We start from the raw sequence: 115,343 nt of genomic DNA on the forward strand, positions 1-115,343 counted from the left end.
CCCAAAAGTATGGGCAGGAATGGGACACGTCTTTCAGGGATTCGGATTTATACCTGAAGCCAAAACCGCTCGGCGAGACGCGTGTGAATATCTGCGTGGCCATATGGCCTAGAGCTAAGCGCCTATACAGGTAGCTGCTGGGTAAGAGCTGCTGCCTTTTGCAATGTGCTCAAGGTTTCTAGTGGTCAATTCCGAGATTTCGTCGATATTCAGTTGGAGATTTTTCAGTCCAGCGTCGAAAGGCACGTGTAAAACTACTTGTGTCTGAGAATCCGAGTAGAAAGGTGATTTCGGTCAAGCTAACGTTGGCGTTCTCTACATAAGTGAGCGCCAGTGATTTTCGAACCTGATTGAGTAAATCCTGGAAAGTGGTATCCAATTTCGACAGTTTCATCTGCAAGTGACTTGGGCTCATATGCAATTCACTTGCGATACGTTGCTTATCGCAATTTCCAGACGCAAGGTTGCGAACTATAAGCGACCTTGTTTTTGAAATAATATCGGCGTCGTCTAGCTTGGCCAAGTAGCCTTCAATAACGTGGTCATGTTGTTGCGCGATTTCGCGATTACCGCCTGTTACAGGCACGTCTACGCAAAATCTATCAATACAAATTTCACTGAATTCAGCGTTGAATTTTACGGGAACATGGAAGCTTTTTAGGTATTGCTCTTCACAGCCAAGCGGCTGTGGTCGCTGTAATTGTACCTTTGCAGGTGCAAAGTCTGGTTTGTAGATTAGTCTGAAAAGGCGGATTAAGAATGCATTCCAGGCATCGATACTTTCCGGTGCCACCCCATCCGTCAAAAGGTGCGTGCTAATTCGAAAATATTCATCGTCTTCATTGATCTGAATTTCCGCTTGTCCGCTCACCAGTCGAAAGTAATTTACGGCGCGCTCAGCGCTGTCTCTTATGCTGGCGCTTGCGAGTAAGGCATAGCCGAGCGCGTGTAAGGTAGAGGGGTGCATAAAGCGGGCAACTGTCAGACCAAACGCCGGATTTCCAGTAAGTTTTACACTTTGTTCAAATAAAGCCGCGACTTGTGACGTCGTTAAGCGTTCCTGAGGTACGTTGCTGGGAAGCTGATTTATACCGATTTTTTCAAAAATATCTTTCGTATCGTAGCCGTTGGCCTCAAGGGCCGACTTGATGGCGAGGCCGTAGGCCGCAATTGTCGTTGGCGCGCTTTCCACGTTTTTATTCAAACCTAGGTAGCCTCTGGTTTTCTTTCACAAGCTCATATAGTCGATATGGTCGTGGTTTTAGAAAAAGGTCGAATCATTATACCGTTCGGTCAATAGATTTCATTGTTGGGTCATGTGGCATCTTATCAGCTAACTATATACTTCTCTCTATTGCTTTCAATAAGGGCGCAGATCGTCAAAATCAACTTCAGCACCATTAGTGAACGGCTCGCAGACACGTTTTCAGATCGCGAGGCGTTGGTAAATATCGAGCGCAACCGGCGCTATACCTTCCGAGAGTTCCATTTATTGACAAACCGCATTGTCAATATGATGCGGCAGAAATTGAACTTATATCAGGGCGATACATGGGTCAATATCCTCGAGAACGACAATTTGTCGTTACTGCACTTTTTCACCGCCTTTAAGGGGGATGCAGTCGCATGCTATACAAACTATCGAGATAGCTTAGAGGACCATACGAATCAGCTTGATGCGGTGGATGCGAAAGTCGTGTTTTTGGAGGCGGAGTTGCTGGTTACTCACTACGAGATGCTGCGCAGCAGGCAAGTGACTATTGTAAGTATGGACAGGCCGCCTCAAGAGATGCCTGGCGTGCATTACTTTTGGGATTTACTTGAAGGCGTTAGCGACAGTAATCCTGATATCAGCCATGACGATCGAGAAGATTTGAAGGTAATGAGATTTACCGGCGGAACAACTGGAAAAGGTAAGTGTGTCAAGTACTCAATAGATAACTGGTTGATGTGCAAAGACTTGTTCTTTTCAATGCCAGATCCAGCATGGTCGCCAGATGCAAGGTTTTTGCACTTGGCACCAATTAGTCACGGTAGCGGGATGTTATTTCTACCGACGCTATTTAAGGGCGCTTGTAACGTCACAATGAACGTACCCGACCTTAATGCGTGGTGCGCCAACATAGAGAAAGAAAAAATCACCATGACAATGATGGTGCCCGTCTTACTCTATCGGTTGCTGGCTATGGAAGCAGACGCGCTTAAAGGTTTGAGCTTCCTTGAAACCGTATTCTACGGCGCGGCACCCATGAATCCGAGTAAGTTGAGAGAGCTTCAGGCCGCATTGGGTAATATCTTTATCCAAATTTACGGAGCCACCGAGCATGTGGGGGTCGCACTATCCATGAGTAAAAGCGATCACCTTTTGGGTCAGGACTCTGGCGATGACTCCCATCTGGCCTCAGCTGGTCGCCCAGTGGCGGGCGTTGAGGTCTGCGTTGTGGATGATGATGGACAGCCGGTTTTACCCGGTGAGATCGGTGAAATCTGGCTGCGATCTCGTGCTATCTGTTTGGGATATTTTAATAACCCAGAGCAGACTGCGTCAGAGTTTCAAGATGGTTTTTGGAAGTCAGGTGACCTAGGCAAGGTTGATACTAATGGCTTCGTCTCGATAGTCGATCGTAAGAAAGACATGATTATCAGTGGCGGTTTCAATGTCTATGCCACCGAAGTCGAGTCAGCAATTGCATCGCATCCCGCCGTGTTTATGAGTGCTGTTATAGGTGTTCCTAGTGATGAGTGGGGCGAGGCTGTCCATGCGGAAGTAATGTTAAAAGAACAGCAGACTGTAAGCTCTGAAGAGCTTATGGCGCATGTTCGCCAATCGCTGGGAGGATATAAAACGCCAAAGACGATGAAATTTGTTTCAGAGCTACCTTTAAGCGCGGTGGGTAAAGTTTTGAGGCGTAAAGTGCGTGATGATTACTGGAAGGACTCAACTAGAAAGGTTGGCTGAAGAGCGACTATTAACGACGCAGCTATAGGCTGTTAGTAATTTTATCGTGTTGCTGCAGAAATATGTTATCTGCTGATATTTTGACGTTCAAAGAACGTCACTCAGCACATAAGAATTGACGAGATTCGCAGTGATTTTTCACCCTATCGTTCGGTGTTGGCGAGAAGGGAACGGGCATATGAATTTATTTAAATGATTGAGGTGAGTATGGAATCCGCATTGAAATATGAAACACGGGGGCCCGTAGCGTGGCTAACTATGAATCGCCCGCAGGCAATGAATTCTATCTCTTTGGAAATGACGTCCCTGTATGAAAAATACTTACCTGAAATAGCGGCTGATGATTCCATTCGGGTGCTAGTGTTAACAGGGGCCGGTCGTGCTTTTTGTGCGGGCGCAGATTTAAAGGAAGTGTTGGCTAGTGGCTCCTTGCCGCCAGGGGATGCTGATTTTCTCGAGCGCATCTGTGCGGTTTTCGATGTGCTACGCAATTTCCCTAAACCAGTTATTGCCTCGCTAAATGGCATCACGATGGCAGGTGGCTTAGAGGCCGCGATGTGTGCTGATATCGTTATTGCCGATGAAGACGCCAAAATAGGTGATGTGCATGCGAATTTTGGTGTGTATCCGGGGGCTGGTGGTGCATCAATTTTACCGCGTTTGGTTCCGCTAAATATCGCAAAATATTTACTCCTTACCGGAAAAACCTTATCGGCGATTGAAATGAAAGGCTACGGATTTGTCAATGAAGTTGTCTCCGCTGATCAATTGATAGATGCCACACAGAAGCTGGCGGAGGGTATTGCCCAAAAAAGCCCAATAGCTCTACAGCGTATGAAGATCGTTGCCAATGCCACACAGGGTGAAAGCCGCGATGTCGCACTGCAGCATGAGCAGGTGATGTTGCGCCGGCATATGCGCTCATATGATATGGCAGAAGGGCTGCAAGCGTTTGCAGAAAAGCGTCAACCTGACTTTAAAGGTCGATAAAACCATTAGGAATTCACAATGAGTAATATTTATATTGTTGGGGTAGGCATGACACCCCTTGGGCGTCATATCGACAGAAGTCTAGACAGCCTAACTGGAGAGGCTCTTGATGCCGCGTTAAAGGATGCTGGCTGCAATAAATCGGATATTGAAACGGCCTTTTTCTCAGGCACTACTCAGGGACATCTGCAGGGGCAGACGTTTGTGCCGGGGCAGATTGTTTTGAGTAAAAACGGTCTTGAAGGTATCCCTATTTTTAACATAGAAAATGCCTGCGCCTCCGGCAGTTCAGGGTTTCACCTAGCAGTCCAGATGTTGCGTGCCGGAAGTTGCGACGTTGCCTTGGCCATCGGCGCGGAGAAAATGAACATCCCAGATAAACAGAGAATGTTTTCGGTGTTCGATGGTGGATGGGACATCACCGACCCGGCTAAAAATTTACAGGACTTGTTGGTGCCTGCGCAGGGATTTGATGTGCCAGAAGGTCACGAGTCGGAACGTCCTTACAGTGTGTTTATGTCGGTTTACGCCGCTTTTTGCCGACACCATATGAAGGAATTCGGCACTACGCAGCGTCAAATCGCTGCGGTTAGTGCGAAAAATCATCAGCATTCAGTACACAATGAGCTTGCACAGTTTCGTACTCCCTATTCGATAGATGAAGTACTGCAGGCTCCGCCTATAACGTATCCGCTAACGCTGCCGATGTGTGCTCCGATTTCCGACGGCGCGGCGGCTATGATCGTGTGTAACGAAGAAGGCCTGAAGCGTATCGGAGCCGATCGGAAGCGAGCGATTAAAGTGCTGGCCACCGTGATCCGCAGTGCGACGGGACGACCTGCCGAAAGCCGTGAATTGCACTGTGAGCGCCTTGCTGCAGACCAGGCCTACGAGATTGCTGGCTTGGGGCCAAAGGATATGGATGTTGCGGAAGTCCATGATGCGACTGCCATGGGAGAAATCATACACGCTGAGAACCTAGGTCTGGTTGGTTTCGGTGAGGCTGGACCGGCAGCGGAACGCGGTGAGTTTAGCATTGGTGGACGAATTCCCATTAACACCTCGGGCGGTTTGGAGTCGAAGGGCCATCCAATCGGCGCCTCCGGTATAGGCCAGATCTATGAGCTTGTGACTCAACTCCGTGGTGAGGCGGGTAAGCGACAAGTTGATGGCGCGCGCTTGGCAGTCCATGAGAACAGTGGTGGCTTGAATGGTATTGAAGAGGCCGTGGTCGCCGTAAATATATTTTCGAATGAATTAGGACTTTGATATGAGTTTTCAAATGACAGAAGAGCAGCGGGCTGCTACCGACGGGCTGAGGAAGCTTCTTGATAATGTGATTGAACCGGAATTTCTTGCTCACGGTGAAGGCTTTATTCCCAGAGAGAAAATGTCAGGCTGGATGAAGCAGCTGACGGAGTTCGGATTGATTAATGCGCCCCATCCGGAAGAGCATGGGGGCTTAGGTCTGGACTGGGTTACGCATCTACGCTTGTTTGAAGAAGTCGCTTATACATCGATGGATATTGCCATTCCGATTGTCATCAACATCGTCGGCGCGGATCTATTAATTCAGGGAGCTTCACAGCATTTGAGGGACAAGTATCTTCCCGGTCTTATGAACGGAGATCTTTTCATTAGCATGGGGATCTCTGAGCCGGATGTGGGTTCCGATGTGGCTGCTGTGAGCACCAAGGCGGTGCGAGATGGTGATCACTGGGTCATTAATGGTGAGAAGACTTGGATTTCAAATGGTGAATACTCTGATGTCTTTATCTGCACCTGTAAGACGGGGCCTGGAGAATTAACGCATATTCTTATCGATCGTGAAGAGCATGGGTACGAGGTACGTGGCATACCCAAAATGGCTTTGAACGGACAATCTACGGCGCAGATATTTTTAACCGACGTACGGGTCCCCGTGGAGAATGTAATCGGTGAAGTTGGCGGGGGGCTAAAAAACACACTAGTTACCTTCGAACGCGCTCGTTGTCATATGGCGGCGTGGGGCTACTCAATTGGGCGTCGCGCAATGGATGAGGCGATTAAATACAGTCAGGAACGCACGCAACACGGCAAGCCAATAGCAGGTCATCAGCTGGTAGCTGAAAAGATAGCAGTCATGGCTACAAAAATTGACGCAGCACGCCTGCTTGCTCTACGAGCCGCAGATATGATTGATAAGGGAATTCGATGCGACAAAGAATGTGCGATGGCCAAATGGTTTGGAACCGAAATTGGTTTGGAAGCGGCGAGAGATGCATTGCAAATACATGCTGGAAACGGGGTTACTAAGGAATTTATTGTCGAACGTTTACTGCGCGAAGCGATAATAGGACCGATTCCCGATGGGACTACTGAAATTCAAAAATTGATCGTCGCGCGTGCGTTGACGGGAATCCAAGCCTTTCGTTAAAAGCGGAAATATTTAGCCCATTTGCAATTTTATGGATAGAGAATAGATATGAATTTACAGGATAAAGTAATCGTAATTACCGGTGGCGCATCGGGCTTGGGTCAGGCGACCGCCAAATATATGGTAAGGGAAAAGGGGGCGAAAGTTGCTCTGTTTGACAAAAATGTTGAGGCCGGTTTGGTTACAGTCGCAGATCTGGGTGAAGATAATGCCGTTTTCTGTGAGACGGATGTCACGGACGAAAGCAGTATTGATACTTCCATTGCTGCTGTTATGGAAAAATTTGGTGCCATTCACGTTGATATCAATGCGGCGGGAATTCCCTTGCCATGCAAAATATTAGATAGAGAAGGCCGAGCGTCAGGCTTGAAGAAATTTGCAACCGTTATCCAGGTAAACCTGTCTGGCGTATTTAATGTGATGGCTAAGTGCGCTGAACAAATGGCGAAAAACCTACCTGACAGCAATGGCGAACGCGGTGTTGTTATTAATATATCGTCGGGGGCTGCATTTGAAGGGCAGGTAGGGCAATCGGCGTATTCCGGGTCGAAAGCAGGCATCAACGGTATGAATATACCCGCAGCGAGGGAGCTTGGGCCAATAGGGATTCGCGTAAACTCTATAGCGCCAGGACTGTTTGGTACGCCGATGGTTAAGTCACTAGATGAAAAAGTTCAGCAGTCATTGATAGATATGGTTGAGGCGCCAAAGCGTATGGGGGATATGGACGAGTTTGCACACACATGTGCTTATCTTGCGGAAAATTCCTATGTGAACGGCCGCTGTCTACGTCTTGATGCTGCAACAATTTTACAGGCGAGATAGCACCCTAAAATGACAGGAATAAAAATAGTTACCTAAGTCGTCAGTTTTTGGAGGTTTTTGTGCCGGTAAAATCGCATCTTATTCAATATCACATCGCTGCGCCCCAGACAGAGGCGCAACGGGTTTATAGTTTGCAACGCAAAGCCTATATAGACGATCCTTACCCCTCCTATGAGCAGCGTTTGAAAAATATCGCTGCCTTACAATCTTTGCTCTCTGAAAATGAACAGGCAATTATTGAAGCTGTTGCATTGGACTATGGCCATCGTCCATGGGGGGAGACGACGTTAGTTGAATTGTTTGGCTCTCACTCTGGGCTTCGTGAAATTAAAAAACATTTAAAAACATGGATGAAACCACTGCGACGTAAAGTGACGTTATTCTATGGCGGAAAAAATCGCGTTATCCCTCAGCCAAAAGGAGTGGTGGGCGTGATAGTGCCGTGGAATTACCCTGTTTTTATGACAATAACCCAGGTGGCTATTTCGATGGCTGCTGGAAATCGAACGGTCGTAAAGATGGCGGAAAATTCTAGCCATTTACGCGATTTGTTGCATCGGCTAGTCAAAGAGAAATTTGATGAAGCTGTCTTTGCTATCGTGCCGGATGCTAAAGGCAGTGATTTTTCCAGCTTACCCTTTGATCATATGTTGTTTACCGGTTCTCCGGCTACGGGTAAAGCTGTGATGGCCGCTGCTGCGCAGAATCTGTGTTCGGTCACGCTAGAACTCGGCGGTAAGTCTCCGACTATTGTATGCGATGATTTTGAATTGGAAAAAGCGGCGCAGCGTATTGCCCAATACAAGTATATGAATGCGGGGCAAACATGCTTGGCCCCCGATTATGTTTTTGTGCCGCGCGATAAATTGGATCGATTTGTCGCCTTGGTTCGGCAAGCCGCTAATCAATATTTCCCTGATGTAAAAGACCCTGAGGGTTATACATCGATTATTGATGCAGACTCTTACCAACGTCTTAGACGTTGGTTGGAGGAAGTAAAGAATCAAGGGGCTTCGGTAATCAATTTGATGAGCGAAGACAGTTTCGATGACGTTAATCGAAAATTTCCACCGCATATTGTGATTGACCCGAGTGAAGACTCTGAGCTGCTAAAAACGGAAATATTTGGTCCTGTTTTACCCGTCATTCCCTACGATAATCTTGATGAAGTACTGCGATATATCGCTATTAGGGACAGGCCTCTGGCACTGTACTTGTTCAGTCATGATAAAAAAATACAGGAGCATGTGGTCTATTCGTCAATTTCCGGTGGAGTGACAATTAATAACTGTGTGGTGCACTGCTTTCAGCATGACCTCCCCTTCGGTGGAGCAGGGGCATCCGGCATGGGTCAGTATCACGGGTATGAGGGGTTTGCTGAGTTCAGCAAAATGCGCCCCGTTTTTAAATATCCCAGTTATATAAGCAGCGCCATACTGTCTGGGCCCTATACCTCCAAGCATAAGTTGCTATACCGCTGCCTAAACTGGTTGGGTTTGTAGGGCGACAATGGGCTTGGACACTAATGTGAAATGTCGAGCCTAAAAATTCTAATAAATAGCTGGTCAGATATAGGGCCGCCGGAGTTGTTTAATAATGATTACATACGCCAATATCTTTAAGCTTGTTATCATCGCAAGCCTGCTAGTTGCCTGCACCTCAAAGTCGACTGATTCTAATATCGAAAAGGATAACGCTTCTGCCCGACTGGTGAATGCGGCGAGTGAACCACAGAATTGGCTAACGCATGGCAGAACCTATGACGAGCAGCGCCATTCTCCGCTTGATCAAATTAACACGGCGAATGTGAGCGACCTTGGTCTTACCTGGTCCTTTGATATGACTACTAAGCGTGGTGTTGAGGCGACGCCGATTGTTGTTGATGGTGTTATGTACGTCACTGGCTCTTGGTCGATTGTTTATGCCTTAGATGCGAAGACCGGCAAGCTATTATGGGATTACGACCCAAAGGTTGATCGAGCAACAGCGGTTAAGGCCTGCTGCGACGTGGTTAATCGTGGTGTTGCCTATTATGGCGGGAAAATATATTTAGGTACTATTGATGGTCGTCTTGTGGCATTAGATGGCGCTTCGGGAGAAACAGTCTGGGACGTTATGACGGTTGACCCGACAAAGTCATATACGATTACCGGTGCGCCGCGTGTAATAAAAGGCAAAGTTGTCATTGGTAATGGCGGTGCTGAAATGGGAGTCCGTGGCTACGTTTCGGCCTATGATGCAATCACCGGTGAGATGCACTGGCGCTTTTATACCGTACCCGGTAATCCAGTAGACGGGTTCGAAAATGATGCTATGAAGATGGCAGCCGCCACGTGGAATGGCGAGTGGTGGAAGTGGGGTGGCGGTGGCACTGTCTGGGACAGCATGGCCTATGACCCTGAATTTGACCTGCTTTACATTGGCGTAGGCAACGGCTCCCCGTGGAATCACAAGCTCAGAAGTAATGGAGAAGGTGATAACCTATTTTTGGCTTCGATCGTCGCAATAAGGCCCGATACCGGCGAGTATGTATGGCACTATCAAACTACGCCAGGCGAAAGCTGGGATTACACGGCCACTCAACACATCATGCTTGCGGACCTTACTATTGAAGGCAAGCTTCGAAAAGTGCTGATGCAGGCGCCGAAAAATGGCTTCTTCTACGTAATTGATCGAAAAACTGGCGAGCTGATATCAGCGAACAATTACGTCGATATCAATTGGGCAAGTCATGTCGATATGAAAACCGGCCGCCCAGTAGAGCTACCCGGCGTTCGTGATTTCTCAGAGCCAAAAGTCATCACTCCCGGTTCTGGTGGCGGACATAACTGGCACCCTATGTCCTATGAACCCGAAACAGGGCTTGTATACATTCCTGCACAGAACTTTCTAGCGTCCTACCTTGATCCGCAGGACCCGTCTGACAAACAGTACAAGCCTGGCACCTCAAATTTGGGCGTTGACATGATGGGGCTTGCCGCTCCCGATCAACCGGGAATTCGGCCGGCAATGCGTAAAATGTTCAATAGCTTTATATTGGCATGGGACCCAATAACGCAAAAATCCGTTTGGCAATTTGACCATAAAGACGTAGGGGCCAGCGGTATGGTGACTACTGCTGGAGGGCTGTTGTTCCAAGCGAACCCACAAGGTTATCTTACGGCTTACAACAGCCGTACCGGCGAGAAACTGTGGTCCCAGTGGCTACAGACGAATGCAATGGCAGCCCCGATTAGCTATCAGATTGATGGAGAGCAATATATTGCGATAGCGGCAGGTTGGGGCGGAGGTTATGCGACGATATTAGGGGGGCTGACCGGCCAATACGGATTGAAAAACCGTTCTCGTGTCCTCGTGTATAAACTGGGGGGCACGTCAAAACTACCTGCGGTTGAGAAATCTAATGCAGCAATTCCCCCACCGGCTGAAGCAGTTACGGCAGATGAGACTGTGCTGAATCAAGGCATGCTCCTGTACCACCGCAATTGCCAGCTATGTCATGGTGATAGAGCGGTCAGTGGCGGTGTTATACCCGACCTGCGTAGGTCTAGCAAAGCAGTCCACGATATGTGGCCAGGTATAGTGATCGGGGGCGCCTTGCAGGATGGAGGTATGGTGGGCTTTAGCAACATTTTAGATATGAAGGATGCCGAGGCGATTCGTCAGTATATCTTGCAGGAAGCGGCGAAAGCTTATGCGGCGCAGAATACGCCAGAGACAAACTGAGATTCTATTGCGCCAATGTTGCCGCAATGGAAGTATGGTGAAAAAGTTTTGTCAGTGGATATTGGCGGCGGTTTACTTGAGTGTATTCCGCTACTCATTGATTAAGCGTAGCTAGGTATTAGCTATCCTGAATTTTATTGGAAAGTATTTCGTTCTGGAATTCTTTAGGGGTTTTCCCTGTCCAGCGTTTGAAGCTATGAATGAAGGCTGTTAAATCACTATAGCCCAACTTGTTTGCTAAATTTGTAATATTCATGCTTGGGTTTGCCAGCTGCGTGCGGGAATAATCAATTCGGCATTGCATCAATATTTTCCGATAACTAGTGTCTTCCTTGGCAAGTGAAAAACGAAGCTGGCGTTCTGATATATGTAGTTGCATAGCCAGTTCACGAAGATTTGGCGGACTGTCAATTTGAGCCATTAATTCCTGACGGATTTCTTCCGACCTGGCGCGTGATAACTGGTTGATGCGCAGCTGTTCTTCATATTCGTCTCGATAGCTATTGAAAGAGAGTGGGTCGGCGAGCGGGTTGGGGGTATTAAGTAATTTCTCAGAAAGCGTAACGCTATATTTGTCAGCGCCAACTATCGGTGTCACTCCAAAATGTTTGCTGAAAGTAGAAATATACTCATCGACGCAATATTTCAGTGAGACGCTCTGAAAGTTTCTGCTACTCCCAGTAATCAGTGACAGGTCTGTATTCAACGCCGAGAAGGCGCCGGTAGCGAGAAATGTACTGGCGTGATCAGGAAGAGCGACCCGATATGACAGAGAAAAAACCCCACTCCCTTCTGTGTCATTAAAATTTACTGCTAGCAGTGGCACTTGTAAGTGCAGATACCGGCGAAGGAAATGTAGACTATCTCGTATCGTGGGGGCGAATTTCATGGGGATTACTAGTGGGGCGTAAGCCGTCATTGGGATATTCGAGCCTGCTTGGTAAGCCAATTCGTGCCCCGTAGGTAGCTCAGACATGATTTGGAGAATCTCCGCGAGCTCTTCATGTTGCCCTTCGAACGGGTTGCTCCCTATGGTTTGCAATAACGCCTCAAGCCGCTCCAGCGTTAGCGAGTTTGAAGTGTTTGATTCAACCAGCATTTCTTGAAAATACTTCCAGAAAGTGGGTTTCGGCTGCGACATTGTATTTGCCTAAGGCTTGATAATTGGGAAGAAGGCCAATTTCACAGGCCTTATGAGCATCAACATTACATCGGGTGCTATTGTCGCCCCAAATTGTCACTTTCAACAGCTTTTTGTTTGTTTCGATCATTCTTTTACATTTGATTACTATCTAGAATTGACGTCATTCCTTATACAACAGACAGGAAACCTCTAGGAAAATGATAATGAATAATAAGTTGACGGATGTTTCACCCACGGTGTCGCAAACGCCATTTGATATCCCTATAAGAAAAGACTTACGTTGGGATTTCTCCAATGTCCCGGTGGATTTTGTGAAGGGTCGTAGTCCATTGATTGGTTATTTCTGGGGCGCGTTCTCCATGGCTGCACCACCAGTTGAAAGTTTTTTTATAAAGGCGCTGCTACCTACTTTAGAAACTATCGAGAATGACGAAAAGCTACTCCAAGATTGCCGTGACATGATTAAGCAGGAGGCACAGCATTCATCGGTGCATCGTAAGCTAAATCAGCAGCTTGAGAAAAATGGCTACGACGTTGAGTCAGTCACCAAAATTTACGATAAAGTCATAGCAAAAGTGACCGAGGGGTTAACAGCCGTAGATATGATGGGCGTAGCGGCGGCCGGTGAGCATTCACTTTATTCCTTTGCACAAGTTTGGCATGAAAATCCGGAGTTTAATGATGACATGCATGAGCAAGCGGCGAGGGTGTTCCACTGGCACTTTCTAGAAGAAGCAGAGCACGGCGCTGTTAGCCATGACCAGTATCTCTATTTTGGGAAGAATAACTATTGGCACAGATTGAAAATGGCCTTTCGTTCTCGCCATTTGTTTTTTATGTTTGATGACGCAGTAGATGTCATTGCTGAAGGTTTAGGTTACAAGCCGACTCTGAGAGATCGCTGGGATCTGTTTTATTATAAATGGTTCAAACCCGGAATTTTTCGCATGTTAGCGTTTCGATTTATGGAATATCTGTCGCCTCGGTATTCACTGACCTTCGATCATGACGATATTCAGACAATGAAGCGTTGGAACGATAATTTATACGCCAGCCAGCCGCCGGAAGCTTGATGCTGCTTAGTTGGTAGGTCTCTGGTTTTACTTGGTTGTTAGCATGGGCGCTTCTGTTCTAAGGAGGCGCCATAGCGACAACATGGGTGTATGGCGCCTTACCTAATAATCCGCATTTGCAGTCATATTTATGTCTGAAAATCTCCAGATCATACGGTTGTATCACCGCGCTAACAGTGAGCTGTGAGCATTCAAGGAATGGAAGCAGCTGCGTCGGAAGTATACGCATGCACATTTATCATTCGGTGCAATTCGTATAGTCAATTACTCGACGAGAACCTTGGGATCCGCTTCTAATAAGTAAGCGGCCGGTAAACACACCTTCCATCGTTTTCCAGAGCCGGTAGCCTTGGTGTCCACTAAAAGTTAAGTGGACACCTATCATGGACAGCCAAGGATTACTCCCACCCCCAGTTAAACGTCGCCGACGGGAGAAAATTCTCGAGAAAAAGACATCGAACAGGCTCGATTTTCTATTCGAGGGGATTTGTCTGAAAAACTAACCCTAGATGCGAGCTACTACCATTTAGACTACTTTATTGGTGCGTTTGTGGGAGATGAAATTCACAAATATCCTGCCATATTACGACCATTAGGGGATACATTAACGCCAAATTTCGAGGCTAATCTTGATAGAAAAAATGCCAACTCTGGGCAAAATGAGTCGATAGGTAAAGGCTATGTCGCACCGATAAAGTTAACCTATGAAGAGTGGGATCACACATTTAACTATGTGTTAGGTCTAGTGGCGTTGGACGATTCTATTAAGGCGGACGTTGAAGGTCAGTCTGCTGAAGTGGCGACGTTATTATTAGATCAGGAGTTCTCTCAGATTAGTCACGAGCTGCGCATGGTATCGCCGCCAGGAAAGTTTCAGTACGTGGTAGGGGCGTTTTATCTTGAAACGGATCTTGAGGCCAATATTAATGTGCCTATTCATGGTGGCTTTTTGCCATTCGTTGAAGTTCTAGGGATCTCTCTCGATGACTTGGGGTTGGGTGGGATTCTTGGTTCTGTCACAGATCTAGCCTTAAATCAGAGCGGCGGTGCAATATCAAATTTGTATGGAAAGTTTTCGGTAGATGTCGAGTCGTACGGTATATTTAGTCAGGCAGAGTGGAGTATTACCGATACCATTTTGTTAACCATGGGGTTGCGCTACTCCTCCGACACAAAGGATGGCACGGCACTAGTGACTGATACCGGCCCACTTCCTGTTTGGGGGGCACTGCTACAGGGCGGTTATACGGCGGAAGAAACGTTGAGCTATAAAGATTTCTCGCCCAAGGTGTCATTAAGCTGGGAGCCCACAGATAATATTACCGCCTATGCGACATATGCGCAGGGGTATCGAGCCGGGAGCTTTAATGTTGCGGCCTTTAGTAAAGATAAATATGTTTTTGACGCGGAAACCTCGGATACCTACGAAGCCGGTATCAAAACATCATTGTTTGATGGCCTTGCGCGTGTGAATTTAGGTGCCTTTTTTACAAACTACGGTGGTTATCAGCTAGCGACACTAACCGGCGTTACCTACACGCAAAGTAATGCGAAAGAGGTTGAGACCAAAGGCGTGGAAGCTGACTTCATGGTTTTGCTCGCCGAAGGCCTTATGGTTAACGGTAACGTTGGCTACAATGAAACCTTGTTCGTCGACTTTCAAGATGCAGCATGTCCCGCTGAAGCCCCTACCGAAGCAGGGTACCAACTTGAAGGCTTGATCACGTTGCCTCCTTCTCCAAAGTGCGATTTGTCGGGGCGGGGCCTTCATAGAGCACCGAGATTGACGGGAAGTATTGGTGTTAGTTACGAGGCGCAGCTTTTTACCTTACCTCTCGTCGGGTTTGTATCGGCTGATGCGAATTTCAAAGATGCCGAGTATATGGATGCCGATTTAGACCCCGACGATTATCAGGAAGCGTATTGGTTGTACAACGCAAGGATTGGCCTAAAGTCGATTTCAGACTCATGGCGCATTGAGGTGCATGCGAAGAATATTTCTGATGAGCTAGTCAAAACCTTCAGCGGTGACTTACCTTTGCAACCAGGCGCGCACTGGGCTCTGACTAATCCACCACGAACTATTCATGCGACATTTAGGGTGAGCTTTTAAGTACATTGAAATATGCGTGCTACCGGCCTTGCTGTTACAAACGCGGCAAGGCTGGTGATTTTGGAGGCGCCACCCTAGTGTTATTGTATTTTGCCCATGCTGGCCTGACTAGATTGTCCTCGTAACAATTATTTTCCCTTGATAGATTGACTGACCACTACACCCCGCTCGACAACCTTGTAGTGGCATAGTGAATTTGGCCGCCTGACTAAAGGTGATATGGGCGTTGAGCCTGCATAAAAACCTACGCCCTTCGTCGGATATATATTTTTGACCGTCTGCTTATTACCAAAAAGCGACGGCCACCGTCTCTTGCAGTAATCTCTCCAGGTTTCTGGGAAGCTAGTGAAAACCACTGCAATGCTTTAAGCCTCTCATTGCAGTGCGATTTCCAGGGTTTGGAATCAGTTTCCCCACGTTCGTTTAATGCCTTGAAAATAGACCCCTGTTTTTTAGAATGAGTACGAAGCAGTGGTAATGCCCCCCGAAAAGTGTTTCTATTAAAATGTTGCTATATTATCTTTATAACCTAATGATAAATATAACATTATAATTTTATGGCAATAGAAACGTCTATTCCATATCGTTATAACTTCCTCTGCATGTTTGCTATGGTGCAGCGGCGCGAGATGACGCTGCCGCGGAATTGGTTTTTAACGATGACATGATGGGAGTTCGGGTAAGCGCGTTGCTATGGCGCTAGAGTGCTGGCATTTAAAATTGCCTTGCTTAAGCTGTCCGCCGTTTGCGGCCCGGTTAAGCTCGCCTTCAAGCTGCCCTTGGGGCCGATTAGCAAGGTCGTTGGCAGCACTCGAGGGCGCGGTATTGCTAACTGCGGGGCGGGGTCAATCAGCATGGATTCAAATTTAATACCCATTTCGTCAACGGCTGCCTGTAGGGCCTCGCCACTTAAATTATCATAGTTGACGCCATAGATTTTGACGTCGCTGCGCGCTGCGCCGAAGTCGTTTAGGGCTGGGATTTCTTCGCGACAGGGACCACACCACGTTGCCCAGTAATTGACTATTAGCCATTTATCTTGAGCGAAATTGCCGTTGCTGCCAGATAAGGTTTGGAAATCCGGTTTGCTACAGCCAGCTAGTCCTAAAAATAATAAGCAGATTAAAGCCAGTGATGTCGAAGTTTTCATTAAATGCTCAATGACGGTTCGAGTTGGTATCGGGCGTGTATAATACCCGCCATAAATTTGTGATTACTATTTTAGATCGAGAGTGATATGTCTGAGTATACCATTTACCACAATCCGCGCTGCTCCAAATCTAGGCAAACCCTTCAGCTAATGACGGATAATGGTGTTGAGCCCGAGGTTGTTTTGTATCTTGATACGCCTCCGACCGCAGCTCAGCTCAAGAAAATATTAGCCAAGTTAGAAATAAGTGCTCGGCAACTGTTGCGCAAGGGTGAGACCGCATATAAAGAGGGTGGTTTGGCTGATACCGGCTTGTCTGAGTCGAAACTGATTGCCGCGATGCTTGCAGAGCCTAAATTAATAGAGCGGCCAATCGTTGTAAAAGGCGATAAAGCGGTATTGGGTCGTCCTCCTGAAAACGTATTGGCACTCATGTCTGAATGAGAAGTCCTGTTTAGTTTGGAATGTAATTTATGACTTTATTAAAAGGACGTCTTTTGTGAGCGAAGCTTACGTATTGGTGCTGTATTACAGCCGTCACGGCGCAACAGAAAAGCTCGCCCAGCATATTGCCCGCGGTGTGGAGCAGGCCGGTGTTGAAGCGCGACTGCGCACTGTGCCGGCCGTGTCGGCTGTGTGTGAGGCGACAGCTGATGACATTCCTGAAAACGGTGCCCTGTATGCAACTGAGGATGATTTACGTCACTGTGCAGGTTTAGTGATGGGCAGTCCGACTCGATTCGGAAATATGGCCGCGCCGCTTAAATATTTTTTAGATGGTACATCGGGCCTGTGGATGAGCGGCGCCTTAATCGGCAAGCCAGCCGCGTTATTTACCTCTAGCGCCAGTTTGCACGGCGGACAAGAAAGCACCCTGTTGACGATGATGATGCCCTTATTGCATCACGGCATGTTAATTACCGGCATTCCCTACAGTGAGGCCGCCTTGAGTGCCACCCAAAGCGGCGGTACGCCCTATGGTGCGTCGCATGTGGCTGGACAAAATGGACGCCCAGTCGATGAAACAGAACTTGAATTGGCGGCGGCGCTGGGTAAGCGCGTTGCTATTTTAAGTAAACAATTGCAACACTGAGGTGCTCATGACGGCATTAGAAAAACGCGCTGCTTTTGCGGGAGCGCTGATGAAGATAAGTTACATTGGCTTTTTAATTACGCTGACTCTTGGGACTTGGGTGTGGGTTCAAGAGGGCCGCCAACCAAGTATTACTATTTGGGTTATTCGTGTTGCACCGATGCTTATGTTTGCGCCGGGTATTTTTAAGGCGCAATTGCGTGCAATTGCCTGGATGTGCTTTGCCAGCTTGTTGTACTTTGTGATGGCGGTGACTGAGGCTTTCTCATCCTTGGCTATTTGGTTTAATTATATTGAATTGGGCATGGTGGTAGTGCTGTTCTGCAGTGCGACAGTGTTTATTCGCTGGCAGGCGCAAATGCTGCGCGAAAGTGCAGCGCAGGAGAGTGAGCCGGTATGAGTGATAATAAAAAACGAGGATTTTTCTCTAGGCTTGGCGGCTTTATTGACGGCGCCAGACGTTGGACCTTGAATATCATTTTTCTGGTGATTGTTGTCGCAATTGCGACGGCCCTTTTTACGTCGGTAAAAGATGTCACGGTACCCGATGGCGCGGTCTTGGTGCTTGCTCCGGAAGGTGTTGTCGTCGACCAATTATCTGCGGTTGATGCATTAACTCAGCTCAGTGCTCAGGGCTTACCGAGAGAAACGCTGCTGGCAGATTTAATCGAAACGGTTTCGCTGGCGGCGGATGATCCGCGTATCGAGGTTTTGCTTTTGCACCTCGACGAGCTGGATCATATCGGCATGAGTAAGACCTTGGAACTGGCCGAAGCAATAAAGGTATTTCGTCAAAGCGGCAAAACCATCGTTGCCAGTGCGAATCACTACAATCAAGATCAGTATCTATTGGCGAGTTTTGCCGACCAGATTTTTGTTCACAATATGGGCGGCGTCGGTATTGAGGGTTTTGCGGTCATTCGCAATTACTTCCGCGAGGCGATTGAAAAATTAAAAATACGCTTCCATGTATTTAAAGTTGGCAATTTTAAGTCTGCGGTCGAGCCGCTGTTGCGCGATGATATGTCTGACGCGGCCAAAGAAGCGAACAGGGCGTGGCTTGATCAACTTTGGACTTTGTATCGAGACACTATTGTTGAGCGGCGCGGTATTAGTGTCAGCAAGTTTGATTATTACGTGAATCACATCGATAAGGTGATGGCTGAGGTCGGTGGAGATGCTGCGCAGGCCGCTTTAGATTACAGATTCGTAGACGGTATTATTAGCCGGCCAATGTTGCGAGAAATGCTCATTGAGCGTGTTGGTGAAAACAAAGACGGCAGTTTTAAGCAAAGTTATTATCGCGATTATCTCATGTTGAATCGCAGCCTCTTAGTTGAGGTGAAGGAGTCAGTAGGGATTATTGTTGCCAGCGGCAATATTGTCGATGGTGAGCAACCCACTGGCACCATCGGTGGTGATAGCCTGGCACAGTTAATTCGCAAGGCGCGTCGCGACGATGATATTAAAGCGCTAGTGCTGCGTATCGACAGCGGCGGCGGTTCGGCCTTTGCCTCAGAAGTTATTCGCGCGGAGCTGCAAAAACTGCAAGAAGCCGGTAAACCTCTAGTTGTCTCAATGGGCAGCATGGCGGCCTCGGGTGGATACTGGATCGCAGCAAGTGCCGACGAAATTTGGGCGACACCGGCAACCCTGACAGGATCAATCGGTATCTTTGGCGCCTTTCCAACGGTAGACAATTTGTTGCAGGGTCTCGGTGTTAGTACCGACGGTGTGGGCACGACGGCAGTGGCGGGTAAATTGCGCCCTGATTTGCCACTAGATCCTATCTTGGCGAGCGCCATTCAATCTGGTGTTGAATACGGCTATCGCCGTTTTATCACCATTGTTGCCGACGGCCGCAATAAGCTGGTTGAGCAAGTCGAACCCATTGCCGAAGGGCGAGTGTGGAGTGGCATAGATGCACATCAGCTTGGTTTGGTGGATAAACTGGGCGGCTTGCAGCAGGCGGTTGATTCTGCGGCAAACTTGGCTGGCATTAGCGCAGCTAATTCGCGGCTGCTGACCTTGCCGCTCAGTCCTGAAGAAGAACTGATGCGCATGATACTTGGCTCCGGCATGGTGAAAAGCGCTTTTAGCGTGTCGTCACCGCTTATCTCTGTTCTCAATAGTGTCCTGCCAGCCTGGAACGACGTATTAAAGCTTCAAGATAGTCGCGGTGTTTACGCCTATTGCCTCATGTGCGTCGCGCCTTGACATCACAGTCGATTCCAAATTAATAAGCATTTGGGAGGTTGATCATAAACACATTCGTTTATGATCCCTTCGCTTAATAGGATAATGTTACGGCACACAATTCCGGGTAAACATTTCGGTAGGTAGCGTTGTGAGGCGAGAAGCCCTCTAAAAAATGCGGCAATTTACACCTAAGAACACGGGGCCATTCGCAGTGAATGACGTAAAACATATCAGCATCTATATCGATTGCCGTCCGCTTGATATCTACGAATTCGCCTCAAATCCAGAAAACTTACCGCGCTGGGCCGCGGGTTTGGCAACGTCTGATGTTATGTGGGACGGGACGACGTGGATTGCAGAAGCACCGTTTGGACGGGTAAGGTTGAGGTTTTCACCGTCGAATGGTCTCGGCGTCATGGATCACGACGTTGAACTTGAGTCCGGTGTAGTCGTTCACAACCCGATGCGAGTTGTGCCCAATGGCGATGGTGGCGAGTTGATTTTCACGCTAATTCGGCAAGCGAATATGACGGACCTAGAATTTCAAAATGACTGCGTTGCTGTTCAGGCAGATCTACATGCACTTAAAGTCATTCTCGAAAACATTTAGTTTGATTTTGATTACGCTATAAAAAAATCACTATTCTGGCGGGATTCCATTCCGTGATTCCTGGGTCTTCGGCGGTATGTTGCCGCAGACCTCGCTTAAGATTTCTACGCAAGCGTTGTAAAATGAGCAGGCTGTTGATGCTTTTGTGTCAGCTGTTGATTGTTTTTTGCGGGTATAATTGTCGCCACATTTCAAATCCGCCGTCCATGCTGTAAACCTCGGTAAAATCCTTTTCAACAAAATATTGCGCAGCGCTTTGGCTGCTATTGCCGTGATAACAATAAATGATGAGTGCCTGATCGGGGTCGGCTTGCTCAATAAATCGCTGCAAATTGTGGTTATCTAAATGATCCGCCTTGGGGATGTGGCTTGTGGCGAAGGATTGTTCGTCACGAATGTCGGCGAGCTGACAACCGGCCTCTATCATTGCGTGAGCATCTTGTGGTGAGATATGTTTGAATTCAGGCATGATCACTCTTTCCGCGCAGATTAAAGTGGGTATGGTACCGCGATGAAGCAAAAAACAGAACGCCACCGTCGTGAAGAGCATGGCTTTTCACTGCCGGCGCGACTTGCCAGTTTTCGTTATGCCTTCAACGGCTTGATGACAATGATCATTGAGCAGCGCAATGCGCAAATTCATTTGGTGGCGACAATTGCTGTGCTGGCCTTGGGGGTGTTGACCGGTTTGAATTCAGTAGAGTGGATTCTGTTGATGCTGGCAATTACCTTAGTTTGGATAGCTGAGGCTCTAAATACGGCACTTGAATATTTGGCTGATGCCGTCGTGCCAGAAACCCATGAGTTGGTGGGCAAGGCTAAAGATGTTGCCGCAGCGGGGGTGTTAATCGCTGCGGCGTTTTCGCTTATCGTTGCCCTGTGGGCGTTTTGGCCCTTCTAGTACTCCTTCAATATCATGTTGAAGGAGCACTAGTGACTATCGCCAATTAGTGATTTGGCTGACGACGGCCCGATAAGATGCTTAACGTCTTCTAGCACGATATAAAGACAGGGTATTAAGATTAGCGTAATCACGGTGGCGAAGATAATACCGAAACCCAGTGACACCGCCATGGGAATCACAAACTGCGCTTGCACACTGCTTTCTAACAGCATGGGTAATAAGCCGAAGAACGTAGTTAACGAGGTGAGCAGGATTGCCCTAAAGCGCAGGCAGCCAGAGTCGACCACTGCCTTGAGAATGTTTTCGCCACGGGCAATGGCGGAGTTTATAAAATCGACCATTATTAGGCTGTCGTTAACCACCACACCGGAAAGCGCAATGACTCCGAAGAAAGACATCATGCTAAACGACATATTCAACACGATGTGACCCACCACTGCGCCGATGATACCGAAGGGAATAACGCCCATGATGATAAGGGGTTGTAAATAGGAGCGCAGTGGAATGGCCAGTAGCGCATAAATGCCGAACAATGCCAGTACAAAGCCAATGGCTAAACTTTTCATTAGCACACCACTTTCTTCACTTTCTCCACTTAGCTGAACTATCACGGAAGGATACTTATTTGGGAAGGTGTCCTTAATCAAGGTATTCATAATTGTTGATGTCACTTTGTCAGGTGCAGTGAAGGTTTTGTCCACTTGCGCAGTGACTGTGATGGAGCGCTCACCATCGATACGTTTTAACTGGCTAAAGCCAGGCTCGATGCTTAAATTGGCGACGCTGCTCAAGGGAACATAGGCATTGTCGTTGGAGCGGATATACATATTTTGTAAATCAGAAATCGCAGTTCTTTCATCAGGTGGGTAGCGCACCATCACCTTCACTTCGTCGTTGCCGCGCTGAATTCGCTGCGCCTCGGCACCATAGAATGCGTCCCGCAGTTGGCGTCCCAGTGAGGCTGAGGAAATACCTAATACTTCGGCGCTGGGTTTAATATCTATCACAATCTCATCTTGTATCGAGCTGGCGCCATTGCGAATATCAAACACACCTTTGTAGTGACTTAATGTTTCTTCTATCTCTTTAGCTGCTGCGTCGAGTTCCGCGCTTGAGTTGCTGCTGAGCTTCAGTGAAATAGCGGGACCTGATGTTTGGTCAGCGCTGCTGACGGAAAGGGTTTTGGCCCCAGGTATATTGCCAATCTCAGCGCGCCAGCGTCGCGCTACCTCATCGCCATCGATGTCGCGTAGTTCGTTTTTGCTCAGTTCCACCATAAAGGTCACCATGCGGCCAGATGATCCGTAGGCGAGGGCGTGATTGACTAAACGCTTATTAGACGAGTTGGGGTGGCTGCTCTGATAGTCAGCATCGACATTTCGCAGGGCCTGATCCATATACTCAAAGGCTTTTCGTGTTTGCGCTTCCGGAGTGCCCTCAACCATTTCAAGGTTGGCTCTAACAAAGTCCGCCGGTACCTCGGGAATCATCACAAACCGCACAACTCCGCCAGCTACCAATCCCAACGTAACAATCAACATGGCGGTGAAAACTGAGCCGGTGAGATAGCGATTGCTAATTGCCTTGTGAATGAAGGGGCGGTAACTGTTTTCTACAAAATTACTAAGTTTGGCATTGCAGTAACGTGGAATTTTATCGAGTTTGAGCCACACGCCGCTGGTGCCCGGTCTGCTGTGGGCAAGATGCGCCGGTAATATCCACTTCGATTCGACTAGGGAGAATATCAAACACAAAATAACGACCCAGCCCACCGCTTCGGGGAACGGCGAAAATGCGCCTTCGGTAAATAGGGTGGGTGAGAAGGCCATGATAGTGGTGAGTACGCCAAAGGTGGCCGGTGTCGCTACGCGCAGGGCGCCAGTGATAACCGTGTCGATGGAGTGACCTTTGTTCTCTGCTTCTGCGTAGGCGCTTTCACCAATAATAATAGCGTCGTCAACGACGATACCGAGTACCAAAATAAAACCAAATAGACTCAGCATATTCAGGCTAATGTCGACAATTGGCATAATTGCAAAGGTGCCAAGAAAACAGATGGGGAGTCCGACCATGACCCAGAAAGCGAGTTTTATATTGAGGAATAAGCCCAGCACAATAAAAACTAATAAGGCACCCATGCCGAGATTCTTCATCATCATGTCCATGCGACCTTCGAGGTAAAAGGTCACGTCGGCCCAGGTTGATATACTTACACCCTCGGGCAAGCTTGGGCGTTTCGCTTCTGCATATTTTTTGGCTGCGGTAGCGACTTTGATTAAGTCCTGATCTCCCACTGCAAAAATCTGCAGGCCGATACTGATTTGGCTGTCAAAAAACGCGAAGCCATCTTGTTCGACAAAGCCGTCGTTTATCGTTGCAATGTCACCGAGGGTGAGGCGGGTTCCGTCGGGATTCGTGATAAGTACAACATTTTCAAATTCGTGCTGGCTTCGTGCCTGGCCGCGGGTGCGGAGTAAAATGTCACCGTTAACAGTTTTTATAGCGCCGCCTGGCAAGTCCAATGAAGAGCGGCGAACGGCCTCGGCAACTTCGTTCAGGGTTAATCCGTATTCAAGTAAGGTGTGTTCGGGCACTTCAATACTGATTTCAAAGTCGCGAGCACCGTTGATCTGTACGTAGGCGATATTTTCATCAAGGGTGAGTTCTTGTTTTACCTGCTGAGCCAGCTCCTTCATGCTGCGTTCGTCAATGTCGCCAAAGAGCTGAACGTTGAGTGCGTGGTTGTTAAATTCAACCCGATTGACGATGGGGCGCTCGGCTTGCTCTGGAAAACTGACAATGCCGTCGATTGCGCTTTTGATTTCGTCCATCACCGCAAGGGTATCGTAGCCGTCATAGACCTCGGCAGATAAAGTCGCTAGCGATTCGTCCGCCGTGGTTTCCAGGCTTTGGATTGACTCGATATCTTTTAAGGCTTCTTCGATTTTTAAGACAACACCGCTTTCTACCTCTTCCGGTGTTGCGCCAGGGTAAGGCACCGTAATTCGAACGACGTTGATTTCAAAGTCGGGTTGGGTGGTACGTTGTATGCTCAATGCGGAGCCCAGACCAACCCCAATAATAATGAGCATTAAGAGATTGGCGGCAACGGAGTTGCGGGCAAACCACGGAATGACGCCCTTAGTGGTGTCCAGCTCAGGGGCATTACTCATAGGGCAGTTGTCTTGCTGTGGGCGGCAGCGACGTGCTCGGCGGCCGCGCTAACTAGCGTGCTGGTTCTGGTTGTGTTGTTGATCTGAGCTTTGGTGCCGGCTACTGCATTTGGAATGGTCGATAGGCAGATGATATCGCCGTCATCCAACCCTTCGTATACATAGACAAGTTTCCCTTCTGTGCGCAGGGTTTTGATGTTGCGGTTGCGGATACGCTGTTCATCGTCCAGAACCCAGACTTTATTGCCAGTTCGCAAAATGTGGCGCGGAATGGCAATTAACCCCTCCATTTGCCGGCCACTGATCTCTGCTTTTACAAAGCTGCCCATAAGCAGTGGCTCACCGTTGCTTTCGATGCCGTAGGGGTCATTCACATTGGCAATAGCAAACAGTACTCTGCTGCGTTCATCCAGCACGCCTTCAGTGCGAACTATCGTGCCGCTCCAGGTGCCACCGAGTTCATTTTCCAAGGTAACCTGCGGGGTTTCAGTCGAATTGCTATCAGGTAGGTTTAAGTAGTTGAGACGGTCGGCTGGAAGCGGCAGACGAACCTCTGCAATGTCGACGGCGAAGATCTGCCCAAGCTGGCTGCCAGAGCTAACGAATTGGCCAAGGTCAACGTTGCGCGCCTTAATAATGCCGCGATAAGGCGCGCGAATTTCGGTGCGATCCAAATTGTTTTTTGCGTGTGCAAGGTCAGCTCTAGCAGAGTCTAAGCGCGCCTGTGCTTCTTTTAGCTGGGGGAGCCGCAGTGCAAGGTAGCGCGCCTCTTTACTCGCATAGTTGCGTGGATACTTTTTAATATCCTCTTTCGCGACGGCTGCACGACCTTTTTCTTGTATCAAATTACTAAAAGAGGTCGCCACATTCGCCTCGGCACGCTTTACCTCTACCTCGTAATTACGCGGGTCGATACCTAATAATAAATCGTTTTTCTCTACTAAGCCGCCACTTTGAAACTGTGGGGCGACCGCCATTATTTTGCCGGACACTTCGGTAATTAAGATGGTTTCTGTACGCGGTTGAACCGTCCCCTGCGAGTTAACTGCGATAGATAAGGTTTGTTTTTCGGCAATCGCGACGTCGATGTTGAGTGCGGGTGGCGCGATAGTGACGGTTTCAGGAGGTGGTTTTAAGGCGAAGATGATGACTGCGATGACAAGAGAGGTGGCGATAACCGCTGCAGATAGTAAAGTTTGTTTCGATGGTTTTAACACACTGACGTTCTCTAATTGCGTGATGGCACCCAGGGTAATTTTCTGCGTAATTGGAAACGACATGTGCACGTGAGTTCGCGCGCACTGGGTGTCATGGTGGGCCTATTGTATCGTTATCTGCGTAGCGATGTTGTGAAAACTTGTTAATCCGCACGCAGCCAGTTCTCACCTGTGTCGGCTTCGTTTGGCAAAGAAATTCGCGGTGTCCAGTCTAGCCATTGTTGGTCGACTGATTGATGCAGCACAAAATTATTGCCGTCGCTGACAAGGGGTCCTAATTCGTCGCCACCGGGAGTCGCAAAGGCAATTCCGCCCTCCAGCAGTGACTCAATGGATTTACTGCGTATTGTGGCGCCACTAAACAGACCGAATTTGACGGCGATACCACTTGAGTTCCAAAACTGGGAGTTCTCTCTCACCAGGCTGGCATAGCGAGGCTCGATATTGATGTGGATGAGGGTTTGGCTTGCATCCTCAGCCAATTCATAGCCAAACACTTCGCCTACCGGAATGTCGCGGTAAAAAACCTTTACACCCTCCTTTATGGACCCGCGTTGGGCGGCAGTGAGGATTAAGTTCAGGCCATTGCTGGGTTTGCTTAACGGCGGTGGTTTATCTAAGGCGACGAAGTTGGTGGTGATGCTGCCGTAGCCAGGTCTAACACTTATATAGCTACCTGTTACCAAGGTCTCTAGGTTGCGTGTGCCAATCAGTCCCAGTTGCGGGCGCACTACCCAAAATTGACTGCCGGTGCGAGCGAGAGCCTTGGCCGAAGGCGCAAGCCGCGCACTCACTTTTACGCGATCCATATTGCTATCGAGCTCAACGGAAACAACATCACCTACCTTGATACCTTGGTATTTGATTTCAGTGCCTTTACTTATGTTACTGCCGGTGGCAAAAAATAAACTGATATCGCGCCCTTTCTCCGCGGAGGTGCTTTGGAAGTCTGGATAGAGCGTGAACCCCAGGCCTTCCCATGCCAGTTGTGGCTTGCTGACTTGTGGTGTGTGGAATGCGATGCCGCCTGCGACAATGGTGGCCAGCGAATCTGCTTGGATATCTAAGCCACCTAAGCCGCCGCTGATACTCAGGCCGCTGGCATTCCAAAATTGGGATTCGCGGTGCACAAGGGTGGCATAGCGTTCATGGATGAAGATGCCGATATTGACACCGTCTTTATCAAGGTCAACTGACTCAACTTGGCCAACCGCAATTTTACGATAGTAAATTTTGCTGCCAATACTGACGGAGCTTAGTTCATCGCTGCGTAGTGTTAGTCGCAAACCCGGTTGTTGAATGCGGCTGTCTGGCGCCTTGAGTAATGCGGTGTATTGATCTGGTGTTGCGCCACCTTTCCCCTCGACCTTCACATTGATATAGGGGCCGCCAATTAAGGCATCCAAACCGCTAACGCCGCTGCTGGAAACCTCGGGCTTCACTAGCCAAAAGTCAGTTTTCTCATTGAGGTAGCGATGATGCGGAGAGTAGATCGCAAGGTTCACTTTGGCGCCGAGGTTGGGATTGTTGTCGACAAACTTTAAGCTCTCAACTTTGCCTATATCCATACCCAATAAGCGCACATTGCTGCCGACGTTTAATCCGTCAGGGTTGCGGAAGTAAACGCTGACAATTTTGCTACCTTTAGCGCGATCTTGGTTTTTGAATAATTTGAATTGCGCGTTGTTATCGACAGCGCTGTCGTCCTTTGTGGGCGTGTCGAAGGCAATGCCGCCGGCTAAGATACTGGCCATTGAACCTGTTTCAATGTCGATACCTTGCAGGCCAGCGTTTATTTTAACGCCGCTATGGGCCCAAAATCGGGAACTGCTATTGACTAAATGGCTGTATTGCGGATCGATGCGTACATTTATTTCAATGCCGTCGTTACTAAGTTGGTAGCCCTCGATATCACCGACATCGATTTGTTGGTAAAGCACCGGTGCCCCAACCGACAAGGACCCAAGCTCAGCCGCGTTTAAAACCAAGCGAATGCCGGGTAAATTATTGGTTTGCGGTGGTGGTGTATTCAAGGCGACAAAGTGTTGTGCGACCTCGCCATCGCCGGGTTTAAAGCTTATATAATTGCCCGCCACTAGGGTGTCTAGGCCGGATACGCCGGAAAGAGAGATCTGCGGCTTCACTAGCCAAAACTCGGTGTTTTTCTTAATCAGGGGTTCTATCTGGCGGGAGAGTTCGAGGGTGGCGGTGACCCCTTCGAGATCGTCATCGAGCTGTAAACCTTGCACTTGACCAACATTGATCCCCTGATAAATGACTGGGGTTTTACCGACATTAATACCGCTGCCATTGTCGAAGGCGACGGTGACGCTAAGCCCGCTGTCATTTAGGCTTTTGTACATCAGCCATACCGCGATGCCTAAGGCGATAAGTGGCAGCAGCCAAATAGCAGATAGTCCGCGCTTTGGCGCGATGACAGCGGACGATATATTGCGATCATTCATCATCTAAGTCCCATATTAAGCGCGGGTCAAAACTGTTTGCGGCCAGAAGAGTGAGTACTACCACGGCGGCGAAGGCAGTGGCGGCGGGGCCACTCTCTACGGTGGCAATATTGCCGAGGTGTACCAGTGTGACCAAAATCGAGATCATGAATAAATCTAGCATGGACCAGCGGCCGATAAAGTGGATAAAGCGGTAAAGTACGGTGCACTGCTGGCGATTTAGCGGCAACTGTAGTTGCACGACGAGCATTAAAATAATCAGAATCACGAGCTTCAATACCGGCACTGCGATACTGGCGATAAACACAATTGCGGCAATGGCTTGCAGATCTGATACCCATAGTTTTACTACGCCGGACATGATCGTGTCGGGGTCGCCCTGTCCAAAGCTAATTACAGTGAGTATGGGTAAAATGTTCGCAGGTAGTAATAAGGCGATGGCGGCCACGGTGTAGGCCCAGCTGCGCTGTAAACTTTGCGGCTTACGAAAGCTCAGCGCGACGTTGCAGCGGGGGCAGCTAGCTACCGAGTTGTCCCCTAGATCTGGCAGGTGGCTGAGTTTACCGCACTCCGTGCAGCGCGCTATGCCGCGTTGTTGGGCGTTAATGGTCATGCCGGTTTATTTTGCTCCCAGTGCTGCCAAGCTTGTTCTTCGTAGAAATATTGGCTGCTTAAAATAACACAGAGCAGAAGCGCACATAGGCAATAGGTGCCGCCAGACACGCTCACATCGCCGTCGTGCATCATTTTGACATAGGCGACAATAATCCCCATTGCGTAAACCTCAAGCATACTCCAGCTTTGCATCCAGCATTTGTATTTGAGCCACTGCGGGAAATGAGGCGGAAAATGATTCAGTCGAATACTCAAACACACTACCGCGGTGAGCAGTAAATGCATTAGCGGGGCAATGAGCGAGCACAGCAAAATTAATATTGCGAGCATCTTCTCCTGCTCAATCCACATGCGATAAATACCGCCGATTAGAGAATTGCTGCCATTCTGCCCGACCATGCTGAATTTTAGGATTGGCAGCGTAATGGCGGGGTAAAATAATATCAGGCCACTGATGGCCGCAGCGAAACTAATCGTGTCAGTATGCTTGGCCGAGTGCCATAGCACCGCTTTGCAGCGCGGGCAGCGACCTTCCATGCGATGATCGTCCTGCGTAGTTTGCAACAGTAAATCGCAGTCGGGGCAGGCGGTCAGTTGTTGAGGTATGTGACTGGCTTCGGTCATAGAAATACGTTATTGCAGTGGCGCGAAAAGATAGGCACAACGACTCAAAATGCGACGTTGGAGTGACCATTGCGCCACTTCCCTAGGCAGCAATTGAGTGCATTTTTGAAAATCGTCGTTCAGCATATCTTCCATTTTCTTAGCAAATTCTGTGCTGTGATTGATAACACAGAGTTCAAAATTGAGGCGAAAGGAACGGTTATCTAAATTGGCCGTGCCGACTACGCTGATATCATCATCTACTAACATGACTTTCTGATGCAAGAAACCGTCTTGGTAGTAATAAAACTGTACACCCCGGTCGAGGGTTTCTTTGATTGCGGTATAAGAAGAAAGTTGAATTATAAGCTTGTCGGGTTTCGCGGGGAGCATAATTCTCACGTCGACCCCGCGCATGGCCGCTAGCTGTAAAGCATGAATCACCGGTGCGTCGGGAACAAAATAGGGGCTCACAATCCATAGCCGCTGCCTTGCTTGATGGATCATATTTAAGAAGTACAGGGCGCAGCTGTCGGTATTGTCGGCGGGACCAGTGGCGAGTACTAAGGTATTTAACCGCCCCTCTGCTTGACTCGTCTGCCAGCTCAATTTTGGCAGAGACTCTTTCGCCCAAAACCAGTCTTCGGCGAAGGCCAGTTGCACCGCAAGCACCGCTGGTCCGGTAATGGCGATGCCAGTGTCGCGCCACGGGGTGAGTACTGGGTGCATGTCTCGATACTCATCGCCAATATTCATGCCGCCGATAAATGCGTAGTTGCCGTCGCAAATAACAATTTTGCGATGGTTGCGAAAATTAAGTTGCAGGCGATTTCCCAAGCCCTTGGTGCTGTTGAAGGGGATTATATTCACGCCGCGTACACTCAAGTTTTGTACATACTGCCTGCCGAGCTTGAGACTGCCAATTTCGTCATAGACGACGTAAATGTTCAGGCCTTGCTGAGCCTTTTTAATCAGTAGTTCAGCTAGGTCTTTGCCGATTTGATCATCGCGAATAATGTAAAATTCGAGCAAGATATAGTCTGTTGCCGCGTCAATTCGGGTGAATATTTCATTAAATGCGGCTTTGCCGTTGATCAAGAACTGGCATTCATTGCCGGAGCAAAATGGCAGGGTAGTGAGTTGCTCTAGGGCAATTAGTCGAGGGTCATTGCTGCTCGACTCTGCTCCGAAGGCTGGGAAATTTCTGAGTAAGTCGTGTGCGACCTCATCAATTTCCAAGTGACTGTGGCGTTTTGCAAGGGCATAACCGCGGAATTTTCGGCGACCAAAAATCCAGTATAGGGGGACGAATACCGGGGGGAAGCCCACTAAAACGATAGCCCACGCTACGGCGCCTTGCGCAGTTCGCGTTTTTAATATGGCTTCTAAGGCCGAGAGCACACCGAGTATGGCAAAAATGGCCGCAAGCAGCGCACCTAAACCAGCGATATTGCCAGTGAGCCAGCTCCAAATTTCTTGCGGGCTGAACATCGTCATGCTGTATTGCTGCCCTTCAATTATTTTTTATGGATTTTTGCACTTAGTTCCTAACCTTCCCCTAGCGCTACATTATGAACACGCTAATGCGGATAAGTTGTGGCACAGCTTACATTGTAGCGGATCTGCTAGCCTAAGAATTTGGCGTTGTCGTCCTGATAGACTATGCCGTGTTTTTAAGCTCGAGTGATAAAGTCATCTTAGAACCCCGAGTTATTACATCCGATCTGCTTTTGTGAATGCTACGGCATTGTAAAGTAAGGAGTCGGCCAAGCACTGGAGCATATATGACCACCGTTTTTAAACAGCCCAAAGATCTGATTTCCGCGGTAGGTAGCGCGCTGGGAAGCAGTGACTGGTTAGAGATAGATCAGCAGCGTATCAATCTATTTGCCGACGCGACTGGCGATCATCAGTGGATACACGTTGATCCAGAGCGGGCAAAAGATGGCCCATTTGGTAAGTGTATTGCTCACGGTTACTTAACGCTGTCTCTTGTTAACCTGTTTTTGCCACAGATAATTGATGTTCAGGGTGTTTCGATGGGCGTCAACGTGGGCTGTGACCGTATTCGGTTTCCGTCCCCTGTGCCAGTGGGCTCGCGAGTGCGCGGTAACGGCGAGTTAGTATCGGTTGAGGAAATAAAGGGCGCGATCCAGTCGGTGGTTAGGGTCACGGTGGAGATTGAAGGCAGCGACAGGCCGGCCTGCGTTGCCGATACAATTAGCCGTTATTTCCCCGCCTAGTATTTGCGCCCATATCGACGTCTTACACCGATGGCGGTGAGCTTTTTTGTCACCGCCGAGTGATTGCTGCGGTTAGTGTGTTCTTTTGTGAGCCGGCGTAAAGTGACCTTATGTCTGCGATAAGGTGCCGTGCCATGAATCCACTTCCCTACTCTTTAATTGATTGCGATAACCACTACTACGAACCTGACGACTGCTTTAGTCGTCATATCGAATCGAAATTTCGCGATCGCACAGTATGGGTAGAGCGTGAGCGCGACGATGGCTTCGGGGTAATGAAGCTGGGGGAAGAGCGATTAAATTTCTTTAGCGTAGGCGTAGGGGATTACGTGGGGCCGCCAGGTGCCATGAAGGCCTTTTTCAAAGGCGATGTTGATACCGGCGGCGCCGTTAATGCCAATGCCATTCGCGCTATCGATTGTCCAGAATTTATCAATAAAGCAGCACGCCTTAAGCGCATGGATGAGCAGGGCGTAGAGGCCTGTGTGATGATTCCAACCTTGGGCTGCGGTGTCGAATACCAGCTTCGCAAGCCTCAACACCGCAATATCGCCTACCCGAGTATTCGTGCATTTAACCGTTGGGTAGCCGAAGACTGGGGCTGGGGCGGCGACGGCCGAGTTTTTTCAACGGCCATGATGAGTTTGCTGGACGTCGGCCAGGCATTGCTGGAACTGGAGCGCATATTAAAAGAAGGCTGCCGCTTAGTTCATATTAATACTGGCCCCATTGAGGGGCGTTCGCCAGCTGATCCGCATTTTGATCCCTTTTGGGCGAGAGTCCAGGAGGCGGGTGTGATCGTGACTTACCATATCGGTAGTGGCCCTTTTACAGAGCTGTATGCAGCGCCGTGGGGCGAGCCAGCGAACCCACCGTCGCATCGCTTTACGGCTTTTAATATGTTTGTTGGCATGGGGGAGCGGACGGTGGTCGATCAGCTTGCCGCGACCATATTCCAAAACCTGTTTGGTCGCTTCCCACGCTTGCAGTTTCTCATTGTGGAATTTGGTGCGGCGTGGCTACCGCATTTGCTCAAAACGATGGATAAGATTTACCGGCTTGGTGACCATAAAAGCCGCTGGCCATACGGAAAACCGGGGCTTCCCAGCGAGGTATTTCGCCAGCACTTTAAAATTGTGCCTTTTCACGAGGATGACTTCGGCCGCATTGCGAAAAGCGCTGGGGTGGAGACTATCGTCAATGGCTCAGACTACCCGCACCCGGAGGGGCTGTTGTGGCCCTCTGAAATGACAGAGGAAATGAACGGGTTTTCGGAGTCTGAAATACATCAAATGATGAGAACAAATGCGGCAAAAATGCTAGGTATCGGCAGCTAAGTAGGGTCGTTTTATTACTTTTTGTTATGAAATAGCTTGGTGGTTGAAGCGCTTTGATCTAGAACGGGGGGGATGAATTAAGCTAGGGCTATGGTATAACAGAATTATTGGCACGGATGCTATAGGTTAAATTACGTATTTTGGTGTGAATTTATATATAGCATGGAGTTTGTCAATGGATTTGACGCATGGCAGTGTACTACTTGGTGATCGGGAATTGTTATCTGATGTTCCCATGTATATCTCCTCAAGCCGCAATTATGTGAAGTGGGGCGGTTGCCTACACCTGAATAAACAGATTAGCGAACGTTTAGACGGAACAGAATACCGAATCCGCCTGCGTGACGGACGCTTGGGTGAAATTCGTATTCGGAAAGTCGTCAATACCAATGGTTCATTGCATGTAGAACTGCTCTTTGAGGGCTTGGGGCGCTTGGATGCTGAGGTAGCTTAAGCTTGCCTGCGAGAGGCAGCGGTCGCACCTGCAGTGATAATGTGAATTCCTAGCGTCTAAATTCCTGTGTGACTTTATTTCCCTCGGCGGTTGATCCCAAGCTCAACCTCTTTATGTTTTTGAATAGCGCGAACTCCCTGTCTTAATATAATGTCCGCTACACCCCGTCGAATCTCCGCAGGCTCAATGATATCTGTTAGATTGTTTTATCTGCGGCGTCTTTTGTGGGCAGTTGAATCCAATTGTCGCAGTCAGTGTTAGTAGTGCATCTCGCAAAATAATTAGAATGGTAGCGGCATAGTGTATAAAGGCGAGCGTTTTAACGGGGTTTCCCATTTGCTTGGCGTGTGCGCGGCGCTGATTGGCAGTGTGGCGCTGATTGTGCCTGCGGTGCAAAGTGGCGATGTATGGAAAATATTGGGATTTTCAGTGTACTGCTCTTCCCTGTTTGCCCTCTATCTGTTTTCTACCTTGTACCACAGCACCTGGGGGCCTCATAAAGCGCTCTATCGGCAGCTTGATCACTTGGCTATCTACCTTCTTATCGCCGGAACCTACACACCGTTTTTAGTCGTGACACTCCGTGATGCTGGCGGTTGGTGGATGTTCGCGCTGATTTGGTCACTGGCGGCGGTCGGTATGATTTTAGAAGTTATCCCCAAAGCGGGGCGGCGTGCGTGGTCGATCGCGGTGTATCTATTGATGGGCTGGCTTGCCATTTTCTTGATTAAGCCTTTGGGAAGCGCCTTACCTGCGGGTGGCTTTAACTTGCTTTTGGCGGGTGGGGTTGCCTACACCGCGGGTATTGTCTTTTATGTTTTTGACAAAAAGGTCACTCATTTTCACGGTGTGTGGCACCTATTCGTGTTGGCGGGGAGTGTATGCCATTTCTTCACCATCTATTACTATGTCGCCTGAATAGTATATTGGCTGAGGATCTAATATTTTGATTTTATGCCGTATTGTCATGGCTTTTGGTCTGTTAAATGGACTTTTCTTAGCGACCGCGCTGTTTGTGCCTCTCGCCTTCAATAGTCATATTTATGGCTGGCAACAGGCATCATCGCTCATGATTTTGCATGCCTTCGTAACTGCGGCGATGCTGTACGCGGCGGTCGAAAAACAGCGTGGCAGCGCGCTAGGGCTAAAGGCATTCCCCGCGTCAATTATGAGCTACATCCTCTGGTTGTGTATGGTTTTGCGCTGGTTGGCACTCTAGTCTCCTTTCAATGGTATTAAGGAATATCTCAAAATGTTGTCATGTACGATGGAGCCTCGGTTCTGCGAAACGGATGCGCTGGGGCATATAAATAATACGGTGGTACCGATGTGGTTTGAGACTGCGCGGGGTCCGGTTTTTGAGGTGTTTAATCCAGGTCAGGATTTAAGCAAGTGGAACGTTATTCTGCGCAAAATCGATGTCGATTTTATCGCGCAGATCTACCACGGGCATTCAGTCGAAATCAGAACCCGTGTTGGGCACGTTGGGATTTCTTCGTTTGTCTGTGAGCACGAAGCGTGGCAGCGTGGCGAACTGGTCGCCAAGGGCACTGCGGTCATGATTTATTTCGATTTTGCTCAACAGTGTAAACAGGAAATTCCGGCTGCCTTGCGCGCAGAGTTGGAAAAACTGAGTTGATAGCAAGGTTTCGCTGCGTCTTCTAGGCGGCAATGCCAAAAAAGGCCAAAGGTTTCAGGGTATTTGTAGTCGCATGCCGGTATAATGCGGCCTCAACGCCATATCTGCGTTCGGCCGAGTGTGAGGTCTAATGTTGCGGCGACTCTTGCATTTTTTACGGTAGCGATTATGCCCTCTGATACGGCCGCGGCAGCGGAAACTATTACTTTTGATGATTTGGGCTTAGCGCCCATGGTACTGGCCGCGGTTAAAGCGGTTGGTTACGAAACACCCTCGCCAATTCAGGCGGCGACTATTCCCTTTATTCTGGCTGGCCGAGATCTCGTTGGTCAGGCGCAAACCGGTACAGGCAAAACGGCGGCGTTCGCGCTTCCCCTGTTGTCTCGCCTCGACGTAAACAGTCGTCGTACCCAAGCTCTAATTTTGGCCCCAACACGTGAGTTAGCTATCCAGGTAGCGGAAGCGCTGCAAAGCTACGCGTCGCATATGCCCGGTTTTCAGGTGCTTCCTATATATGGTGGGCAAGACTATCGCGGCCAATTAGCGGCGCTTAAACGCGGCGTACAGGTTGTTGTGGGTACACCCGGACGAGTAATGGACCACATGCGTCGCGGCACGCTTAAACTCGATGACCTGAGTCATTTGGTGCTAGATGAAGCTGACGAAATGCTGCGTATGGGCTTTATCGATGACGTTGAATGGATCATGTCGCAAATGCCAGAGAAGCGTCAAATAGCGCTGTTCTCTGCCACTATGCCGTCAGCGATTCGTCGCATCGCGACGACCTATTTGAATAACCCCGAGCACGTGACTATTCAAACTAAAACCTCCACCGCCGTGACTATTCGTCAGCGTTATTGGATGGCGCGCGGTTTGAATAAGCTCGATGCTTTGACCCGCATTTTGGAAGCCGAACCCTTTGATGGCATGATTATTTTCGTGCGGACCAAGCTGGTAACCACCGAGCTGGCAGAAAAATTACAGGCGCGCGGATATACAGCTGCGGCACTGAACGGCGATATCGCGCAGGCCCAGCGTGAGCGCACCGTTGAGCAACTTAAAAACGGCCGTTTAGATATTGTTATCGCGACGGATGTTGCCGCTCGCGGTTTGGACGTCGAGCGTATTAGTCACGTTATTAACTACGATATTCCACACGACACGGAAGCCTACGTTCACCGCATTGGCCGTACCGGCCGCGCTGGACGCAGCGGCGATGCGATTTTGTTTGTCGCGCCGCGTGAAAAACGGATGTTGCAGGCAATCGAACGCGCAACTCGGCAATCTATTGAAGAGATGGGCTTGCCAACTGCAGAGAATATCAACGCTCTGCGCGTTGATCGCTTCATGCAAAAGATCACTGACACCCTCGCCGGCACAGACCTGAGCTTCTTCCGCAAAATGCTGCAGGAATACGTCTCTAAACATGACGTGTCAGAAATGGACGTGGCGGCGGCGTTGGCTAGCCAGTTGCAGGGTGACAAACCTTTACTCGTTAAAGACGCACCTAAGCTCATGACCGAAGCGCGCAGCCGTGACAAGCTGAGCACCACCGGTGGCAAGCGCGCGCCAGATTCAAGTTTGCTGCGTTACCGTTTGGAAGTAGGCCGTCAGCACGGTGTGAGCGCGGGCAATATCGTCGGCGCAATCGCCAACGAAGCGAATATTGATAGCGCGCACATTGGCCGTATTTCAATCTACCCAGAATTCAGCACCGTCGATTTACCTGCAGACTTACCTGAAGGTGCAATGGCGTGTTTGAAAACAACCCGCGTCGCTGGACAGGCTTTAAATATCTCTGTTCACGAAGGCGGCGATATGCCTATTGAGCGCGAGCGTCCACGCAAGCCTCGCATCAGCAAATCCGGTGATGTTAAAGGTGGTCGCAAGCCGGTGAGCAAAGTGACGAAGGCAAAACCCAAGTCTTCAGCGCCACGAGAAAAACGCGGCAAGCTATAAACCGTCATCACCTTTGTTTACACTCTTTCCGAATTATTAAGGCGAGAGTGTAAACGTGGCTTGGCGCGTATTTCTGCAATTCCTCTATTTGGGCTGTATTAGTTTTGGCGGCCCTGCAGCACACATCGGCTATTTCAGAACGGTTTTTGTAGAGCGCAAGGCCTGGCTCAACGAACAGGAATTTGCCGCCGATCTTGCTCTATGCCAGTTTTTGCCAGGCCCATCCTCCAGTCAGCTTGGTTACGCTATTGCTTGTCGGCGCGGCGGCATTGCGGCCGGCGTCGCGGCCTTTATTGGTTTCACGCTGCCTTCCTTTTTGCTTATGGTTGCGCTTGCCGTTTGGCAGCTCGAATTGGTACAGGGTTCGCTCCAATATGGTGTGGTCAGCGGTTTAAAGTTACTGGCGGTCGTTGTGGTGGCGGATGCGGTGTGGGGAATGGCGCAGCAGAGCTGCCGTAGCCCGCTGACTATTGCTGTGGCCGTGTTTAGTGCCGTAGTCTTGAGTTTGGTGATGAGTCCATTGTGGCAAATAAGCTTAATGGTGATTGCCGCTAGTCTTATGGCGTGGCGTGGGCTGCCGACACGGCATAGCAGTTTAATGAAAGTCGATTCTATTTTCGTGGCTTGCATGCTCGTTTTTCTTCTGCTCGTCGCCGTTTGTGTTTTATTTTCTGACAGTATCTTTGCGATTTTTTATCAGGCAGGCAGTTTGGTGTTCGGCGGTGGTCACGTGGTGTTGCCGCTGTTAGAGCCTCTGCTTAATGGTGGCGTAAGCAACGACCAGTTTCTTTTGGGCTACGCTGCTGCTCAGGCAGTACCAGGACCGATGTTTTCATTTGCCGCCTATCTGGGTGCAGTCCTGCGCCCTGACGCACCTTTGTACTACGCCCTTGTCGCAACTCTCGCAGTATTCACTCCAGGTTTTGTATTGCTCACTGGTATAAGGGGTATTTGGCAGCAGCTATCTGCTCGGCCTAGAGTGATTGCAGCTATCGCTGGGGTAAATGCCGTGGCGGTGGGTATGCTAGCTGCCGCTTGGATCAACCCTGTGTTCAGCAGCGCTCCGCACGATGTGATTGCGCTGGGCTTGGCCGTGGTTGGGTATATTGCGGTGCGGAGTAAACGGGTGCCGATCCTGTTACTGGTAGTGGTATTCTCGGCATGTGGTGCGATCCTATATTCAGCGTGAGCTACCATTAAGAAAGGCAGTAGGCTTTAGTTATCGCGCCAGAATATTCACTAGCGCCGTAGCTGGTGCCGAGAGTTCGAAGTCCTGGCGGTAAGCGCAGCAAACGTTTAACTTATCTGCAGTGGTAAAGGCGAGAATATTGAAACGCTTTAAAAACTCCTTATTTCCTAAATATGCTTGGCCAACGGTGGCGACAGCGTCCGTGGCAGCTACAACTTCGCATGCCAAGGGGAAGTGGCCAATAATATGGGTTGGATGATCACTGGGGATTTCAGTTTCTCCGAATAGGCGATTAGTGATCTCAGGTGATGAGCCATCTCGTTCTGGTAGCACAAGGGGGTAATGTAAAATGTGCTTCGACGTCACCGTGCGCTTTTTACTTAGGGGATGATCGCGGCGAGTGAAAAAATACGCATCGAAAGGCTTAAGTGGCACAATTTTGAATTCCCGTTTTTCTTCAAGGGCACGAGTTGGCCCTATGATAAGATCTGAATCGCCTGTTCTTAAATGACTAATTGCCTCACCTGTAGAAACCGACTTCACATCGACTTTTAATTGCGGGTAGTGCGCCAGTAACTGCGGCAAGGCTGGGTTCATTAGGGTGATTAGGGGCGGTGGCGAAATGCATACCCGCAAATGTGCTTCGCGGTATTCTCGGAATTCCCTAGCATCCATATCAAGGCGTTCGATGTCGGCAAGAATGCGTGCGGCGCGATCAATAATGCTGCGTCCTTGCTGCGTTGCGATTACCCCGCGTGCGCGGCGTTCGAAGAGAATTACTCCCAGCTCTTTTTCTACCTCCGCGACGGTTCTGGTTAAGCTTGGCTGCGATACGTGAATCGCGGCGGCAGCGGCAGTCATTGAGCCAAAGCGATCAACTGCCACAATGTAGCGAAGTTTGGTGGTATTCAAAGGTATACGTTTTCCAAATATTACAGGGAAAATAGTATTGGACTGAATATTTGATACGTTGTCAAATGAAGTGATATGTAAATCCCATTGAATAAGCAAGGAGCTACACCTGCATGCGTCCCTATACTGAAATTACCGCAGAAATAGATAATGCTCCCGCTGGGCCGCAAATTGCTGCACTGTTTGATTTCGACGGCACGATCATCGCCGGATATTCAGTTTTTAGTTTTCTTCGCGAGCAGGTACGGCGCGGAGATCTAGCACCTTCAGAGATAGTGGCAACCGTTGATGCGGTTGCGCGTTTCGGCCTCGGTAAAAAAGATTTTGCAACGCTTATGACGCTGTCAGCGCAAAGCATGAAAGGGCTTAAAGAAGATGATTATCTGGATGTTGCACAGAAAATATTTGAACGGGATTTAGCGAAAAAGATCTTCCCTGAAACCAGAGCGCTGATCGAGGCTCATATGCGCAAAGGTCATACAGTTGCGATCATCTCCTCTGCCACACCTTATCAAGTGACGCCCTGTGCTAACTATCTCGGTATCGACAAGGTGTCCTGCAGTACCATAGAAGTGAAGAATGGCATTTTTACTGGCGAACTGGGTGGCCCATTGTGTTTTGGTGTTGGCAAAGTAGATGCAGCACTTGCCATTGCTAAGGAACATGATGTCGACTTGGCAGATAGCTATTTTTACTCAGACAGTACTGACGACATAGAGCTTTTAGAATATGTCGGCAAGCCCCGCCCGTTGAATCCAAGTACTAAATTGCGAGAAATTGCCGGAGAACGCGGTTGGCCGATGCGGACATTTCACAGCCGGTCAAGCCGTAGCTCAGCGATAGGCCTGACACGAAATATCGCCAGTAAAGTCAGTCTGGTCGGTTCGGTGCTAGCAGGTCTTCCAATATGGGCCCTAACCGGTTCCAAGCAGGAGGCGCGAAATTTTTCGATGTCTTTGTTCGCGGATATATCTAGCGCCGTTACCGGCCTCAAACTCGATATTGTTGGCGAACAGAATCTTTGGGCGGCGCGACCCGCTGTGTTTATTTTTAATCATCAAAGCGATATCGATGTCATGATCTGTGCCAAGCTTTTGCGCCGCAACTTTGCCGGTGTGGGTAAAGCTGAGATAAAGCAGATGCCGCTGATCGGCATGGCAATGGAATACTCGGGTATTGTATTGATTAATCGCAGCGACAGTAGAAGCGCAATTAAGGCGATGGAGCCCTTAATTGATAGAATCCGAAATGAGCGTATTTCAGTGGCGATGGCCCCTGAGGGCACGCGAACCCATTCAAAGCACCCTAAGCCATTTAAAAAAGGGGCATTTCACGTGGCCATGCAGGCAGGTGTCCCGATCATTCCCATTGTGATTCACAATGCCATGGACGTATCGCCTAAGGGCGATAGTGTGTATTACCCCGGCACTGTTGAGGTGGAAGTACTTGCTCCCGTCGATACCAGTCGTTGGACGACGGCAAATCTCGATAAGCAAATTGCAAAAATTGAAGCGCTTTACCGAACTACTTTGGACAAGTCGACCGCGGTTGAGTAGTTTTCAGAAATGATATTTCAGAATGCCCTTATTATAGCGCTTGGATTGGGTGGTTTACCTCCCCATCACAATGACATTAGGTGATAGCCGCAATGGAACAAATAAAACCGCAAGATGCACAGTTTTTATATACCGAAACAGACGATAATTTTAATCACATCACACTGCTACTTAATTTTGACGGTGCGTCAGAAAAAAGTGGTGGTGCCTTAGATTTTGAAAACTTGAAATTATTTTTCCAGAAAAAATTAAAACATCATCCTGTGTATTGCCATCGTTTGGTGAGATTGCCCGCAGAGTTAGATTATCCCTATTGGATCGTCGATGAGCTGTTTGAACCGGATGCGCATTTTAGTATAAGTCCGCTTCCCGCACCGGGCATGTGGCCGGAACTAAGGGCTGCGACCTGCGATCTTCATTCACAAGCGATGGATATGAATCGTCCGCTATGGGACGTAACAATATTTTCCGACGTTAATTGCAATGGCGAGATTAAAGGCGGTTTTACTGTTGCGGTCAGGTTGCATCATGTCGCGGTAGACGGTATTGGCCTGCTAAAGATTTTGGCGAATATGGCCATGCCGTTAAGCGAAGCTGACGACGAACTCGATAACGAAATTAGCGATGATAACGCTATGATGTCGTGGACGAATTTAGCCGGTCGAGCGCTTAAAAACCGCTTTCGTCACACCGTAAACCTCGCTGGTACGCTGTTGAAAGGGACTTCCGTGGTTGCACCTACGGCGCGCCGATTTCTTAAGACCAAACCGTCGGAAAGGATGCGCGTGCATCCCACTCGATTTAATTCCAGTGTCGGTGGTGACAAAATATTTGATGTTATTAATGTAGATCTTAAAGCGCTCAGTGCCATGCGCTGCTTATATTCTGGCGCAACGGTTAATGACGTAGTGCTTGCGGTTTGCTCCGGCGCATTACGACGCTATTTGCAAGCTCACAATGAGCTTACATCGACGCCTGTGGTTGCGTGGATACCTGTTAATGCCAGAAGCGTGGCCTCGACGGGCGAGCGTGATAGCGGTAATAATTTAAGTGCATTTACTGCGCCAATCTATACAAATATTGCCGATCCCGTGGCTAGATTGGCCAAAATAGTTGCGGCGACCCAAAGTGGAAAGGGCGGGAGTTCGGCAGCAGGCCTTCTTTTAAATGTGACTAAGTGCTTACCGGCGACCGAGCAATACTTGTTCTCGCGGGTAATAAATGCGACCTCTGCTGCCAGTTCAACTTGTAACTTATTTGTATCCAATGTGCCGGGCCCCGCTCACAGCGTTCACATCGCAGGGCATCGTTTAGAAAGTTTGGCGGGCTTGCCACCCTTGGGAGAAGGCATGGGCCTTTTCATCGCGACGCCAAGTTATAATGGCAGATTGTATTTCAATGTTATTTCGACGGCGGCGATTTTGCCGGATATTGAATTTTTTATGACATGCCTGCAGGATTCCTTCGCTGAGCTGCAATCCGTGATGAAGGCGTGAGATCGAATATGAATTATATTGTTGTCAGCGGTCGAGTGTCGCTGGGGCAGCTGAATTTGCCTCTATTCTTGAATAAACGGGCTTAGTAGATTTTTATGAGTATTGAAGATCAAAAGAGCGGCGAGCTTATTCGTCGGCAAGTCATGGGTAGCGCTCATGTGGATGCCTCCTTGGGCAATGCCACCGATTTTGATATGCCGCTGCAAGAGGCGGCGATGGAACATGCGTGGGGAGGGGTTTGGACACGTGATGGCCTAGATTACAAAACCCGCAGTATCGTCACCGTTTCTATGCTTATTGCTTTGCAGGCACACGGAGAGCTAAAGGGCCATGTGCGCGGCGCACTCAATAATGGGGTGAGTCCAGAAGAAATTCGTGAAATTATTATTCACGCGTCGGCTTATTGCGGCTTTCCCGCGTCTCTTTCTGCAATGCGAGTGGCGAGAGAAGTGATCGACAGCTACCAAGTTTAGTGCTGTGTAGCATTTATTAGGCGTCGATAGGTTTGCATAAACCCATTGTTTGAAGTGGGTTTATGCAAATGATGGTGCGGGTTTAGCTATGATAAAAATTACGTGTAATTGATCCTCTGGTGGTGCTTTCAAAATATAACTGAGAACTCGTTTTCTGCTCTAAATCATTTAGACGGGTTGATCAGGAATTTCCTGCCGGTCGCTTGCTGGCTATATGCCGCAACGGTGTCTTTGTCTAATGCCTCGCTTAAAGAAATCTCGTCGCTGTAGTGACTTTTAAATGTCGTGTGTAGTTCGTCCGCGACACGCTGACGCAGTACCATGGTTTTTTCTAAGCCGATTTTTTGCGTAAACGGCGTAAGAAGCCAGCCGTTGATACCCCAGCTAAATCCAAAATTGCGACTAATATAGGTTGGCGAGATATCCAAGCCGCCATAAATATACAGTTGCTTGAACGTAGTCGATCCATACGGACCTGGCCGCGCCACGTCTTTCAATGCCGCTTTTTCCATGCAACTGAGGATTCGGCTACCTAGGTCGCCACCGCCGGTGGCATCGAAGGCGATGTAGGCCCCAGTTTCTTCAAGAGCAGCGGTTAGATCGGCCATAAAAGTATCTTCACTGGTATTGCAGACATATTTTGCGCCCAGGGATTTTAATAATTCAGCTTGCTCTTTTTTCCGCACAATATTGACCAGGTCGATACCGTCCTCGAGACAAATCCGGTTTAGCATTTGCCCTAAGTTTGATGCGGCTGCAGTGTGAATAATGGCTTTGTAGCCCTCCATGCGCATCGTTTCCACAAATCCCAGTGCGGTGAGCGGGTTAACAAAGCAAGAGGCGGCATCCCGCGCAGTAGTGCCTTGGTTCATGGGCATACATTGCATGACATTTACTGTTCGGTACTGGCAGTAAAGAGCGCCGTCTAAAACAGCCACAATTTTCCCGAGTAGTGCCTGTGCTGCATCACTGCTGCCGGCTTTGATAACCGTACCTGCGCCCTCGTTGCCAACTGCAAGGGGTTTGCCTATTCTGGCCTGCACGCGGCTTTCGATACCCTTGCGTAGTTTGGCGGTGTAACGGGTGTCTTCGCCGCTGCCTGTGGTTACGCCTGTGCTAACATCTGCCGGCATGATGAGCGTGGCCTGATCAGAAGGGTTGATAGGGGTAGCCTCTATGCGCACGACGACCTCGTCCGGGCCGGGCTCGGTTATGGGGGCTGATTTTAGGAATAATTGCAGATGCCCATCGTCGGTCACCAGTGAGCGTAATTGCAGGCCTGAAGTATTGGTGTCGTTGCTCATGTTGAGAGTCCCTTGTTAGCTCAATTTCAATATGTTTTTTATATTGAGAATTACTATAGCGTATTATCAGCAGTGTAGTCGCTTCGCTTGCTATTGGTGGCAATGGAGCAAAGCATGTGGTTCTTGAACTGAGTCTAGGGTCTGTTGAGGTTTCATCATTACCACTGCTGGAGGCCATTTTTTCGTCTGGCGAGGCATAAGGAGTGCGGTTTGGTTATTCCAAATAAATGACTGAATAACGATGCCAGGCGGAAAAATGGCCCCAGCCCTTCGGGTTGTGCCTGAGAAAGCGCCACTTGTCGTTGCTCCTCGCTCATTTGGAGCAACCAAACCACACTCGTCGCGTCCCGGCGGGGCCCGCTAAATTGGCGCTTTCTCAGGCGCAACAGAGGCATGATGAAACCTCAACAGACCCTAAGCAATTACTTGAATGAGAGTGCATGAAAGATAATACTCCGAGACCTGTGTTTGGGCGTTTCCTTAAATTTTGGCGCGGCGTACATCAGCTTAGCCAGGAGGATCTTGCAGATCGTTTGAATAGCTCTCCGCGTCATATCAGCCGTCTCGAGAATGGCAATAGTCGGCCCAGTGAGACCATGGTACTTGATATTGCCCGTGCTCTAAGTCTTGGACGGCGGGATTTAACCCATCTTCTGATTGCGGCGGGCTTCGCTCCCCGAGAGGAGCGGGTAGACTTTAATGCCCCCGAACTCAAATGGCTTCGCAAAGCCTTGCTGATGAATTTGCGGGCTTTAGATCCGTTTCCGGCATCGGTGATAGACAGCTCGACAAATATCCTAATGGTTAATCGAGGCTGGGTACGTTTTTACTCGCGAATAGTGAGTGCAGAGGCGTTAACTTCGGTCACAAATTTTTATGACTTTATATTCAGTCACTCGGGCGCCGGTAATATTGTGAGTGATTGGCCAGATACCTTGTCGGCGATTCTCATGTCCATTCAGCAGACGGCCTTGTTTACCGGTGATGAAACGGCGCTTAACACGATAGAACGCCTGCAAGCCTACCCAAGCGCGCCAGCTGATTGGCGCCAGCGTGCCGCGCGTACAGAACCTATGGCGAGCTTTCGTGTGCAGCTGGATATCGAGGGCGAGTTAAAACGGTTTTTCAGCGTGGGGACGATGGTGGGTGCCCTGGGGCCAACCGCCTTTGCCTCTGAGCCGCAGCTAAGTATTGTGACCTTGTATCCCGAGGATGAGGCCTATGATTTTGGTGACTCATTAGATCACGACCTGGTGCATCCTCTGCTGTTTTATTAGCCGCTAGGCAGTGGATATTCGCCACCTGGACATTCGGTGTCGTGGTGGATGAATCTTTAGTTAACCAGAATGCCTGAAGAATCTTAATGAGGTCAGGCAATATGACAGCGGCAATCCTTTCTGAACGCGATATACAGTTCATGCTCTACGAGCTTTTTGATGCTGAGGGCTTAACTGCCAGGCCCCGCTATGCAGATCATTCTGTAGACACGTTTAATGCGGCAATCAATACAGCCCAGCATATTGCCAGCAAATATTTTGTTCCGATTCGCAAGAAGGTGGATGAACAACAACCCACCTTTGATGGCGAAAAAATTTCGATGATCCCGGAAATAAAAATCGCTGTTGATGCCGCCATTCAAGCCGGCTTTGTATCCTCTACGGCGGACTACGAATTCGGGGGAATGCAGTTACCCTTGCTGGTGTCTGCTGCGGCTAACGCATACTTGTGTGCCGCTGGCAGCACTACTATGGGCTACCTTGCCTTAACTTCTGCCAACGCTAGTCTTATTGAGCATCATGGTTCTGCCGAGCAAGTGGAGAAATGGGTGAAGCCCATGCGCAGCGGTCGGTTTGCCGGCACCATGGCGATGACCGAGTCGAGTGCTGGCTCAGGGCTAGCGGATTTGTTGACAAGCGCTGTGCCGGCGGACGATGGCAGCTACCGAATTAGTGGCAGCAAAATATTTATATCCGGAGGTGATCACGACCTCAACGAGAATATAGTGCATTTGGTTTTGGCGAGAATTAAAGGTGCGCCAGCGGGTGTGAAGGGGATTTCCCTGTTTATTGTTCCTAAAATACTTGTCAATGAAGATGGGACTTTGGGCGAGCGCAACGATGTGGCGTTGGCAGGGCTCTTTCACAAAATGGGTGGCCGTGGACAAACCTCTACGGCGCTGAACTTTGGCGAAAATGGCGGTGCTGTTGGCTATTTGCTGGGCGAAGCTAACCGCGGTCTTAGCTATATGTTTCATATGATGAACGAGGCGCGGGTTATGGTCGGCACCATTGCGGCCTGCACGGCGTTAACCGGATATCAATATTCATTGGACTATGCGCGGGAGCGTTTTCAAGGACGACTGCCGTCGAATAATGATCCACTGTCGGCGCCGGTGAGTATCATTGAGCACGCTGATGTGAGGCGCATGCTACTTGCCCAAAAAGCCTACTCGGAGGGCGCGTTTGCCCTCTGCCTGCTGGGTTCGCAGTTGGCGGATGATCGCCACACAGCCCTAAGCGAGGAGGCGCGTGTCAAAGCAGACACCTTACTAGATTTCTTAACGCCTATTATTAAAAGTTGGCCATCGGAATACGGCCCAAAATCAAATAGTTTGGCGATACAGGTGCTTGGTGGGCACGGCTATATCAATGAGCACCCGGTAGAAATGTTCTACCGCGACAACCGCCTTAACCCTATTCATGAGGGCACTACGGGCATCCAGTCACTTGATTTATTGGCTCGCAAATTGCCGATGAACGGGCAGGCGGGCTATTTATCTTGTCTAGCTGAAATACAAAAAGATATTGATGCGGCAATGTCGACTAATTTGTCGGGCCCAGCAATGCAGCTAAGCGAAGCAGTATCGGTACTCAAGAGCACCACCGAGTCCTTATTGCAGGCCATGATGACAAAGCCAATTGATCTGGTATTGGCGAATTCCGTCAGCTATTTAGATATGTTTGGCCACGTTGTGATAGCTTGGCTGTGGCTGCGTCAGGGCCTGGTTGCGCAGGCGGCAATGGCCGCTGAGCTTCATCAGTCTGATATGGATTTCTATCAGGGAAAGTTGCAGGCGATGACGTATTTTATGAATTTTGAATTGCCGTTAATTAATGTTTGGTCGATGCGCTTAATGGAGCTTGATGCGACGTTTTACGATATGAAAAATAATTGGTTTTAATAACGAGTAAAAGGAGACGTGGTGTGGCGACATTAATAGATAAACAGGATGTGCAGAATTATATTGGCTTCGAGCCTGAGGCCACCGACTGGCTGACGATAGACCAAAATAGAATAAATCAGTTTGCAGATTGCACGATCGATCATCAGTTTATTCATGTTGATCCAGAGCGAGCGAAAGACTCCCCCTTTGGCACCACCATCGCTCATGGCTTTCTCAGTCTGTCGATGCTGTCTTATTTTTCTGAACAGTACAGTATTCTGATCGATGGCTTTTATATGGGGATTAATTACGGTTTCGATAAAGTGCGATTTCTCTCGCCGGTCAAAGTTGGCAGTCGTATACGAGCAAAGGCCAAAATATTATCAATTGAAGAAATAAAGCCCGGTAACTTTAGGGTGAGTACCGAAGTCACCGTTGAAATAGAAGGTGAGGCTAAACCCGCCTTGGTTGCGGAATGGATCAGCGTGCAAATGGTCGCGTGAAGCGAATTGACGGGATAGTGAGCCCCGAAATTATTAGGAGAAAGTGATGAGTATTCGTTTTGATGGCCAAGTGGCAATAGTAACCGGTGCCGGAAATGGCTTGGGTCGCAGTCATGCAATCGCGCTGGCCGCCCGTGGCGCCAAAGTCGTTGTGAATGATTTAGGCGGCGCGCGCGATGGCGCGGGTTCGTCTTCTGCGGCTGCCAAAAGCGTAGTGGACGAGATTAAAGCCGCCGGTGGTGAAGCCATCGCGCACGGCGCCAACGTTGCAAACTACAGTGAAGTTGAAGACATGGTTCAGCAAGCGCTGAACGCCTGGGGACGCGTCGATATTTTGATTAATAACGCTGGTATTTTGCGTGATAAATCATTTACCAAAATGTCGATAGATGACTTTAAGTTGGTGATGGATGTTCATCTTATGGGCTCGGTAAACTGCACAAAAGCAGTGTGGGACCTCATGAAAGAACAGCAGTACGGTCGTATCGTGATGACCACGTCGTCGAGCGGACTGTATGGCAATTTCGGTCAGACCAACTACGGTGCGGCCAAGATGGCGGTGGTCGGCTTAATGAATACCTTGGGTTTAGAGGGCGCTAAATACAATGTCAGAATTAACGCCTTGGCACCCACAGCGGCAACGCGCATGACGGAAGATATCATGCCGGAAGAAATATTAGCCATGTTGGTGCCGGAAGCCGTAACTGCTGGTGCACTGATTCTCTGTCATGAGGGTGCGCCCAGTCGTCATATTTTATGTGCCGGTGGCGGAGGCTACGCAAGTTCAAAAATATTTGAAACCGAGGGTGTTTATTTAGAGCCAGCTCAGCAAACACCCGAGGCGGTAGCCGCGCATTGGGATGAGATTTGTAATACCGATAAACAAGCACCCTTGGACAATGGCGCTAAGCAGTCAGAGAAATTTTTACTGAAGGCCCAGGCATTTTTAGCGCAAGACAAGGCATAATTTTAAGTAAAAATTGCAAGATATTTGGAGTAAATATAATGAAAGAGGCAGTGATAGTATCGGCGGCGCGGACCCCGATAGGAAGAGCGTATCGCGGCGCATTTAATAATCTGGAGGCACCGTCATTATCGGCTTTTGCGATTAAAGCTGCGGTTGCGCGCTCTGGAGTAGACCCCAGAGAATTGGACGACTGCATAATGGGCGCCGCGATTCAGCAGGGTACCCAGACGATGAATTTCGGCCGCATTGCGGCAATGGCATCGGGTTTGCCGGTATCAGTCGGCGGCATGACAATTGATAGGCAGTGCTCCTCCGGTTTGATGGCGATTGCAACGGGTGCCAAGCAGATCATTTTAGATGGCGCACCGATGCTCGTTGCCGGTGGCTGCGAATCGATTTCATTGGTACAGAACGAACATATGAATATGCACCGCTTGGTTGATCCTGCTGCGATCGCCCACGTGCCAAATATTTATATGGCTATGCTGGATACCGCTGAGGTCGTGGCGAATCGCTACAATATTTCACGCGATGCCCAGGATGAATACGCGCTGCAGTCTCAGCAGAGAACTGCAGCTGCACAGCAGGCAGGGAAGTTCGCCGATGAGATTGTGGCGGTCACGGCAAGCAAGTTGGTGAGCAATACAGAAACCGGTGAAACTTCGCAGGAACAGGTCACCTTGAGCCAGGACGAAGGTAACCGCCCGTCGACCACGCTGGAAAATTTATCGTCTTTAAAAGCAGTTCGCGACGGCGGCAGCATTAGTGCAGGAAATGCGTCTCAGCTTTCTGATGGCGCGGCAGCGGTCGTTATGATGGATGCCAAATTAGCTGAACAGCGCAATGTAGCTCCCCTGGGAATATATCGTGGTGTTGCGGTTGCCGGGTGTGAGCCCGATGAAATGGGTATCGGGCCTATCTACGCTATTCCAAAATTGCTTAAACATGCTGGGCTAAAAATGGATGACATCGGTCTCTGGGAATTGAATGAAGCCTTTGCAGTGCAAGTCATTTACTGCCGCGACAAACTGGGTATTCCCAATGAGCGTTTAAACGTTAATGGCGGCGCTATTTCAATTGGCCATCCCTATGGTATGAGCGGCGCGAGAATGGTGATGCACGCCTTGCTAGAGGGTAAGCGTCGCGGTGTGAAATATGTTGTCGTCACCATGTGTGTCGGTGGCGGTATGGGCGCGGCGGGCTTGTTTGAAGTGTGTCTCTAGTCGCAAGCTTGCGACGAGGCGGTTATTAGCTGAAATCGCACGCTGGTGATTGAGCAAAAATATCACCAGAGTGCGATCTGAGCGGGCCTATTGGCCGTTGTTCACTACCAGCGGCACGTCAACGGTACCGCTCATGGCCGCCGGTATGGGGGCTTGGGTGATACTGCTAATGTGGGTGAAGTAAGGATGGAATCCATACACCATTAGGCCGAGGGTATCCCCTGTGGTGACGGGCTCCGAAACCCCGATCATTTCCTGTGCGATCAAGCCGCTGCCGCGTATTGGCAACACTTGATCGTTAATTAAAAAGGCATCGCCGCCATCAGCGGGTATTTTGCCCAAGCCTATATACAATAGATTGCCGTCACCATTGCCGCCACTGACATTCAGCATGGCTAAGGGAATGCCTGCGAGAACACCATCATTTGTCACGGTTTGCAGGGGAATGAATTTTCCCTTAGCGACCAGCTGGCTTAGCAGTTCGCTTGGTAGCAGATTGACGATATCGTCTAGATAATCGACCAGTGACGTAGGATCAGCGCTGGCTGTTAGTACTGCAATCAAAGTGCTTGATGCTTCTACCGGCAATGAGGATAAGGTCGCGAGAACGGTTTGTAATGGCAGAGCGGTGAGCAGATCGACAACATTGCTCAGACCGCCGGGAATAATCTGCGTTTCGTCAAAACTAGTGAGTGAGCCTCCGCGTTTTACTTCGCTGCTGCTAGTGCCGGATTGCTGGGCGGTCAGGCTAAAACAGACGTCGGGAATGGCTGGGGCGCTTGTGCCTTGTAATTTGGAGGCCAAAAAATTCAGCGCTAGATCGTCAGTTTGAAAAACTTGGCCATCGCAATACAGCGTGCCTTCGGTGCCGAATAAGATTTGCCGGCCAGCGGTTTGTAGCGCTGGTAAAATATGACCGTCTTTCTGTATAAACAAGTGTGCCTCGTTGCCTTGGCCTTTCCAGCACTCGTAATTTTCTACCGCTTCATTAATGTTAAAAAGTACGTCATTGCTACCCTGAATAAATAAGGCGTCGGCGGTGGAGAGCGTTCTGCCGTCTTCGCGTTCGCCTTCACAAAACGACAGTGGGCTGTGACCCGCTAAGCGGGTAACGGTTTCGGTTGCGATTTCGCCGGTGGTGCTTGCGCCAATAATGGCCTCGAAAAGATAGGGTTCAAGCTTGCCCATCGATGCGACTGATAAAATATCTAACCAGATATTCTTCGGCGTATTGTTGGCGTACAGGCTGTAGGGCAGGTTGCTCCACGTTGCCAAGGGCACAATGGCGTCAAAACGTTTATCTACACTGGAGCACACCGTTTGAAAGCCGCCACCGTAAGACAGACCAACGGCGCCAATGAGCGGGTCGTCGCCCTCAAAACTCAAATTAACTAGGTTCTCTTCGGCCCAGTCTATTATTTGCGACACATTGCGGCAGTCGATATCGGGGTCCATCACGGTGATATTGCCAGTGGTTTCACCAAAACCTCGCTGGTCAAAACTAATGACATAAAAGCCCTTTTCCAGCCATGCTCGCCTGGCGACATCACCAGAAATATCATTGGTGAGAAAGGATTCGAGTGGATTGGGGTTTTCGAAATTTTTGGCGCGAGAAAGACCAAAGCCGTGGCTATGGAGTATTAAAGGGACGCGCTTTCCCTGCGGATTTTCCGGTGCGTATACCGTAAATGCTACGGTCTCGCCGTCAAAGCCGGTGAGCGTTTGATCGAAGTGGTTTTGGCTTTCGGGCTGGCCGTTATTCCCGCTACCGGGATTATCAGCGGGGCCGCCCCTGGATGACGAGCTTGAGCTACCGCCGCAGGCTGTGAGTACCGTGATACTGCTAATAAGGGTGAGTTTGGCGATTAAGCGGGCACTGGGGAGCATGATATTGCCTCTTTGTTATCGTGGCGGATTACCCGGTTTGAATGCGACAGCAGGTATCGCGTCGTTGTGGGTGATCCTATTTACTGAAGGGCAGTATAATGTTTTCAGTGAAAATATTAAGGGCGGCAGCATTAAACTTTACGCTTTCGTGAACTATCGCACTTAGTGCTCATTAACTGGCGCGGCAGGCCATGTTGTGACGCGTCGCGATGCAACTAAAGATTTAGCCAAGTTTTTGCCGCGGGCGTGATGGTGGTGATGTTGGGTTAGGAAGGTCAGTACATGGCACAGCGCATACCTGGTTTTTCGCACCCAGGCCCGGCGGTGATTCAAAAAATACAGATCGTAATTCCAGTTCACGTGGTTGTGGGTCGTCCATAAGCCTTTGAACGCGGTGCCAAAAAGAAAGATTTCGGTTAAGCCAAGGTATAGGCAGATAAACTGGAAACAGAAGTTCGGCATGATAAACCAGAACAGAGAGTGCTCAACAAAGGTTTGGGTAACGGAGATTTCACCTTTGCGGTCATTTGTGCCTATAAAATGGTGTGGGCGATGACTAATTTTAAAGAGTTGTTGCAAATAGAGTACTGGTTTCCAAGTCATCCGACGAGCGTGTGAAACCAGTGGGCGCCGCCGACCGCATTGGCTTGATCCAGCCCGCCATGAGCGCGGCATTGCAGAGGTTGCGGTTGACCTGTCACGACGAGCTTTTCGTTCGCAGCCGGCAAGGCATGATCGCGACACCACGCGCCATTTGACACAGCAAGTACCATGATGAGGGTGGGCTTACACGTGAAGATATTCGACCTTACCGGCTCTGCTTGTTATTGTCACAGGCAGTAAATTCCGGGATGGAGTAAGGAGTATCATGCCTACATCGCTGACTCATATCGCCATGCACGTGCAGGATCTAGCGGCCTGCGTCGATTTTTATCATCGCTACGCCGAGATGAATATTGTCCACGAACGGCCGCACCACAATGGCAAAGTCATTTGGATGGCCGAGCACGGTAGAGAAAAAGAGTTTATTTTAGTGCTGTTGCCCGGTGGGCCAGGTAGGGCGCAAAGTGATAGCGACTTCTCGCATTTGGGTTTTGCCGTCGCCAGTCGTCATGCTGTCGATAGTATCGCCGATCGCGCTCGCGCCGAGGGCATTTTGGTGTGGGAAACCCGTGAGGAAGATTACCCCGTTGGCTACTACTGCGGTTTGCGAGATCCCGACGGTAACTTTGTCGAATTTAGCTACGGTCAGCCACTGGGGCCGGGTGCTGAAAATAGGGAGTTTTAAGTGTGATTGATAAAGGCCTGAAAAAAGGTGTAAAAAAGTCAGTGGATGGGGTGCGCTGATGCTGGTAAGTCTCGCAGACTACAAACAACCGCGGGATCGCGCTGCGATAGAGTTGCTGATGTCCCACTACGCCTTAGATCCAATGGGTGGTGGTGAAGCGCTGCCAGATGAGGTTTTGTCCGGCCTATGTGACGCCTTAGCGGAGGTCGCAAATGCCGCAACGATTTTGATTTTCGATGGTGAAAAGCCGGCGGCACTGGCCACGGTATTGCAAGGATTCTCAAGCTTTAAGTGCAAGCCCTTGCTAAATATTCACGATGTGATTGTATTGCCGGCCTACCGTGGCCAGGGTTTGGCCCAGCGCTTAATGTCTGAGGTAGAAAAGTTAGCCAGGCAGCGGGGTTGTTGTAAAGTAACCCTCGAAGTCCTGCAGGGTAATATGGTTGCGCAGGCTGTTTACCGGCGCTGCGGTTTTGCCGCCTACGAACTTGATCCTGAGCTGGGGCAGGCCCTGTTTTGGCAAAAGGAATTATAGCTAGCTAGTCATAGATTGGCGCGTTCAACTTTTGGTGTGGTTATCGAAAAGCGGCCGCGCTATGCTTAAAGGTAATTTATCTCACGCTAAGGAAAGTGCTTTATGAAAGGCAAAATTCTCGATTTCAACGCGACAACATCGCAGGGTGTCATTGCTGGCGAAGACGGTAAGCGTTATAACTTTGGTGCTGCCGAATGGAAAGGCGAAGGTTTCGCGGGCGCCGGATTGGCCGTGGATTTTGTTGCTGAGGGTGACACGGCTAAACAGCTGTATATGGATAAAAGTATTGTGCCCGCCTCGTCTAAAAAAGTCGCTGCTGCGTTACTGGCGTTTTTCTTCGGCGCCTTTGGTGTTCATAAATTTTACCTTGGTTACAACAAGCAAGGCGTCATTATGTTACTGACGTTTTTATTTGGTTTTATCCTTCTCGGGCTTCCCTCTATTGCCATTGGCATCATCGCGTTTATTGAGTTTATTTTATACATCACCAAGTCAGATGAAGATTTTGAACAGACCTATGTTATTGGTCAGCGTCCGTGGTTTTAAACATCTACAAGTAAATTATTATGGCTTACAGACGCATCGTTGTATTAACCGGCGCAGGTATTTCCGCAGAGTCTGGTATTAAAACCTTTCGTGCTGAAGATGGCTTGTGGGAAGAGCATCGTGTTGAAGATGTGGCAACCCCCGAAGGGTTCGCTGCTGATCCGGAGCTGGTGCAGAACTTCTACAATGGTCGGCGCGCGCAGTTGTTAAGCGATGCGGTAAAGCCCAATGCGGCACATATCGCTTTGGCGGAATTAGAGCAAATTTATGGCCCCAACTTGCTGCTTGTAACTCAGAACATCGACAATCTTCACGAGCGAGCGGGCTCCCAAAATATTATTCATATGCACGGCGAATTGCTCAAAATGCGCTGTGCGTATACCGACAAAATATATCCCATTCAAACTAATATTAAAGTCGATGACCGCTGCCAATGCTGCGGCATGCGCGGCGCACTTCGACCCCATGTGGTGTGGTTTGGCGAAATGCCGCTGCAAATGGACGAGATATACAATGCGCTCGACGCCTGCGACTTATTCATTGCCATTGGCACCTCTGGCAATGTTTATCCCGCTGCGGGTTTTGTGCGGCAAGCGGCGCTGTCTGGCGCGCATACTATGGAAATAAACCTGGAGCCATCCGCGGTGCAGTCGGCGTTTGCTGAGCATCGTTACGGACTGGCGAGTGCGGAGGTGCCGGCGTTGGTTGCGGACCTATCGGAGCGTTGAGAGCTCTTGAAGCAGTTGGCAACCTTAATCTAGGTTATAAAAATATTTGAATCAGTATTGTGATTTGGTGTGACCTTATGAGCCTTCTTAAGCTTTATTAGCTATTTAACGACGCCTTCACGCATTTCAAAATAGTGTAATCGTACTCACCATCTAAAGATTCAAACACGGTTTTCATTTTGCCGTCTTCGCTTAACTCAAAGGCAAATAGTATTTCCTTTATTTGCTTGTCGTCGAGGGTGATTACATCGCTAAGTGCGAGTTCGCCATTGCTGATACCTTGGCAAAGATGGCTATAGATGGTGTTGATAGACAGCTTGCGTTGGCTAGCGATATCTTCCGCTGTGTTGCCCTGTTTTAGCAGCATGATGCTATTCGCCGCAGTGTCGTTAATATCATCGTTTTGGTCGCCGCTGTTTCCCGCATTGGCCAGAATGACGTCTAAAAATCCTTGTCCATAGTTGTCTAATTTTTTCTCGCCAATACCGGATATGCGGCCTAGCTGCTCAAGTGTTTGGGGTTGGCGCTCGGTCATTTCGGCGATGGTGGCGTCGTGGAAAATCATATACGCGGGAATGCCTTGTTCGCTGGCCAGTGCCTTGCGGTGTTCGCGCAGGGCGTCCCACAAGGTGTTGCTCTCCGCGCCAGAGAACGAGCGATTTTTGCGCTCTTTGCTTTTTTTGCTGAGCTTGACCATTTTCCGTAAGGTCAGTTGTTCGTCACCTTTTAGAACGGGTCTGGCGCTATCGGTGAGTTGTACGCTGCCATAACCCTCTACGTCTACCTTGAGTAATCCTCGGGCAATTATTTGCCGATACAGGGTTCGCCATTCGGTGGCGTTAAGCTCGCTGCCAATGCCGTAAGTCGAAATTTTATCGTGACCAAATTGGCTAATACGCTCGTGTTCTTTGCCCAGCAAAACGTCGACTAAATAACTCACGCCAAAACGCTGACCGGTTCGATATACGCACGACAGCGCTTTTTGGGCGGCGAGGGTGGCGTCCCACGTTTCCGGCGGTGTGAGGCAGTTGTCGCAGTTACCGCAGGGCTGATCTAAGTTGTCATCGAAGTAGCGCAGCAGCGCTTGGCGGCGACAGGTGGTGAGTTCACAGAGGCCGAGCATGGCATCGAGCTTGTGCTGCTCCAGGCGTTTGCGGCCTTCTTCAGCGGTGGAGTTGCCCTGCATTTGCCGCAGGGTAATGACGTCTTGCAGACCGTAGGCCATCCACGCATCGGCAGCTAAACCGTCGCGCCCTGCGCGCCCAGTTTCCTGATAATAGGCTTCGATGCTTTTCGGCAAATTTAAGTGCGCCACGAAGCGCACATCGGGTTTGTCGATACCCATGCCAAAGGCAATTGTCGCAACGATTATCACGCCGTCTTCGCGCAGAAACCGCTCTTGATGTTGTTGGCGCACTTCGTTGCCGAGGCCTGCGTGGTAGGGTAGCGCGGCCAACCCCTTGCCGTTAAGCCACTGCGCGACTTCGTCTACCCGTTTGCGCGACAGGCAGTAGACAATGCCCGCTTCGCCTTCGTGTTCGTTCAGAATAAAGCGCAGTAATTGCTCGCGGGCATTGCCCTGGTTTTCACTGATACGGTAGCGAATATTGGGTCGGTCGAAACCGTCGTTAAAAACACGGGCTTGCTGCAGTGAAAGCCGCTCGATAATTTCCCGTTGAGTTGGTCCGTCTGCGGTGGCGGTCAGTGCGATGCGGGGAATGTCGGGGAAACGTTCGTGCAGAATAGAAAGCTTGATGTATTCCGGCCGAAAGTCGTGGCCCCACTGTGATACGCAATGCGCTTCGTCGATGGCAAATAAAGCGAGGGGCGCTCGACTCAGCAGGTCGAGCATGCGCGGCATCATCAGGCGTTCTGGTGCGACGTAGAGCAGGTCTAGTTCGCCATCCATAAGCGCAGATTCTACGCCGTTAACTTCCATACCACTTTGGCTGGAATTTAAAAACGCCGCTTTTATCCCGTTCTGGCGCAGCGCCATGACTTGGTCTTGCATCAGCGCGATCAAGGGAGAAACGACGATGGCGGTGCCGCTTCGGACGAGTGCCGGGACCTGGAAGCAAAGCGATTTACCTCCACCGGTAGGCATTAGCACGAGGGCGTCGCCGCCGCCTATCACGTGATTTACGATTTCTGCTTGCTGGTTGCGAAAGGCGTCGTAACCGTAAATGCTTTGCAGAATGTGCAGGGCGGCATCTGCGGGTTTTTGGGTGTCAGTGTGTAAGATAGCGGGTTACCACATTAAGTCGTCGGGAATTTGATACGCTGCATAAGGGTCATCTTCAGCCACGATGTCGCCGGCAGATTGGGTGTTGTGAACAAGTACCGCGCTGTCGTCGCGCTGTTTGATTTTGTCGGCAATGATGGCTGGCACTAGCTCGTAACCGTCTTTCAGTTTGACGAGGGCGATTACGCCCTTGATTAACTGGGTCTGTAAGAGTGCGTCGACGTAGAGCTTTTTAATTTTCTTGCCGTCGGTAAATTGATAGGCGATTTCGCCATTTTTGCGGTCAATTTTATTCAGCGTTATTAGCTGAATAATCTGCGCTTGAATAGCCTTTTTATCCGCTTCAGCCTGACGCTGGCGATTAAGCTCGCGGTCGCGCTCGGCTTTGTCGGCAAGCGCGCGCCTGGCCGCTTCCTTGCCTTCATCAACAAGTACTTGGCCTGTGCCCTTGGCCTGTTTTACCTGTTTGCGTTTTTCTTGATTGAGTTGCTTGGCCTTTTTTTTGTCGACCATGCCGGCTTTAAGAAGCTGCTCTTGCAGAGATGCCATGCAATAACCTCTATTTGCTTGTGTTGAGTTGGAGTTGGGTTGCCTGTGTGTATTCTATGCTATTCGCGGCCGCGGAGCTTGGGCTTATTGCTTGATTATACGTATTGTGGCTGATGACTTGGTCTTGGGCTAATTGTCAGGTGCCAGAGTTTTGCAACTTCTCCTTTTCTTGATGATACCGTACACTGAGTCCCTGTTTTCGCAGATTAAAGCTTCTTATGAAATCAAATATTGCCACCTTTCTAGTAAGTCCTGTTCTCGCCGCTGCGACGATTAATGCCCAGGCAGATGTGGATAATGCCAATCAATATCGTTACCTGGAAGCCGCCGTTGCCTACCAAAGTACCGATTGGGGTCCTTTCAGTGAAGAAACCAATGCGACCTTTTTGGCGAGCATCGAGTTTTTAAAGTATGTGCACGCCCATGCACGGTATAACAATGGTGACACGCATTTGCCTAAAGGTTATCAGCAAGACGGCTGGCTGACCTACGGTATCGGGGCGCATTATTTCATTTCCCCTAATACCTCTTTATTAGTCACGGCTGATCGCCACGAGCTGGGCTCCAATAATAAGAAGGCCGACGAAACGGCAAGGGAGTATCGCGTGGGTATTCGCCATGATCTCAATGCCCAGTGGCGGGTGACCTTTGAAGCGGGTGAGCACGATCTGATTGTAGGTCCTGATAGCACCTTTATTTTTGAGACGATTTATTCCTACAACGAACATCTTGGCGGCAGCTTCCGTGTACGCGACTACGACAAACTAGACTTGAGTTCCTACGAGTTAGGTTTTCGTTACAGTTTTTAATTAGATATTTTTAGAAGAGGCACTATACCGATAGTTTTGGTGTAGTACCTGTTGGTTTGTTGTACCAAACTTTGCGCATCAATACTGTGATGGCCTTAGCGGCCATCCGGTATCGCGATGTCTAGTTTCAGCAAGTCTATGGCTAGCGCTTCCGCCACTTTGATTCCGTCTATCCCCGCCGACAAAATGCCGCCCGCATACCCTGCGCCTTCGCCTGCTGGATAGAGTCCGCGGGTATTTAAATTTTGATAGTCCCTGCCGCGTTTGATGCAAATAGGCGACGAGGTACGGGTTTCAATGCCGGTGAGAATGGCGTCGTTCATAGCGAAGCCTTTGATTTGTTTGTCGAAGGCGGGGATGGCTTCGCGGATCGCCTCATTGGCGAAATCGGGAAGCGCTTTGGATAGATCACCCAGCGATACTCCCGGTTTGTAAGACGGTGTGACGCTGGCGAGGGCGGTTGACGGCGTGTTGCGTAAATAGTCACCGACCAACTGCGCCGGCGCATTGTAGTTTTCGCCGCCGAGTTGATAGGCCAGGGTTTCTAGCGAGCGCTGTAAATCGATACCCGCCAAAACATGCTCCGGGTAGTCCTTATCTGGTTCGATTCCCACTACTACGGCGGCGTTGGCATTGCGCTCATTGCGGGAATACTGCGACATGCCATTGGTAACGACGCGGCCTTCCTCAGACGTGGCCGCAACCACGGTGCCGCCCGGGCACATACAAAAGCTGTAAACGCTGCGACCATTCTTGCAGTGATGCACGAGCTTGTAGTCGGCGGCGCCCAAAATAGGGTGACCGGCTTGTTCACCAAACCGCGCTTTGTCGATAACGGATTGGGGGTGTTCAATTCTAAAGCCGATGGAAAAGGGCTTTGGCTCGATGTATACACCTTGGTTTAACAGCATTTCAAAAGTGTCGCGCGCACTGTGGCCAATCGCCAGAACGACATGGCGAGTTTGCAGGTGCTCGCCATTACTCAGGGTGAGGCCAGTGATTTGGCCTTGCGCGTCGCTGCTCTGCTCGCGGTGAATCACATCGACCTTGGTGTTAAAGCGTATTTCGCCACCGAGACGGGTAATTTCGGCGCGGATGTTCTCCACCATTTTTACCAGCTTAAACGTGCCAATATGCGGTTTGCTGACCATCAGTATTTCTTCGGGCGCACCGGCCTTCACAAACTCAGTCATGACTTTGCGACCGAGAAAACGACGGTCCTTAACTTGGCTGTAGAGTTTGCCGTCGGAGAAGGTACCCGCGCCGCCTTCGCCGTATTGCACATTCGATTCGGTATTGAGTTTGCGTTCGCGCCACAATCCCCAAGTGTCTTTGGTGCGTTGCCTAACATCTTGGCCGCGCTCCAAGACAATCGGCTTGAGTCCCATTTGAGCGAGTACCAAGGCCGCCAAAATACCGCAGGGGCCAAAGCCGATAATAACGGGGCGTTGTTGCTCCTCGTTAGGGAAGTCGCTCTGCGCATGAGCAAGAAATTTATAATCGGTATCTGGGCTGGGGCTGAGGAATGATTTGCCTTCGAAGCGTGCCAGCAATTCGGCTTCGCGTTTGGCGTCGAGGCTAATATCCAATTGATAGATTAATTGAATATCCCCTTTTTTACGGGCGTCGTAGCTGCGCTTAAAAATGCTTACTGTCTTGAGTTCATCGTCCTGAATAGCCAGTCGGGCTAAAATGGATTTGCGGAGTGCCGTTTCATCGTGGTTGAGCGGCAATTTCAAGTCGTTGAGTCTGAGCATTGGCGGGGGTCGCGGTGTACTGGAAAGCGCGAGATTCTACCACGGAATCGTTTTGTGCTCCCAGTCGATAAAAGTCGCTTCTGCCGCAGAATGGTCAAGCGATGACGCGGTGTCCTGCATTAGGGCAATTAAGCTCTCTGCCACAAAGGCGGGGGAGAATAGTTTTCCCTCAGGCACAGAGGCCTGAAAAGGTCGTGACAGCGGCGAATCTGTAGTGCCGGGATGAAAAGCAATAAGGCGGACATTTCTTGCGCGGCGGCCATATTCGATGGCGGCGGTGCGAATCCCCATATTCAAAGCTGCCTTCGACATCCGGTAGCTATACCAGCCGCCGAGATGGTTGTCGCTAATACTGCCAATGCGAGCACTGAATACCGCCATCACACAGGGCAGTGATGATTTGAGAAGTGGCGTTAATGCCTTTATCCAAAGCAGCGGCGTTAACGCATTGCTTTGCATAATGCTGAAGAGGGCGTCGGCCTTAATATCCTCCAGACGCTTTTCGGGTTTGATTCCATCATCGTGCAAGCGACCGTTGCAAATGATGACGCGATCAATATGCCCGCCGATTTCTTTCAGGTCGTTTACGCATTCATCAATGGCAGGCTCTGAGTTATCGCATTGCCAGTAGCGTACGTCAGCGTGCGCAGTGCTGGATAATTTGCGCCGGCTTATGGCAATGATTTGGCTGCCATCATCCAATGCTTCAATGGCATTTATGCAGGCGGAGGCGAGGGCGCCACTGGCGCCAATAACAATGCTTGTTGATTGCATGTGGCATCACTGTTTTCTAGCTAAACGGCGTATACGCGGACGCCGAGATAGTAGATGACGGGATGGCTGGCTTGTAGGTTTAGGCTACCAATCCAGCGCTATACCCAGACGACCATGCCCACTGGAAATTAAAACCACCCAGCCAACCTGTCACATCGAGCACCTCGCCAATAAAATACAAGCCGGGCTGGTTCTTGGCTTCCATGGTTTTGGAGCTGATGTCGGCGGTGTCGATCCCACCGCGGGTAACTTCTGCGGTTCGGTAGCCCTCAGTTCCCGAGGGCTTTAATACCCAGTTATTTAGCCGCTCGGCAATGCCGATTAGCTGTTTATCTGAGTATTCGCCCAAGGGTTTTTCAGCCAGTTCATGCCACCACAGAAATTGCAGTTCTGCCACGAGGCCTTTTGCTAATTTGTGGCTAAGTACAGTTCTCAATAGGCTTTTAGCCTGGCTGTGTTTGGCGTCTAACAGCCAGTCGCTAGCATTTATTTTGGGCAGTAAGTTGATGGTAATAGCGTCACCGGGGTTCCAGTAATTTGAGACCTGTAGCGCGGCTGGACCCGAGATTCCGCGGTGGGTAAATAAGATGTTTTCGGTAAAGGTGGTTTTGTTGGCGGACATGTCGACTTCCAGCGCCAGCCCGGACAATTTCTCGCAGAACTGCTTCATGCCGTCGCTGAACATAAACGGGACTAAACCGGCGTGGCGTTTGGTGAGCGTGAGGCCGAACTGCTTGGCGATATCGTAACCCATGCCACTGCCGCCCAGTGTGGGTATAGATAGCGCACCGGAGGCCACCACAAAAGACTGGCAGTGTAGCTCTAGCAGCGTGTCTTGTTGATTGACTGAAAGTTGATAGCGCAGTGAGGGCTGGCTACCTGCTTCGCGCTCTGCCACGGAAATGAGATCAGCGTGGCAACGTATCTCAACGCCGGCATTGGCGCATTCATCCAGTAGCATATTGAGGATATCTTTGGCCGAGTTCAGACAAAATAATTGACTGTGCCGGCGCTCTTCGTAAGGGATTTGATAGCGCTCTACCATGCCGATGAAATCCCACTGGGTGTAGCGACTCAAGGCGGCCTTGCAGAAATGGAGATTGTCGGAAATGAAGTTGTCGGCCTCGACAAAATGATTGGTGAAGTTGCAGCGGCCACCGCCCGACATCAGAATTTTTTTGCCGACCTTATTCGCCTTCTCGAGAACTAGTACTCGGCGCCCGCGCTGCGCGGCGGTCAGTGCACACATCAAGCCGGACGCGCCCGCACCGAGAATGATCACATCGTATGTATTGGGGTCGTTCGCCACAGGTTTGGTTTCGCCGTCTATTAAATGAATTGCATGCGGATGCGTCGGGGGCGCAGTATACCGTCTAATGCCAAGTCTGGCAGCGCCGCCATTGTCTTCGATGTGGGCGCTGAGTTCATTTGCGCGGTTTTTTGCCCATGGTCTTGTGTGGCGCAAAAAATAAAGTATTAATCTGGTGTTTTGCGTCAGACTGGTGCAGATTTTGCTAGTGTTCTGGCAGTCATTTCAGTTCCTGATCCTCTCAGTAAGCTCAAGTGATACCCATTAGCTAATTTCTTATAAGGCGAGGTCTCCTTAATGAGTCGCAATCAAGCGCGTGTTCAAGCTGTTTCCCAGATAGTTAATCGTAAGCCAATTGACGTTACGATGCCTGAGCCTCTCAGTAAAATCTGGGCAAGTGATGTTTTCAATCTGTCAAAGATGGAAGAAGCACTGTCTAAAAACGCATTCAAAGCATTGAAAACCACCGTACAAACCGGTGCGCCACTCGATGCGGCTACTGCCGATGTTGTCGCTGCCGCCATGAAAGATTGGGCACTGAGCAAAGGCGCTAAGTTCTTCTCGCACATTTTCTACCCAATGACCAATGCCACCGCTGAAAAGCATGACGGTTTTATCATCACTAATTCCGATGGCAACCAAATCACAGAATTTACCGGCAGTTTGTTGATTAAAGGCGAACCTGATGGCTCCTCTTTCCCCAACGGCAGCCTGCGTATGACCAATGCGGCGCGTGGTTACACCGCGTGGGATCCAACCAGCCCAGCTTATATTATGCACACCGATAATGGCTCGACGCTGATGATCCCAAGCGTTTTCATGAGCTGGACCGGCGAAGCGCTGGATAAGAAAATCCCGCTATTGCGCTCAAATTCGGCAATGAATAAGGCAGGCCAGCGCGTATTGTCGCTAATGGGTGAAACGGAAGTTGCGGCGCTAAACTCTAGCTGTGGCGCTGAGCAAGAATACTTCCTGATCGATTCTAATTTCGCCAATAGCCGTCCAGATTTACTATTGGCGGGCCGCACGTTATTCGGTGCTTCGCCAGCGAAAGGCCAGCAGTTTGACGATCATTACTTCGCGGCTATTCCAGAGCGCGTGCAAGTGTTCATGCAGGATTTAGAGGATAAGTTGTACCGCTTAGGTATTCCGGCTAAAACTCATCACAACGAAGTCGCGCCAGGCCAGTTTGAAATTGCGCCCTATTATGAGGCAGCGAATATCGCCTCTGACCACCAGCAACTTCTGATGACACTGTTAAAACTAACGGCTAAGCGTCATGGTTTTGTGTGTTTATTGCACGAAAAGCCTTTTGCAGGCGTTAACGGGTCGGGAAAACACGTGAACTGGTCGGTTGGCAACGCGACTCAGGGTAACTTGCTTGACCCTGGCAGCACCCCGCACGAGAATATTAACTTCCTGCTCTTTTGTGGTGCGGTAATTCGTGGCGTGCACCTTTTTGGCCCATTGCTGCGCGCGGTTATCGCTTCCGCCTCAAATGACCACCGTTTAGGTGCCAATGAAGCCCCACCAGCCATCCTGTCTGTTTATCTTGGTGACCAGTTAGAGCGCGTATTTAACGACATCAAGGAAGGCAAATTGTTGAAGTCTGAAGTGGGCGGCTTTATGGATTTAGGTCTAAGCCAAATACTGAAATTTGAGCGTGATCCAGGCGACCGTAACCGCACTTCGCCATTCGCGTTTACTGGCAACCGGTTTGAATTCCGGGCGGTGGGTTCATCTGCCTCGGTTTCTGGTCCATTGGTTGCGATGAATACCATGTTGGCTGACTCCTTAAACTGGATTGCCGATAAGCTGGAAGCAGAATTGGCTACCGGTACTAGCAAGCCAGTAGCAGCTATCAAAGTATTGAAAGAGTTGATGGAAGGTCACAGCAACGTGATTTTCGGCGGTGACGGTTATTCAAGCGAATGGCACCGTATGGCCGTTGAAGAACGTGGTCTGAAAAACCTGCCTACCTCTGCAGATGCGCTTCCTGCCTTCCGCGACGAAGCGGTTGTTAAATTGTTCTCTAGCACTGGCGTACTAACCCCCGTCGAGCTGGCGAGCCGTTTTGAAGTCTATTCAGAGCAGTACCTGCTGTCGATTGAAGTAGAAGCCAAGCTGGTAGTCGATATGGCAACGACCATGATCTACCCAGCTGCGGTTGAGTACTTGTCACAGATCGCGGGCACCGCGTCGTCTATGGCTGCCTTGAACATCACCCTTGATAGCGGTGTTGCGTCAGCGGTTGCCGGCAAAGCGAATGCCATGATGGCGGCAGTGGCTACCCTAAACGCCGCATTAGACGTGCATGACTTCGATTCTACCGAAGCGCATATGCAGTACGCTGCAAGTACTTTGCGTAGCTTGATGGTTGAGGTGCGTAATCACGCTGATACATTGGAGACATTGGTTGCTGACGACCTGTGGCCACTGCCTAAGTATTCAGAAATGTTATTCATTAAATAATGGCTGCGCGGTCTTCGGGCTGCGCATGCTTTTTTAATGCTAACTTGCTTGAAATAAAAACGCCCTCTCAGTGAGGGCGTTTTTACGTTCGGCTATTCAGATTCTAATATTGTTTGAGCGTATTTGAATCCTGGTTTAGGCTTGTTAAACGCGCTTTAGATCGCCTTCGATGTCGGCCGTTTTACGGCGGGCGAGAGCGAGATTTGAGTTCTTTTTGTCGAGCACGAGGTAGATAAACAAGCCTTCATTGGTCGTGCTTGGGCGGATGATATGAAGCTGTGTGTCCAGTGTGATCAAAATATCTTCGATCTTTCCGGTAATGCCTAGTGATTTCATGGTTTTCATTTTTGCCTTGACTACTTCACTGTTACCAGCCGCAGCCATTTCCAGATCAACCCCGGAACCAGCCGAAGCTAACAGCATTCCTGAGGTGTAATCTACCACTGCACAACCCATTGCGCCGTCGATTTCCATCATGCTTTTTACGGCGTCGTTTAAATTACTCATAGTTTTTACTCTCCTGGTTAAATCTGTTTTGTTTTAGCAAATTAAATTCTAACGATTTGGGCTCTTTAACATTCTTATTCCCCTCTAGCGTGGATGTGTCGCTTCCGGCGCCGGAGTGTTCTACTGGCTAAGCAACATTGGCTAAATCGAGATCGCCAATTTCAACTGCTAAGCGGTTTATTAGTAAGCGTAAACTGGCGATATTCATGGCGCTTTTGGCCGACATGGACAGTACAAAATCCTTGTCATTCAATTGCAGTGCAACAAAAGCAACATTGCCCTGCTCTGATTCAATGAAAGTAATTTTGAAGCTTTTCGACAGAATCTGTTTGGTCACGGCATTGCTTACGGAGTACAGCGTACTTGCCGCTGCAGCCATGGTTTCGACATCAAATCCTTCGCTCAGACGTGAAAAATGATGAACGGGAAATCCGTCAGTGGTTGCCAGTGAGATAATCTCGATCGCGTCATTGTTGCTCGAATATTCATTGAATAAGCCAATCAGCTCGCCACTCAATTTTTTATTAGCCGACATGTAGTTGTGCTCCTTCGGGCTCTTCCGTGTTGCTGATTGCATCGATCATTTGCAGAAGCATGAGAGAAGACTCAACATCGCGTGGATCAACAGGCATGATCGGGGCAGATAAACCGTGCCCTTGTAAAACGTGTTCTAAAAACTCCATCAGTACGTCTAATTCCTCAGCCGTGGCGTTTTCGGAGTGGCTGATTCCGACTACAACTGGGACGTTATTTTTTAATGGCTGGAAATGGCTGAGAATATCGTCGATGGCATCGATATTAATGCCTTCACCGTATTTGACTAAGATGACCAGCCCCCACAAAGAGGTATTCACCATGTCCCAAAGCAGTGAAAAGCGCTTTTGTCCGGGTAATCCAAAGAGTCCCAGCGCGATATCGGCATCTAGACTCAAACGCCCATAATCAATACCAACGGTGGTGAATTCCTTGCCTATATCGACAGAAGACCTCGCTTCTGTGGCGAAGGGAGAGATTTCACTAATAGTGTTTATGAGCTGGGTTTTCCCCGCGCCCACTTCGCCCACTATCGCTAATTTATTATAAATTTGATCCATAGTTAGCGACGCCCTAGGATTTAGCGGATGCGATAAAGCGTCGGAGAACTCGGCTAAATCGGTCTGCGGTTTTATTTACTGGTTGTTCCGCCGTATTGGCTGATATCGATGGATTGCTAACTACCCTCAAGTTTGGGACTCCGACGCTCGAATGTGTTTTTAATAGACCCAAGCTCTCTAGTACTGACAAGTAATGAGTTAATTTTTCATTAGATGAGCACAGCTTCAGCGCTAAAATCCGTTCGAAATGTGCAGGTCTTTTTGTCAGGTTAGAGCAAAGGCGGATGAGTTCTGGAGTCATCCTCATTTGCGTTGGTCGCGGCCACGCAGACACGGAAACAACGCAGTCCTCGTATATTTTTTTGCTTGTGCTGCTAATGTTCGCTGGTGCGGGGGTTGGTGTGGCTAATGTTGTGGTCGGTGTAGGAGTAGGTAGCTCAGGTCGACCAAAAAAACTTTCTAGCCGCGTTTTATCAGTACTGCTTTTTGCTTGGATCTTGTCGGCTAGGCTTTCTTTGAGTCTTGCGATGAAATCTAAGTGCGCATCTGTTCCAGCGCCTATGATACGAATTTTCCAACCGGCAAATTCCGCCGCGTCGGCATTGCAATTCATTACTACACTGAAGTCACTGATACGAGGATCACGCCCTATACGGTAAATGGCGTTGGCCAAAGACTCGGCATTTCCTTCCATAATTTGCAGGCAGCTACTATCGGAAACAAGGAATACGCCGGTGATATCATTCTCTCTGTTGTAAACTCGGGTTGAGTTATAGAGCGCCATGAGTTGAGTAGAAGCGTCCCCTTCATCGGGCTGGGTCGTGATCGTGCTAATACACGCAATTCTTTTCATGGCTTTCGTTCGCTAGGCTATGTGCATTCTGTGTTGCTGAACCAGACGTTTAAGCAGAACGATGTCTTGTCCGGTTAAAGTCACGTCAGCAGCAGACTAGTTTTTAGGATATTCTTCCCTGATGTGATCGAACTATGTCGTAGTCACGCTGACTTCCGTATTCGTATTAGTACTCATTAAGTGGCGGTGGTCGTAAAAACGAGAAATACATCACTTTTTTCAGGCGAAGCTGTCTATTGTGGAATGACTGGGGAGTATTGCTGGTCCCAAATTGAATATTCAGCTTCTCAGTTCCAATAAGGGCCTACAGATATTCTATAATTCACTTGGCTAGTGCTTGGATGATACTTAAAGCACCGCAAACTTTAGTTACCGTAGCGAGGAAGTGGTTTTGGCGCAGCATCCAGTTATATTGCAGATAGCGCGGGCAGATGAGGCAATAGTGAAGGAGGATTTTGATACGCTCCTCGATATTTACACTGAAAATGCGGTACTTGTCGTCGAACCGGGGCGGAATGCTGTTGGTAAAGCAGCGATACGAGCAGCTTTTGAGAAGATAGCGGTGTATTTTAAGAACGGATTACAGGTAAGACAAAAGGGTATGCAGCTACTTGAGTCGGGTGATACTTGCCTTGTGTTGGCGCTGACCGAAGTTGCCGCGCCGAACTATCCGGCCGTTGAGCGCAAAGCATGCTATGTGTTCAATAGATCCGCTGACGGCAAGTGGTTGTGTTGTATTGATAATTCTTATGGCCACGATATTGTATTTCATGATATTTAGCTTGCAGTGAAGTCACTGGCTGCAATGAAATCCTGTGACGAGAAGTGTGTGAGTGGGGCTGGGTAGACGTGACGAACATCTACCCAATTAGAGCGAATAACAAGAGTAGATAGTGTGGATTTTGATAATTACAAACAGGCATTTTTAGATTTTTCTGACCACGTATTTGCCGTTCTTTTACAATCGGAGACCTACGCTCAGCTAGCACTGGTGCTGGTGGTCTTTGCTATTACCTATTTTATTACCACTTACATTCGCAAGTTCGTGCCGGCCTTTGCTGACGCGCCGGCAAATGCACCTCTCAAGCCACTGCGCAAGCTTACCGGCAAGCTTGGTGTAATGATTTTCCCTTTGCTTACCATTTTAGTGTTGAGCTTTGCAGTTGAAATAAGTGAGCAGTTGCTCGGTGAATACTGGCTGGTGCGAACAGCTCTAATTGTCGCCATGATGTTGGTGTTTAGATCGATAATTCGCGATTACGTCAAAAATGATTTTATTGCGTTTGTTTTTCGCTGGGTAGGTCAGCCACTGTTATTTTTGCACCTGCTAAATATTCTAGAGCCGATTATTGCCGTGCTGGAATCGGTTGAGGTGGCCGTCGGTAATATTGAGATTTCAGCCTATGGTGTAATGCGGGTGATGTTGGTTGGCTCCATGTTGTTTTGGTTGGGGCGCGTCTCAAATAGTACCGGTCAGGAGATGATTCGGCGCCAAGAAAAGCTCGATTTCCGAACCAAAGAGGTTGCCGCAAAGTTACTTGAAGTTGCGATTTTTGTAGTGATCTTTCTTCTCCTGTTGCAGGTTATGGGTATTAATCTCACTGCGCTGGCGGTCTTTGGTGGTGCTCTCGGGGTCGGTTTAGGTTTTGGTCTACAAGCAATTGCGTCTAACTTTATTTCCGGCATTATTATTTTGTTGGATCGCTCCATTTCCCTGGATGACTACATTGAACTGGAGGATGGTCGCACCGGTATTGTTCGCGAGCTGACTCTCAGATCGACCACCCTGGAAACCTATGATGGCAAAGACATCATGGTGCCAAACGAGAAGTTTGTAACAGAGAGTTTTACCAACTGGACGCACAAAAATAAGAAGCAGCGTTACCGAGTGGATTTTTCGGTGGCTTACGACTCAGATATACGCAAGCTAGTAGAGATAATTAAGGAAACCGTCGCCTCGCATGAGCAGGTCATTAGTGGTGAGGATATCCCTTTTGAAGAGCGGCCGGATTGTGAAATAGACAGCTTCGGTGATTCCGGGGTGAATATGTTTGTTGAGTTTTGGATGATGGGTATCGACGATGGTAAAAACCGTGTCGGTGGCGATTTGCTGTTGATGATATTTGAGGCTATGCGCGAGCACGGTTTCCAAATTCCATTCCCGCAGCGCGAAGTACGGGTATTAAACGAGAAGTACGGCAAATAGTGTTGTTTGCATTACATAGACAGTCTGAGCCATTAGTGGCGGCTGTCTATGTAGGTAGTTTATGACTGACTCATGGTAATTCTAGCGACGCGACAATTTCGTAAGACCGCAATCGCGCCTCGTGGGAATATATCTGCGAGGTGATCATCAGCTCGTCAGCTTGGGTTCGCTCGAGAAATTCCTGCACTTCTACTTGTACTTTATCAGCGGTGCCAATGGCTGAACACGACATGATTTGCTGGAGCAGCATTTGCTCACCGGCTGATATTTGCTCTAGGTAATTGTCTGCGGGTGGCTGTAGTTTACCCGGTTGCCCGCGTCGTAAATTGACGAAAGCGCGTTGCATTGAGCTTGCTAGATAATGAGCTTGGGCATCGGTGTCGGCGGCAAAAACATTGTAGCCGAGCATGACATAGGGCTTGTCTAGTTGCGCAGACGGGCGGAAGCGTTCGCGGTAGAGGGCAATCGCGTTCAGCATTTGCTCTGGTGCAAAATGTGAGGCAAAGGCGTATGGCAAGCCGAGAGAGGCTGCCAGCTGCGCGCCAAATAGACTTGAACCTAAAATCCAAAAGGGAATGTTGAGGCCGCATCCTGGCACGGCATGAATTTTCTGATCAGGGTGAGGTTCGCCAAAATATCCCATTAGCTCAACCACATCTTGCGGAAATTGATCGACATCGGCGTCGAGATTGCGGCGCATGGCGTAGGCAGTCGCTTGGTCGGTACCTGGTGCGCGGCCAAGCCCAAGATCGATGCGGTTTGGGAAAAGCGCCTCTAATGTACCAAATTGCTCAGCAATAATGAGCGGGGCGTGGTTGGGTAGCATAATACCGCCAGCGCCCACGCGGATGCTGTTGGTACCGCCGGCAATATGAGCAATAACCACCGCCGTCGCCGCGCTGGCGATACCTTGCATGTTGTGATGCTCAGCTAGCCAGTAGCGATTGAAACCCCATTTTTCTGCGTGTTGCGCCAGTGACAGGCTGTTTTTGAGTGATGTGCCCGCATCGCCGTCGGCGGTGATGGGTGACAAGTCAAGGACTGAAAGTTTAACCATGAGTAAATCCATATTGTCTGTTGTGCAGGGTGTTGGCGAGATTTTACTCGCTTAGCATTTGCCAGAACTGCTGCAGTTTAGCTTGGCGATCACTGCGGTGTGTTTGAAATTGCACGTGACTATTTGGCGAATCTGGTGACAGTTCGATACTCCAAAGTGCATCCAGTTCATTGGGCAGCAGAGAATAGCGAATATCAATAATACGCTCGGGGTTGTTTGGGTCTAGTGCGATATAGCCTTTAGAAAACCAGCGAAAGCGCTCAATATCTGCGGCCTGGCGGCTTGTTGAAATAAGCCACGGTAAGTCTGAGTTCAGTGTCAGCATGGGGATGCTGTCGCCGGGGAATACCTTTGTGGTCCTGCCGACGCGGACTGCGTCCACGTAAAAGGCATCGTCAGTGCGATACACAATTTTCCAAAGTAGAATGTTGCCGAAGGAGGGTTTTGCCTCCAAGCTGCGAACGAGATGGCCGCGGCTGGATGCCAGTTGGTGGCCAAGCGTTTCCGCGCGATCTCGTTGCCACCAACCCAAGCAGGGATAGGCAATGACCCAAAAAAGCGCTACCGACGCAGCCCACTGCCAGTGTTTGCGTAGGCTGAGCAATAGCAACCCAGCGATTGGCAAGGTATAGAGTGGGTCGATAATCGACATGACATTCCACGCTACGCGCTCGTTACTAAACGGCCAAAATAATTGGGTGCCATAGGTGGTGCAGGCGTCGAGTAGCGCATGGGTGGCGTAACCTAGTGTGCAAAATAAAACGCTTTGGGGCCAGCTAAGGCGGCTTCGCCGCCCTATCAAATAGTGCAAAACCAAGCCGCAAATTAGGCCGCCTAAGGGAATAAAAATAAGCGAGTGGGTGAATTGGCGATGGTATTCAAGAAACAATAATGAGTCACTACTCGAGCGAATAAGCACGTCCAGGTCGGCGGCCATACCCGCAAAAAAACCGAGTGCAACAGAGACACCGCGTTGTGCGTTGCTATTGCGGGAGTTGCGAACAGCAACCGCGCCAAGTAAACCTTGGGTAAGGGGATCCATGTGGTGCTCTGATTTTTGGGCGAGACGAGAGTGTAGCTGAAAAAGGACGGGTAATTCACGTCATGTCTTTAATGGTATTCCGGTCGGAAATAGGGTGATGGCGCGCTATTTACCGACCAGTATTTCCTCCTAATCAGCCGGCAACAGCTTCTTTTTTGCATTGTAAGACAGTAATCAGGCTGTCTAGATGGCGAATGACTTCGACACCACTATTAGTGAGGTAGCCGCCGTCGGGCAGGGTGATTAAGTCTTTGTCAAAAAGCCGCTGGGTGGCCGCAATGGTGCTTGCGTCGGCGGTATGATGTACCTTGATGCCTTCCAGTGCGGAGGCGGGGTTAAATTGGGTGAGTACGCGTATTTCGTCAAGAACGTCATTAGATAGCGGCATAGCTACAACCTTGTATTGTTATGAAGTAAAGGTCTTGCATATAACATCCACACAGGAATGTTAGCTCTGGGGAGATTGTTTTTCCGTATACCCAGACTGAATACTGTAGCGCGATTTTGTCTGTTCGGCCAAAGGCATTTTGATTATTTAATTATTCTTGGCAAACGGGGCAAGCCGGTGGGCATTAGAAGAATAAAACGGGGAGTGATGAATGTTTAAAGAATACGGTGAATACGATGCCCTGGGTATGGCAAATTTGGTCAAGGCTGGGGAGGTGACACCCGCGGAACTTCTCGATGCAGCCATTGCCCGCGCCAATGAGATTAACCCTGCGATCAACGCGATTATTCATCGTTTCGATGACCGAGCGTACCGGTATATTAAAGACGGCCTACCCCAGGGGCCGTTCACCGGAGTGCCTTTTGTACTAAAGGACTTGCTGGCTGCGTTTGCCGGTGAACCGATGACGATGGGCAGTCGGGGGATGGCGGTAGTGCCTGGGTATGACAGCGAGTTAGTGCGTCGCTACAAAGCCAGTGGTGTGAATATATTCGCCAAAACCAATACCCCCGAATTTGGACTCATAATCACCACCGAACCAAAAGCCCACGGGGCTAGCCACAATCCCCGCAAATTGGGCTATAGCACCGGTGGTTCGTCGGGTGGCAGTGCGGCAGCGGTGGCAGCTGGCATTGTACCGATGGCACACGGTGGTGACGGCGGTGGTTCCATCCGGTTTCCCGCCTCATGGTGCGGTGTGTTCGGTTTAAAGCCCTCCAGAGGCCGTAACCCCTTGGGCCCCGATCAAGGCGAGGATTGGCAGGGCGCCGTGGCGGAACATGTGCTGACGCGCAGTGTGAGAGACAGCGCGGCAATGTTGGATTGTAGCAGCGGTCACGAGATTGGCGCTCCGTATAATATTGCGCTGCCAAGCGCTACGTTCTTGTCGGCAACCACTCGCGATCCAAAACCGCTTCGAATTGCCCTTAGTCGCAAACCGCTGGTCAATACCTCACTCGATCCCGAGGTAGACGCCGCGCTGAGTAAAACGGCGCAGCAGCTACGTGACCTCGGTCATGAGGTCATCGAGTTTGAGCCTGATATTCATATTGACCGGTTTTGGCGCGACTTTTTTGTAGTGGTCTGCGGGGAGGTGGCTGCGATGGTCGCACTCTACAGTCGTCAGTACGGTAGAGCTTGTGTCGCAAAATTCGAGCCGGCAACTAAAAATATGGCGATGATTGGGCGCTCTTTAAGTGCGGCAGATTTGGTAGCCGCCAAAAAAGGGTGGCATGACATTCAGCTTGCGATGGGACGGTTGCTGGAGCATCACGATGTCATGCTTTGCCCAACGGTGCCCACGCCCGCAGTGCCCCACGGCGTATTGCCCAACAGTCGCATTGAAGAGCTACTGATGTTGGCTTCTCATCGAATTAATGTGGGTAAATGGTTGTTTAGCGCGGGATTAGTTGAGCAGATGGCCACACCGGTACTCGAAAAAATGGCGTTCACTATAATGGGGAACATCACCGGCTTGCCGGGCATGTCAGTGCCCCTGCACAACAGCAGTGACGGTTTGCCGATAGGGATGCAATTTACCGGTCGTATGAATGACGAGGAAACATTGTTTAGTTTGGCTGCCCAGCTTGAGCGAGATATCGGTTTCTGCTCATGATCGGACCTTTGATATTTATATCATCGTAAATATTGTTAACTAACGCTTAACTTAATGCGCAGTATTACTTATATCCATCAATGCAAAGGCAGCTTATTGTGATTTACGTCCTACTGTCTTTGGCTATTTAGCAATGGCAGCTGTATTTCAATCGAATAATAACGCGAGGTTGCCATGCCAGCGAAAAAAACAACGACGTCTGAATACGCTCGTTTATCAAGCACATTCGACGCGATCAGCGCTTCTCAGGCAATTATCGAGTTTGAACCTGACGGCACTATTATCACCGCCAATGCTAACTTCCTAAGTGTGACCGGATATTCAGCTGGGGACTTAGATGGCGCGCATCATCGTATATTTGTCGAGCCCAGTTACGCGAAGAGCGCGGAATATCGCGAGTTTTGGGGCGCGCTGAGTGAAGGCCAAGCCCAGACTGGCGAGTTTTGTCGGTTTACCAAAGACGGCGATATATTTTGGATACAAGCTTCCTACAATCCGGTATTTGACAAGGCGGGTAATGTTAATCGTATTGTGAAAGTCGCCAGCGATATCACCGCTCAAAAGCTTAGAAATATTGACTACAAAGGTCAGATTGAAGGAATTGGCCTGAATCAGGCAGTTATTCAATTTGATGTTGGCGGTACGATTACACTGGCAAATGATAATTTTTTAAATGCGGTTGGCTATAGTCGTGATGAGGTTGTCGGAAAACACCACAGCATGTTTGTTGATCCGACCTATCGCCAGTCTTCTGAATACCGCAATTTTTGGTCAGAGCTCGGTAAGGGCCAGGCCAAGGTGGGCGAGTTTAGCCGCGTAAGAAAAGATGGCAAAACTATTTGGTTGCAAGCCTCATACACACCGATAAAAGATTTGGAAGGTAAGGTCTTTAAGGTTGTAAAGTATGCGTCAGACATTACCGCGCAAAAGCTTCGTAATGCCGATTTCCAAGGTCAAATTGAAGGCATCAGTCACTCTCAAGCGGTTATTCAATTTGAAACTGATGGTAAGATTATTGCGGCTAACGATAATTTTTTAAACACCATTGGCTACAGTCGCGATGAAGTTGTTGGCAAATACCACAGTATGTTTGTCGAAGCGGCTTACGGGAAATCGGATGACTATCGACGGTTCTGGGCGTCACTCGCTGCTGGCGAAGCGCAAACCGGCGAGTTTTCGCGTAAACATAAGCAAGGTCACGAGGTTTGGATTCAGGCTTCTTACACACCAATTAAAGATATGAGTGGCAAGGTATTTAAGATTGTTAAATACGCCACAGATATCACGGCGCAAAAAATTCAGAACGCAGATTTCCGCGGCCAAATAGAAGGCATTAGCTCATCGCAAGCGGTTATTCAATTCGAGACCGACGGTAAAATTATTTCCGCCAATGATAATTTCCTGAAAACGTTGGGTTATCGAGCGGACGAAGTCGTCGGCAAGAGCCACAGCATGTTTGTCGATCCCAATTACCGTCAATCTGAGGAGTATCGTCGCTTTTGGACTGCTTTAGCAGCCGGCGAGGCACAGACCGGAGAGTTTCGTCGTGTTCGTAAAGACGGCCGAGATGTTTGGATACAAGCTTCTTACACACCGATAAAAGATATTCAGGGCAAGGTCGTGAAGGTCGTGAAATACGCGAGTGATGTCACTGATCAAAAGTTACGAAATGCCGATTTTGAGGGACAGATTCAAGGCATTAGTTCGTCGCAGGCGGTAATTCAATTTGAAACCGACGGCACGATTATTACCGCGAATGAAAACTTCTTGAATACCTTGGGTTATGACTTGGGCGCAGTTGTCGGTAAACATCACAACATGTTTGTCGATTCATCGTATCGTAAATCCGATGACTATCGTCGTTTTTGGGAAGCGCTAGGTGCTGGTGAGGCGCAGATTGGTGAGTTTTGCCGAAAGCACAAAGATGGCCGCGACATATGGATTCAAGCCTCTTATACGCCGATTAAAGATTTCTCTGGCAAAGTATTTAAAGTAGTGAAATACGCGACCAACATTACTGAGCGTAAAGAAACTGTTGCCGAAGTAGAGGCTTTAATTCGCGCGACACAGGAAGGTCGTTTAGAGAATCGCGCAAAACTGGATGGTGCCAGTGGCGACAACCTGAGATTGCTAGAAAATATAAATGCCATGCTTGATGCGATTACCGCGCCGATAAATGAAGTGTCTTCGGTTATGCAGGCTGTTGCTGAAAATGTACTGAGTGTCCAGGTGGCTGGTGATTATCGCGGTCAGTTCGACGAATTGAAGCATTCAGTGAATACTGCCGTTTCCCAGCTGCGTGATTCGATGTCCCACGTGCTTGAATCGTCTAAACAGGTTTCTGCGGCGTCGGGCTTAATTGCCTCAAGCAGTCACTCGGTTGCCGTTGGTGCCTCTCAGCAAGCGGCATCGCTAGAGCAAACTACCCGTTCTTTAGATGAGGTGGCAGAGCAGACTCGGCAAAACGCCGAGAATACTCGCCATGCGCAGCAACTCGCGCGGGAAACTCAAGATTTAGCGCAGTGTGGTAGCAACACCATGGGTCAAATGTTGAGTGCGATGGAGCGAATCAAAGCCTCAGCCAAAGACACTCAGACAATCATTAATGATATTAATGAGATTGCCTTCCAAACCAATTTGCTGGCGCTGAATGCCGCCGTAGAAGCTGCGAGAGCAGGTGAGTCAGGACGCAGTTTTGCGGTGGTCGCGGCCGAGGTGCGCAACCTGGCGCAGCGTGCCAAAGAGGCGGCGAATAAAACCGCCAGTTTAATCGCGCAATCGGCAGAATCTGCGGAAGATGGCGGTCGTTTGTCTAGCGATGTGAATGGTCAGCTAACGAACATCATGGGTGCGGTCGGCAAGGTCGCGAATATCGTCAATGAGATCACCACGGCGAGTGAAGCCCAAACCAGCGGTATTGAACAAATTCACTTGGCTATCTCGGATATGGATCAGGTCGTACAGCGCACCGCTGCAGATTCTGAAGAGTCTTCCAGTGCCGCAGAGGAGCTGTCTGGACAGGCGCAAGAATTGAACCACATGGTGGGTCGTTTTGAACTTGGAGAAGACAAGCGAGTGACCGATGTGCGACAAAATAAGGCCCCTGAAGCAGCGCCAGCTCGTGGCTGGCAGCAGCGACGGGCGTAAAGACCGCAGTTAAAAAAGCCAGCGCATGCGCTGGCTTTTTTATACCTCTTATTCAGGGTGCTCTTCTAACTCGTCATTGGGTCGAGGTGAGCTTATCGACTCCGACGGCGGGGCTTGGCCACTTTCTGGTGGATTGTTTTCTGGTTCAGGCTCTTTAGGTTTGTCCGACTTGGGTTGATCCACCAGCTGTGAGGCGTTGCGCGCTGCATCTTTTACGGCTTTGCGGGCGGCGGCGCTGACTTTGGCCGGATCGTTGCTGGTTTTAGCTGCCGTTTGCGCTGCTTCCCGCGCCACTTCCTTCATGTTTTCCGCGACGGGTTCAAGTGCCTCGGCCACGACGCTGTCCGCGACTTTGTCCGCAGCGACTTTCTTCTCATCAGCGGCAATACCGACATGGTAGGCGGCGAAGCCTGGCATAACCATTTGGTTTAGCGCGAGACCGATAATTTGGCCGTCGACATTAGATCGAATGACCGAGCTGCGGTTGGTAATCGGGTCGGTAACGCTGCCGAGTATGTCGCCTTTTTTAACATTCTGGCCCAGCTTGGCCTCGGTGAGAAACACACCGCTTTGATCTGCACGCAGCCAGGTCGATTTATAAAAGACATTTTGCTTGGGCGCCCGACTCGGTTTAGTACCAATCATATTCATGTGGTACATCACCGCTTTTATGCCGTTCACACTTTGTATCACTTCTTTAAGCTGCAGGCGCAATGGTTCGCCCGCCTCGAGAGTCACCGCTGGTATGCCCGCATCTACCGCAGCGCGGCGCAGTGTTCCGGGCGCACCGGCGCCGTCTAACACCGTGACGTCATGGAACATCTTACTAAATTGCATCACGCTTTCTTTACCCAAATTGCCGCGTAATTGGGTGAGGTTGGTGCGGTGAAATGAGCCCGTGTGGATATCAATGAGGCGGTCACAGTGAGTGATAACTTCGTTAAAAAAGCTGTGGGCAATTCGACCCGCCGAGCTGCCTTTGGGGTCGCCGGGGAAGTAGCGGTTGAGGTCGCGGCGATCTGGCAGATAGCGTGATGTGCGACGAAAGCCGTGCATATTAACGATGGGTACGCCAATAACAACACCGTTCAATTTGTCGCTCTCTAAACTAAACATCACTCGGCGTATAGCTTCTACCCCGTTTAGCTCGTCGCCGTGTACCGCTGCGGTTAAGCACAAGGTGGGGCCAGGTTGATTGCCTGCGGCTACAAGGATTGGCGTCGGCATGGCGAGTCCGGCAATGGCCTGGCCTGCTGTCCAGTAGAGCCGTTCAAAACTGCCCCGTAAAATGTCTTGCCCCAGCAAATTGAAAGCCACTTCCGGGGTGCCCTTATTACCAGAGTTTGTATCAAATTTGCTGTTTAAATCGGGGTCTTTGCGCCCATTTGAGGTAAACGTGGTGCCGTCCTCAGCGCGTTTGGTTTCACTGACGGTGCTTGAGTTAAGGGATGTAGATTCGTCCAGTGTCTTTGGAGATTGTTCGTTGGCCGCAGCAGACTGAGTGAACAGTGGCAGGCTTAGCGCTATGCAAAAAATAAAGATGCGTCGCATGATACAGCGGATTACTCCGTTATTGTTGGTAAGCAAGCCTGGGCTTGCGCGTTAACTACATTTGTTACAACTAGTAAGGCCAGCGCTAGCGAGTAAATTGTATACAAAATCACCAGCCGAAACGCCTTTAAATTGACGTTTGCGCAATTTCATTTGCTTTGCGCCTCCCGGAGTTTGACGTTAAGGATGGACTAAGTTCATTTGCCGGTCTTGGCATTTTTACCGAGTTTGGATGGTATTACGGAGAAAAATCCGCGCTGGATGGTGAAAAGAGCCAAGAACTCTGGCCCATGTCCGACTATAATTGCCAGCATTGATTGCGCTGTGAACCTTGCGTCACAGCAAATAATGATAATTTGGGGAGTTATTCATGGCTAAAGATCGGCTGATTATATTCGACACGACACTGCGTGACGGTGAGCAAAGTCCTGGTGCATCGATGACGCGCGATGAGAAAGTGCGCATCGCCAAGATGCTAGAGAAAATGGGTGTCGACGTTATTGAAGCGGGCTTTGCGATAGCCAGTGTGGGTGATTTTGAATCGGTGCGAGCGGTCGCTGAGGCGGTTAGGGGCAGCACCATATGTAGCTTGGCGCGCACCGGAGCAGAGGATATTGATCGCGCTGCGGAAGCGCTGCGCCCGGCAGAGTCGGGGCGTATTCACACTTTTATAGCCACCTCGCCAATCCACATGGAATACAAGCTGAGAATGGCGCCCGACAATGTGGTTGAGCGCGCCGTGGCAGCGGTTAAGCACGCCCGCAACCTCATTGGCGATGTCGAGTTTTCCTGTGAGGATGCCTCGCGCTCGGAATATGACTTTCTGTGCCGCATCATTGAACAGGTTATCAATGCCGGTGCGCGCACCATCAACCTGCCAGACACCGTTGGTTATGGTGAGCCGGGAGAATACGGCGCCATGGTGGCGCGTTTGATGAACTCGGTACCCAACGCCGATAAGGCCATTTTCTCAGTGCACTGCCACAACGACCTTGGTTTGGCGGTGGCGAACTCACTGTCTGCGGTTATGCACGGTGCGCGACAAGTGGAATGTACGATTAATGGCTTGGGCGAGCGGGCCGGTAATGCCTCCTTGGAAGAGCTGGTGATGGCAGTGCGGACCCGCGCTGACATTTTCCCAGTTGAAGTGAGTGTCGATGCCACCCAAATTGTGCCCACCTCGCGTCTGGTGTCGTCGATCACCGGTTTTCCGGTGCAGCCGAATAAAGCCATCGTCGGTGCCAATGCCTTCGCACATGAGTCCGGCATTCATCAGGACGGGGTTTTAAAATATCGTGAAACCTACGAAATTATGCGAGCCGAAGATGTCGGCTGGAACGCCAATAAATTAGTACTGGGCAAGCACTCCGGTCGCGCGGCCTTTAAAGCCCGCTTAGAGGAGCTAGGCATTACCCTGGAAAATCAGGCGGCCCTGAATTTGGCGTTTACCCGCTTTAAAGAACTGGCGGATAAAAAACACGAAATTTTCGATGAAGATTTGCAAGCTTTGATGAGCGATGTGCAGCCCGCAGAGCGCGAGTTGCGGTATAGCTTTGCCGGTTTGGAAGCGCTATCAAAAACGGGCTCAAAGCCCCGTGCGGATATTCAGCTGCTTATCGATGGTGAATCACAACAGGCCTCTGCCGAGGGCGACGGGCCTGTGGATGCCGCATTTAAGGCGGTTGAAACCCTGGTAAATAGCGGCGCTATGCTCTTACTTTACTCTGTAAACGCCATTACCAGCGGTACTGATTCCCAAGGTGAAGTGCAGGTACGATTAGAAAAAGACGGTGTTATCGTGAACGGCAACGGCGCCGATACCGATATTATTGTGGCTTCTGTCAAAGCCTATTTGGACGCGTTGAATCTCCTGGCAGCTGGTGTCTTAAAAGCCCATCCACAGCGGGGCGTGTAGGTGAACGAAGCACTGCGCTTAGATTATTTGCAGGCGATGGGCGTGGACAGCTATGTGCCGCGCTACGTGTTGGATGGCGCGGCAGAATCACCGCTTTGCGACATGGGTTTTCCGCCTGCGGATTATGACGATGGCGACGCGGCATCGACCGACAACTACGATATTGAAAGCGAATATCAAAACCTAAGTGCGCAGCGCGACAGTGAAAAGTCAGCGGTCGGTGCTTCGCATGCCAGGGCATTGCAAAACAGTCCCCCGCAAAGCAATGGCGAAAGCCGGGCGCGTATTGCGTCTGAGCTTGAGGGGCTTAATTTAGACGGCAAGAGCGCAAAACGCGCTGCTAACGTCGAGGAAAAAGGCCAACTTAATACAGAGACTGAGGGCGCGGCGCAAGCCAATCCCCGTTTTAGCGTTGATCTAGTCGGCACAGATATTGGGCTGTTATTTGCGGTGGACACGACGACATCAGCGCTGACCCCCAGTGAGAAGCGGTTACTCGCCAATATTGCCGTTGCGGTGAAAACCCATCATCACATCGAGTTAGCACCACGCTTTTCTAGTACTCGATTCCAGTGGCCGGTGGTTAAAACCCCGAGCTTTGCGCAGGGCGCCAATGCAGCGAAAGATGCACTTTTAGGCAGTGTGATGGCCCATGCCGAACGTCAAAATGCGCCTTGCGTGGTGGTGTTTGGTGAGCAAATACAGCCGTATTTTGATCACGACATCTTAGCCAGCGCTAGCTTGACCGTCCTGTTCAGCGCCAGCCCAGCAGCGATGATGAGTGATGGCGCTTTAAAAGCCGCCTTATGGCAGCAGTTGCGTGGGCACGCCTTTCCCACTCAGGATAGTGAATAACATCATGCCGCGTGTCGCTATGCTGGGTATTCATCACCTTGATCAGTGCTTATTAATAGAAACACGATCTGATCCGCATCCTTGGGGGCGGGTCAATTGGCTGCGCAGTCTTCGCGACGATCACTGTCTTGGTTATTGGCAAGACAATGAATTACTGGCGATTAGCGCTTATACCTTGGTCTTGGATGAGGTCAGCCTTCTGAATATTGTGGTTGATACCGACAGCCGTGGCGGCGGTGTGGGCAGGCATTTACTCACCGAGGGTTTGGAGTGGATGCAGCAGTTTGGCGGTCAGCGCTGTTTACTCGAAGTACGGGTATCTAATACAGTAGCGCGAACCTTGTATAGTAAGCTCGGCTTTATCGAGGACGGCATCCGCAAAAAGTATTATCCACTCGGCGACGGTCATGAAGATGCGGTTTTGATGTCAGCCGATCTGCCGCTGTTGTGAACAGCATCAAGCCGCAGTTAAAACCTATTTATTGAGATTAAAATTATGCAGGAAGTAGAATCTGATTGGTGGTTTATTGGATTGCCTGAGGAATGGCGTACCGAGCAGGACGACGACAGTATTCTGATCTTCGACCAGGATGAGCTCGGCTGCATTAGTTTGAGCAGTTTACAGGCAGAGAATGGCAAGGCCGCGACCGAGAAAGACCTGCTCGACTTGATCAAAGAAGTCGGAATACCGATAAAAAACGGCAAAGTTTGCAAAATAGGTGACGATTATCGTGGTTGGGAGTTTGAAACTGTCGAAGAAGGAGATTATATTCGCGAATGGTTCTTGCATGGTGGAAGTCACTTATTGCTAGTGAGCTATGCTTGCGCGGAAGATGATAGGGATATGGATCGGGCAGCGGTAGATCAAATTTTGGATACTTTGCGGGTTAAAAGCGAAGAGTAAACAAATTTGTATAAAAATTGAACAGGTCGGCAGTTTCGCCAAAATGGCTATGATAACTTCCGCTTAATTATTTGGTTAGACGGTGAAGTAATGAAAAGAATAATGATTACGCTGTTGGTGTCACTGCTGTTATCTCCAGCAATGGCGGGTACTTCAGCGACCGGGAATAATCCTGCAAACCTACAGTTAGCCTCTGTTAGCGCGATGGTTGTCGATGCCGACACCGGCGAAGTGGTGTACCAAAAGTATTCAGATATCGTGAAACCGATTGCCTCGCTTACCAAAGTGATGACGGCGATGATCGTGCTTGATGCCCACCAGCCGATGCGAGAAGTGATTCGTTTTTCTAAAGATGATCGCAGAGCGGTTAATAATTACTACTCGCGCATACGTCTAGAGTCAGAATTACCTCGCAGCGAAGTCTTGCGTCTTGCCTTAATGTCGTCTGAAAATCTGGCAGCCGCCGCATTGGGAAGAAATTATCCGGGTGGCATGACGGCCTTTGTGGCAAAAATGAATGCCAAAGCGAAGTCCTTAGGTATGAAGAATACCGTCTTTGTGGATAGCAGCGGTTTGTCGCATCACAATGTCTCAACTGCGTCAGACTTAGCTAAATTAGTTGCCGCCGCAGCGAAATACCCTGAAATTGCAGAGTACTCAACGACCACAACTCACACGGCTAACTTTGGCCGCCCGGCGTATAGTCTCGCCTATGTTAATACCAACTCCCTGGTGCGTTATAAGCGCTGGGATGTGGATATGAGCAAAACCGGTTACCTCAACGAAGCTGGACGCTGCCTAGTGATGAAGGCGAATGTCGATGGCAAGTCTTTGCTGTTTGTGATGTTAGACTCTTTTGGCAAAACCAGCCCCATTGGCGACGCTGGCCGTATTAAGCGTTGGCTAGAAACCGGTAAGGGCGGTAATGTGGCCACGGCAGCGCATGTGTATCAGAAGAAGAAAGTATCTGAATATATGACGGCTCGCGCGACAGCCAGTATTCGTTAAACACATTTGCTAGCGAACACCCCGAAGGGCCTTCCTGCCGACAGGAAGGCCCTTCTTGTTTTCAGTGATTCGCAATCGAATTGAACATTCGCGGCGAGCGATTTTAGAACATAAGGTTTGAATATAATGCGAGTAAATTGGAATATCACGCCGTCTGAGCTTGGCTCTTTGGCGGAATATATTTGTACTATCGACAGCGTAGCTAAGCTTGAGGAAGAGCTTGAGCCGCTGATTATCGCGTGTACAGACAAGGCAGTCAGCATGATGCACGACAATATCGACGACGATTCCCAGTATTTGATATTTGAAATCACGGCTGACGGCATCTTAAAAATTGTGGTAACGGACGACACCAAACAGCGCGAAGCGGGACACAAAGTCATTTGTGATATGTCTACCGTTGAGCCGTATCTCACAAAATCCTCGCACTGGAAGTTTAAAGATGAGCGCTTTGCAGATGTTGTTAAATTCTGTCTTCGCGACTATTTGACCACCTGTAGCGGCTTTATGCGCTTCTCCTTAGTGGCGACCTTCTCGGAAGGCGATAGGACTAAAACAGAGTTACTTTAAAAGCTCTCTGCACGACTGTTATTTTATCCTCTGCCTGCGTCGCTTAAAGACGCCTACTTTTCGCAAAGTCCTACCCAATGCACCCGCTCCTCTTGTATGGATACTCGGTCGTGGCCGAGTATGGCGGAGGTTCGGTTTGTGTATTCGGTCGTGGCTGAATATGGCGGAGGTTTGGTTTGTGTACTCAGTCGCTGCTCAATATGACGGTGCTTGAGTATGCTGTGCGGGCTCCCACTTTCGTCATCCCCGACCCCGATCGGGGATCCATAAACCGCGGGCTATGCGCTGCTTCCTAGGCCGAGAAAAACAAAGGGGATCGCTGTGCTCTCCTGGATACTCGGTCGTGGCCGAGTCTGACGGGGATCTGGTATGTGTACTCGGTCGCTGCTGAGTATGGCGGAGATTTGGTTTGTGTATTCGGTCGCTGCTCAATATGACGGTGCTTGAGTAGCTGTGCGGGCTCCCACTTTCGTCATCCCCGACCCCGATCGGGGATCCATAAACCGAGGACTATTCGCTGCTTCCTTGGTCGAGAAATGCAAATGGGATCGCTGTGCTCTCCTGGATACTCGGTCGTGGCCGAGTATGACGGGGATTTGGTATGTGTACTCGGTCGCTGCTCAATATGATGGTGCTTGAGTTTGCTGTGCGGGCTCCCGCCCTCGTCATCCCCGACCCCGATCGGGGATCCATAAACCGCGGGCTATGCGCTGTTTCCTAGGCCGAGAAAAACAAAGGGATCGCTGTGCTCTCCTGGATACTCGGTCGTGGCCGAGTATGACGGGGATTTGGTATGTGTACTCGGTCGCTGCCGAGTATGGCGGAAATTGGGTTTGTGTATTCGGTAGTGGCTGAATATGGCGGAGGTTTGGTTTGTGTACTCAGTCGCCGCTCACTCGCACAATGTGCGTGGCCTCCGCTGCGCGGCGGTTCGTGCGATTTCTCCTTGCCAGAGAACAACATTCCCGCTTGGTGACCTTCCCATTTTCTTCTATTCCGTCAATATCGGACCACATATTGCGGTGCAAGATATGTTGACTGACGTATATCTACACCTTGCCTATGTTTGGCACTCTAGGTCTCCGACACAGGCTATTGTCCATCGAGTGGTCTGTGCTGCCAGCGTGGATGGACTACGGCATCAGTAATTACGGTAAGTGGGGGAAGGGATGAAGCTTGTTTCAATAAATCGAGCGCAGAAACAACAGATAGAATTCGACGGTAAGTTGGTCGAAACCGGCATATTCAAAGAGCCTGTTGCGTCGTCGGTCTATGTGAGCAGTGCTGGAATTGAGAGTGATAATATCGTCGACCTGAGTGTGCATGGTGGTGCAGATCAGGCCGTTTATCTTTATAGCCAGGAAGACTATCAGTGGTGGGCTGGCTTTTTGGGTAGAGAGCTTGAGCCGGGATTGTTCGGCGAAAACCTCACCACACAAGGCATTGATCTGCGTGAATTAGTTATTGGCGACCGCCTAATGATAGGCAATACCATTCTCGAAATATCTGCGCCGCGCACCCCCTGCTTTAAGTTGGCAGTGCGCATGGGAGACAGTAAATTTGCCAAACAGTTTGTCTTTGCGGGCAGGCCGGGCGCCTATGCTCGGGTGTTGCGAGACGGCAATATCAGCGCCGGTGACCCTATCATATTAGTAAAGACCGACCAGGCTTACGCCGGAGTGCTGGAAGTGTTTGAGCTCTGGCACGCTAGGCAACGCTGCCCGCAATTGATCCGCAAGGCCTTGGCATCGCCTATTTCAAATTATCACCGCAGTGTCATTCACGATTGGCCACTGACGGAGTAAAAGCCGAATTGCCCACAGGATTTACCTAATTTGATCTGCATCACGTACAATAGCGCCTCTGATAGATAAGGGCGTGGTTAATGGCAATTCAGTGGTATCCGGGGCATATGCACAAAGCTCAAAAGGCGATTGCCGAGGTTTTGCCTCAGGTTGATCTGCTCATTGAGGTCTTGGATGCGCGGATTCCAAGCTCCAGCGAAAATCCCGCCATTGCTAAACTGCGCGGTGAAAAGCCATGCATCAAGGTGCTGAGTAAGTCTGATTTGGCCGACCCCAAGGTGACGGCCGAGTGGCAAGAATACTTAGAGCGTGATCGCGGGGTAAAAACCTTTACCACCACCACCGACGACCCCGGCAAAATTCGGCAGATAATTGATCTGTGTCGCAAAATGTTTCCTGCAAAAGACGCGAGTTTAAAAACTATCAACTCGATGATCGTTGGTATTCCCAATGTGGGCAAATCCACGCTTATCAATATTCTCGCAGATCGTATTATCGCCAAAACCGGCAATGAGCCAGCGGTGACAAAAAGCCAGCAGCGAATAAACCTGGGCAGCGGCATTGTGCTATTTGATACTCCCGGTATTCTGTGGCCAAAAATTGAAAACCCAAATAGCAGCTATCGTTTGGCCGTCACTGGCGCAATTAAAAACACCGCTATGGAGTTCGACGACGTCGGGTTCTACGCAGCTGAATATTTAATTAAGGCCTACCCGGAATTACTCAAAGCGCGCTTCCAGCTCGATAGCATTCCCGATACCGAACTGGCTTTTTTAGAAGCGGCAGCGCGTCGGCGTGGCGCACTTACCGGTGGCGGCCGTATTAACTTCCATAAAATATGCGAATTGCTGATTAACGAATTGCGCGCCGGTATCGTGGGACGGATTAGCCTGGAAACGCCTGCTATGATTGAGCGCGAAAATTTAGCCGTTGCCGAAGCAAAGGCAAAAAAAGAAGAAGAGAACCAGGCCCGTAAACGTCGTTTTAAAGATGGCTCTCGCCGTTCAGATAATTGAAAGACAAGTAAGTAATAGGAAAACACCATGGTAAATAACGATGTCTTGCGCCGAGTGCGTTACATCTTTGATTTTAATGATTCAAAAATGATGGCGATCTTTAGCTTGGCTGATCACCATGTTTCCCGCGAAGAAGTGAGTGCGTGGTTAAAGAAAGAAGAAGATGACGGCTTTGAGCCTTGCGATGACTTGTTGTTAGCGGCATTTTTAAACGGTTTAATTGTTGACTTGCGCGGCGCCAAAGACGGGCAGAAGCCAGTAGTAGAGAAACGCCTGACAAACAATATGATCTTCATGAAATTAAAAATAGCGCTAAGTCTAAAAGCGGAAGACGTGATGGCGATACTGGCACTGGCAGATTTTAAGATTAGCAAACATGAATTGAGTGCCTTCTTTCGCAAGACCGATCACAAACATTACCGCGACTGCAAAGATCAGATTTTGCGGAATTTCTTAAAGGGTTTGCAGTTGAAGTTTCGCAATACTGACGGCGACGAATCGTAGCACTGCTTATTGATATCGCCTGGTTGTCTGGAAACCTAGAGTGATCATACGTAATCTAACATCGTCAAATCTAAGTCAATATTAAACCTGATCGTTAATAAACTCATTCGCGGTCAGGCACGGGCATTGTAACTTTCGATGAAAGTCGTCAAGGCATGTGAATAAGAGAGCACTTCCCACTATCTACCTAACAAGCAAGCAGTGCACCCCTGCGGGGCCGGATATCATAACCACGCGTTTTCAGCGCCGCTGTTGCGTGTGTTAAACCTCCGAAGAGAAAAGGCTATAGTGTGCGAAAATCAGACAGACTTTTTCAGTTAACTAATATTTTGCGTAAACATCAGCCCATTACTGCAAAGCAGTTAGCTGAGAAATTGCTTGTGTCTGAAAGAACTATATATCGCTATATTGATGATTTATCTTTGTCGGGAATACCGATATATGGCGAGCCAGGTGTTGGGTATCGGTTGTCAGAGGGCTTTGAGTTACCGCCAATACAATTATCTGCGGGTGAGCTGGAGGCGCTCATCACGGGGGTTAGCTTTACAGCGTCTTTAACTGGAAAGCATCTTGCGGCGTCAGCACACTCACTGCTGTCAAAGATCGAAGCTGTATTGCCGAAGGCATCAAGTCTGATTCCTGATGAGGAGCGCGTGGTAAGGGTGCCGGTAAATCATCGTGATTCTGAAACGTATCAAGTTTGGGGGAAAGCGCATTCAGCAATAGAGAAAAAGCGTTGGCTGAAGATTGCTTATAACTCGCTTTCAGAGAGTGTGACGTCGAGAACCGTTTATCCCTTGGGTCTATTTTATTGGGGAGGCAGATGGACACTAGGCAGTTGGTGCGATCTGCGCGGCGACTACAGGGACTTCAGGCTTGACCGTATAAGCGAGCTAGCCCTTTGTGAATATACCGCTCCTTTACCAGAAGGTGTTTCTCTATCGGCATATATTGAATCAAAAGAAAAAGTGGACTGACACAATGCTGTCAGTAGCAACGCATTACAGTTGGCATTCAAGCAATAACTGGGGCACTAATATGATAAAGAATGGCAACATTGATAGCATTGGCGGCATGGAGTTCGCGACCTTCAGGCTTAAAGACGGTGTGACAGAGGCAAGATTAATAGAGCTGTCTAATAACGTCGAGGCAGATTTTCTTAGTCAGCAAGGGGAGCTAATTCTCCATTTTCTGGTTCGGGGCGCAGATGGTATTTATGCAGATGTGGCTATTGCCAGCTCGCAGGAAAAGGCAGAGGAGTATTGCCAGCAATGGTTAGATAATGCCGTTGCACTTGAATATTTAGAACTACTTGAAAAAGACTCTGTGAACATGACGTTCTGGACGAGAATCAACTAAAATCTTAACAGAATAAGACTGCGCAGGAACCCAGAAGCTTTGGATCTGCGCAACTTTAACGGGTGGTAAATAGCTGTCCGTGGACTTCTCTGAGTAATCTAGATAGTCCCTCGCTATTTGTAGTTTGAAGAGCAAAGCACCGTATTTTCTCTATGTAAACGCAATTTAAGTTTGCGCCCACTGCCGCAATAAATTGTGGTAAACCCCGGTGAGTTGAATGATGGCGGGGTGGTCTTCATTACCCTGACTTAAGTTCTGAATACTCATATCCATGTCGTATAGCAGACTGCGCTTTTCATCGCTGGCGACCATACTTTGCAGCCAGAAAAACGAGGCGAGGCGTCGGCCTTTGGTGACAGGTGTGACTCGGTGCAAGCTAGTGGAGGGATAGAGAATCATATCTCCGGCAGCGAGTTTAATACTTTGTGTGCCGTAGGTATCTTCGATGACGAGTTCGCCACCGTCGTATTCTTCCGGCTCTGAGAAGAACAGGGTCATTGATATATCTGTTCGCACTTTAACCGCCGTACCCTTTACCTGCCGAATAGCATTGTCGACGTGCACGCCAAAGGAGTGACCACCTTGGTAGCAATTGAACAGTGGCGGAAAAATTTTTAGGGGTAGGGCGGCAGACATAAATAAATTGTTCTGGGCAAGGGCGGCTAAAATAATATCGCCGAGCTGATTTGCCGCGTCGGAATTCTCTGCCAACTGAATATTGTTTTTATTTTTTGCTGACTGGTAACCCGCAGTTACTTTGCCATCTACCCACTCTGCTGCTTCCATAACACGGCGGCAGTGCGCGACTTCTGCTTTGCTGAGAACGGCGGGTATTTTAACTAACATGTATTTTGACCTTTAACGGAAACGCCCCGCATGTGCGGGGCGGTAGGTTTTCTCTGACGCGTATATTATTGCGTGTTGAGAATTAGAACTCCAGACTAGCGGTAAGTGCTACGCTTTTACCGGTGCCAGGTACGCCGCGACTACCGCGGGGTTTAAGCAGGTATTTCTCGTCGCTTAAGTTATTCGCATTCAGCTGTAACTTGAGGTTATCAGTCGCTTGGAATGACGCAGCCGCACTTAGCAGAGTGGTAGCGTCTAGTTCAGTGGTGCTGCCATTCTCGTATTCGCCAATGTACTGCAGACCGCCACCCACTTGCCATGCTCGATCAATTTGGTAGGTCGTCCACAGGCTTGCACTGTGCTCAGGGGTATTGAAAATAACTTCGCCAACTTCTTCTGGATCGCCAGAGTCTTTGATTTCACTATCAGTGTAGGTGTAGTTGGCAATGATGGCCCACTTGGATGTGATTGTGCCGTTAATGCCCAACTCAAGTCCTTGTACTACTTGTTCGCCTTCAAGTACGAGTACGTCATCATTATCCACGTCATTGGTGGAGGCATTGGTTTTCTCAGAGCGGAAAATGGCTGCACTGGCTAGCACTTTGGCGTCGAACAGTTCCCATTTGGTGCCGAGTTCGAGGATTTGATCTTCTTCAGCATCGAGGTTTTGTTGATCTGATGATAGCGTTAAGTTGCTGCCAAGTGGCGTTTGAGAATTGCCGACACCGACATAAATACTGCCATTTTCTGCCGGTTTATAGGTAATTGCGGCGTTCCAGCTGATCAAGGTGTCACTAGCCTCGTATTTGAATGGTGGTGTTTCACCACCACGACCTTGCGATGTATAGTTTTGCGAGTATTCCTGCTCATAATCTTCTACACGCACACCTAGGGTAACAAGCCACTGCGGCGTAAACGTTAGGGTGTCGCTTGCGAATAATGATACGGCGTCGTAGGTGCCTTTGCGCTGGCCACCGGCACGGGTAATAGAGCCGCCGTATGGATCGTCGGTGACGGGGTTGTATAGCTCAACATTGGGCGGATTATCGTTGGTGGGCAGCAGCTCGTAGTTGATATATTCCTCTTGGGTAATATCAATGCCGGTGACTAGATTGTGTTTGATGCTGCCGCTGACAAAGTCGCTGCGAAGGGTGGTTTGGTTAGAAATGATATCGCGGTCTTCGTCACGTCCTTTAACGCCACCGCGGCGTACGTCGCCGGTAGATGAATCAAAGCTCGGGCGGGTGAAGGCGGCAGAGGTTTCGGTTGTGCCGATAAACGTTTGGTTGCGCAGGCTTAAGGTGTCGCTGAAGTTGTGTTCAACGGCCACTTTGAAGGTGGTGATTTCATTCTTGTCGTAATCGCGATTTTCAACACCGTAGTAGTTTTCTGCGGTGGCTTCATCCAGGTAGCGCTCGCCGTTGGCGTTGGTAAGTAATGGCACACCGCCATCGGGAATATTGTCTTGGTCAAGATAGGTGACGCCACCAGATAGGGTGGTTTTCTCAGATAGTAAATAGGTTAACGCACCGGCAAAGCCGCTGCCTTTGTTTTCGGTAACATCACGGCCGGGTACGCCGCTGTCTTGGGTCATAACGTTAATACGGCCGGCCAAATTGTTGCTCAGGGCACCGTTGATGTCTGCGGTAGCGCGCAGTTGGCTGTCGCTACCGACCATTACGGTGCCACGTTTAAAGTCTTCAAACTTAGCAGTTTTACTTACCAGGTTAACCGAGCCACCGGCTGAGCCGCGACCGCTGACGGTAGACGAGGGGCCTTTGGTTACTTCTAATTGCTCCAGGTTAAATGTGTCGCGGCTATACGCGCCGATATCTCTCACGCCATCTACATACAGGTCGTTGGTAGCGTCAAAACCACGGATGCTCAAATTGTCACCGGCCGCAGCGCCGCCTTCACCGGCCTGCATGGTAATGCCAGATACATTGCGCAAGGCGTCACGCAGGTTAGTGACTGCCTGGTCGCGCAGCACTTGCTCCGGTACAACGCTAATAGTCTTTGGCGTATCCGCTAATTTTTGGGTGTACTGTGGCGACGAGGCTTTCTCTGCTTTATAGGGTGAGATTGCCGTCGATTCAACTTTGACTGCCGGTAGAGTTTGTTGGGCTTCTTCGGCGGCTAGCGCCGTCAATGAGGTACTGGCGAGTGCGACGCTAATCGCCTGCGCGAGAAGTTGGCGCCGCGGCTGACTTGGTTTGTATCGGTTTGTCACGTTGGATGTCTCCTGGTAGGTTCTGATATTGCTGATCCCATATGCCACGGTTGATAAATAAGATGGCCGAGTGGTTAGCGGGCAGCGGACTTTTGTTTGGCCAACTCGTGAAGTCGAGGCACATAGTAATGAGAATCAATATCAAATACAAATAGTTTGTATTTAGATTATCTTTTGGGGCCGAAAAAGTCTGTCGCGGTGTCGTTAGATTCAAATAACTGATTGGGTAAGCGTCGGGTTTTGCATGAAATTACGCGCAGCTTTAGTGCATTTTTCGCTAAAAATGGCTAATTCATATATGTCGACGCAGGCAGTGCAAATCGGAGTGCGTTATCGATTGTCTTTCCCGAGAATGTCCCGTATTTTGTGTGTTTAGAGCTTGGTGACAGCAGTCCAGCTAGGAAGAACGCACTAAGCGCGAGGCAAGGATGCGTCTTTATCTGTAGTAGATAGGATTAAAATAATGATTAATGAAATCGGCCCCGTTCATTCACGTCGTCACGGCAGAGTCCTACACGTCATTTTAAGCCGCCCAGCCTTAAAGAACGCCATAAATGAAGAGATGGTGACCTCCTTATATCGCTGCTTGCGCGATGCGGCGCAGGATGACACCGTGGGTGCCGTTGTGCTTGAGGGCGCGGGCGACGCGTTTTGCTCTGGAGCCGACATCAAAAATTTGGCGCTGGGTGTTGAGCACACCCGTAAATACTCGACTGAAGTGTTGTTACGGGTGGGTGCTGAAGCCGCCATGTTATTGCATGAAATGCCAAAACCGACCATCGCGATGATTCGTGGTCCGGCGGTGGGCGGCGGTTTGTCGCTGGCCTTAGCTTGCGATTTTCGCTTGGCGGATAGCACCGCAACGCTGGGCTATGCCCACACAAAAATTGGCTTGTCCGGCGATTTCGCGGCGGCCTATTTTTTAAGCAAATGGATGGGGGCGGGCAAGGCGCGGGAATTCTGTTTGTTATGCCCAACCTATAGCGCGGATGAGGCCTATAGAAACGGTCTGCTAAGCAAGGTCTGTGATGTGGATTCGCTATGTGGTGAGGTAGAAAAGTTGGCCACGCGATTAGCGGAAGGACCAACCAATGCACTGGGTTGCATTAAAAACAATCTAAAAAATGCCGAAGAACTAAGCTGTGAGAGTTACATCGCTGAAGAAATCAAAAACTTCCAGCGCTGCCGTAACAGTGATGAGCACCGCGAAGCGCTAGCGGCCTTCCTGGAGAAACGAGAACCGGTATTGCCCAGGGTAAAGCTCGCAAAGTAATAGCTGGCGCGCGCCGGTAAATAAAGTACCGCCATTCGCTCACACTGTTTGGCGGTATTTTTTTGGTGTGGTGATTTTGGTTTAGCGGGCAAATTTCTCAGCGTAGCAACGGCCACATCGGATCGCACTTTTTCACTGCAAATCAGTTTGATTCTCCCAAGACTATGATACCTTGCCGGTTTTAATAATACGGCGTGCAGTGCGATGGTAGACAAGTCCCCAGTGTATTTCCCCGACGTGATCTCTTCAGAGTGGATGGCGATGCCCATGCCTGAGGGCGATAGTTTTGACAGTCAGCTCGCTCCCTATGAGTTCCGGAAATCCGGTGATGGCAGGGCGGAGGCGCGGTTTGAAACCAGTAGCGCTAGCCAAAATGGGCAGCATGGACTTCACGGTGGTTTTTTGGCCGTACGCGCTGAGCAGGTGTTGTATCTCCCTCTTTATATTAATCGAAGCGTTGCGTTCGGCAGGGTGGTGACGATTGATATGACGCTGCAGTTTGTTGCTGGCGGGACTGTGGGCTTGCCGCTGTTGGCTAACATTGAGTTAATTCACGAAACCGGACGTATGGGGTTCACGCGGGGTGTACTCAAACAAGAGGGGCGGGTGTTAACGAGTTTTACCGCTACCCTGCGTAAATTAGCTGCCACGTAAATTAGCCTTATTTTGTCTTTTTACTGCGAATATTCGATGCGTACACACTGGGATATTTTTTGTCAGGTCGTCGATAATTACGGCGATATTGGCGTTTGCTGGCGTCTAGCCCGGCAATTGGCGGCGGAATACGACCTCGATGTGCGTTTGTGGATTGATGACGTCGCGAGCTTGTCCCGCTTGGTTCCTGCCGCGAACACTGCGGCAGTCGAGCAACAACCTCAGCTGATAGACGGCGTTTGGGTACATTTCTGGGCCACGCCGTGGTCGACAGTATCAGCGGCAGATGTGGTCGTGGAAGCGTTTGCTTGCGAGCTGCCCAGTGCCTATATTGCCGCTATGCTAGCCTGGGAAAAGCCGGTACTGTGGTTGAATCTGGAATATTTGAGCGCCGAAGACTGGGTCGCAGGCTGCCATACCCTGCCGTCCTTGCAGGCAAATGGCCTGCAAAAATACTTCTTCTTCCCTGGCTTCAGCGCAGATACTGGCGGCCTGATCAGAGAGTCTGGTCTGTTAAAAGACCGGCGAGAATTTCAGCGCAGTGCCACCGCCCGCGAGGTGTTTTTAAATCGTATTGGGGTGCAACTGGTCGCAGATAGCACCTTAGTTTCACTGTTTTGTTATGAAAATCCCCACCTGGCAACTCTCTTAGGTCTAGCTGCTGCGGCGGGGCACCCTTGTCATGTTTTGGTGCCCGAGGGGCGAATCGTCGGTGACGTTTGCCGTTGGCTGGCACAGGATAAAATCGCATTTGGCGAGGTTTATGCGCGGGGCAATGTCACGATTCAGTTGATCCCGTTTTTGAGTCAGCAGGACTATGACCGTTTACTGTGGAGCTGCGATTTCAATGTGGTCAGGGGGGAGGATTCCTTTGTCCGAGCCCAATGGGCTGGCAGACCCTTTTTGTGGCATATCTACCCGCAGGAGGACGGGGCGCATCTTATTAAAATGGAGGCATTTTTAAGTCACTATTCATGTGAGCTAAGCGCTGGCGCCAAGCAAGAATTGCTAAGCCATTGGCGGGCTTGGAATTCTGCTGATCAAAGTGTGCAGTTGGATGGCTTTATATTTGCGCCATCGGCAGAGCTGGCGGGGCATGCGGAGCGATGGTGTGGGGTTTTAGAAGGGCAAAATAATCTTGCGGAATCGCTAGTGCAGTTTTATCAGAATTGGGTATGATACGCAGCCAAAAAAATTGCTGGCTTAACTCAATTTCCATTCGGATAAACCTATGAAAACAGCACAAGAAATGAAGCCCAATAGTGTGATTCTGATCGACGGCCAGCCTTGGATGGTTCAGAAAGCAGAATTTACGAAATCTGGTCGTAACAGCGCCATTGTTAAAATGAAGCTAAAGAACTTGCTTAGCGGTTCAACGACAGAAACCGTATACAAGACTGATGACAAAGTTGAGCCGGTTATCCTCGAGCGTATCGCCGTGACTTACTCCTATGTTGCCGATTCGGTCTATGTATTTATGGACGAAGATTACAATCAGTACGAATTAAATGAAGACGATATCGAAAGCGTATTGCCTTATATCGTTGATGGGATGTCTGATATTTGTGAAGCGGTATTCTTTGAAGGCAAAGTAATATCTGTTGATCTGCCGACCATGATCGTTCGTCAAATTACCTACACAGAGGGCTCTGCTCGCGGCGACACCTCTGGCAAGGTTATGAAGCCGGCGAAATTGAGTAACGGCACCGAAATCAAAGTGGCTGACTTCTGTGAGATTGACGACTGGATCGAGATTGATACTCGTACCGGCGAATACAAATCACGCGCTAAAGCACCGGTTTAAACCCGCTTTAGCAAAAAAGCCCAATGTTTAGCTCATTGTACTGAGTCAAACATTGGGCTTTTTTATGCCTGCGGTTTAGGTCTGTTAGTTACTGGCCAGCGAGCTCATGTTGTGACAGCGGCTTAAAGCCTGTTCCCGCGCTTCGTTAAAGCCCTGCATGGAGAAGCGATCGTTGCCAGCGTCCAAGTGTTGTGACATGGCGTCTGTGGCGGGTATCAAGACATTGACCGCGTCGGAGTGGGTCATTAAGTTCAGCAGTTCTGAGTTCGCAAATACATGGCCCATAATAATTTCATGGCTATTCCCAGTCCCTGGTTTTATGGCGACAACTTTTAGCGGCAAGGAAATAGAAACGCCATCAAAATTGGCGTCCATAGTTACTGTTTTACCTGCTAAAGACCAGACATCTGGACTTGAGCTAGTCCAGCTGAGATACAGTTCATCGGCGCCACAGGTGTTGCTGTGTTTCACCAGGCCAAACTGATGACTGGTTTGGCTGTCTGCAGCAACGGTATAGCCAGTGGAATGAGACAGTTCGCCGACTTCCCACATGGGTGCGACTTTGGCATAAACGCTAGCGGATAGCAGTGCAGTGCTTAGCAATAAGGGATAAGAGAGACTTTTATTCATATTAGGCCACCATATTTAGAGTGCATTACAGCGTTGGGTTGCAATGATAGTGGCGGCAAAGTGGCTTGGAATGTATACGTAGTCCCCGCAAATGAGAACGCACGCACATAATCTAACAGATAGAATAAGCTCTTATTTTTACAAATGATGGTGCACTTTGTGGCAACTTGAAAAATATGTGTTTTAGTGAAATAGAGTAGTTATTGGCGCGCTAAATAGAGCGCGAAGCCGTTTTAGCTTCAACGCGAGTAGTCAGAAAGTGGAGACACAAAAAATTACTTATGAGAATTAATTGGGTAGGTGAATCGAAAAGTTTTAATGCCCAAAAATAGACCAGCCCGTTTTTTGCACGAGCAATTCCAGCGCCTGGGTTCCCAGCTTGCTGTTGCCGATGCTATCGAGTCCGGGCGACCAGACTGCAATAGAGGCCTTGCCCGGCGCGATTGCTAAAATACCGCCGCCAACCCCGCTTTTTCCGGGCAAGCCCACTCGATAGGCAAACTCGCCTGAGCCGTCGTAGTGCCCGCACATCATCATCAGTGAATTAATACGGCGGGCGCGCTGGGCTGATACCACTCTAAATCCGGTACTTTCATTAATGCCGTCGGACACCAAAAACAAGCCGGCCTGCGCGAGCTGCTCGCAACTCATGGATATGGAGCAATGGTGAAAATACGTGCCTAGCACCTGCTCTACGGGATTTTTCAAATTTCCAAACGCGGCCATGAAATGGGCGAGGGAGGCATTGCGATCGCCGGTAAGTTTTTCTGATTGGGCTACTTTCTCATCTATGCCGATACTATTGTCATCGGCGATAAAACGCACAAACTGCAAAATTTCGCCCAGGGTTTCTCTGGGTTTATGGCCCATCATAATGGCGTCGGTTACTGCAATCGCACCGGCGTTAATGAAGGGGTTGCGGGGTTTTCCGCTTTCGTGCTCTAACTGCACAATGGAGTTGAATGGGTCTCCCGATGGCTCTCTGCCAACACGAGACCAGATCGCGTCACCGAGCTTGCCGAGGGCGATAGTCAGGGTGAAAACCTTGGAAATACTTTGTATCGAAAATAACTGATGGGCACTGCCGGCATTAAACACCTGGCCATCCGGCAAAGCGACGCTGATACCAAATTGGTCGGGGTCGATGCAGGCTAGCTCAGGGATATAGCTAGCGACTTTACCCTTATTGGGTTCGGCGGTGATGGTTTTACAGATATCGTTGAGAATGTCTTGCATAGCAGTGTGAAAGATTTTCTAGGAACAGAAGAGGATAGTGTAACGCGACTTGCGGGGCAGAGATATTATAGGTGCTGTGATACGCAGCTTTAGATAAAAAATTTGCTATACCGAGTTTAGGGGAAGCTCACTGATGGCCCTTGCTAGAAAAAACAATATGGTCGCAAGTGACGACCACATTGTTCTGCTTATCATATTGGATCAGCTTCACGGCGTCTGCCAAAGCGGCAAGCGTATTCACCGCAAGGCGTCGATGAACTTAAAGCAGCGAGCCAAATCGGTAACTAACATCAATACCGAACGTGCGTGGTTCGCCCCATTGGTTGGTACCTACGCTGCTGAACAGTGAAATCGATACCGCGGCGCAAAGTGGTGTTAGCGAGAATGTGTGTTTCATGGTGAGAGTCCCTTATTATATTTGTAAAACGGTGGTCACCGTTATGGGCGGCGTGCCTCTGATTGTTAATTTGGTATTTCAACGAGCCACTAGCTAGTGGCTCGCGTCGAGCGACGTTCAGAATCTGTTTAGGCAGTGCCGCTACCTTGATATGCGGCCGAGATTTCTTTTACTAAATCGCGAATCTGCTGCCGCTCATACGTTAGAAATGTTGCGTCTTCCGGCTCATAACTCACTGTTGCGCCAGCACCTGCAAACATAATGATATTGGGTAGCAATGGATGATCTTCTTCCGATACCTCAAGACTCTGAGTGTTTCCGGCAGCGTCAAACCACAGTTGCAAATATTCCTGCCAGCTGTAGTTTTCATCGCCGAGAAGATACGCCTTGCCCGATTCGCCCTTTGTTAATGCCACTAGAGTAGCCTGCGCTACAGAGCGAGAACTGATGTGATTGGTGCCACCCTTGGGGGCAAATACAGGCAGATCTGGCAGTGCGCCGCTCGCGTAGGCAACTAATGCCCCGATGTGGGGTATGTCTAGGCCGGGGATATGACCTAGTACAAACGGTAGGTTTAGGCTGCACACGGTAAAGTTTTCGGTGCTCAGTGCTCGCACGGCCTCGTCGGTTTTGCTGCGCGAGGTGACATAGGGGCAGACGCCAATTTGCTGCGGTGCCACTTGAGGGTAGAACGTGCCGATATACACTGCGTTCTTCACACCGGCGTCGCGTGCTGCGGCAAAAAATTGCGGCACGGCCTGATCATTTACTTTACTGTAAAACTCTTCGGGGCTGACACTGCCGTCAAACGGGAGCTGACGAATATCTGCTGCAGCGGCAAACACAAGCCAGTCAAACCCCGCCAGGCGACCATCGCCAACATCATCGTTCACGTAGTCGCACTGTAAAAAGGGCATTGCCGCTAAAATCGGTGCAAGGGGCTTTTTGCGCGCCATAATCGTTACGTCATGACCTTGGTTCTGAAGATAAATAGCGGCGTCGCCGCCCACCAAGCCTGAACCACCAACAATGAGTACTTTCATATTTTTATCCTTAATTAATTTAGTGTTCGTGACCATTTGGTCTACTGATGTAAAGACTGGTCACTGCTCCATACAACGTTTACATCGCGACGTGTATAACAGTAGCGACCATCGATATACTCCACGCGCTCTTGATAGCGAATCGCCATATCCAGCTTTCGGCCCTGGCCATCTTTCTCATAGATATGAGACGCGATACAGTAGGTTTCCCCTTCGTAGTGGTCTTCATGCCATTGGCCTAGTTGGTTACCCACCAGATGGAATGTGGCGCTGTAGGTTTCTTTTAAAAAGCCGAGTGTTGCAATAAAGTCATTGGCATTTTCGCACTGCCAGTGAGGCCCCTTTTGGGTGAAGTCATTGCTGATGATTTCGCGCATGTCGTCAAACTTGCGGTCGTCGGCAATTTGCGCATACCGCAAAGCCAGATTCTGGGCGTCAGAAAGCGTGTGCATGCCGTTTTAGCCTTTTATGAGAAGTAATTCGCTACAGTGTACAAAAATAGATCTGTTATAGTTAGTTCAATAAAAGCACATTAACTGTGAGAAAATGTACAGATGGATTGGGACGATATTCGCTATTTTCTAGTGCTAGCACGCACCGGCTCGCTTAGCGCGGCGGCACGCGTGTTGGGGGTTACGCACGTTACGGTGGCTCGGCGTATCACTCGTCTCGAAACTGAGCGCGGGGTGAAATTGTTTGATCGGCGCCAGAAAGGGTATTTACTCAGTACCGCTGGCGAGCGCTTAATGGCTGAAGGCGAAGCGGTTGAAGAGAGCTGCCTGCATTTTGAGCGGAAAATACGGGGGCAGTCAGATGTGCTCTCCGGCCCCCTAACCATATCTATCCCCGAAACATCCCTCATTGACCTGTCGGCTCCCATTGCCGCCTTTATGAAGAGTTATCCCGACGTCCAACTCACGGTACTGGCGACCTCTGAGCAGCTCAATTTAAACCAACTGCAAGCAGATGTCCTTATTCGGATGACCGATACTCCACCAGAGCTTTTAGTGGGGCGTCGTTTGGCAGAAATTCCCCTCTATGCATACGGTAGAGAGGATTATGTGAAACAGATTAACGGTGATTACGAGGGCGCCAACTGGGCTATCTGGCAGGCGGTATTTGGCAAAAGTGAGGGCGATAAATATTTTCGTACCCTTGTTGCCGAGCCGCATATCACGCTGCGCACCAATAGCAATAGCCAGCTATTAGCGATGGTTAGGCAGGGCGATTCACTCGGCTTAATGTCGGCTCAAATTGCGGCGCAATACCCCGAATTAGTCCCTGTGTCAGATACGCCATTAGTGACAACAGGGCTGTGGATACTGACCCACAGCGACCTGCGTCACTCATCCAAAGTTCGTTGTTTTATGCAGTTTATGGCAGAGAAATGTTAGAAATTATGTGGATGTAAACCGCAGAAACGTAATACGAAAGACGTTTATTTGTCTATTTTTGAAACCTCTTGCTCTAAACGCCTGAACATGAAGATTGTAGGTTGGGTTGAGGAACAAAACCCAACATGGTGGGGTGCTCTACCACCACTTGTTGGGCATGGCTCCGCGCATTCGCGCTTCGGCCTCGCGGCCAGCAGAGCTGCCCAAATTTGTTCCATACAACCTTGTCGCTACCGCTCCACCCAAGCTACAGAGTCACATGCCATTTAAAATTTGAAAGAGTCCTACTGGTGTGCAAATTCAGTGGTGGTGTTCCCCACCAATATCATTGCCCTGCGCGTCATACATGCCTGAGCTGCCGTGTTCGACAAAGCCCAGATTGATCATCTTTCTTAAAAATGGGTCGGATTCGCTATCGCCAATATCGGCGTAGTCGGTGGTTTGATAATCAAGGTTTTTATTAAAAAACGCGTCGATGATTTTGTTGTCGCTGCTCATTTCCGTTAATGACCAATGCGAAATTTTACCGTTGGCGCGGCGCTTATAGGATTTTACAATTTTGTAGGCGGGAAGCCAGACCACTGTGATGGTCTCGTTGTCATTCTCTAATGTGTAGATTTCTTCACGCTCACAAGCTTTGCCCGATTTTTTACTCAAGCTCATTTTAGATAGCAATGAGTCTGCGATGAGCTGGTTTTTCATACTCCAGTCGTCGTCAGTTTTTACCACTTTAATTTCGCTGGGTGAGTATTCAATGCCGCGCTGATACGCATCAAAATAGCGATTTAATTTTATGCTATTGCTGTGGTTGCGCTCCCATAACTCGGTGATGCCTCGCTCTGGATACTGCTCAGCCACGCTACTGGCGCGACGCCACAATACCATGTGAGAGAACGTTTCAGGCTGGACGCTGTGTTCATAATGGCTAATTTGGTAGTGCGCACTAATCGGTGTATTTGCTGTGCAGTCGGCTGCAAATACTGCGGGTGCGGATAAGGCCGATATAAAAAGACTCGCTAAGCTGCAGATTAATCGACCTGAGATGTTCGGGAAAACGCGGTGCCGCTTCAATGTCACTTCCTCTTTATAAATCTGTTTACATCTACTTATTTATAAATAAAGGCGCCGGTTTTCACCGGCGCCGTCAGGCTTTTATATTATTGTTATCATGGTGCTACTTGCTTGCTATTTGCTTTATTCGCAAGGTCTGCAGCGTAGTTCATGACATGAAATATCACGTTTTGCTCGTTGGTGCCGCTAACTAGCGCAGCGCCAGGGCCTTTCGCGTAGACGCCAACATCTTCACCTGCGTGGGTTTCAGAACCGAGCGGCACTAGGGCCTCTTGGTGGAATCCTGGCGATTGCGTGTCGACTAACAACAGGTCTTGGCGACCAGCATCGATTGCGGAGTTGTATCCCTCGTCTGCATCTGTTTCATCACCGAGGTCGCGAAAGCCTAGCCCGTTAGTGTAACCAACGGTGGTATAGGGCATACCGTCTGCGGCAAGCGAAGGTGATGTGGAACCGATGTCTACGACTTTACCCAAGATGGGATTGCCGCGCTTCGGGTAACCCGCAATAGTAAATACATGGCTGTGGTCGGCAGTGACGATAATTAAGGTCTCATCACTATTGGTTAGTTCAACCGCTTTAGCCACCGCTTCAGATAGCTCTACCGCATCTGTTAGGGCGTTGTAGGCGTTGCCTGCGTGATGAGCGTGATCGATACGTCCCGCTTCTACCGTCAAGAAGAAGCCTTCGCTGTTCTTGTTCAAGATCTCGATCGCTTTGCCAGTCATATCACGCAGCGATGGCTCACCGGCAACGTCATTTTTACGATCCGCCTCGTACTGCATATGCGATTCATTGAACAAGCCGAGCACCTTGGTGGCGGTTTGGGGGTTCAGCGCATTGAAGCCAGCTTTATCAAAAATGTAACTACCAGTGGGGTTGAGTGCCTGCCATTCAGCGGTTAGGTCGCGACCGTCGGTGCGATCACCCTCAACACTACTCACTGCATCTGGGCTGTTAAACGCGGCGTCTTTAGGTAAGAAACTGCGGCGACCGCCGCCCATCACTACGTCTATACCATCAACGCTTATTCCGCCAATGCGGGCCTCTAAGTTAGCTTTAAAATTAATTAGCTGCGAGGCGATATCTTCGCAGCCAGCGTCTTTAGCCGCGGTAGGCATATCGCCATCGTCTTCCCAATCGCGGTCGGCCGATTTAGCGTAGGTCGCTGCTGGTGTGGCGTGGGTGATGCGGGCAGTAGACAATATGCCCGTTGATTTCCCCGCAATTTCTGCCAACTCAAGTGCGGTTACCAGCTCATTTCCAGCAACCGTGCTGCAATCGCCGCGCACAATATTTTCGTTTACACCAATCACGCCCGCGTCGGTTTTAACACCGCTCATCAGCGCCGTCATGGTGCCTGCGGAGTCGGGTGTTTGGGCGTCTACGTTGTAGGTTTTTGCCAAGCCGCTATAGGGAAATAGATCAAAGCTCAGGTTGTGGTCTTCGCCGAGTTCACCATTGAGCTGCCCAGCTAAAATACGTGCAGCGGTTACCGTTGAGATACCCATGCCATCACCGACAAATAAGATGACATTCTTAGCGGCGCCACGGGTGAGATTTGGCGCGGTAGCTGACGCAATTTTAGTTTCTGCGTCACTGAACCAAGTATTGTTGCGGGTGTTGCCGATAAGATCGGTTTCGGCTGGCCCGGTAAAGGGTTCACACACAAATTTGGTGTCGGTGATTTCGCTAGTTTCTAAAACGCCATTGCTATTGCTATCGGCACCGCTGTCAAACTGAATACCGCCACCTGGGCAGTTACTGTCGCCAGCGGCTAACTGTGTTTGGGTGATTAAACTGTTCACGCCGTTGCTGCCATCAGCACCATTGCTACCGTTTGCGCCGTTGCGACCATCATCGCCACCACAAGCGGTTAAGCCTGCTATCGCGCTTGCTAAAATCGCTAATTTAAACTGTTTCATTGCCATTCTCCTTATTCGCTGTCCAGCAGATCAAGCGCTTGGTTAATCAGGTGGAAAACCATGTTTTGCTCAACAACGCCGCGAACAAATTGTGAACCGGGGCCGCGTGCGTGCAGGCTAATATCTTCACCGGCATGGGTTTCGGAGCCCAGTGGTACTAATGCTTCCTGATGAAAACCAGGTGACTCGGTGTCTACACTGGCGAGGTCAGCACGTCCTGCCTGAATACTTTCTGAGTATACTGCGTCGGCATCTGTCACTGCGCCAAGGTCGTGAAAGCCAAGCCCGTTAGTGTAACCCACAGTAGTGTATGGCATGCCATCTGCTGCTGTTGTCGGCTCAGTTTCACCGATATTGACTACCTTGCCCAAAATCGGGTTGCCACGTTTTGGGTAGCCCGCAATAGTGAATACATGACTGTGGTCAGCGGTGACCATAATCAGGGTGTCGTCGGGGCTGGTTGCATCAGCCGCCGCTTGTACTGCGTTTGATAATTCAATGGCATCACTTAGTGCGCTGTAAGCACTGCCGGCGTGATGGCCGTGGTCAATACGACCTGACTCAATTACTAACAAATAGCCATTGCTATTCTTGTTGAGAATGGCGATGGCCTTGCTGGTCATTTCAGTTAGTGAAGGCTCGCCGGCAACGTCATTGCCGCGATCTTCTTCGTACTGCATGTGTGACTCGTTGAACAGACCAAACAATTTTGTAGTGGTGCTGGTGTCAACTGCGTCGAAGCTGCTCTGGTCAAACACATAACTACCGGCTGGGTAGCGAGTTTTCCACTCGGCAGTTAAATCGCGGCCGTCGGTGCGATCACCCTCAACACCGCTCACTGCGTCATTGCTATTAAACGCGGCATCTTTAGGTAAAAAGCTGCGGCGACCTCCGCCCATTACTACATCGAGACCGTCTACATCTGCGCCGTCTATGCGCGATTCTAAATTGGGTTCAAAGTTAACTAATTGCGATGCGATATCTTCGCAGCCTGCTGTTTTGGCAGCCGCTGGCATATCTCCGTCGTCTTCCCAGTTGCGATCAGCTGATTTAGCGTAGGCAGCAGCGGGGGTGGCGTGGGTAATCCGCGCGGTAGAGATAATACCTGTCGACATGCCTTTCATTTCTGCCAGCTCAATGGCGGTGATTAATTCATTACCGCTCACGGTGCTGCAGTCGCCACGTTCGATATTCTCGGCAACGCCCAGCACCCCCGCGTCGGTTTTAACACCAGACATCATCGCTGTCATGGTGCCCGCAGAGTCTGGAGTCTGTGCATCAACATTGTAGGTTTTAACCAGCGCGGTGTGGGGGAAGGCCTCAAAGCTTAAAAAGTTTTCCTCACCGAGATCGCCGTTTTGTTGGCCCTGTAAAATACGTGCTGCGGTCAGGGTAGAAACCCCCATGCCATCACCTACAAATAGGATCACATTCTTTGCTTTGGCCGGAGTAGTGGCTGTAGCTTTAGTTTCTGTGCTTGTCGCAGCATCGGTATACCACGTGTTGTTGGTTTGATGAGAAGGCAACACAGCGGCAGCTACCTGAGTGGCTATTGTTAGGGGTAAAACCCCTGACAATATGGCGGTTTTGATACGCATTTTAAGGCTCCTGGTCTGGAAAATGACTTTTCCTATATAGGTATGTTGTGCGTGGGTGATATCCCGGAAAAAATGAGCAGTGGCACAAAGCCACTTACCGGCACAAAGACTAGAGCCTTAGCCTTACAGTTTAATTGCGCTTATATTGAAGTTTTAAGACGATAAGATGACAGCGCCATGAGCCGCGCTTTATTTGTTCTTTTATTGTTAGTTGACTGTATTGCTAGCAGCCTAGCGCTGAATAGGGCGTATACAAATTTTGTGGGAAGGGCTGCTGACTAGGTGAAACTATTTGGCAGCTGCGAGATATTTACTTAAGCGGCGATGCCTGTGATTAAAAAAGGCCGCTATTACTTTACTGAGTATCGGCCCTGCGAACTTAGGCTCAAATGACACCTCATCCGTTAATATGCATCCCTCGTTATCCGGGCGTATGGTGCGCACATGCCGCCACGACCGCATAGATCCCATTTTTGATTGCTCTACAAATCCAGCGCCCTCATCAAGGCTTTTCAGTGTTAAATCCGAGTAGTCAATCGGTATAATTTTTAAAAAGAAAATCCAGCTCCTAAACAGTTTTTTTCCTGGCGTAAAATCAATTGTCGCTAAACTCGTAACCCCTCGAGGTGAAGACATTCGCAAGTACGGAGACATCTCTTTCGATATTCCGTCGATGGACGTAATCCACTGCCAGACATCACTTTTGGACGCGGTAAGGTGTGTCGAATTTCGTATCGTGTACTTCATGTTTAATCTTGCCTAATGCGAGCTTACCGCAGTCACCGCAGGATATCGCGGCGCTGACTGCGCCGATAGCAGCGCCTTGATATGTACACTCTAAACGCCAAAGCTGTCGAAGACCTGCTGTTCAGTTAAATTCTCTGTTTGGTTTGAGAATTCGTAAGAACTCGGTTTCTGATCAATAAATATCTGCCGTTTAAAACTGATGCTCGATTCCTCGCTAAATAAACCTAAGGGAACAATATACTCATCAGTTGGCTTTAGATGGTAATACAAATGGGTGCCGCAATGACTGCAAAAGGATCGTTCAGCCCACTCGGAAGAATCATAAACTTTGACTGAATCCTTGCCAGTAATACTGATATTCGAACCACAGTGCACCGCTAGAAGAGGGCCGCCTCCCCAGCGACGACACATGCTGCAATGGCATGCTTCAAATTCAGCTACATCGTCTGACTCAATGGTCACAGATTCGCAAAGGCATTTTCCTTTCATAGTTTATCCTCTTTGTGAGTTGAATTATTGTTTACTTAATGACTTAGGGCAGAGGCGGGAAAAAAGGAGGAGATTTTTCTTGAAGCGTATTTAAAAGGCAACTGCCCGCCATTATATACTCTTCTATTTTTGCTGATCATGGTCATGTGACGGCTCGATTTTATCTTTTACAGCCATGTAGGCCCTTTGAATCGTCATAAAAAGACAGATCACCGCTGCTATTCCGCAAGGAAAAAGCAGAAGCGCAATCTTGGCTGCATACCCCATAAATGCAAATACACCGAGCAAAAAAACTATGAACAGCTCCGTAATAATAGACTCCCATTCGAGCGCGAAGCCGATCTTTATAGTCTTTGATGCAAAGTGTCTTACTTTCATTGCTTGATGGCTCTATGAAAAATAGCGCCGCGCTCTACGGCGAATTTGGCGCCTCTTTTCTTTTTTTAAGGACAGGCACTCCAAAATTGTTATACGGCATTGCTACGGCGAAAAGTAAGGAAATATTCGCGATCTCTGCAATTAAGTGTATTGCCAATCTCGCAATCCAAATTGAACGGTTGCAATTCTCTTCCATTTTCACATTCACCTTGACTTAGGGAGATTGACAACTGTGAATCATTCCGTCTCGTAGCCACTCCAGCTTGCCTGCATATGGTTGATTGTCCATTTTGCCCGGCCGATCTGTTCGGGTAATAAATTTCCATTCGTGCAATACCTTCACTTATGCATAGATGCATGACATTCAGGATGCCAGGTACTTGCTCGGTAGTATATTGCCAGCAGTCTTGGTGCAAATATCGACTCATGCTGCTTTCGTTTGGCGTAACTGCACAGCCAAATAAGAAAGCGATTTTTAAGTAGAAGAGAGCTCTCATGCCGTATAACTACTTAGCGTTTATCTGTTGTGCGCAGCACGGCATATAAACGTCTGTTGGACTGAGCCGCTTTGCGGTGTTGGCATCTATTATTGGGGATTGTTTTTAGAACACTGGTATTTACTCGGGCCATTCCTAGCCAACCATCCTTAGTCGTCTGATCCATTTCTGGTATTTCCCTATTGTCGCGTGGTGATCACGTGCACGTTCCTGCCCCATTTAAGCATTTTTCCTGCAAATGTCCACACGCCATTTCAGTGGCGCTTTTGTTCGTATCTCTTCATGGCGAGAGGATAAAGAATACTAACGAGGCATTATTGCTATTTTCCGTGGCGGTGAGGAGGCTGATCTTCTTTAACCCCGCTCTTGCCGATACTCATCAAAATCAACGGTTTTCATTTCACGACCAAAGCGCGTTGTGTTGTAGGGCCAATTGTTGATGATTTTGCCGGATTCGTTTTTATACCAGCTGCCGCAGTCGCCTCCCCATACTGTATCAGCTAAGGCGTCTTGCATTCGCTTGTTAAACGCTTGTTGCGCCACGGCTGTTGGCTGAAGGCTGCGCAGGTCTTCCTTGAGGGTTTTTGTAATGCATTGCATTAAGTAGCCCACTTGCTTCTCTACCATATAGATAATGGAGCTGTGGCCTAGGTTGGTGTTGGGGCCGTATAGCATATAAAAATTGGGGAAGCCCGCTAGGGCAACGCCGCGATGGGCTTCGGCGCCGTTGCGCCAAACCGTATTGAGGTCTATGCCGTTCTCGCCGTGCACGATGAGTGGCACCAAAAAATCTGTGGCTTTAAAACCGGTTGCATACACGATAACGTCAACGGGGCGCTGAATGCCGTCGTTAGTGAGTACTCCCTCTGAGTCCATGCCCTGGATCGCTGAGGTGACAAGCTCAGCATTATAGTTTTCAAAGGCGTCATAAAAGTCGTCGCTGACTAATATTCGTTTACAGCCTAGTGGGTAATTTGGACGCAACAGCTCGCGTAGCTCCGGGTCGCTGATGCTGGCTTTAAGGTATTTTTTGAAGATTACGTTAATAATTTTGCCGCGTAGCGAGCCCACCAACATGGCGCCAAAGGTGAAGTAATCCTGGCGGAGGTAGTAAAACAGGCGCAGCAGTTTTTGTGTCCACGGCTGGTTTCTAAAAAGGCGTTTTGCGCCAGTGGAGTATGCGCGGTCCTCGCGGGGGATGATGTAGCTCGCGCTTCTCTGATAGACGTATACTTTTTCGGCCTGTTTTGCCAAAACAGGGATGAGCTGAATAGCACTGGCTGCGCTGCCAATGACGGCAATACGTTTACCTTTAAAATCCAGGTCGTGTCGCCATCGCGCGGAGTGAAAGGTCTGGCCGGTAAATTGTTCGGCGCCGGCAAAGTGGGGAATATTGGGCCGGTTCAATTGGCCGATGCCGGAAATTAAGATACGACTGCGTAGTTGCTCGCCATTTGCGAGAGTTATCAGCCAATGGCCTTCTTGTTGATAGTCAGCGCTCACCGCTTCGCAATTAAAGCGGATATGGGGGCGCAGTGCATACTTGTCGGCGCAGTGCTGAAAGTAGCGTTTAATTTCTAGTTGCGGCGAGTAGGTGCGGCTCCAATCTGGATTGGGTTCAAAGGAAAAGCTATAAAGCGCCGCGGGCACATCGCAGCAGGCGCCAGGGTAGGTATTCTCATGCCAGGTGCCACCGACCTCGCTGTTCTTTTCGATTATTTCAAAATTGCTAATGCCAGCTTCGCGTAGCTTGATTGCCATGCACAGGCCTGACATGCCCGCGCCTAAAATGACGACATCTAAATTCTTCATTGCCTTCCTTATTCTTTTATTGCTCTATCTGTTCTTCACCTGCCGCAGTTAGCGATAGGGCGGTTTAGCAATAAAGTGGTGATGGCTTCTTACAGAGAGATAAGCCTAAGCACGAGCTACGAGCATAAGATGTACTATCGCAAAAATATACTGTAAACCGCCGATCTTATTGCCCTAAGTGGGTATTTTAGTCGCGTCGCACCACTAGCTGCCATGTCTAGATCTAAAACGTAATAAAATTGTTTCTTATTTGTCTTTGATAATCATTATCATTTATAGTAATCTTGCGCCCTAGGCTTGGCGCTGCGGTTATTGGGCGCTGTTTTGGATAAATACCACGGAATTCAAGTGATAAATGCGCGCTGCGGACTGGCAATTTAATGGGGGAGGAGCTGGTTGCGGGTACAAGGCTAGCGATAACCCCATTATAGATTTGCGTTTCGCTCTTGTTGCGATCTCTTTGTATCAAGGCTTTCGCAGATGAGAAGAAGGGATTCGTGGCTCGGCTTGTTCTTTGTGCTTTTCCTACATGGTGGGGCTATTGCCGCTGTGTTTTGGTTGCCGTCACCTGAGAATAACGTATTGGTGATGCCCACTATTCAGGGCGTAATAATCCCGGCTCCACCTGCCGAGGCAGTGCAAATTCCCAGCGCAAGTAAAACTCCGCCGCCGCAAAAGGAGGTCGAAACACCACCTAAGCCGCTTCCTAAACCAAAGCCAAAGCCAAAGCCCAAGCCGCTGCCAAAGCCAAAACAGAAATTGCCGCCGCTGCCAAAAGCGCCGCCGTCTGAGAAGGCGATACGCCGCGAAGATCGAGCTGAGGAGCCGCAACCTCCGCCGCCGCCAGTGCAGAAAACGGCGAAGCTAGCAGAGGAAGACAATAAGGCATTGGGAGCCCCGATTACGCCGCCGCGCCATGACGCGAACCCCTTGAATAATCCTGCGCCGGCGTATCCGACTATTTCTCGGCGTTTGAAGGAAGAGGGCATCGTGATTTTAGAATTGCTGATTTTGCCTGATGGCAAGGTCGGAGAGGTGCGAGTTAAAAAATCCAGCGGTTTTGAGCGCTTGGACAAAACTGCGATGAAGGCAGTAAAGCGCTGGCGATATTTACCCGCCAAGCGCGGCGACGAGCCGATTTCCTATTGGTATTTACAGCCTTTGGAATTCTCGCTGAATCAGTAAGCGCAGTTACTGACAGCATTAGCCATTTTGAAGCGGCATTAGCCCATAGCAAGATCGATTGAGGAAGTAGATTTATGGAAAACCCCTATGGCGTAGAAGCGCTCTGGAGTCAGGGCGACATGGTCATCAAGGTGGTGGCAATGATGTTGTTGGCGATGTCGATCGCCTCCTGGTATGTCATTGTCATCCGCTCCTGGCGTTTATTTCGCTTGCGCAAGCCGACCCGCGCGCTGGTGGATTTCTGGCATGCCCAGAGTTTTGCTGAAGGCTTGCACTTACTCGGTAATCAACGCGATAACCCCTTCCGCAATTTAGCCGAAGAAGGACAGTCGGGCTTGGACCACCACGTAAACCACAAGGCTGATTTGCACGGGCATTTGCCCCTGGCGGAGTGGCTCACAGCGTGCTTAAAGGGTTCCATCGACGAGAGTTCAGAGAACCTTCAGCGCGGATTAGCCGTCTTGGCATCGGTAGGCTCGACGGCACCGTTTGTCGGTTTGTTCGGTACGGTGTGGGGCATTTATCACGCGCTAGTGAATATTGGTGTTTCTGGTCAAGCGGGCATAGACAAAGTTGCTGGCCCAGTCGGGGAGGCCCTGATCATGACGGCCTTTGGTTTGGCAGTCGCGATTCCAGCGGTATTGGCGTACAACACTCTGGCCCGTGGCAACAAGGCGATTATCAGTAAGCTGAATCGTTTTGCGCATCAACTCCACGCTTATTTAATTACCGGCGCGGCACCCGCTAATCGCAATGCTGAGTCTATTAGCAGTCTAGCCAAGGCGCAGCAAAAGCGCAGCGAGGCAGTCTGAGATGGCGTTCGGTGGCGGTTTGGATGACGACAGCAGTGAGGTAATGAGCGAGATCAATATGACGCCGCTGGTCGACGTGATGTTGGTCTTACTGATTATTTTTATTATCACTGTGCCGGTGATTACCAACTCGGTAAAAGTCGATTTGCCTCGCGCTGACAATACGCCGAATGAAATTAAACCTGATGCGGTGACCTTATCAATCACGGCGGACGGATTAATTCACTGGGACAAAACCGAGCTGTCGATGGAGGACTTGGAGCAGCGCCTTTACCTTGCTGCCGAGAAGCCCGTGCAGCCCGAGGTGCATATTCGCGGTGACCGCAGTGCGACCTACGAGCATGTTTTAAAAGTCATGGCGGCGGTGCAGCGGGCGGGCATTTTAAAGTTGGGTTTTGTAACCGAGCCAGAGAGCTAATAGCGATGTTGCGATATGTTCACTGCGCGGCGTGCTTGCCTAGAGTCTGTCATATATGAGTTTGAAAGGGTTTAGCGCGGTATGGCATTTGGGCTCACTACGGCAATGGCATTGGATCAGCTCGGCGGTGTGCCTAGTCGGCATGCTGCTGTTTTCGGTCACTGGAATTACTTTAAACAATGCCGCAATCATTCCGGCTACACCGGTGATTACGTCAATAGAAGCGGTGTTGCCACAGCAAATTTTAGACGACATCGAGTTGCCGGACGCTGACAAAGCGCCACTCAATGCCGAGTTGCGAGGCTGGTTAGAGAGCGAGCTAAATATTTATATAGCAGGCTCGGTGCGCGGTGAATGGAGTGATGAAGACGTGTATGTGGCGTTGCCGCGACCCGGTGGTGATGCTTGGTTGAGTTTGGATTTAACAAGCGGCGATATTTTGTACGAGCGCACCACCCGAGGTTGGGTGGCGTATATAAATGACTTGCACAAAGGGCGCGACACGGGCGCGGCGTGGAGTTGGTTTATAGATGTATTTGCGATTGCCTGCGTGGTGTTTTGTGTATCTGGTTTGCTGTTATTGCAGCGCCATGCAGCGAGCCGTCCCTCAACCTGGCCGATGGTTGGTTTGGGCTTGGTGATACCGCTGATACTGATAATTTTGTTTGTGCATTGAACTTATCAAAACAGAATTTAATTAAAACATTTTTAAAACTTACTGAAAGGGCGTGTTAATGATCAAGAAAATGACAGCGGTGAGCCTGATAGGGCTTGCGATGGCGACCTCGGCACAGGCTGGCGATTTGGCACTATCCGTTGAGTTGCCCCGCATTGATGTGGCGGAGTATCACCGTCCCTATGTGGCGATGTGGCTGCAGAATGACGACAGCGGCGATGTAACGAATTTAGCAGTGTGGTATCAGCTAGATAAACGCGATGACAAGGGCGAGCAGTGGCTAAAGGATATGCGCCAGTGGTGGCGTCGCAGCGGACGTAGCGCAAGCATGCCGCTTGATGGGGTAAGCGGAGCAACACAGCAACCTGGTGTGCATAGTGTTGATCTTGCCAAGGTGGCCGATTCCCTCGCCCCCGGAAGCTATAAATTATATGTCGAGGCGGCCCGCGAAGTTGGTGGTCGTGAGCTGCTTAAAATTCCGTTTCAGTGGCCGGTGAAATCCTCAACGACCCTGGAAACAGATGGGAAGACCGAGCTGGGCAAAATCCTTTTGAGCTTAGCACCTTAATTATTCTGCTGACGATTTGGTATTGAAATACCGCGTCTGTTTTGGGCATTAAATACTATTTTGGAGACTGTATATGAAGAAATCTAAACTGGCGATAATTGCTTTATTGGCATGTTCACTCCCCCTTGTCGCGAATGCTCACCGTGCATGGGTGCTGCCCGCAGCAACGGTATTATCTGGTGAAAATGCGTGGGTGACTTTTGATGCGGCGGTGTCTAACGATATTTTTTTCACCGACCACGCACCGATGCGCTTAAACGGCATGAAGGCAATTGGCCCCGACGGTAAAGAAGTCGAGATGCAAAACCAGCACACTGGCAAATACCGCAGCAGCTTTGACTTAGAGTTGAGCAAAGAAGGTACTTACAAAGTGTTTAGTGCTAGCAGCGGCTTGCGTGCGCGCTGGGAAACAGAAGCCGGAAAACGCGGCTTTTGGCCCGGCCGTGGTGAAACGCCAGCACCGGGTGAGTTTAAAAAAGCCGTGCCTAAAAATGCAAAGAATCTGCAGGTAAGTCAGTCATCGCGTCGCATGGAAACCTTTGTCACAGCGGGTCAGCCAAGTAAAACCGTGTTTGCTTTGCAAAACGAAGGTTTAGAAATGGAGCCGATTACTCATCCCAATGATTTGTTCTCAGGCGAAGAAGCGCAGTTTCGTTTTATGATCGACGGCAAGCCAGCGGTCGGCGTTGACGTAACTGTCATTCCAGACGGTGGGCGTTACCGCAATAATCCGAATGAAATTAATGCTGTCAGTGATAGCAAGGGTGTGGTCAGCATTGAGTGGCCATCAGCAGGTCGCTACTGGCTAGAGGCAGAATACCAAGACGATAAAGCGGCGAAACCGGCGACAACTCGTCAAGGCAGTTACTCGGCGACGCTAGAAGTGCTTCCTCAGTAGTACTTTGCTGACGTAGCGCGGTAATTTTACGTGGTGCTCGCGGAGCGATTGCTACTCGTACTCGCAGTTTTGCTCGGGTATGGCGCGCTGTGCCTGTGGCAATTCCGGCGCGGCAGTCGCGGCCGTGCGCAATCAGTTGACTCGTCCGTGTCTGCGGCGTCGATGCTGGTCGCCTACGCCAGTCAGAGTGGGGTAGCGCTAGCATTGGCGCAACGCAGTGCTAAGGCATTGCAGGCGATTGGGCCGGTGCGAGTGTTGCCATTAAATCGAGTTGATGATGCTGTATTGGCCGGTACTGAGCACGCCTTTTTTGTGGCCAGTACCTATGGCGAAGGCGAACCACCGGACAATGGCAACCGCTTCGCGCGGCGCTACTTAAATGGCAGTTCTGCGCAATTTTCGCATTTAAAATTCTCTGTCTTGGCGCTGGGCGATAGCGCGTATCAACATTTTTGTGCCTTTGGCCACAAGCTGCACGAAGGCTTATCCAGCCATGGTGCCGCACCCGTGTTTGCGCCTTTGGAGTTAGATGGGAATGCGACGGGCAACGTTGATGCAGTCTTGCAGCGCTGGTATCAGCAGCTCGCCCATTTTGGTGCTGAGTCTTCGCTGCCTGATCTCATAGAGTTGTCTTTCCAACGTAATCACTACCAGTCGTGGCATTTGGATTCCCGCAAGGTCGTTAATGTCGGCAGCGTTGGTGAGCCACTGGTTCATCTCAAGTTTTCGCCAGCTCAGGTTTTAGGTGATGTTGCGCTGGACACGCTGTGGCAGGCGGGTGATATCGCAGAAGTGTTGCCGCGCAATAGCGTTATTCGCTGCGCCGAATTTGCGGCAAAGTACAAACTGGATTTTGAAGCTGGCTTATCGATCGACGGCAAAGCCTGCAGACTTATCGACGAACTTCAGCGCCGCGCTTTACCAGTCAGCGATATAGCGGGCCCAGTGGTAGGCGATCTGGACTCGTTGTCGGCGTGGGTGACGAGCCTGCCATTATTGGCGAAGCGGGAGTATTCCATTGCGTCTGTGCCGGAAGATGGCAGCCTCGATTTGCTGGTGCGGTTGCAGGGCCGCGACGGTACTCCGGGGGTGGCATCACACTGGTTGGGTAGACATTTAGCTATCGATGATTCAGTTGCCTTGCGGGTGCGACGCAATCCTCTGTTTCATGCGCCTGAGTCGAATATCCCGGTGATATTTATTGGCAATGGATCTGGTTTCGCCGGTATCCGCGCTCATCTTCGCGCGCGGCAGTTAAGCAATAGAAAAGACAATTGGCTGATGTTTGGTGAGCGCAGCCCCCGCGCTGACCGTGTTTTTAGTGATGAAATTGCTGAGTGGCAAGATCACGGCTATTTGCCTCATATCGACTTAACATTCTCGCGATGCAGAGAACAACCCGCCTATGTGCAAGATGCGATTTTAGCCAATGTAGCTGATTTGAAAGCATGGCTCAGCGCCGGTGCGGCGATCTATGTTTGCGGTAGCCGCGAGGGTATGGCCGCGGGCGTTGATCGGCAATTGCGCCGAGTATTGGGTGATCAACAGCTTGATGACTTGGCCGATGCGGGTTTGTACTGTCGAGATGTGTATTGAATACACCGCTATTGTCCACCGTGCGATCTCTTTGCTGATTTGATGCGTAGGCAAAGACAGCGTGTTTTGAGAGTATACTCACCCTAAATTTTTCAATTTATAGCGAGGGATTTTTGCCTTCGCTGTGTTTAAACATTATCTATATTTTTTCTGCTGAGTGATGAGTGTTGAATTCTTACTGCAGCGTCCGCAATGGTTTTTTATAAATGAACAATTCCCCACGTTTGAGTAGTTCTCGCAAGGCCGTCATTTGGGTGGTGTTATTGCTGCTGTTTGTTGTTGGTATTTGGTATCTATTGGGTCGTACACCGCCGGCACCGGAGCAAGTCATGCGGAGGGGCTGGGGTGGTCAGACCTCGTCCGTGCGTGTGGTGCCAGTCCAAAAAGGTGGCTTAGATGTGCAAGTGCGTTCCATTGGCACTGTGACGCCAATGAACACGGTGGTCGTGCGCAGTCGGGTGGGCGGGGTGTTAGACAAGATTGTATTCACTGAAGGGTCTGAAGTGAGCAAGGGCGATTTGCTAGCGGTGATTGATCCCGCTCCCTATCGTGCACAGTTTGAGCAGGCACAGGGACAGCTTCAGCAAAATCAGGCGCAGCTTGCCAATGCTAAGGTTGATTTGAATTTGTATCAAGGTTTGTACGCTGAAGACTCAATAGCCCGTCAGCAGCTCGACAGTCAGGCTGCCCTGGTGCGGGAATTAGAGGGTGCAAATAAAAGCCAGCAGGCACAGCTTGATGACGCGCGTTTGCAATTGTCGTGGACTCGTATTGAAGCGCCTATTTCAGGGCGGCTTGGTTTACGTCGGATCGATGCGGGAAATTTAATCGCCGCCAATGATAGCGAAGGCTTGGTGACTATCACCCAAACCCATCCGATTGCTGTTCTGTTTACCGTTTCTGAGATAGAGGTTCCTGCGCTAGTTAAAGCGTTTAACGGTGGCGACTCCCTGCGTGTTGAAGCGTTAAATCGCAACGAACAAAATATCATCGCCACTGGCAAGTTGGTGACCCTGGATAATCAAATTGATACCACAACAGGTACTTTGCGGGTAAGAGCAGAATTTGAAAATTTGGATAACAGTTTATTTCCGAATCAGTTTGTTAATGTGCGTCTGCGT

General features: G+C 49.6%; 107 protein-coding genes (2 of these 107 cut by a window edge). 68 read left to right on the top strand and 39 right to left on the bottom strand.

Annotation, left to right across the window (positions count from 1 at the left end):
• Positions 1-112, top strand: partial view of an alpha/beta hydrolase gene (locus AAC007_RS00525; protein ID WP_339673942.1) — the end only. Its footprint begins 788 nt before the window's first position; 112 of the gene's 900 nt are visible here — the last part of the coding sequence; its start codon lies off the left edge, out of view; the stop codon is at positions 110-112.
• A 66-nt stretch (positions 113-178) separates the two neighbouring features.
• On the opposite strand, the gene AAC007_RS00530 is transcribed toward AAC007_RS00525, so the two are convergent.
• Entirely contained in the window at positions 179-1,204 is a 1,026-nt protein-coding gene (locus AAC007_RS00530; RefSeq protein WP_339673945.1) for an AraC family transcriptional regulator, read from the bottom strand.
• A 114-nt stretch (positions 1,205-1,318) separates the two neighbouring features.
• On the opposite strand from AAC007_RS00530, the gene AAC007_RS00535 reads away from it, so the two are divergent.
• The 7 genes from AAC007_RS00535 to AAC007_RS00565 all read left to right on the top strand — a co-directional run bounded on the left by AAC007_RS00535 (position 1,319) and on the right by AAC007_RS00565 (position 10,916).
• The gene (locus AAC007_RS00535) at positions 1,319-2,959 is read left to right on the top strand and encodes an AMP-binding protein (protein ID WP_339673947.1); all 1,641 of its coding nucleotides are present in this window, start codon (positions 1,319-1,321) and stop codon (positions 2,957-2,959) included.
• Between the two features lie 192 nt (positions 2,960-3,151).
• Complete coding sequence (locus AAC007_RS00540) at positions 3,152-3,949, top strand: enoyl-CoA hydratase/isomerase family protein (protein WP_339673949.1); 798 nt, start codon at positions 3,152-3,154, stop codon at positions 3,947-3,949.
• Between the two features lie 18 nt (positions 3,950-3,967).
• Complete coding sequence (locus AAC007_RS00545) at positions 3,968-5,218, top strand: thiolase family protein (RefSeq protein WP_339673951.1); 1,251 nt, start codon at positions 3,968-3,970, stop codon at positions 5,216-5,218.
• 1 nt (position 5,219) lies between these two features.
• Positions 5,220-6,365, top strand: a complete 1,146-nt coding sequence (locus AAC007_RS00550) for an acyl-CoA dehydrogenase family protein (protein WP_339673952.1) — start codon at positions 5,220-5,222, stop codon at positions 6,363-6,365.
• Between the two features lie 48 nt (positions 6,366-6,413).
• Entirely contained in the window at positions 6,414-7,190 is a 777-nt protein-coding gene (locus AAC007_RS00555; protein WP_339673954.1) for an SDR family NAD(P)-dependent oxidoreductase, read from the top strand.
• Positions 7,191-7,249: 59 nt separating this feature from the next.
• On the top strand, positions 7,250-8,692 hold the full coding sequence (locus AAC007_RS00560; RefSeq protein ID WP_339673956.1) for a coniferyl aldehyde dehydrogenase: 1,443 nt from the start codon (positions 7,250-7,252) through the stop codon (positions 8,690-8,692).
• Positions 8,693-8,786: 94 nt separating this feature from the next.
• The gene (locus tag AAC007_RS00565) at positions 8,787-10,916 is read left to right on the top strand and encodes a PQQ-dependent dehydrogenase, methanol/ethanol family (protein ID WP_339673959.1); all 2,130 of its coding nucleotides are present in this window, start codon (positions 8,787-8,789) and stop codon (positions 10,914-10,916) included.
• Between the two features lie 118 nt (positions 10,917-11,034).
• Here AAC007_RS00565 and AAC007_RS00570 read toward each other — a convergent pair whose 3' ends face one another.
• Positions 11,035-12,057, bottom strand: a complete 1,023-nt coding sequence (locus AAC007_RS00570) for a helix-turn-helix domain-containing protein (protein WP_339673961.1) — start codon at positions 12,055-12,057, stop codon at positions 11,035-11,037.
• Positions 12,058-12,263: 206 nt separating this feature from the next.
• Between AAC007_RS00570 and AAC007_RS00575 the strand changes: the two genes are divergently transcribed.
• Together AAC007_RS00575 and AAC007_RS00580 are read left to right on the top strand one after the other, a co-directional pair.
• Positions 12,264-13,133 carry a metal-dependent hydrolase gene (locus tag AAC007_RS00575; RefSeq protein ID WP_339673964.1) on the top strand — a complete coding sequence of 290 codons (870 nt, stop codon included), beginning with the start codon at positions 12,264-12,266 and terminating at the stop codon, positions 13,131-13,133.
• Between the two features lie 487 nt (positions 13,134-13,620).
• Positions 13,621-15,246, top strand: coding sequence for a TonB-dependent receptor (locus AAC007_RS00580; RefSeq protein WP_339673966.1), 1,626 nt, complete (start codon positions 13,621-13,623; stop codon positions 15,244-15,246).
• 691 nt (positions 15,247-15,937) lie between these two features.
• Here the strand turns inward: AAC007_RS00580 and AAC007_RS00585 are convergent.
• Positions 15,938-16,396: a TlpA disulfide reductase family protein gene (locus AAC007_RS00585; RefSeq protein WP_295875573.1), complete on the bottom strand. Its 459-nt coding sequence runs from the start codon at positions 16,394-16,396 to the stop codon at positions 15,938-15,940.
• An 87-nt stretch (positions 16,397-16,483) separates the two neighbouring features.
• Here AAC007_RS00585 and arsC point away from each other — a divergent pair, with 87 nt between their 5' ends.
• The 5 genes from arsC to AAC007_RS00610 all read left to right on the top strand — a co-directional run bounded on the left by arsC (position 16,484) and on the right by AAC007_RS00610 (position 20,298).
• Positions 16,484-16,840, top strand: a complete 357-nt coding sequence (gene arsC / locus AAC007_RS00590) for an arsenate reductase (glutaredoxin) (RefSeq protein WP_295875570.1) — start codon at positions 16,484-16,486, stop codon at positions 16,838-16,840.
• A gap of 55 nt (positions 16,841-16,895) precedes the next feature.
• Positions 16,896-17,489 carry an NAD(P)H:quinone oxidoreductase gene (wrbA, locus tag AAC007_RS00595; protein WP_295875566.1) on the top strand — a complete coding sequence of 198 codons (594 nt, stop codon included), beginning with the start codon at positions 16,896-16,898 and terminating at the stop codon, positions 17,487-17,489.
• 7 nt (positions 17,490-17,496) lie between these two features.
• Positions 17,497-17,889, top strand: coding sequence for a DUF2069 domain-containing protein (locus AAC007_RS00600; RefSeq protein ID WP_295875563.1), 393 nt, complete (start codon positions 17,497-17,499; stop codon positions 17,887-17,889).
• Positions 17,886-19,706, top strand: a complete 1,821-nt coding sequence (sppA, locus tag AAC007_RS00605; RefSeq protein ID WP_339673971.1) for a signal peptide peptidase SppA — start codon at positions 17,886-17,888, stop codon at positions 19,704-19,706. The genes AAC007_RS00600 and sppA overlap by 4 nt, the downstream gene beginning before the upstream one ends.
• 193 nt (positions 19,707-19,899) lie before the next feature.
• Complete coding sequence (locus tag AAC007_RS00610; protein WP_339673973.1) at positions 19,900-20,298, top strand: hypothetical protein; 399 nt, start codon at positions 19,900-19,902, stop codon at positions 20,296-20,298.
• A 148-nt stretch (positions 20,299-20,446) separates the two neighbouring features.
• Here the strand turns inward: AAC007_RS00610 and glpE are convergent, their stop codons facing one another.
• Positions 20,447-20,767 (bottom strand): thiosulfate sulfurtransferase GlpE, encoded by a 321-nt coding sequence (glpE, locus tag AAC007_RS00615; RefSeq protein ID WP_339673976.1) that lies wholly within the window; start codon positions 20,765-20,767, stop codon positions 20,447-20,449.
• Between the two features lie 42 nt (positions 20,768-20,809).
• Between glpE and AAC007_RS00620 the strand changes: the two genes are divergently transcribed.
• Positions 20,810-21,199 (top strand): diacylglycerol kinase family protein, encoded by a 390-nt coding sequence (locus AAC007_RS00620; RefSeq protein ID WP_339673978.1) that lies wholly within the window; start codon positions 20,810-20,812, stop codon positions 21,197-21,199.
• Between the two features lie 29 nt (positions 21,200-21,228).
• Here the strand turns inward: AAC007_RS00620 and AAC007_RS00625 are convergent, their stop codons facing one another.
• From AAC007_RS00625 to cls, 6 genes are all read right to left on the bottom strand, one after another.
• Positions 21,229-24,375, bottom strand: a complete 3,147-nt coding sequence (locus tag AAC007_RS00625; protein WP_339673980.1) for an efflux RND transporter permease subunit — start codon at positions 24,373-24,375, stop codon at positions 21,229-21,231.
• On the bottom strand, positions 24,372-25,655 hold the full coding sequence (locus AAC007_RS00630) for an efflux RND transporter periplasmic adaptor subunit (RefSeq protein ID WP_339673982.1): 1,284 nt from the start codon (positions 25,653-25,655) through the stop codon (positions 24,372-24,374). Before AAC007_RS00630 ends, AAC007_RS00625 begins: the two co-directional genes overlap by 4 nt.
• An 80-nt stretch (positions 25,656-25,735) precedes the next feature.
• Positions 25,736-28,060 carry an MlaD family protein gene (locus tag AAC007_RS00635; protein WP_339673984.1) on the bottom strand — a complete coding sequence of 775 codons (2,325 nt, stop codon included), beginning with the start codon at positions 28,058-28,060 and terminating at the stop codon, positions 25,736-25,738.
• Complete coding sequence (locus tag AAC007_RS00640) at positions 28,050-28,670, bottom strand: paraquat-inducible protein A (RefSeq protein ID WP_339673986.1); 621 nt, start codon at positions 28,668-28,670, stop codon at positions 28,050-28,052. The genes AAC007_RS00635 and AAC007_RS00640 overlap by 11 nt, the downstream gene beginning before the upstream one ends.
• On the bottom strand, positions 28,667-29,296 hold the full coding sequence (locus AAC007_RS00645) for a paraquat-inducible protein A (protein WP_339673988.1): 630 nt from the start codon (positions 29,294-29,296) through the stop codon (positions 28,667-28,669). The genes AAC007_RS00640 and AAC007_RS00645 overlap by 4 nt, the downstream gene beginning before the upstream one ends.
• A gap of 9 nt (positions 29,297-29,305) precedes the next feature.
• Positions 29,306-30,772 carry a cardiolipin synthase gene (gene cls / locus AAC007_RS00650; protein ID WP_339673989.1) on the bottom strand — a complete coding sequence of 489 codons (1,467 nt, stop codon included), beginning with the start codon at positions 30,770-30,772 and terminating at the stop codon, positions 29,306-29,308.
• A gap of 287 nt (positions 30,773-31,059) precedes the next feature.
• Here cls and AAC007_RS00655 point away from each other — a divergent pair, with 287 nt between their 5' ends.
• The 8 genes from AAC007_RS00655 to chrA all read left to right on the top strand — a co-directional run bounded on the left by AAC007_RS00655 (position 31,060) and on the right by chrA (position 38,096).
• Positions 31,060-31,518, top strand: coding sequence for a MaoC family dehydratase (locus tag AAC007_RS00655; RefSeq protein ID WP_295875534.1), 459 nt, complete (start codon positions 31,060-31,062; stop codon positions 31,516-31,518).
• Positions 31,519-31,652: 134 nt separating this feature from the next.
• Positions 31,653-32,855: an amidohydrolase family protein gene (locus AAC007_RS00660; protein WP_339673991.1), complete on the top strand. Its 1,203-nt coding sequence runs from the start codon at positions 31,653-31,655 to the stop codon at positions 32,853-32,855.
• Between the two features lie 175 nt (positions 32,856-33,030).
• Positions 33,031-33,309 carry a hypothetical protein gene (locus AAC007_RS00665; protein ID WP_295875528.1) on the top strand — a complete coding sequence of 93 codons (279 nt, stop codon included), beginning with the start codon at positions 33,031-33,033 and terminating at the stop codon, positions 33,307-33,309.
• Positions 33,310-33,609: 300 nt separating this feature from the next.
• A complete protein-coding gene (locus AAC007_RS00670; protein WP_339673993.1) occupies positions 33,610-34,227 on the top strand; it encodes a hemolysin III family protein in 618 nt (205 codons plus the stop codon).
• 28 nt (positions 34,228-34,255) lie between these two features.
• Complete coding sequence (locus tag AAC007_RS00675; protein WP_339673995.1) at positions 34,256-34,528, top strand: hypothetical protein; 273 nt, start codon at positions 34,256-34,258, stop codon at positions 34,526-34,528.
• 33 nt (positions 34,529-34,561) lie between these two features.
• Positions 34,562-34,948 (top strand): thioesterase family protein, encoded by a 387-nt coding sequence (locus tag AAC007_RS00680; protein WP_339673997.1) that lies wholly within the window; start codon positions 34,562-34,564, stop codon positions 34,946-34,948.
• A gap of 168 nt (positions 34,949-35,116) precedes the next feature.
• Positions 35,117-36,907: a DEAD/DEAH box helicase gene (locus tag AAC007_RS00685; RefSeq protein WP_295875516.1), complete on the top strand. Its 1,791-nt coding sequence runs from the start codon at positions 35,117-35,119 to the stop codon at positions 36,905-36,907.
• A gap of 55 nt (positions 36,908-36,962) precedes the next feature.
• Positions 36,963-38,096 (top strand): chromate efflux transporter, encoded by a 1,134-nt coding sequence (gene chrA, locus AAC007_RS00690; protein ID WP_339674000.1) that lies wholly within the window; start codon positions 36,963-36,965, stop codon positions 38,094-38,096.
• 30 nt (positions 38,097-38,126) lie between these two features.
• Here chrA and AAC007_RS00695 read toward each other — a convergent pair whose 3' ends face one another.
• Positions 38,127-39,008 (bottom strand): LysR family transcriptional regulator, encoded by an 882-nt coding sequence (locus tag AAC007_RS00695; RefSeq protein ID WP_295875510.1) that lies wholly within the window; start codon positions 39,006-39,008, stop codon positions 38,127-38,129.
• A gap of 113 nt (positions 39,009-39,121) precedes the next feature.
• On the opposite strand from AAC007_RS00695, the gene AAC007_RS00700 reads away from it, so the two are divergent.
• From AAC007_RS00700 to AAC007_RS00710, 3 genes are all read left to right on the top strand, one after another.
• On the top strand, positions 39,122-40,564 hold the full coding sequence (locus AAC007_RS00700) for an HAD-IB family hydrolase (RefSeq protein WP_295875508.1): 1,443 nt from the start codon (positions 39,122-39,124) through the stop codon (positions 40,562-40,564).
• 92 nt (positions 40,565-40,656) lie between these two features.
• Positions 40,657-42,060: a wax ester/triacylglycerol synthase domain-containing protein gene (locus AAC007_RS00705; protein ID WP_339674004.1), complete on the top strand. Its 1,404-nt coding sequence runs from the start codon at positions 40,657-40,659 to the stop codon at positions 42,058-42,060.
• A 95-nt stretch (positions 42,061-42,155) separates the two neighbouring features.
• The gene (locus AAC007_RS00710) at positions 42,156-42,533 is read left to right on the top strand and encodes a carboxymuconolactone decarboxylase family protein (protein ID WP_339674006.1); all 378 of its coding nucleotides are present in this window, start codon (positions 42,156-42,158) and stop codon (positions 42,531-42,533) included.
• 164 nt (positions 42,534-42,697) lie between these two features.
• Here AAC007_RS00710 and AAC007_RS00715 read toward each other — a convergent pair whose 3' ends face one another.
• Positions 42,698-43,837 (bottom strand): zinc-binding dehydrogenase, encoded by a 1,140-nt coding sequence (locus AAC007_RS00715; RefSeq protein ID WP_339674009.1) that lies wholly within the window; start codon positions 43,835-43,837, stop codon positions 42,698-42,700.
• Between the two features lie 440 nt (positions 43,838-44,277).
• On the opposite strand from AAC007_RS00715, the gene AAC007_RS00720 reads away from it, so the two are divergent.
• The 5 genes from AAC007_RS00720 to AAC007_RS00740 all read left to right on the top strand — a co-directional run bounded on the left by AAC007_RS00720 (position 44,278) and on the right by AAC007_RS00740 (position 49,693).
• Positions 44,278-45,114, top strand: coding sequence for a helix-turn-helix domain-containing protein (locus AAC007_RS00720; protein WP_339674011.1), 837 nt, complete (start codon positions 44,278-44,280; stop codon positions 45,112-45,114).
• Between the two features lie 101 nt (positions 45,115-45,215).
• A complete protein-coding gene (locus tag AAC007_RS00725; protein WP_339674014.1) occupies positions 45,216-47,018 on the top strand; it encodes an acyl-CoA dehydrogenase in 1,803 nt (600 codons plus the stop codon).
• A gap of 23 nt (positions 47,019-47,041) precedes the next feature.
• On the top strand, positions 47,042-47,503 hold the full coding sequence (locus tag AAC007_RS00730; protein ID WP_295870508.1) for a MaoC family dehydratase: 462 nt from the start codon (positions 47,042-47,044) through the stop codon (positions 47,501-47,503).
• Between the two features lie 46 nt (positions 47,504-47,549).
• Positions 47,550-48,470, top strand: coding sequence for an SDR family NAD(P)-dependent oxidoreductase (locus AAC007_RS00735; RefSeq protein WP_295870511.1), 921 nt, complete (start codon positions 47,550-47,552; stop codon positions 48,468-48,470).
• Positions 48,471-48,508: 38 nt separating this feature from the next.
• A complete protein-coding gene (locus AAC007_RS00740; RefSeq protein WP_339674022.1) occupies positions 48,509-49,693 on the top strand; it encodes an acetyl-CoA C-acyltransferase in 1,185 nt (394 codons plus the stop codon).
• 87 nt (positions 49,694-49,780) lie between these two features.
• On the opposite strand, the gene AAC007_RS00745 is transcribed toward AAC007_RS00740, so the two are convergent.
• Together AAC007_RS00745 and AAC007_RS00750 are read right to left on the bottom strand one after the other, a co-directional pair.
• Complete coding sequence (locus AAC007_RS00745; RefSeq protein ID WP_339674024.1) at positions 49,781-51,580, bottom strand: CocE/NonD family hydrolase; 1,800 nt, start codon at positions 51,578-51,580, stop codon at positions 49,781-49,783.
• Between the two features lie 162 nt (positions 51,581-51,742).
• Positions 51,743-52,183: a hypothetical protein gene (locus AAC007_RS00750; RefSeq protein ID WP_339674025.1), complete on the bottom strand. Its 441-nt coding sequence runs from the start codon at positions 52,181-52,183 to the stop codon at positions 51,743-51,745.
• A 265-nt stretch (positions 52,184-52,448) separates the two neighbouring features.
• On the opposite strand from AAC007_RS00750, the gene AAC007_RS00755 reads away from it, so the two are divergent.
• From AAC007_RS00755 to cobB, 4 genes are all read left to right on the top strand, one after another.
• Positions 52,449-52,868, top strand: a complete 420-nt coding sequence (locus tag AAC007_RS00755; RefSeq protein ID WP_295870520.1) for a VOC family protein — start codon at positions 52,449-52,451, stop codon at positions 52,866-52,868.
• A 58-nt stretch (positions 52,869-52,926) separates the two neighbouring features.
• Positions 52,927-53,403: a GNAT family N-acetyltransferase gene (locus AAC007_RS00760; RefSeq protein WP_296433907.1), complete on the top strand. Its 477-nt coding sequence runs from the start codon at positions 52,927-52,929 to the stop codon at positions 53,401-53,403.
• 102 nt (positions 53,404-53,505) lie between these two features.
• Positions 53,506-53,949, top strand: coding sequence for a TM2 domain-containing protein (locus tag AAC007_RS00765; protein ID WP_219042248.1), 444 nt, complete (start codon positions 53,506-53,508; stop codon positions 53,947-53,949).
• A gap of 20 nt (positions 53,950-53,969) precedes the next feature.
• A complete protein-coding gene (gene cobB, locus AAC007_RS00770; protein WP_339674032.1) occupies positions 53,970-54,677 on the top strand; it encodes a Sir2 family NAD+-dependent deacetylase in 708 nt (235 codons plus the stop codon).
• 97 nt (positions 54,678-54,774) lie between these two features.
• Here cobB and recQ read toward each other — a convergent pair whose 3' ends face one another.
• The gene (recQ, locus tag AAC007_RS00775) at positions 54,775-56,919 is read right to left on the bottom strand and encodes a DNA helicase RecQ (protein WP_339674447.1); all 2,145 of its coding nucleotides are present in this window, start codon (positions 56,917-56,919) and stop codon (positions 54,775-54,777) included.
• Positions 56,920-56,925: 6 nt separating this feature from the next.
• On the bottom strand, positions 56,926-57,468 hold the full coding sequence (locus AAC007_RS00780) for a DUF2058 domain-containing protein (protein WP_339674035.1): 543 nt from the start codon (positions 57,466-57,468) through the stop codon (positions 56,926-56,928).
• Between the two features lie 218 nt (positions 57,469-57,686).
• Here AAC007_RS00780 and AAC007_RS00785 point away from each other — a divergent pair, with 218 nt between their 5' ends.
• Entirely contained in the window at positions 57,687-58,277 is a 591-nt protein-coding gene (locus tag AAC007_RS00785; RefSeq protein ID WP_339674037.1) for a hypothetical protein, read from the top strand.
• 95 nt (positions 58,278-58,372) lie between these two features.
• On the opposite strand, the gene AAC007_RS00790 is transcribed toward AAC007_RS00785, so the two are convergent.
• The 3 genes from AAC007_RS00790 to AAC007_RS00800 all read right to left on the bottom strand — a co-directional run bounded on the left by AAC007_RS00790 (position 58,373) and on the right by AAC007_RS00800 (position 62,117).
• Positions 58,373-60,034 carry an NAD(P)/FAD-dependent oxidoreductase gene (locus AAC007_RS00790; RefSeq protein WP_339674040.1) on the bottom strand — a complete coding sequence of 554 codons (1,662 nt, stop codon included), beginning with the start codon at positions 60,032-60,034 and terminating at the stop codon, positions 58,373-58,375.
• 36 nt (positions 60,035-60,070) lie between these two features.
• Entirely contained in the window at positions 60,071-60,808 is a 738-nt protein-coding gene (locus tag AAC007_RS00795) for an SDR family oxidoreductase (protein ID WP_339674042.1), read from the bottom strand.
• Positions 60,809-60,887: 79 nt separating this feature from the next.
• Positions 60,888-62,117 (bottom strand): NAD(P)/FAD-dependent oxidoreductase, encoded by a 1,230-nt coding sequence (locus tag AAC007_RS00800; RefSeq protein ID WP_339674044.1) that lies wholly within the window; start codon positions 62,115-62,117, stop codon positions 60,888-60,890.
• A gap of 297 nt (positions 62,118-62,414) precedes the next feature.
• On the opposite strand from AAC007_RS00800, the gene AAC007_RS00805 reads away from it, so the two are divergent.
• Entirely contained in the window at positions 62,415-64,589 is a 2,175-nt protein-coding gene (locus AAC007_RS00805) for a glutamine synthetase III (protein ID WP_339674046.1), read from the top strand.
• A gap of 144 nt (positions 64,590-64,733) precedes the next feature.
• Here the strand turns inward: AAC007_RS00805 and AAC007_RS00810 are convergent, their stop codons facing one another.
• The 4 genes from AAC007_RS00810 to AAC007_RS00825 form a co-directional block, all read right to left on the bottom strand.
• Complete coding sequence (locus tag AAC007_RS00810) at positions 64,734-65,096, bottom strand: hypothetical protein (protein ID WP_339674048.1); 363 nt, start codon at positions 65,094-65,096, stop codon at positions 64,734-64,736.
• Between the two features lie 127 nt (positions 65,097-65,223).
• Entirely contained in the window at positions 65,224-65,631 is a 408-nt protein-coding gene (locus AAC007_RS00815) for a roadblock/LC7 domain-containing protein (RefSeq protein ID WP_295870542.1), read from the bottom strand.
• Complete coding sequence (locus AAC007_RS00820) at positions 65,621-66,190, bottom strand: hypothetical protein (RefSeq protein WP_296433895.1); 570 nt, start codon at positions 66,188-66,190, stop codon at positions 65,621-65,623. The genes AAC007_RS00815 and AAC007_RS00820 overlap by 11 nt, the downstream gene beginning before the upstream one ends.
• A 13-nt stretch (positions 66,191-66,203) precedes the next feature.
• Positions 66,204-67,043 (bottom strand): BLUF domain-containing protein, encoded by an 840-nt coding sequence (locus AAC007_RS00825; protein ID WP_339674051.1) that lies wholly within the window; start codon positions 67,041-67,043, stop codon positions 66,204-66,206.
• A gap of 391 nt (positions 67,044-67,434) precedes the next feature.
• Between AAC007_RS00825 and AAC007_RS00830 the strand changes: the two genes are divergently transcribed.
• Together AAC007_RS00830 and AAC007_RS00835 are read left to right on the top strand one after the other, a co-directional pair.
• Positions 67,435-67,824: a nuclear transport factor 2 family protein gene (locus AAC007_RS00830; protein ID WP_339674053.1), complete on the top strand. Its 390-nt coding sequence runs from the start codon at positions 67,435-67,437 to the stop codon at positions 67,822-67,824.
• A gap of 114 nt (positions 67,825-67,938) precedes the next feature.
• A complete protein-coding gene (locus tag AAC007_RS00835) occupies positions 67,939-69,249 on the top strand; it encodes a mechanosensitive ion channel domain-containing protein (protein ID WP_295870549.1) in 1,311 nt (436 codons plus the stop codon).
• Between the two features lie 70 nt (positions 69,250-69,319).
• On the opposite strand, the gene AAC007_RS00840 is transcribed toward AAC007_RS00835, so the two are convergent.
• The 3 genes from AAC007_RS00840 to AAC007_RS00850 all read right to left on the bottom strand — a co-directional run bounded on the left by AAC007_RS00840 (position 69,320) and on the right by AAC007_RS00850 (position 71,736).
• Positions 69,320-70,306: an LLM class flavin-dependent oxidoreductase gene (locus AAC007_RS00840; protein ID WP_339674056.1), complete on the bottom strand. Its 987-nt coding sequence runs from the start codon at positions 70,304-70,306 to the stop codon at positions 69,320-69,322.
• Positions 70,307-70,349: 43 nt separating this feature from the next.
• Positions 70,350-71,348 carry a metal-dependent hydrolase gene (locus tag AAC007_RS00845; RefSeq protein WP_339674058.1) on the bottom strand — a complete coding sequence of 333 codons (999 nt, stop codon included), beginning with the start codon at positions 71,346-71,348 and terminating at the stop codon, positions 70,350-70,352.
• A gap of 133 nt (positions 71,349-71,481) precedes the next feature.
• Entirely contained in the window at positions 71,482-71,736 is a 255-nt protein-coding gene (locus AAC007_RS00850; RefSeq protein WP_219042234.1) for a TIGR02647 family protein, read from the bottom strand.
• Between the two features lie 211 nt (positions 71,737-71,947).
• Between AAC007_RS00850 and AAC007_RS00855 the strand changes: the two genes are divergently transcribed.
• Together AAC007_RS00855 and AAC007_RS00860 are read left to right on the top strand one after the other, a co-directional pair.
• Entirely contained in the window at positions 71,948-73,411 is a 1,464-nt protein-coding gene (locus AAC007_RS00855; protein WP_339674061.1) for an amidase, read from the top strand.
• 174 nt (positions 73,412-73,585) lie between these two features.
• Positions 73,586-76,558: a PAS domain S-box protein gene (locus tag AAC007_RS00860; RefSeq protein WP_339674063.1), complete on the top strand. Its 2,973-nt coding sequence runs from the start codon at positions 73,586-73,588 to the stop codon at positions 76,556-76,558.
• Positions 76,559-76,606: 48 nt separating this feature from the next.
• On the opposite strand, the gene AAC007_RS00865 is transcribed toward AAC007_RS00860, so the two are convergent.
• On the bottom strand, positions 76,607-78,109 hold the full coding sequence (locus AAC007_RS00865) for a succinylglutamate desuccinylase/aspartoacylase family protein (RefSeq protein ID WP_339674065.1): 1,503 nt from the start codon (positions 78,107-78,109) through the stop codon (positions 76,607-76,609).
• Positions 78,110-78,479: 370 nt separating this feature from the next.
• Between AAC007_RS00865 and AAC007_RS00870 the strand changes: the two genes are divergently transcribed.
• The 12 genes from AAC007_RS00870 (at position 78,480) to AAC007_RS00925 (ending at position 88,045) form a co-directional block, all read left to right on the top strand.
• Complete coding sequence (locus AAC007_RS00870; RefSeq protein ID WP_339674067.1) at positions 78,480-80,024, top strand: 2-isopropylmalate synthase; 1,545 nt, start codon at positions 78,480-78,482, stop codon at positions 80,022-80,024.
• Positions 80,025-80,879 (top strand): hypothetical protein, encoded by an 855-nt coding sequence (locus AAC007_RS00875; RefSeq protein WP_339674069.1) that lies wholly within the window; start codon positions 80,025-80,027, stop codon positions 80,877-80,879.
• A gap of 4 nt (positions 80,880-80,883) precedes the next feature.
• Positions 80,884-81,330 carry a ribosomal protein S18-alanine N-acetyltransferase gene (gene rimI / locus AAC007_RS00880; RefSeq protein WP_295870588.1) on the top strand — a complete coding sequence of 149 codons (447 nt, stop codon included), beginning with the start codon at positions 80,884-80,886 and terminating at the stop codon, positions 81,328-81,330.
• A 45-nt stretch (positions 81,331-81,375) separates the two neighbouring features.
• Complete coding sequence (locus AAC007_RS00885; RefSeq protein ID WP_296433870.1) at positions 81,376-81,783, top strand: hypothetical protein; 408 nt, start codon at positions 81,376-81,378, stop codon at positions 81,781-81,783.
• Positions 81,784-81,873: 90 nt separating this feature from the next.
• Complete coding sequence (gene pbpG / locus AAC007_RS00890; RefSeq protein WP_295870594.1) at positions 81,874-82,791, top strand: D-alanyl-D-alanine endopeptidase; 918 nt, start codon at positions 81,874-81,876, stop codon at positions 82,789-82,791.
• A gap of 126 nt (positions 82,792-82,917) precedes the next feature.
• On the top strand, positions 82,918-83,361 hold the full coding sequence (locus tag AAC007_RS00895) for a hypothetical protein (RefSeq protein WP_295870597.1): 444 nt from the start codon (positions 82,918-82,920) through the stop codon (positions 83,359-83,361).
• A 793-nt stretch (positions 83,362-84,154) separates the two neighbouring features.
• Complete coding sequence (locus tag AAC007_RS00900) at positions 84,155-84,337, top strand: hypothetical protein (protein ID WP_296433869.1); 183 nt, start codon at positions 84,155-84,157, stop codon at positions 84,335-84,337.
• Positions 84,338-84,530: 193 nt separating this feature from the next.
• A complete protein-coding gene (locus AAC007_RS00905) occupies positions 84,531-85,166 on the top strand; it encodes an MOSC domain-containing protein (protein WP_339674073.1) in 636 nt (211 codons plus the stop codon).
• Positions 85,167-85,246: 80 nt separating this feature from the next.
• On the top strand, positions 85,247-86,182 hold the full coding sequence (gene ylqF / locus AAC007_RS00910; protein ID WP_339674075.1) for a ribosome biogenesis GTPase YlqF: 936 nt from the start codon (positions 85,247-85,249) through the stop codon (positions 86,180-86,182).
• 27 nt (positions 86,183-86,209) lie between these two features.
• Entirely contained in the window at positions 86,210-86,686 is a 477-nt protein-coding gene (locus AAC007_RS00915) for a DUF1456 family protein (protein ID WP_339674077.1), read from the top strand.
• 290 nt (positions 86,687-86,976) lie between these two features.
• Positions 86,977-87,663: a YafY family protein gene (locus tag AAC007_RS00920; protein ID WP_339674079.1), complete on the top strand. Its 687-nt coding sequence runs from the start codon at positions 86,977-86,979 to the stop codon at positions 87,661-87,663.
• Between the two features lie 61 nt (positions 87,664-87,724).
• The gene (locus AAC007_RS00925) at positions 87,725-88,045 is read left to right on the top strand and encodes a hypothetical protein (protein ID WP_339674082.1); all 321 of its coding nucleotides are present in this window, start codon (positions 87,725-87,727) and stop codon (positions 88,043-88,045) included.
• A gap of 165 nt (positions 88,046-88,210) precedes the next feature.
• Here the strand turns inward: AAC007_RS00925 and AAC007_RS00930 are convergent, their stop codons facing one another.
• A complete protein-coding gene (locus AAC007_RS00930; RefSeq protein WP_339674084.1) occupies positions 88,211-88,891 on the bottom strand; it encodes a Fe2+-dependent dioxygenase in 681 nt (226 codons plus the stop codon).
• Positions 88,892-88,973: 82 nt separating this feature from the next.
• Positions 88,974-91,121: a TonB-dependent siderophore receptor gene (locus AAC007_RS00935; RefSeq protein WP_339674086.1), complete on the bottom strand. Its 2,148-nt coding sequence runs from the start codon at positions 91,119-91,121 to the stop codon at positions 88,974-88,976.
• Positions 91,122-91,584: 463 nt separating this feature from the next.
• Between AAC007_RS00935 and AAC007_RS00940 the strand changes: the two genes are divergently transcribed.
• The 4 genes from AAC007_RS00940 (at position 91,585) to efp (ending at position 94,852) form a co-directional block, all read left to right on the top strand.
• Positions 91,585-92,394, top strand: coding sequence for an enoyl-CoA hydratase-related protein (locus AAC007_RS00940; RefSeq protein ID WP_339674088.1), 810 nt, complete (start codon positions 91,585-91,587; stop codon positions 92,392-92,394).
• 204 nt (positions 92,395-92,598) lie between these two features.
• Complete coding sequence (locus tag AAC007_RS00945) at positions 92,599-93,048, top strand: PaaI family thioesterase (protein WP_339674090.1); 450 nt, start codon at positions 92,599-92,601, stop codon at positions 93,046-93,048.
• A gap of 36 nt (positions 93,049-93,084) precedes the next feature.
• Positions 93,085-94,227: an elongation factor P maturation arginine rhamnosyltransferase EarP gene (gene earP, locus AAC007_RS00950; RefSeq protein ID WP_339674092.1), complete on the top strand. Its 1,143-nt coding sequence runs from the start codon at positions 93,085-93,087 to the stop codon at positions 94,225-94,227.
• Between the two features lie 52 nt (positions 94,228-94,279).
• Entirely contained in the window at positions 94,280-94,852 is a 573-nt protein-coding gene (efp, locus tag AAC007_RS00955) for an elongation factor P (protein WP_219042206.1), read from the top strand.
• Positions 94,853-94,936: 84 nt separating this feature from the next.
• On the opposite strand, the gene AAC007_RS00960 is transcribed toward efp, so the two are convergent.
• Positions 94,937-95,482, bottom strand: a complete 546-nt coding sequence (locus tag AAC007_RS00960; protein WP_339674095.1) for a hypothetical protein — start codon at positions 95,480-95,482, stop codon at positions 94,937-94,939.
• Between the two features lie 315 nt (positions 95,483-95,797).
• Complete coding sequence (locus AAC007_RS00965; protein WP_339674097.1) at positions 95,798-96,718, bottom strand: glutaminase; 921 nt, start codon at positions 96,716-96,718, stop codon at positions 95,798-95,800.
• Positions 96,719-96,851: 133 nt separating this feature from the next.
• Here AAC007_RS00965 and AAC007_RS00970 point away from each other — a divergent pair, with 133 nt between their 5' ends.
• Entirely contained in the window at positions 96,852-97,067 is a 216-nt protein-coding gene (locus AAC007_RS00970) for a hypothetical protein (protein ID WP_339674099.1), read from the top strand.
• A gap of 176 nt (positions 97,068-97,243) precedes the next feature.
• On the opposite strand, the gene AAC007_RS00975 is transcribed toward AAC007_RS00970, so the two are convergent.
• Together AAC007_RS00975 and AAC007_RS00980 are read right to left on the bottom strand one after the other, a co-directional pair.
• The gene (locus tag AAC007_RS00975) at positions 97,244-98,158 is read right to left on the bottom strand and encodes an NAD-dependent epimerase/dehydratase family protein (protein ID WP_339674101.1); all 915 of its coding nucleotides are present in this window, start codon (positions 98,156-98,158) and stop codon (positions 97,244-97,246) included.
• A 41-nt stretch (positions 98,159-98,199) separates the two neighbouring features.
• Positions 98,200-98,610 (bottom strand): nuclear transport factor 2 family protein, encoded by a 411-nt coding sequence (locus tag AAC007_RS00980; protein WP_296433848.1) that lies wholly within the window; start codon positions 98,608-98,610, stop codon positions 98,200-98,202.
• A gap of 102 nt (positions 98,611-98,712) precedes the next feature.
• Between AAC007_RS00980 and AAC007_RS00985 the strand changes: the two genes are divergently transcribed.
• Positions 98,713-99,552: a LysR family transcriptional regulator gene (locus AAC007_RS00985; protein WP_339674105.1), complete on the top strand. Its 840-nt coding sequence runs from the start codon at positions 98,713-98,715 to the stop codon at positions 99,550-99,552.
• Between the two features lie 300 nt (positions 99,553-99,852).
• Here the strand turns inward: AAC007_RS00985 and AAC007_RS00990 are convergent, their stop codons facing one another.
• The 6 genes from AAC007_RS00990 to AAC007_RS01015 form a co-directional block, all read right to left on the bottom strand.
• Positions 99,853-100,623 (bottom strand): hypothetical protein, encoded by a 771-nt coding sequence (locus AAC007_RS00990; protein ID WP_339674108.1) that lies wholly within the window; start codon positions 100,621-100,623, stop codon positions 99,853-99,855.
• Between the two features lie 95 nt (positions 100,624-100,718).
• Positions 100,719-102,548 carry an alkaline phosphatase gene (locus AAC007_RS00995; protein WP_339674110.1) on the bottom strand — a complete coding sequence of 610 codons (1,830 nt, stop codon included), beginning with the start codon at positions 102,546-102,548 and terminating at the stop codon, positions 100,719-100,721.
• Positions 102,549-102,559: 11 nt separating this feature from the next.
• A complete protein-coding gene (locus AAC007_RS01000) occupies positions 102,560-104,146 on the bottom strand; it encodes an alkaline phosphatase (RefSeq protein WP_339674112.1) in 1,587 nt (528 codons plus the stop codon).
• A gap of 837 nt (positions 104,147-104,983) precedes the next feature.
• The gene (locus tag AAC007_RS01005; protein ID WP_339674115.1) at positions 104,984-105,382 is read right to left on the bottom strand and encodes a GFA family protein; all 399 of its coding nucleotides are present in this window, start codon (positions 105,380-105,382) and stop codon (positions 104,984-104,986) included.
• A 123-nt stretch (positions 105,383-105,505) separates the two neighbouring features.
• On the bottom strand, positions 105,506-105,760 hold the full coding sequence (locus AAC007_RS01010; RefSeq protein WP_295870682.1) for a hypothetical protein: 255 nt from the start codon (positions 105,758-105,760) through the stop codon (positions 105,506-105,508).
• An 851-nt stretch (positions 105,761-106,611) separates the two neighbouring features.
• The gene (locus tag AAC007_RS01015; protein ID WP_339674118.1) at positions 106,612-108,069 is read right to left on the bottom strand and encodes an NAD(P)/FAD-dependent oxidoreductase; all 1,458 of its coding nucleotides are present in this window, start codon (positions 108,067-108,069) and stop codon (positions 106,612-106,614) included.
• Between the two features lie 480 nt (positions 108,070-108,549).
• Here AAC007_RS01015 and AAC007_RS01020 point away from each other — a divergent pair, with 480 nt between their 5' ends.
• The 8 genes from AAC007_RS01020 to AAC007_RS01055 all read left to right on the top strand — a co-directional run.
• Positions 108,550-109,254: a TonB family protein gene (locus tag AAC007_RS01020; RefSeq protein WP_339674120.1), complete on the top strand. Its 705-nt coding sequence runs from the start codon at positions 108,550-108,552 to the stop codon at positions 109,252-109,254.
• Between the two features lie 74 nt (positions 109,255-109,328).
• Entirely contained in the window at positions 109,329-110,066 is a 738-nt protein-coding gene (locus tag AAC007_RS01025; protein ID WP_339674122.1) for a MotA/TolQ/ExbB proton channel family protein, read from the top strand.
• A gap of 1 nt (position 110,067) precedes the next feature.
• Positions 110,068-110,484, top strand: coding sequence for a biopolymer transporter ExbD (locus tag AAC007_RS01030; protein ID WP_219042190.1), 417 nt, complete (start codon positions 110,068-110,070; stop codon positions 110,482-110,484).
• Positions 110,485-110,539: 55 nt separating this feature from the next.
• Positions 110,540-111,160, top strand: coding sequence for a PepSY-associated TM helix domain-containing protein (locus tag AAC007_RS01035; RefSeq protein WP_339674125.1), 621 nt, complete (start codon positions 110,540-110,542; stop codon positions 111,158-111,160).
• Positions 111,161-111,218: 58 nt separating this feature from the next.
• The gene (locus AAC007_RS01040; protein ID WP_339674127.1) at positions 111,219-111,728 is read left to right on the top strand and encodes a DUF2271 domain-containing protein; all 510 of its coding nucleotides are present in this window, start codon (positions 111,219-111,221) and stop codon (positions 111,726-111,728) included.
• 73 nt (positions 111,729-111,801) lie between these two features.
• Positions 111,802-112,626, top strand: coding sequence for a DUF4198 domain-containing protein (locus tag AAC007_RS01045; RefSeq protein WP_339674130.1), 825 nt, complete (start codon positions 111,802-111,804; stop codon positions 112,624-112,626).
• 30 nt (positions 112,627-112,656) lie between these two features.
• Entirely contained in the window at positions 112,657-114,222 is a 1,566-nt protein-coding gene (locus AAC007_RS01050) for a sulfite reductase subunit alpha (RefSeq protein ID WP_339674132.1), read from the top strand.
• A gap of 206 nt (positions 114,223-114,428) precedes the next feature.
• A protein-coding gene (locus tag AAC007_RS01055) for an efflux RND transporter periplasmic adaptor subunit (RefSeq protein WP_339674134.1) crosses the window boundary here: on the top strand, positions 114,429-115,343 show its 5' portion. The gene runs 375 nt beyond the window's last position; 915 of the gene's 1,290 nt are visible here — the first part of the coding sequence; it begins with the start codon at positions 114,429-114,431; the stop codon falls past the right edge of the window.

It is taken from the genome of uncultured Zhongshania sp., from assembly GCF_963975605.1.
GTDB lineage: Bacteria > Pseudomonadota > Gammaproteobacteria > Pseudomonadales > Spongiibacteraceae > Spongiibacter > Spongiibacter aquimaris.

Bases quoted from the DNA above. Each gene is read 5' to 3' on its own strand.
- AAC007_RS00540 (WP_339673949.1), top strand. From the start codon at position 3,152: ATGATTGAGGTGAGTATGGAATCCGCATTGAAATATGAAACACGGGGG.
- AAC007_RS00545 (WP_339673951.1), top strand. From the start codon at position 3,968: ATGAGTAATATTTATATTGTTGGGGTAGGCATGACACCCCTTGGGCGT.
- AAC007_RS00550 (WP_339673952.1), top strand. From the start codon at position 5,220: ATGAGTTTTCAAATGACAGAAGAGCAGCGGGCTGCTACCGACGGGCTG.
- AAC007_RS00555 (WP_339673954.1), top strand. From the start codon at position 6,414: ATGAATTTACAGGATAAAGTAATCGTAATTACCGGTGGCGCATCGGGC.
- AAC007_RS00565 (WP_339673959.1), top strand. From the start codon at position 8,787: ATGATTACATACGCCAATATCTTTAAGCTTGTTATCATCGCAAGCCTG.
- AAC007_RS00570 (WP_339673961.1), bottom strand. From the start codon at position 12,057: ATGTCGCAGCCGAAACCCACTTTCTGGAAGTATTTTCAAGAAATGCTG.
- AAC007_RS00575 (WP_339673964.1), top strand. From the start codon at position 12,264: ATGAATAATAAGTTGACGGATGTTTCACCCACGGTGTCGCAAACGCCA.
- AAC007_RS00585 (WP_295875573.1), bottom strand. From the start codon at position 16,396: ATGAAAACTTCGACATCACTGGCTTTAATCTGCTTATTATTTTTAGGA.
- arsC (WP_295875570.1), top strand. From the start codon at position 16,484: ATGTCTGAGTATACCATTTACCACAATCCGCGCTGCTCCAAATCTAGG.
- AAC007_RS00600 (WP_295875563.1), top strand. From the start codon at position 17,497: ATGACGGCATTAGAAAAACGCGCTGCTTTTGCGGGAGCGCTGATGAAG.
- sppA (WP_339673971.1), top strand. From the start codon at position 17,886: ATGAGTGATAATAAAAAACGAGGATTTTTCTCTAGGCTTGGCGGCTTT.
- glpE (WP_339673976.1), bottom strand. From the start codon at position 20,767: ATGCCTGAATTCAAACATATCTCACCACAAGATGCTCACGCAATGATA.
- AAC007_RS00620 (WP_339673978.1), top strand. From the start codon at position 20,810: ATGAAGCAAAAAACAGAACGCCACCGTCGTGAAGAGCATGGCTTTTCA.
- AAC007_RS00625 (WP_339673980.1), bottom strand. From the start codon at position 24,375: ATGAGTAATGCCCCTGAGCTGGACACCACTAAGGGCGTCATTCCGTGG.
- AAC007_RS00630 (WP_339673982.1), bottom strand. From the start codon at position 25,655: ATGTCGTTTCCAATTACGCAGAAAATTACCCTGGGTGCCATCACGCAA.
- AAC007_RS00635 (WP_339673984.1), bottom strand. From the start codon at position 28,060: ATGATGAATGATCGCAATATATCGTCCGCTGTCATCGCGCCAAAGCGC.
- AAC007_RS00640 (WP_339673986.1), bottom strand. From the start codon at position 28,670: ATGACCATTAACGCCCAACAACGCGGCATAGCGCGCTGCACGGAGTGC.
- AAC007_RS00645 (WP_339673988.1), bottom strand. From the start codon at position 29,296: ATGACCGAAGCCAGTCACATACCTCAACAACTGACCGCCTGCCCCGAC.
- cls (WP_339673989.1), bottom strand. From the start codon at position 30,772: ATGACGATGTTCAGCCCGCAAGAAATTTGGAGCTGGCTCACTGGCAAT.
- AAC007_RS00655 (WP_295875534.1), top strand. From the start codon at position 31,060: ATGACCACCGTTTTTAAACAGCCCAAAGATCTGATTTCCGCGGTAGGT.
- AAC007_RS00660 (WP_339673991.1), top strand. From the start codon at position 31,653: ATGAATCCACTTCCCTACTCTTTAATTGATTGCGATAACCACTACTAC.
- AAC007_RS00665 (WP_295875528.1), top strand. From the start codon at position 33,031: ATGGATTTGACGCATGGCAGTGTACTACTTGGTGATCGGGAATTGTTA.
- AAC007_RS00680 (WP_339673997.1), top strand. From the start codon at position 34,562: ATGTTGTCATGTACGATGGAGCCTCGGTTCTGCGAAACGGATGCGCTG.
- AAC007_RS00685 (WP_295875516.1), top strand. From the start codon at position 35,117: ATGCCCTCTGATACGGCCGCGGCAGCGGAAACTATTACTTTTGATGAT.
- AAC007_RS00700 (WP_295875508.1), top strand. From the start codon at position 39,122: ATGCGTCCCTATACTGAAATTACCGCAGAAATAGATAATGCTCCCGCT.
- AAC007_RS00705 (WP_339674004.1), top strand. From the start codon at position 40,657: ATGGAACAAATAAAACCGCAAGATGCACAGTTTTTATATACCGAAACA.
- AAC007_RS00710 (WP_339674006.1), top strand. From the start codon at position 42,156: ATGAGTATTGAAGATCAAAAGAGCGGCGAGCTTATTCGTCGGCAAGTC.
- AAC007_RS00715 (WP_339674009.1), bottom strand. From the start codon at position 43,837: ATGAGCAACGACACCAATACTTCAGGCCTGCAATTACGCTCACTGGTG.
- AAC007_RS00720 (WP_339674011.1), top strand. From the start codon at position 44,278: ATGAAAGATAATACTCCGAGACCTGTGTTTGGGCGTTTCCTTAAATTT.
- AAC007_RS00725 (WP_339674014.1), top strand. From the start codon at position 45,216: ATGACAGCGGCAATCCTTTCTGAACGCGATATACAGTTCATGCTCTAC.
- AAC007_RS00735 (WP_295870511.1), top strand. From the start codon at position 47,550: ATGAGTATTCGTTTTGATGGCCAAGTGGCAATAGTAACCGGTGCCGGA.
- AAC007_RS00740 (WP_339674022.1), top strand. From the start codon at position 48,509: ATGAAAGAGGCAGTGATAGTATCGGCGGCGCGGACCCCGATAGGAAGA.
- AAC007_RS00745 (WP_339674024.1), bottom strand. From the start codon at position 51,580: ATGCTCCCCAGTGCCCGCTTAATCGCCAAACTCACCCTTATTAGCAGT.
- AAC007_RS00750 (WP_339674025.1), bottom strand. From the start codon at position 52,183: ATGACTTGGAAACCAGTACTCTATTTGCAACAACTCTTTAAAATTAGT.
- AAC007_RS00755 (WP_295870520.1), top strand. From the start codon at position 52,449: ATGCCTACATCGCTGACTCATATCGCCATGCACGTGCAGGATCTAGCG.
- AAC007_RS00760 (WP_296433907.1), top strand. From the start codon at position 52,927: ATGCTGGTAAGTCTCGCAGACTACAAACAACCGCGGGATCGCGCTGCG.
- AAC007_RS00765 (WP_219042248.1), top strand. From the start codon at position 53,506: ATGAAAGGCAAAATTCTCGATTTCAACGCGACAACATCGCAGGGTGTC.
- cobB (WP_339674032.1), top strand. From the start codon at position 53,970: ATGGCTTACAGACGCATCGTTGTATTAACCGGCGCAGGTATTTCCGCA.
- AAC007_RS00780 (WP_339674035.1), bottom strand. From the start codon at position 57,468: ATGGCATCTCTGCAAGAGCAGCTTCTTAAAGCCGGCATGGTCGACAAA.
- AAC007_RS00785 (WP_339674037.1), top strand. From the start codon at position 57,687: ATGAAATCAAATATTGCCACCTTTCTAGTAAGTCCTGTTCTCGCCGCT.
- AAC007_RS00790 (WP_339674040.1), bottom strand. From the start codon at position 60,034: ATGCTCAGACTCAACGACTTGAAATTGCCGCTCAACCACGATGAAACG.
- AAC007_RS00795 (WP_339674042.1), bottom strand. From the start codon at position 60,808: ATGCAATCAACAAGCATTGTTATTGGCGCCAGTGGCGCCCTCGCCTCC.
- AAC007_RS00805 (WP_339674046.1), top strand. From the start codon at position 62,415: ATGAGTCGCAATCAAGCGCGTGTTCAAGCTGTTTCCCAGATAGTTAAT.
- AAC007_RS00810 (WP_339674048.1), bottom strand. From the start codon at position 65,096: ATGAGTAATTTAAACGACGCCGTAAAAAGCATGATGGAAATCGACGGC.
- AAC007_RS00815 (WP_295870542.1), bottom strand. From the start codon at position 65,631: ATGTCGGCTAATAAAAAATTGAGTGGCGAGCTGATTGGCTTATTCAAT.
- AAC007_RS00820 (WP_296433895.1), bottom strand. From the start codon at position 66,190: ATGGATCAAATTTATAATAAATTAGCGATAGTGGGCGAAGTGGGCGCG.
- AAC007_RS00825 (WP_339674051.1), bottom strand. From the start codon at position 67,043: ATGAAAAGAATTGCGTGTATTAGCACGATCACGACCCAGCCCGATGAA.
- AAC007_RS00840 (WP_339674056.1), bottom strand. From the start codon at position 70,306: ATGGTTAAACTTTCAGTCCTTGACTTGTCACCCATCACCGCCGACGGC.
- AAC007_RS00845 (WP_339674058.1), bottom strand. From the start codon at position 71,348: ATGGATCCCCTTACCCAAGGTTTACTTGGCGCGGTTGCTGTTCGCAAC.
- AAC007_RS00850 (WP_219042234.1), bottom strand. From the start codon at position 71,736: ATGCCGCTATCTAATGACGTTCTTGACGAAATACGCGTACTCACCCAA.
- AAC007_RS00855 (WP_339674061.1), top strand. From the start codon at position 71,948: ATGTTTAAAGAATACGGTGAATACGATGCCCTGGGTATGGCAAATTTG.
- AAC007_RS00860 (WP_339674063.1), top strand. From the start codon at position 73,586: ATGCCAGCGAAAAAAACAACGACGTCTGAATACGCTCGTTTATCAAGC.
- AAC007_RS00865 (WP_339674065.1), bottom strand. From the start codon at position 78,109: ATGCGACGCATCTTTATTTTTTGCATAGCGCTAAGCCTGCCACTGTTC.
- AAC007_RS00870 (WP_339674067.1), top strand. From the start codon at position 78,480: ATGGCTAAAGATCGGCTGATTATATTCGACACGACACTGCGTGACGGT.
- rimI (WP_295870588.1), top strand. From the start codon at position 80,884: ATGCCGCGTGTCGCTATGCTGGGTATTCATCACCTTGATCAGTGCTTA.
- AAC007_RS00885 (WP_296433870.1), top strand. From the start codon at position 81,376: ATGCAGGAAGTAGAATCTGATTGGTGGTTTATTGGATTGCCTGAGGAA.
- pbpG (WP_295870594.1), top strand. From the start codon at position 81,874: ATGAAAAGAATAATGATTACGCTGTTGGTGTCACTGCTGTTATCTCCA.
- AAC007_RS00895 (WP_295870597.1), top strand. From the start codon at position 82,918: ATGCGAGTAAATTGGAATATCACGCCGTCTGAGCTTGGCTCTTTGGCG.
- AAC007_RS00900 (WP_296433869.1), top strand. From the start codon at position 84,155: ATGTGTACTCGGTCGCTGCCGAGTATGGCGGAAATTGGGTTTGTGTAT.
- AAC007_RS00905 (WP_339674073.1), top strand. From the start codon at position 84,531: ATGAAGCTTGTTTCAATAAATCGAGCGCAGAAACAACAGATAGAATTC.
- ylqF (WP_339674075.1), top strand. From the start codon at position 85,247: ATGGCAATTCAGTGGTATCCGGGGCATATGCACAAAGCTCAAAAGGCG.
- AAC007_RS00915 (WP_339674077.1), top strand. From the start codon at position 86,210: ATGGTAAATAACGATGTCTTGCGCCGAGTGCGTTACATCTTTGATTTT.
- AAC007_RS00925 (WP_339674082.1), top strand. From the start codon at position 87,725: ATGATAAAGAATGGCAACATTGATAGCATTGGCGGCATGGAGTTCGCG.
- AAC007_RS00930 (WP_339674084.1), bottom strand. From the start codon at position 88,891: ATGTTAGTTAAAATACCCGCCGTTCTCAGCAAAGCAGAAGTCGCGCAC.
- AAC007_RS00940 (WP_339674088.1), top strand. From the start codon at position 91,585: ATGATTAATGAAATCGGCCCCGTTCATTCACGTCGTCACGGCAGAGTC.
- AAC007_RS00945 (WP_339674090.1), top strand. From the start codon at position 92,599: ATGGTAGACAAGTCCCCAGTGTATTTCCCCGACGTGATCTCTTCAGAG.
- earP (WP_339674092.1), top strand. From the start codon at position 93,085: ATGCGTACACACTGGGATATTTTTTGTCAGGTCGTCGATAATTACGGC.
- efp (WP_219042206.1), top strand. From the start codon at position 94,280: ATGAAAACAGCACAAGAAATGAAGCCCAATAGTGTGATTCTGATCGAC.
- AAC007_RS00960 (WP_339674095.1), bottom strand. From the start codon at position 95,482: ATGAATAAAAGTCTCTCTTATCCCTTATTGCTAAGCACTGCACTGCTA.
- AAC007_RS00965 (WP_339674097.1), bottom strand. From the start codon at position 96,718: ATGCAAGACATTCTCAACGATATCTGTAAAACCATCACCGCCGAACCC.
- AAC007_RS00970 (WP_339674099.1), top strand. From the start codon at position 96,852: ATGGCCCTTGCTAGAAAAAACAATATGGTCGCAAGTGACGACCACATT.
- AAC007_RS00975 (WP_339674101.1), bottom strand. From the start codon at position 98,158: ATGAAAGTACTCATTGTTGGTGGTTCAGGCTTGGTGGGCGGCGACGCC.
- AAC007_RS00980 (WP_296433848.1), bottom strand. From the start codon at position 98,610: ATGCACACGCTTTCTGACGCCCAGAATCTGGCTTTGCGGTATGCGCAA.
- AAC007_RS00985 (WP_339674105.1), top strand. From the start codon at position 98,713: ATGGATTGGGACGATATTCGCTATTTTCTAGTGCTAGCACGCACCGGC.
- AAC007_RS00995 (WP_339674110.1), bottom strand. From the start codon at position 102,548: ATGAAACAGTTTAAATTAGCGATTTTAGCAAGCGCGATAGCAGGCTTA.
- AAC007_RS01000 (WP_339674112.1), bottom strand. From the start codon at position 104,146: ATGCGTATCAAAACCGCCATATTGTCAGGGGTTTTACCCCTAACAATA.
- AAC007_RS01005 (WP_339674115.1), bottom strand. From the start codon at position 105,382: ATGAAAGGAAAATGCCTTTGCGAATCTGTGACCATTGAGTCAGACGAT.
- AAC007_RS01010 (WP_295870682.1), bottom strand. From the start codon at position 105,760: ATGAAAGTAAGACACTTTGCATCAAAGACTATAAAGATCGGCTTCGCG.
- AAC007_RS01015 (WP_339674118.1), bottom strand. From the start codon at position 108,069: ATGAAGAATTTAGATGTCGTCATTTTAGGCGCGGGCATGTCAGGCCTG.
- AAC007_RS01020 (WP_339674120.1), top strand. From the start codon at position 108,550: ATGAGAAGAAGGGATTCGTGGCTCGGCTTGTTCTTTGTGCTTTTCCTA.
- AAC007_RS01025 (WP_339674122.1), top strand. From the start codon at position 109,329: ATGGAAAACCCCTATGGCGTAGAAGCGCTCTGGAGTCAGGGCGACATG.
- AAC007_RS01030 (WP_219042190.1), top strand. From the start codon at position 110,068: ATGGCGTTCGGTGGCGGTTTGGATGACGACAGCAGTGAGGTAATGAGC.
- AAC007_RS01035 (WP_339674125.1), top strand. From the start codon at position 110,540: ATGAGTTTGAAAGGGTTTAGCGCGGTATGGCATTTGGGCTCACTACGG.
- AAC007_RS01040 (WP_339674127.1), top strand. From the start codon at position 111,219: ATGATCAAGAAAATGACAGCGGTGAGCCTGATAGGGCTTGCGATGGCG.
- AAC007_RS01045 (WP_339674130.1), top strand. From the start codon at position 111,802: ATGAAGAAATCTAAACTGGCGATAATTGCTTTATTGGCATGTTCACTC.